The sequence below is a fragment of the Pseudomonas sp. GV085 genome, assembly GCF_003050925.1.
In the GTDB taxonomy this organism is placed as follows: Bacteria; Pseudomonadota; Gammaproteobacteria; order Pseudomonadales; family Pseudomonadaceae; genus Aquipseudomonas.
This window is the reverse complement of sequence record NZ_QAOV01000010.1, coordinates 113,953-229,295: the sequence shown is the minus strand read 5'-3', so window position 1 is coordinate 229,295 and position 115,343 is coordinate 113,953. Positions and strand designations below refer to the sequence as shown.

The 115,343-nt window shown below is 60.5% G+C and carries 103 protein-coding genes and 2 tRNA genes (2 of these 105 only partly in view); 52 read left to right on the top strand and 53 right to left on the bottom strand.

The window, feature by feature from the left end; all coding sequences use genetic code 11:
• Nucleotides 1–812 carry the 5' portion of a precorrin-3B synthase gene (cobG, locus tag C8K63_RS21370; RefSeq protein ID WP_108218486.1) on the bottom strand. It extends 511 nt beyond the left edge of the window, so the window shows 812 of its 1,323 coding nt (coding positions 1–812); it begins with the start codon at nt 810–812; its stop codon lies beyond the left edge, outside the window.
• A 168-nt stretch (nt 813–980) separates the two neighbouring features.
• On the opposite strand from cobG, the gene cbiE reads away from it, so the two are divergent.
• The 24 genes from cbiE to ureC all read left to right on the top strand — a co-directional run bounded on the left by cbiE (nt 981) and on the right by ureC (nt 23,389).
• Nucleotides 981–2,192: a precorrin-6y C5,15-methyltransferase (decarboxylating) subunit CbiE gene (gene cbiE / locus C8K63_RS21365; protein WP_108218485.1), complete on the top strand. Its 1,212-nt coding sequence runs from the start codon at nt 981–983 to the stop codon at nt 2,190–2,192.
• Entirely contained in the window at nt 2,185–3,282 is a 1,098-nt protein-coding gene (locus C8K63_RS21360; protein WP_108218484.1) for a cobalt-precorrin-5B (C(1))-methyltransferase, read from the top strand. Before cbiE ends, C8K63_RS21360 begins: the two co-directional genes overlap by 8 nt.
• Entirely contained in the window at nt 3,279–3,995 is a 717-nt protein-coding gene (locus tag C8K63_RS21355) for a cobalt-precorrin-6A reductase (protein WP_108218483.1), read from the top strand. The genes C8K63_RS21360 and C8K63_RS21355 overlap by 4 nt, the downstream gene beginning before the upstream one ends.
• 202 nt (nt 3,996–4,197) lie before the next feature.
• Nucleotides 4,198–4,500: a type II toxin-antitoxin system RelE/ParE family toxin gene (locus tag C8K63_RS21350; protein ID WP_108218482.1), complete on the top strand. Its 303-nt coding sequence runs from the start codon at nt 4,198–4,200 to the stop codon at nt 4,498–4,500.
• A gap of 3 nt (nt 4,501–4,503) precedes the next feature.
• Nucleotides 4,504–4,794 carry an addiction module antidote protein gene (locus C8K63_RS21345; protein ID WP_007994260.1) on the top strand — a complete coding sequence of 97 codons (291 nt, stop codon included), beginning with the start codon at nt 4,504–4,506 and terminating at the stop codon, nt 4,792–4,794.
• 100 nt (nt 4,795–4,894) lie between these two features.
• The gene (locus tag C8K63_RS21340; protein ID WP_108218481.1) at nt 4,895–5,293 is read left to right on the top strand and encodes a DUF2946 domain-containing protein; all 399 of its coding nucleotides are present in this window, start codon (nt 4,895–4,897) and stop codon (nt 5,291–5,293) included.
• A gap of 47 nt (nt 5,294–5,340) precedes the next feature.
• A complete protein-coding gene (locus tag C8K63_RS21335) occupies nt 5,341–5,820 on the top strand; it encodes a copper chaperone PCu(A)C (protein WP_108218480.1) in 480 nt (159 codons plus the stop codon).
• 21 nt (nt 5,821–5,841) lie between these two features.
• Complete coding sequence (locus tag C8K63_RS21330) at nt 5,842–6,291, top strand: DUF2946 domain-containing protein (RefSeq protein ID WP_108218479.1); 450 nt, start codon at nt 5,842–5,844, stop codon at nt 6,289–6,291.
• 108 nt (nt 6,292–6,399) lie between these two features.
• Complete coding sequence (locus C8K63_RS21325) at nt 6,400–8,517, top strand: TonB-dependent copper receptor (protein WP_108218478.1); 2,118 nt, start codon at nt 6,400–6,402, stop codon at nt 8,515–8,517.
• A 107-nt stretch (nt 8,518–8,624) separates the two neighbouring features.
• Nucleotides 8,625–10,004, top strand: a complete 1,380-nt coding sequence (locus C8K63_RS21320; RefSeq protein WP_108218477.1) for a PepSY domain-containing protein — start codon at nt 8,625–8,627, stop codon at nt 10,002–10,004.
• Between the two features lie 155 nt (nt 10,005–10,159).
• Complete coding sequence (locus C8K63_RS21315) at nt 10,160–10,948, top strand: ABC transporter ATP-binding protein (protein WP_108218476.1); 789 nt, start codon at nt 10,160–10,162, stop codon at nt 10,946–10,948.
• Entirely contained in the window at nt 10,945–11,904 is a 960-nt protein-coding gene (locus C8K63_RS21310) for an ABC transporter substrate-binding protein (protein ID WP_108218475.1), read from the top strand. The genes C8K63_RS21315 and C8K63_RS21310 overlap by 4 nt, the downstream gene beginning before the upstream one ends.
• Nucleotides 11,901–12,911 carry an iron ABC transporter permease gene (locus C8K63_RS21305; RefSeq protein ID WP_108218474.1) on the top strand — a complete coding sequence of 337 codons (1,011 nt, stop codon included), beginning with the start codon at nt 11,901–11,903 and terminating at the stop codon, nt 12,909–12,911. Before C8K63_RS21310 ends, C8K63_RS21305 begins: the two co-directional genes overlap by 4 nt.
• A gap of 228 nt (nt 12,912–13,139) precedes the next feature.
• Entirely contained in the window at nt 13,140–14,405 is a 1,266-nt protein-coding gene (urtA, locus tag C8K63_RS21300; protein ID WP_108218473.1) for an urea ABC transporter substrate-binding protein, read from the top strand.
• Between the two features lie 163 nt (nt 14,406–14,568).
• Entirely contained in the window at nt 14,569–16,071 is a 1,503-nt protein-coding gene (urtB, locus tag C8K63_RS21295) for an urea ABC transporter permease subunit UrtB (protein WP_108218472.1), read from the top strand.
• Complete coding sequence (gene urtC / locus C8K63_RS21290) at nt 16,071–17,150, top strand: urea ABC transporter permease subunit UrtC (protein WP_108218471.1); 1,080 nt, start codon at nt 16,071–16,073, stop codon at nt 17,148–17,150. Before urtB ends, urtC begins: the two co-directional genes overlap by 1 nt.
• Entirely contained in the window at nt 17,147–18,016 is an 870-nt protein-coding gene (gene urtD, locus C8K63_RS21285; protein ID WP_108218470.1) for an urea ABC transporter ATP-binding protein UrtD, read from the top strand. The genes urtC and urtD overlap by 4 nt, the downstream gene beginning before the upstream one ends.
• A 131-nt stretch (nt 18,017–18,147) precedes the next feature.
• Entirely contained in the window at nt 18,148–18,846 is a 699-nt protein-coding gene (gene urtE / locus C8K63_RS21275; protein WP_060542795.1) for an urea ABC transporter ATP-binding subunit UrtE, read from the top strand.
• A gap of 30 nt (nt 18,847–18,876) precedes the next feature.
• Nucleotides 18,877–19,716 (top strand): urease accessory protein UreD, encoded by an 840-nt coding sequence (locus C8K63_RS21270; RefSeq protein WP_108218468.1) that lies wholly within the window; start codon nt 18,877–18,879, stop codon nt 19,714–19,716.
• Nucleotides 19,717–19,813: 97 nt separating this feature from the next.
• Nucleotides 19,814–20,116: an urease subunit gamma gene (gene ureA / locus C8K63_RS21265; RefSeq protein ID WP_108218467.1), complete on the top strand. Its 303-nt coding sequence runs from the start codon at nt 19,814–19,816 to the stop codon at nt 20,114–20,116.
• A gap of 9 nt (nt 20,117–20,125) precedes the next feature.
• Entirely contained in the window at nt 20,126–20,659 is a 534-nt protein-coding gene (locus C8K63_RS21260) for a GNAT family N-acetyltransferase (RefSeq protein WP_108218466.1), read from the top strand.
• Nucleotides 20,660–20,665: 6 nt separating this feature from the next.
• Nucleotides 20,666–21,199 (top strand): GNAT family N-acetyltransferase, encoded by a 534-nt coding sequence (locus C8K63_RS21255; RefSeq protein WP_108218465.1) that lies wholly within the window; start codon nt 20,666–20,668, stop codon nt 21,197–21,199.
• The gene (locus C8K63_RS21250; RefSeq protein ID WP_108218464.1) at nt 21,199–21,504 is read left to right on the top strand and encodes an urease subunit beta; all 306 of its coding nucleotides are present in this window, start codon (nt 21,199–21,201) and stop codon (nt 21,502–21,504) included. The genes C8K63_RS21255 and C8K63_RS21250 overlap by 1 nt, the downstream gene beginning before the upstream one ends.
• Before the next feature lie 184 nt (nt 21,505–21,688).
• Nucleotides 21,689–23,389, top strand: a complete 1,701-nt coding sequence (gene ureC, locus C8K63_RS21245; protein ID WP_108218504.1) for an urease subunit alpha — start codon at nt 21,689–21,691, stop codon at nt 23,387–23,389.
• A 44-nt stretch (nt 23,390–23,433) separates the two neighbouring features.
• Here ureC and C8K63_RS21240 read toward each other — a convergent pair whose 3' ends face one another.
• The 3 genes from C8K63_RS21240 to C8K63_RS21230 all read right to left on the bottom strand — a co-directional run bounded on the left by C8K63_RS21240 (nt 23,434) and on the right by C8K63_RS21230 (nt 30,096).
• A complete protein-coding gene (locus C8K63_RS21240) occupies nt 23,434–28,521 on the bottom strand; it encodes an NEL-type E3 ubiquitin ligase domain-containing protein (RefSeq protein WP_108218463.1) in 5,088 nt (1,695 codons plus the stop codon).
• Nucleotides 28,522–28,822: 301 nt separating this feature from the next.
• Nucleotides 28,823–29,128 (bottom strand): chaperone modulator CbpM, encoded by a 306-nt coding sequence (locus C8K63_RS21235; protein ID WP_108218462.1) that lies wholly within the window; start codon nt 29,126–29,128, stop codon nt 28,823–28,825.
• Between the two features lie 23 nt (nt 29,129–29,151).
• Nucleotides 29,152–30,096, bottom strand: a complete 945-nt coding sequence (locus C8K63_RS21230) for a DnaJ C-terminal domain-containing protein (RefSeq protein WP_108218461.1) — start codon at nt 30,094–30,096, stop codon at nt 29,152–29,154.
• A 298-nt stretch (nt 30,097–30,394) separates the two neighbouring features.
• On the opposite strand from C8K63_RS21230, the gene C8K63_RS21225 reads away from it, so the two are divergent.
• On the top strand, nt 30,395–31,669 hold the full coding sequence (locus C8K63_RS21225; RefSeq protein WP_108218460.1) for an Hsp70 family protein: 1,275 nt from the start codon (nt 30,395–30,397) through the stop codon (nt 31,667–31,669).
• 114 nt (nt 31,670–31,783) lie between these two features.
• Here the strand turns inward: C8K63_RS21225 and C8K63_RS21220 are convergent, their stop codons facing one another.
• The 3 genes from C8K63_RS21220 to C8K63_RS21210 form a co-directional block, all read right to left on the bottom strand.
• The gene (locus tag C8K63_RS21220) at nt 31,784–32,797 is read right to left on the bottom strand and encodes an AI-2E family transporter (RefSeq protein ID WP_108218459.1); all 1,014 of its coding nucleotides are present in this window, start codon (nt 32,795–32,797) and stop codon (nt 31,784–31,786) included.
• Nucleotides 32,798–33,033: 236 nt separating this feature from the next.
• A complete protein-coding gene (locus C8K63_RS21215; RefSeq protein ID WP_108218458.1) occupies nt 33,034–33,342 on the bottom strand; it encodes a PsiF family protein in 309 nt (102 codons plus the stop codon).
• Between the two features lie 64 nt (nt 33,343–33,406).
• On the bottom strand, nt 33,407–34,201 hold the full coding sequence (locus C8K63_RS21210) for a helix-turn-helix transcriptional regulator (protein ID WP_108218457.1): 795 nt from the start codon (nt 34,199–34,201) through the stop codon (nt 33,407–33,409).
• Between the two features lie 97 nt (nt 34,202–34,298).
• Here C8K63_RS21210 and C8K63_RS21205 point away from each other — a divergent pair, with 97 nt between their 5' ends.
• Nucleotides 34,299–35,186 carry a DMT family transporter gene (locus tag C8K63_RS21205; RefSeq protein ID WP_108218456.1) on the top strand — a complete coding sequence of 296 codons (888 nt, stop codon included), beginning with the start codon at nt 34,299–34,301 and terminating at the stop codon, nt 35,184–35,186.
• Between the two features lie 117 nt (nt 35,187–35,303).
• Here C8K63_RS21205 and C8K63_RS21200 read toward each other — a convergent pair whose 3' ends face one another.
• The 3 genes from C8K63_RS21200 to C8K63_RS21190 all read right to left on the bottom strand — a co-directional run bounded on the left by C8K63_RS21200 (nt 35,304) and on the right by C8K63_RS21190 (nt 37,235).
• Nucleotides 35,304–36,194: a triacylglycerol lipase gene (locus C8K63_RS21200; RefSeq protein ID WP_108218455.1), complete on the bottom strand. Its 891-nt coding sequence runs from the start codon at nt 36,192–36,194 to the stop codon at nt 35,304–35,306.
• 96 nt (nt 36,195–36,290) lie between these two features.
• Nucleotides 36,291–36,596, bottom strand: a complete 306-nt coding sequence (locus C8K63_RS21195; RefSeq protein WP_108218454.1) for a multidrug efflux SMR transporter — start codon at nt 36,594–36,596, stop codon at nt 36,291–36,293.
• Nucleotides 36,597–37,235, bottom strand: a complete 639-nt coding sequence (locus C8K63_RS21190) for an FMN-dependent NADH-azoreductase (protein ID WP_108218453.1) — start codon at nt 37,233–37,235, stop codon at nt 36,597–36,599. It lies immediately after the preceding gene.
• 110 nt (nt 37,236–37,345) lie between these two features.
• On the opposite strand from C8K63_RS21190, the gene C8K63_RS21185 reads away from it, so the two are divergent.
• On the top strand, nt 37,346–38,260 hold the full coding sequence (locus tag C8K63_RS21185; RefSeq protein WP_177413261.1) for a LysR substrate-binding domain-containing protein: 915 nt from the start codon (nt 37,346–37,348) through the stop codon (nt 38,258–38,260).
• A gap of 123 nt (nt 38,261–38,383) precedes the next feature.
• Here the strand turns inward: C8K63_RS21185 and C8K63_RS21180 are convergent, their stop codons facing one another.
• Nucleotides 38,384–40,459, bottom strand: a complete 2,076-nt coding sequence (locus C8K63_RS21180; RefSeq protein ID WP_108218451.1) for an AsmA family protein — start codon at nt 40,457–40,459, stop codon at nt 38,384–38,386.
• 387 nt (nt 40,460–40,846) lie between these two features.
• On the opposite strand from C8K63_RS21180, the gene C8K63_RS21175 reads away from it, so the two are divergent.
• The 7 genes from C8K63_RS21175 (at nt 40,847) to C8K63_RS21145 (ending at nt 46,122) form a co-directional block, all read left to right on the top strand.
• Nucleotides 40,847–41,317 (top strand): hypothetical protein, encoded by a 471-nt coding sequence (locus C8K63_RS21175; protein ID WP_108218450.1) that lies wholly within the window; start codon nt 40,847–40,849, stop codon nt 41,315–41,317.
• A gap of 173 nt (nt 41,318–41,490) precedes the next feature.
• Nucleotides 41,491–42,123: a TetR family transcriptional regulator gene (locus tag C8K63_RS21170; protein WP_108218449.1), complete on the top strand. Its 633-nt coding sequence runs from the start codon at nt 41,491–41,493 to the stop codon at nt 42,121–42,123.
• A 290-nt stretch (nt 42,124–42,413) separates the two neighbouring features.
• On the top strand, nt 42,414–42,914 hold the full coding sequence (gene ureE, locus C8K63_RS21165; protein ID WP_108218448.1) for an urease accessory protein UreE: 501 nt from the start codon (nt 42,414–42,416) through the stop codon (nt 42,912–42,914).
• Complete coding sequence (locus C8K63_RS21160) at nt 42,911–43,585, top strand: urease accessory protein UreF (RefSeq protein WP_108218447.1); 675 nt, start codon at nt 42,911–42,913, stop codon at nt 43,583–43,585. Before ureE ends, C8K63_RS21160 begins: the two co-directional genes overlap by 4 nt.
• Nucleotides 43,586–43,608: 23 nt before the next feature.
• Nucleotides 43,609–44,223 carry an urease accessory protein UreG gene (ureG, locus tag C8K63_RS21155; RefSeq protein ID WP_007979691.1) on the top strand — a complete coding sequence of 205 codons (615 nt, stop codon included), beginning with the start codon at nt 43,609–43,611 and terminating at the stop codon, nt 44,221–44,223.
• Nucleotides 44,224–44,250: 27 nt separating this feature from the next.
• Nucleotides 44,251–44,823, top strand: coding sequence for a HupE/UreJ family protein (locus tag C8K63_RS21150; protein WP_108218446.1), 573 nt, complete (start codon nt 44,251–44,253; stop codon nt 44,821–44,823).
• A gap of 165 nt (nt 44,824–44,988) precedes the next feature.
• Nucleotides 44,989–46,122, top strand: a complete 1,134-nt coding sequence (locus C8K63_RS21145) for an AGE family epimerase/isomerase (protein ID WP_108218445.1) — start codon at nt 44,989–44,991, stop codon at nt 46,120–46,122.
• A gap of 23 nt (nt 46,123–46,145) precedes the next feature.
• Here the strand turns inward: C8K63_RS21145 and C8K63_RS21140 are convergent, their stop codons facing one another.
• The 10 genes from C8K63_RS21140 to C8K63_RS21095 form a co-directional block, all read right to left on the bottom strand.
• On the bottom strand, nt 46,146–47,051 hold the full coding sequence (locus C8K63_RS21140; protein ID WP_108218444.1) for a cation diffusion facilitator family transporter: 906 nt from the start codon (nt 47,049–47,051) through the stop codon (nt 46,146–46,148).
• Between the two features lie 172 nt (nt 47,052–47,223).
• Nucleotides 47,224–47,985: an SDR family oxidoreductase gene (locus C8K63_RS21135; RefSeq protein WP_108218443.1), complete on the bottom strand. Its 762-nt coding sequence runs from the start codon at nt 47,983–47,985 to the stop codon at nt 47,224–47,226.
• A gap of 334 nt (nt 47,986–48,319) precedes the next feature.
• On the bottom strand, nt 48,320–48,622 hold the full coding sequence (locus tag C8K63_RS21130; protein WP_108218442.1) for a hypothetical protein: 303 nt from the start codon (nt 48,620–48,622) through the stop codon (nt 48,320–48,322).
• Nucleotides 48,623–48,939: 317 nt separating this feature from the next.
• On the bottom strand, nt 48,940–49,656 hold the full coding sequence (locus C8K63_RS21125; protein WP_007991194.1) for an ABC transporter ATP-binding protein: 717 nt from the start codon (nt 49,654–49,656) through the stop codon (nt 48,940–48,942).
• On the bottom strand, nt 49,653–50,528 hold the full coding sequence (locus C8K63_RS21120; protein WP_008001872.1) for an ABC transporter ATP-binding protein: 876 nt from the start codon (nt 50,526–50,528) through the stop codon (nt 49,653–49,655). The genes C8K63_RS21125 and C8K63_RS21120 overlap by 4 nt, the downstream gene beginning before the upstream one ends.
• A complete protein-coding gene (livM, locus tag C8K63_RS21115) occupies nt 50,525–51,808 on the bottom strand; it encodes a high-affinity branched-chain amino acid ABC transporter permease LivM (protein WP_108218441.1) in 1,284 nt (427 codons plus the stop codon). The genes C8K63_RS21120 and livM overlap by 4 nt, the downstream gene beginning before the upstream one ends.
• Before the next feature lie 3 nt (nt 51,809–51,811).
• Complete coding sequence (locus C8K63_RS21110) at nt 51,812–52,726, bottom strand: branched-chain amino acid ABC transporter permease LivH (protein WP_108218440.1); 915 nt, start codon at nt 52,724–52,726, stop codon at nt 51,812–51,814.
• Between the two features lie 238 nt (nt 52,727–52,964).
• Complete coding sequence (locus C8K63_RS21105) at nt 52,965–54,098, bottom strand: branched-chain amino acid ABC transporter substrate-binding protein (protein ID WP_108218439.1); 1,134 nt, start codon at nt 54,096–54,098, stop codon at nt 52,965–52,967.
• Nucleotides 54,099–54,461: 363 nt separating this feature from the next.
• The gene (locus tag C8K63_RS21100; protein ID WP_108218438.1) at nt 54,462–55,745 is read right to left on the bottom strand and encodes an FAD-binding oxidoreductase; all 1,284 of its coding nucleotides are present in this window, start codon (nt 55,743–55,745) and stop codon (nt 54,462–54,464) included.
• Nucleotides 55,746–55,898: 153 nt separating this feature from the next.
• Nucleotides 55,899–57,389 carry an aldehyde dehydrogenase family protein gene (locus C8K63_RS21095; protein WP_108218437.1) on the bottom strand — a complete coding sequence of 497 codons (1,491 nt, stop codon included), beginning with the start codon at nt 57,387–57,389 and terminating at the stop codon, nt 55,899–55,901.
• Between the two features lie 174 nt (nt 57,390–57,563).
• Here C8K63_RS21095 and C8K63_RS21090 point away from each other — a divergent pair, with 174 nt between their 5' ends.
• The 3 genes from C8K63_RS21090 (at nt 57,564) to nadE (ending at nt 60,739) form a co-directional block, all read left to right on the top strand.
• Nucleotides 57,564–58,475 (top strand): LysR family transcriptional regulator, encoded by a 912-nt coding sequence (locus C8K63_RS21090; RefSeq protein WP_108218436.1) that lies wholly within the window; start codon nt 57,564–57,566, stop codon nt 58,473–58,475.
• A 205-nt stretch (nt 58,476–58,680) separates the two neighbouring features.
• Nucleotides 58,681–59,907, top strand: a complete 1,227-nt coding sequence (gene pncB, locus C8K63_RS21085) for a nicotinate phosphoribosyltransferase (RefSeq protein ID WP_108218435.1) — start codon at nt 58,681–58,683, stop codon at nt 59,905–59,907.
• A gap of 4 nt (nt 59,908–59,911) precedes the next feature.
• Complete coding sequence (nadE, locus tag C8K63_RS21080; protein WP_108218434.1) at nt 59,912–60,739, top strand: ammonia-dependent NAD(+) synthetase; 828 nt, start codon at nt 59,912–59,914, stop codon at nt 60,737–60,739.
• Between the two features lie 151 nt (nt 60,740–60,890).
• Here the strand turns inward: nadE and azu are convergent, their stop codons facing one another.
• Entirely contained in the window at nt 60,891–61,337 is a 447-nt protein-coding gene (gene azu / locus C8K63_RS21075; RefSeq protein ID WP_108218433.1) for an azurin, read from the bottom strand.
• A gap of 343 nt (nt 61,338–61,680) precedes the next feature.
• Between azu and C8K63_RS21070 the strand changes: the two genes are divergently transcribed.
• Both C8K63_RS21070 and C8K63_RS21065 read left to right on the top strand, forming a co-directional pair.
• Complete coding sequence (locus tag C8K63_RS21070; RefSeq protein ID WP_108218432.1) at nt 61,681–62,268, top strand: TIGR00730 family Rossman fold protein; 588 nt, start codon at nt 61,681–61,683, stop codon at nt 62,266–62,268.
• 68 nt (nt 62,269–62,336) lie between these two features.
• Nucleotides 62,337–62,528, top strand: coding sequence for a hypothetical protein (locus tag C8K63_RS21065; RefSeq protein ID WP_108218431.1), 192 nt, complete (start codon nt 62,337–62,339; stop codon nt 62,526–62,528).
• Between the two features lie 154 nt (nt 62,529–62,682).
• Here the strand turns inward: C8K63_RS21065 and C8K63_RS21060 are convergent, their stop codons facing one another.
• The 11 genes from C8K63_RS21060 to rnr all read right to left on the bottom strand — a co-directional run bounded on the left by C8K63_RS21060 (nt 62,683) and on the right by rnr (nt 79,628).
• Nucleotides 62,683–63,573, bottom strand: a complete 891-nt coding sequence (locus C8K63_RS21060) for a transglutaminase family protein (protein ID WP_108218430.1) — start codon at nt 63,571–63,573, stop codon at nt 62,683–62,685.
• Nucleotides 63,573–66,059: a circularly permuted type 2 ATP-grasp protein gene (locus C8K63_RS21055; protein WP_108218429.1), complete on the bottom strand. Its 2,487-nt coding sequence runs from the start codon at nt 66,057–66,059 to the stop codon at nt 63,573–63,575. The genes C8K63_RS21060 and C8K63_RS21055 overlap by 1 nt, the downstream gene beginning before the upstream one ends.
• 88 nt (nt 66,060–66,147) lie before the next feature.
• Nucleotides 66,148–69,423, bottom strand: coding sequence for a DUF2126 domain-containing protein (locus C8K63_RS21050; protein WP_108218428.1), 3,276 nt, complete (start codon nt 69,421–69,423; stop codon nt 66,148–66,150).
• Between the two features lie 327 nt (nt 69,424–69,750).
• Nucleotides 69,751–72,054, bottom strand: a complete 2,304-nt coding sequence (locus tag C8K63_RS21045; RefSeq protein ID WP_108218427.1) for a YgiQ family radical SAM protein — start codon at nt 72,052–72,054, stop codon at nt 69,751–69,753.
• 268 nt (nt 72,055–72,322) lie between these two features.
• Entirely contained in the window at nt 72,323–73,720 is a 1,398-nt protein-coding gene (dnaB, locus tag C8K63_RS21040; RefSeq protein WP_108218426.1) for a replicative DNA helicase, read from the bottom strand.
• A gap of 134 nt (nt 73,721–73,854) precedes the next feature.
• Complete coding sequence (rplI, locus tag C8K63_RS21035; RefSeq protein ID WP_034149636.1) at nt 73,855–74,301, bottom strand: 50S ribosomal protein L9; 447 nt, start codon at nt 74,299–74,301, stop codon at nt 73,855–73,857.
• A gap of 19 nt (nt 74,302–74,320) precedes the next feature.
• Complete coding sequence (locus tag C8K63_RS21030; RefSeq protein WP_108218425.1) at nt 74,321–75,214, bottom strand: hypothetical protein; 894 nt, start codon at nt 75,212–75,214, stop codon at nt 74,321–74,323.
• Nucleotides 75,215–75,250: 36 nt separating this feature from the next.
• Nucleotides 75,251–75,481 (bottom strand): 30S ribosomal protein S18, encoded by a 231-nt coding sequence (gene rpsR / locus C8K63_RS21025; protein WP_002551829.1) that lies wholly within the window; start codon nt 75,479–75,481, stop codon nt 75,251–75,253.
• Nucleotides 75,482–75,509: 28 nt separating this feature from the next.
• Nucleotides 75,510–75,932, bottom strand: coding sequence for a 30S ribosomal protein S6 (gene rpsF, locus C8K63_RS21020; protein WP_007982042.1), 423 nt, complete (start codon nt 75,930–75,932; stop codon nt 75,510–75,512).
• A 307-nt stretch (nt 75,933–76,239) separates the two neighbouring features.
• Nucleotides 76,240–77,007, bottom strand: coding sequence for a 23S rRNA (guanosine(2251)-2'-O)-methyltransferase RlmB (gene rlmB / locus C8K63_RS21015; RefSeq protein ID WP_108218424.1), 768 nt, complete (start codon nt 77,005–77,007; stop codon nt 76,240–76,242).
• Nucleotides 77,004–79,628 carry a ribonuclease R gene (gene rnr, locus C8K63_RS21010; RefSeq protein WP_108218423.1) on the bottom strand — a complete coding sequence of 875 codons (2,625 nt, stop codon included), beginning with the start codon at nt 79,626–79,628 and terminating at the stop codon, nt 77,004–77,006. Before rnr ends, rlmB begins: the two co-directional genes overlap by 4 nt.
• A gap of 225 nt (nt 79,629–79,853) precedes the next feature.
• Between rnr and C8K63_RS21005 the strand changes: the two genes are divergently transcribed.
• The 4 genes from C8K63_RS21005 (at nt 79,854) to C8K63_RS20985 (ending at nt 83,059) form a co-directional block, all read left to right on the top strand.
• Nucleotides 79,854–79,940, top strand: a tRNA-Leu gene (locus tag C8K63_RS21005).
• Between the two features lie 166 nt (nt 79,941–80,106).
• Nucleotides 80,107–80,193: transfer RNA gene (locus C8K63_RS21000), tRNA-Leu, on the top strand.
• Between the two features lie 299 nt (nt 80,194–80,492).
• Nucleotides 80,493–81,503 (top strand): extracellular solute-binding protein, encoded by a 1,011-nt coding sequence (locus C8K63_RS20990; protein ID WP_108218422.1) that lies wholly within the window; start codon nt 80,493–80,495, stop codon nt 81,501–81,503.
• Nucleotides 81,503–83,059, top strand: coding sequence for an iron ABC transporter permease (locus C8K63_RS20985; protein WP_108218421.1), 1,557 nt, complete (start codon nt 81,503–81,505; stop codon nt 83,057–83,059). Before C8K63_RS20990 ends, C8K63_RS20985 begins: the two co-directional genes overlap by 1 nt.
• A gap of 96 nt (nt 83,060–83,155) precedes the next feature.
• Here C8K63_RS20985 and C8K63_RS20980 read toward each other — a convergent pair whose 3' ends face one another.
• The 12 genes from C8K63_RS20980 to C8K63_RS20925 form a co-directional block, all read right to left on the bottom strand.
• Nucleotides 83,156–85,090 carry a methyl-accepting chemotaxis protein gene (locus C8K63_RS20980; RefSeq protein ID WP_108218420.1) on the bottom strand — a complete coding sequence of 645 codons (1,935 nt, stop codon included), beginning with the start codon at nt 85,088–85,090 and terminating at the stop codon, nt 83,156–83,158.
• 150 nt (nt 85,091–85,240) lie between these two features.
• On the bottom strand, nt 85,241–86,530 hold the full coding sequence (locus C8K63_RS20975) for an adenylosuccinate synthase (protein ID WP_108218419.1): 1,290 nt from the start codon (nt 86,528–86,530) through the stop codon (nt 85,241–85,243).
• A 54-nt stretch (nt 86,531–86,584) separates the two neighbouring features.
• Nucleotides 86,585–87,772 (bottom strand): ATP phosphoribosyltransferase regulatory subunit, encoded by a 1,188-nt coding sequence (locus tag C8K63_RS20970; RefSeq protein ID WP_108218418.1) that lies wholly within the window; start codon nt 87,770–87,772, stop codon nt 86,585–86,587.
• 310 nt (nt 87,773–88,082) lie between these two features.
• A complete protein-coding gene (gene hflC, locus C8K63_RS20965; RefSeq protein ID WP_108218417.1) occupies nt 88,083–88,952 on the bottom strand; it encodes a protease modulator HflC in 870 nt (289 codons plus the stop codon).
• Entirely contained in the window at nt 88,952–90,127 is a 1,176-nt protein-coding gene (gene hflK, locus C8K63_RS20960) for an FtsH protease activity modulator HflK (protein ID WP_108218416.1), read from the bottom strand. Before hflK ends, hflC begins: the two co-directional genes overlap by 1 nt.
• 96 nt (nt 90,128–90,223) lie before the next feature.
• Nucleotides 90,224–91,525, bottom strand: a complete 1,302-nt coding sequence (hflX, locus tag C8K63_RS20955; RefSeq protein ID WP_008048071.1) for a ribosome rescue GTPase HflX — start codon at nt 91,523–91,525, stop codon at nt 90,224–90,226.
• A gap of 12 nt (nt 91,526–91,537) precedes the next feature.
• Entirely contained in the window at nt 91,538–91,798 is a 261-nt protein-coding gene (hfq, locus tag C8K63_RS20950; protein ID WP_007902656.1) for an RNA chaperone Hfq, read from the bottom strand.
• Between the two features lie 93 nt (nt 91,799–91,891).
• Entirely contained in the window at nt 91,892–92,863 is a 972-nt protein-coding gene (miaA, locus tag C8K63_RS20945; RefSeq protein ID WP_108218415.1) for a tRNA (adenosine(37)-N6)-dimethylallyltransferase MiaA, read from the bottom strand.
• Complete coding sequence (gene mutL, locus C8K63_RS20940; protein WP_108218414.1) at nt 92,863–94,767, bottom strand: DNA mismatch repair endonuclease MutL; 1,905 nt, start codon at nt 94,765–94,767, stop codon at nt 92,863–92,865. Before mutL ends, miaA begins: the two co-directional genes overlap by 1 nt.
• Nucleotides 94,764–96,194 (bottom strand): N-acetylmuramoyl-L-alanine amidase, encoded by a 1,431-nt coding sequence (locus C8K63_RS20935; RefSeq protein ID WP_108218413.1) that lies wholly within the window; start codon nt 96,192–96,194, stop codon nt 94,764–94,766. The genes mutL and C8K63_RS20935 overlap by 4 nt, the downstream gene beginning before the upstream one ends.
• Nucleotides 96,195–96,665 carry a tRNA (adenosine(37)-N6)-threonylcarbamoyltransferase complex ATPase subunit type 1 TsaE gene (tsaE, locus tag C8K63_RS20930; protein ID WP_108218412.1) on the bottom strand — a complete coding sequence of 157 codons (471 nt, stop codon included), beginning with the start codon at nt 96,663–96,665 and terminating at the stop codon, nt 96,195–96,197.
• Nucleotides 96,653–98,152, bottom strand: a complete 1,500-nt coding sequence (locus C8K63_RS20925) for an NAD(P)H-hydrate dehydratase (protein WP_108218411.1) — start codon at nt 98,150–98,152, stop codon at nt 96,653–96,655. The genes tsaE and C8K63_RS20925 overlap by 13 nt, the downstream gene beginning before the upstream one ends.
• Before the next feature lie 63 nt (nt 98,153–98,215).
• Here C8K63_RS20925 and queG point away from each other — a divergent pair, with 63 nt between their 5' ends.
• The gene (gene queG / locus C8K63_RS20920) at nt 98,216–99,304 is read left to right on the top strand and encodes a tRNA epoxyqueuosine(34) reductase QueG (RefSeq protein ID WP_178086791.1); all 1,089 of its coding nucleotides are present in this window, start codon (nt 98,216–98,218) and stop codon (nt 99,302–99,304) included.
• Here the strand turns inward: queG and C8K63_RS20915 are convergent.
• Nucleotides 99,286–99,897: a trimeric intracellular cation channel family protein gene (locus C8K63_RS20915; protein WP_108218410.1), complete on the bottom strand. Its 612-nt coding sequence runs from the start codon at nt 99,895–99,897 to the stop codon at nt 99,286–99,288. The two genes, queG and C8K63_RS20915, sit on opposite strands and share 19 nt — an antisense overlap.
• Nucleotides 99,898–100,054: 157 nt before the next feature.
• A complete protein-coding gene (orn, locus tag C8K63_RS20910; RefSeq protein ID WP_008035288.1) occupies nt 100,055–100,597 on the bottom strand; it encodes an oligoribonuclease in 543 nt (180 codons plus the stop codon).
• A 107-nt stretch (nt 100,598–100,704) separates the two neighbouring features.
• Between orn and rsgA the strand changes: the two genes are divergently transcribed.
• The 4 genes from rsgA (at nt 100,705) to C8K63_RS20890 (ending at nt 103,795) form a co-directional block, all read left to right on the top strand.
• Nucleotides 100,705–101,736, top strand: a complete 1,032-nt coding sequence (gene rsgA / locus C8K63_RS20905; protein WP_095943175.1) for a small ribosomal subunit biogenesis GTPase RsgA — start codon at nt 100,705–100,707, stop codon at nt 101,734–101,736.
• A 198-nt stretch (nt 101,737–101,934) separates the two neighbouring features.
• Nucleotides 101,935–102,342, top strand: a complete 408-nt coding sequence (locus tag C8K63_RS20900; protein ID WP_108218409.1) for a TIR domain-containing protein — start codon at nt 101,935–101,937, stop codon at nt 102,340–102,342.
• Between the two features lie 2 nt (nt 102,343–102,344).
• Nucleotides 102,345–103,304 carry a caspase family protein gene (locus C8K63_RS20895; RefSeq protein ID WP_108218408.1) on the top strand — a complete coding sequence of 320 codons (960 nt, stop codon included), beginning with the start codon at nt 102,345–102,347 and terminating at the stop codon, nt 103,302–103,304.
• Nucleotides 103,304–103,795, top strand: a complete 492-nt coding sequence (locus tag C8K63_RS20890; RefSeq protein WP_108218407.1) for a toll/interleukin-1 receptor domain-containing protein — start codon at nt 103,304–103,306, stop codon at nt 103,793–103,795. Before C8K63_RS20895 ends, C8K63_RS20890 begins: the two co-directional genes overlap by 1 nt.
• A gap of 277 nt (nt 103,796–104,072) precedes the next feature.
• Here C8K63_RS20890 and C8K63_RS20885 read toward each other — a convergent pair whose 3' ends face one another.
• The 3 genes from C8K63_RS20885 to motA form a co-directional block, all read right to left on the bottom strand.
• On the bottom strand, nt 104,073–104,342 hold the full coding sequence (locus C8K63_RS20885) for a hypothetical protein (protein ID WP_108218406.1): 270 nt from the start codon (nt 104,340–104,342) through the stop codon (nt 104,073–104,075).
• A 225-nt stretch (nt 104,343–104,567) separates the two neighbouring features.
• A complete protein-coding gene (gene motB, locus C8K63_RS20880) occupies nt 104,568–105,614 on the bottom strand; it encodes a flagellar motor protein MotB (RefSeq protein ID WP_108218405.1) in 1,047 nt (348 codons plus the stop codon).
• Between the two features lie 3 nt (nt 105,615–105,617).
• Complete coding sequence (motA, locus tag C8K63_RS20875; RefSeq protein WP_108218404.1) at nt 105,618–106,469, bottom strand: flagellar motor stator protein MotA; 852 nt, start codon at nt 106,467–106,469, stop codon at nt 105,618–105,620.
• Between the two features lie 167 nt (nt 106,470–106,636).
• Between motA and C8K63_RS20870 the strand changes: the two genes are divergently transcribed.
• From C8K63_RS20870 to asd, 3 genes are read left to right on the top strand one after another with little or no spacing between them, the layout of a single operon-like run.
• On the top strand, nt 106,637–108,175 hold the full coding sequence (locus C8K63_RS20870; RefSeq protein ID WP_108218403.1) for an HDOD domain-containing protein: 1,539 nt from the start codon (nt 106,637–106,639) through the stop codon (nt 108,173–108,175).
• A 42-nt stretch (nt 108,176–108,217) separates the two neighbouring features.
• Nucleotides 108,218–109,033 carry a thiosulfate sulfurtransferase gene (gene rhdA / locus C8K63_RS20865; RefSeq protein ID WP_108218402.1) on the top strand — a complete coding sequence of 272 codons (816 nt, stop codon included), beginning with the start codon at nt 108,218–108,220 and terminating at the stop codon, nt 109,031–109,033.
• 18 nt (nt 109,034–109,051) lie between these two features.
• Nucleotides 109,052–109,912, top strand: a complete 861-nt coding sequence (gene asd, locus C8K63_RS20860; protein WP_108218401.1) for an archaetidylserine decarboxylase — start codon at nt 109,052–109,054, stop codon at nt 109,910–109,912.
• Nucleotides 109,913–110,032: 120 nt separating this feature from the next.
• On the opposite strand, the gene serB is transcribed toward asd, so the two are convergent.
• Nucleotides 110,033–111,247: a phosphoserine phosphatase SerB gene (gene serB, locus C8K63_RS20855; RefSeq protein WP_108218400.1), complete on the bottom strand. Its 1,215-nt coding sequence runs from the start codon at nt 111,245–111,247 to the stop codon at nt 110,033–110,035.
• Nucleotides 111,248–111,382: 135 nt separating this feature from the next.
• Between serB and C8K63_RS20850 the strand changes: the two genes are divergently transcribed.
• Complete coding sequence (locus tag C8K63_RS20850) at nt 111,383–112,906, top strand: AhpA/YtjB family protein (RefSeq protein ID WP_108218399.1); 1,524 nt, start codon at nt 111,383–111,385, stop codon at nt 112,904–112,906.
• A 287-nt stretch (nt 112,907–113,193) separates the two neighbouring features.
• Here the strand turns inward: C8K63_RS20850 and C8K63_RS20845 are convergent, their stop codons facing one another.
• Together C8K63_RS20845 and parC are read right to left on the bottom strand one after the other, a co-directional pair.
• A complete protein-coding gene (locus tag C8K63_RS20845) occupies nt 113,194–113,907 on the bottom strand; it encodes a membrane integrity-associated transporter subunit PqiC (protein WP_108218398.1) in 714 nt (237 codons plus the stop codon).
• Between the two features lie 184 nt (nt 113,908–114,091).
• Nucleotides 114,092–115,343: the 3' portion of a DNA topoisomerase IV subunit A gene (gene parC, locus C8K63_RS20840; protein ID WP_108218397.1), read on the bottom strand. Its footprint extends 1,019 nt past the window's final position; only the last 1,252 of its 2,271 coding nucleotides appear in the window; the start codon falls outside the window, past its right edge; the stop codon is at nt 114,092–114,094.

Genomic DNA, 115,343 nt, shown 5'->3' with positions numbered 1-115,343 from the left:
ACAGCCCCCACATAGACAACACCCGGCTCGGCCTGGGGATGTGCGCCGATGTGCACATCACTGGAGCCCGAAACCCGCTGCCAGCCGACAACCGCTTGCATCGACACTCGCTCAGCCAACCGAAGCAGAACGTCCTCGACCGAATACCCGGTCAGTAGATGGCGCATCCGCGTCTGCTCGGGGCGCGCCAGTTCAAGGAACAATTCAAGGACCGCGACCACCAGAGCGTACCCGTCAGCCAGCGCAACCGAACCGGCGGGGCTGTCCGTCGGGCATCCCGTCAGACCGAACGCCAGCCGTCGCTCGCCATCTTGCTCAAACGCCGAGAGCCACAGGTCATGGGGATGTTCGAGCATCGCCAGGTCTTCACCGCCATCGAGCTGCACGGCGAACTTGGCACTGAGGTCGTGGAACGCTTCGTGGCCTTGCAGTGTGGCGAGGATCTGCCCTGCCAGCGGGCGAGTGTCGAACAGCATGCGCAGGTCGATCCCGGCGCCGGGGCTGAGCATCAGGTTACGCACATCGTCGCCGGCCGCGTTCTGCGGCCCCAGATCGGCGGCCAGCAGGCTGTCGATCAACGCCGCTTGTTCGCTGCCAATGCCGCGGATCTGCAGGTTGGCCCGGTTGGTCGCCTCGATCGCTCCGCTGGCGTAACGCTCGGCCGCAGACGCTACGACCTCTGCCTGGTCGCTGCTGATCGAACCACCGCTCAACTTGATCCGGCAGATGCCGCCGTCCAGTGCCGGCACAATACGCAGCAACCCCGGGCAGGCCGAGGGGCGTAAGGCAGAGGACAGCGGACGTTCGTTCAAGGCGGACCCGTTCAGGTGGCGAGGCGATTCACGGCGAAAGTGCGCGGTATTATGCCTGCTTTGCTTCGCTGCATGAAAAGACTCCGGTCGGGAAGAGAAGGCAGTCAGCTCAAGGAACCCGCGCTATCATGCCGCCCAACAACGTTGAACGCGTGATTGAGGAACGGCATGACACCCTGGCTGACGGTAGTAGGCATCGGCGAAGACGGTTTCAAGGGCCTGGGCAAGAACGCCCGGCATGCACTGTTGCGCGCCTCGAAAATCTTCGGCGGCCAGCGGCATCTGGATTTGCTCCCGCCGTGCATACGCGGCGAGCGCCAGCCGTGGCCAAGTCCCTTCTGCCTGGAGTCGCTGCTGTCGCAGCGTGGCGAACCCGTCTGCGTCCTGGCCAGTGGCGACCCGATGTTCTTCGGCGTCGGCGCCAGCCTCGCCCGGCAACTCCCCGCAGTCGAGATGCTGACGCTTCCCGCACCGTCCTCCTGCTCGCTGGCCGCTGCACGAATGGGTTGGCCCTTGCAGGAGGTGGTCACACTGTCCGTGGTGGCCCGGCCTTGCGCCGCACTCAACGCCCACTTGTCCAGTGGCGTGCGTTTGCTGGTGTTGAGCAACGACGGCCGCAGCCCCGCCGCCATCGCGGCCCTGTTGCGCGAACATGGCTTCGGCCCTAGCCGTCTCACCGTGCTGGAACACCTGGGCGGTGAAGCCGAGCGGCGTATCGACGGTATCGCCAGCGACTGGAACGATCCGCTGATCGCCGACCTGAACCTGATCGCCATCGAGTGCGTCGCCGAGCCGAACACGCTGCGGCTGTCGCGACTGGCCGGCCTGCCGGACTCGGCCTTCCAGCACGACGGCCAACTGACCAAACGCGATGTGCGCGCCATCACCCTCGCGCGCCTGGCCCCGGTCCCTGGCGAACTGTTGTGGGACGTCGGCGCCGGCAGCGGCTCGATCGGCATCGAATGGATGCGCGCACACCCCAGTTGCCGCGCACTGGCCATCGAGGCGGATGCGGGCCGACAAACGTTGATCGAACACAACCGCGATGCGCTCGGGGTTCCCGGCCTGCAACTGGTTCGCGGCAGTGCGCCGCTGGCCCTGGCCGGGCTGGAGCGACCGGAGGCGATTTTCATCGGCGGCGGTGTCACCCGCGAAGGCGTGCTCGATACATGTTGGGCCGAACTCAAACCCGGGGGCCGGCTGATTGCCAACGCAGTCACCCTGCAAAGTGAAATGACCCTGATGGCCTGGCGCGAGCAACACGGCGGGGAGTTGACGCGCATTCATATCGCCCAGGCACAACCGCTGGGCGACTTTGACACCTGGCGCCAGGCCTTGCCGATTACCTTGCTGGATGTGACGAAACCCTTCGATGCGTGACGAAACCGCCGAACAACCCGCACCACTGCGCAGCGGCCTGACCACCGGCAGTTGCGCCACGGCCACCAGCCTCGCCGCCGCGCGTCTGCTGCTGGATGGCACATCGGCCGATGCAGTGGAAATCGTGTTGCCCAAGGGCAAGCAGGTGCAGATGCGCCTGGAGTTCTGCCGCCTCACCGAGGACGGCGCCGAAGCCGGAACCCTCAAAGACGCCGGTGACGATCCGGACGTGACCCACGGTGCCCTGCTCTACTCCCAGGTGCGTCTGAGTAGCGAACCCGGGACTCGCTTCAAGGCCGGCCGCGGCGTCGGCACAGTGACCCGGCCCGGGCTGGTGCTGGGTGTCGGCGAACCGGCGATCAACCCGGTGCCGCGCAAAATGATCAGCGAACACCTGGCCCGACTGGCCGATGAACTCGGCTACAGCGGCGGCTTCGAGGTCACGGTCAATGTCGAGAACGGCGAGGCGCTGGCATTGAAAACCATGAACCCGCGCCTGGGCATTCTTGGCGGCTTGTCGATACTCGGAACCAGCGGCATCGTCCGGCCGTTTTCCTGTGCGGCCTACATCGCCTCGATCCACCAGGGCATCGACGTGGCGAAAACCAACGGTTACCTGCACATCGCCGCCTGCACCGGCAACGCCAGCGAAGACACCATGCGCCGGGTCTACAACCTGCCGGAAATCGCCCTGATCGAAATGGGCGACTTCGTTGGCGCCGTGCTCAAGCACCTGCGTAAAGTACCGGTGGAAAAACTCAGCCTGTGCGGTGGTTTCGGCAAGATCAGCAAACTGGCGGCCGGGCACATGGATTTGCACAGTCGCCATTCGAGCATCGACCTGCCGCAACTGGCGCTATGGGCGGCACAGGTCGGCGCCGATGTGGCGTTGCAGCAGAGCATCCGCGAGGCCAACACCAGCCAGCAGGCATTGGCCATGGCCGCTGCAGCCGGGGTCGCCCTGGGTGATGCAGTCTGTCAGCATGCCCTGGACTTTGCCCGCAGCGTGGTGCCGGCGCAGGTTCAAGTGGAGGTCTTTGCCATCGATCGCCAGGGCGGGATCGTTGGTCATGCGGGAGCCTTTCAATGAAGCGCATTCTCCTGCTAGGCGGCGTGACCGAAGCCATGGCCATTGCCCGCACGCTGGGACCGCAGCACATCTATAGCCTGGCTGGTGTCGGTCGGGTGCCGACGGACCTGCAATGCCAGGTTCGCGTCGGCGGCTACGGCGGTGCCGAGGGCCTGGCGCAATTCATTGGCGACGAAGGCATCGATCTGCTGCTCGATGCCACTCACCCCTACGCCGCCCAAATCAGCCAGAACGCCGCGACCGCCGCGCGCTTGAGCGGCATTCCCTGCTGGGCGCTACGGCGACAGGCCTGGCAGGCCCAGGCGGGGGATGACTGGCGGGAAGTCAGCGATTGGGCCGAATTGATCGAAGCCCTGAAACCCTTCCGTCGACCGCTGTTCACCCTCGGTCGCGAGCCCCTGCAGCACCTGGATGAAATTCCGGCGGAGCAATTCTGGACCCTGCGCGCACTGGATGTGTATCCGGGCAACGAGCGCTGTGAAGTGATCGGCGCACGTGGGCCCTTCCTGATCGACGATGAACGTGAGTTGTTCGAGCGGCGAAACATCGACGTGCTGATCAGCAAGAACAGCGGCAGCACGGCGACCGAGCCGAAGCTGGAAGTGGCGCGTGAGCGTGGTGTGCCGGTGATTGTCTTGAAGCGCCCCGAATTGCCAAGTGTGGAACGGGAGTTTGGCTCAGTGGCAGATATGCTGGGTGCCCTACCAGTGTAGGACTATTCCTAAGACCTGCTAAACCTTGCGATTCCGCTGGCAGCATTCTCAGACGAAGCTGGCTATCGACTCTACGGCCTCAATCCTATAGTTCGCCTCCCCCCTGAACCAATCAAGCGCACCCAACATCCACAGGGATGAATGGTCTCGCCCAAAAGAAAGTGCCGCTTGCCACCCTGTATCCCAAGGAATACGATTCAACATGATCGAATTTGAGCGATCCCAAGTATTTGCTGACTGGCTCAACTCGCTGAGGGACACCATCGGCAAAGCTCGAATAATCGCCAGACTCCGGGCAGCCGAGTATGGAAATTTTGGTGATTGTGAATCTGTAGGTGCTGCGGTTTATGAGATGCGCGTTCAGTACGGCCCAGGCTACAGGATGTACTTCACTCGCAGAGATGAGGTGATTTACTTGCTGTTGATCGGGGGTGACAAGTCGACTCAAAAACGAGATATCAAACGTGCTATTCAAATGGCACACAATATCGGTAATGAGGAGTAAATCATGGCCGAACAATTTACCCGTTTTGATGCCGTCGAGTTTCTCAAAACTCCGGAGGAAATGGCGGCTTATCTGGATGCCTGCTTTGAAGAAGATGCCGGAGACGGCGTGCTGATACGTGCAGCGCTCAACGATATCGCCCGAGCAAAGGGCATGACACAAATCGCCCGTGATGCCGGTCTGGGACGCGAGAGTCTTTACAAAGCGCTGAGCAGTAGTGGCAATCCGGAATTCGCGACTATCATGAAAGTTATGAAAGCCTTGGGTCTGCGCTTGCATGCCATCGCTGTCTGATTACGCTGCGACACCAGACCGCATGCCGCCTTTTTACTTATCGGCCCTGATCAGGCTAAATAGCCCGCGCCTGATCGCCCACCCAAACGGATTTTGTCCCATGTCCCGACAACGGCTCGCAATTGCCTGGATAGCCTGCTTCGCAGTGCTGTTCAACATGCTCGCCATGCCGATGTCCGGAGCGATGGCACAAACGGCTAACTCACCTGCCGAACAGTTGTTGTGGGGCAGTTTCTGCAGCTCCAGCGGCACCAGGATGGTGGCGATTTCCATCGGGGACCTTGAACAGAAAACCCCGAAAAACGACGATCATTCCAACATGCAGCATTGTTGGTGCTGCTCCGGTTCTGCGCCATTGGTGGCGTTGCCGGGGCATTCACCGCAGCTGTACTTCGCCCGCTTCGAGTCCAACCGAAGCCTGCCCGCCACCTCGCTCGACAGCCCGTCACCGCGCCAGCAATGGCCGAGTCTCAACCCCCGCGCGTCCCCTCTGGTGTGATTTTTTCTCGCAATTGACTGCGTTTTAAATCGTTCCGGAGAACTGCCATGTTGAACAAACTCATCGTTCTGGCCGCGTTGCTGCTGCCTGCCTGCTTTGCCAATGCCCACGAATACAAAGTCGGCGAACTGGAAATCGCGCATCCGTGGTCCCAGGAGTTGCCGCCCAACGCGCCCACCGTTGCGGCGTATTTCGTGATCAGCAATGAAGGCAAGACCGCCGACCGCCTGCTCAGCGTCGACACCCCCATTGCGGACGAAGCGCAATTGCATGAGCACGTGATGCAAGGCGACGTGATGAAAATGCAGCACGTACCGAGCGTGGAAGTGCCCGCCGGAGGTGAGGTCACTTTCGCACCGATGGCTTATCACGTGATGTTGCTGGGCCTCAAGGACCGCAGCCTGCTGGTTGACGGCAAGCGTTTCCCCATGACGCTGCACTTCGAGAAGTCCGGTGACGTGACGGTCGAAGTCGCGGTGCAGAAGCAGGCGCCGGATACCATGCAAGCGCACGTGCACAAGCCTTGATCGCCTGAACTGAAAACGCCCATGCGCCCGCTTAGCGCCAGGTCATCCAGGCCACGCAGTCAAGCATTGAGCCTGACACGCGGCAGCTGGATCAGCCTGTTCGCCATGCTGATGATCTTTATCGGTCCGCTGATCTCTCAGTCGATGCCGATGGATTCGCGCGCCATGTCGATGACCATGCCTGCCGGTATGAGCATGGACATGGACATGTCGGCGATGGAGCATGCCGACCATGGAACGCAAGCCACTGCCGAGCATTGCCCGCCAGCCCCGGGGCACCATGCGCTATGGGAAAAGTGCGGCTATTGCAGCCTGCTCTTCAATTGCCCGGCGCTGACCGGTGGCGTGTCTTTCGCCAACTTCGTCATCTCGCCCGTCAACACCTTCACCACGCCTTCCCCACGCCTGGGCCATGCCCGGCAAACCTTCTTCCCCGGCGCTCGCACCCGCGCCCCACCCGTCGTCGCGTAAACACTCACTTCTGATTTCACACGGTCCGCAAGACAGCCAACGCTCAATCCCACAGGGATTGCGCAGGCTGCCGGCCGTGTCGTTTACGACTGTTCGATGGAAATTGTCATGTCCAGGTTTTCTGCTGTCCCTTGCTTGAGCCCTGCCCAAGCCTCTTTTGCCCTGAACGAATCCGGCGTTCGTTTCAGGCACGCCACCGCAATCCTGTGCGGTGCATTGCTCGCGCCCTCTGCGCTCGCCGATGAGCATGCCAGTCACAGTGAAGAACTGAGCCCGACAGTGATTACCGCCGTTGCCCCCAGTTCGCCATTGACCATCGTCACCAACCCCAAGGAACCGCGCCAACCGGTGCCGGCCAGCGACGGTGCCGATTACCTGAAAACCATCCCGGGCTTCGCCATGGTGCGCAATGGCGGCACCAATGGTGACCCGGTGCTGCGCGGCATGTTCGGCTCGCGGCTGAACATCCTCACCAATGGCAGCATGATGCTCGGCGCCTGCCCGGGGAGGATGGACGCCCCGACCTCCTACATCTCGCCGGAAACCTACGACAAGCTCACCGTGATCAAAGGCCCGCAAACCGTGCTGTGGGGACCGGGTTCTTCGGCCGGCACTATCCTGTTCGACCGCGAGCCGGAGCACTTCGGCGAACTCGGCACGCGGGTCAACGCCAGCGTACTGGCTGGCTCCTACGGTCGCTTCGACAAACTGGTGGACGCCGCAGCCGGTGGACAATCGGGTTATGTGCGGGTCATCGGCAACACCGCGCACTCCGACGACTACCAGGACGGCAACAACGACACCGTGGCGTCGCGCTATGACAAATGGAACGGTGACGTGGCCGTCGGCTGGACGCCGAATACCGACACCTTGCTGGAACTGACCGCCGGCCGTGGCGATGGCGAAGCCCGCTACGCCGGGCGCGGCATGGACGGTTCGCAGTTCCTGCGCGAGAGCCTCGGCCTGCGATTTGAGCAGTCCAACATCGGCGAGGTACTGGATAAGGTCGAGGCGCAGGTCTACTACAACTACGCCTACCATGTGATGGACAACTACACCCTGCGCACGCCGTCCGGTACCGGGATGATGGCCGGGCCCATGGCCTCCAACGTCGACCGCCGCACCCTCGGCGCCCGGGTCAAGGCCACCTGGCGCTGGGCTGATGTACAACTGATCAGCGGCATCGACGCGCAGACCAACGAACATCGCCAGCGCAGCGCCATGGGTGTCGACACCTACAAGGACCTGCCGTACACCAAGGATGCCGACTTCCATAACTACGGCGTGTTCGGCGAACTGACCTGGTACGCCGCCGACCGTGACCGCCTGATCAGCGGCGCACGCCTGGACCGCGCCTCGGCCAAGGATTTTCGGCAGACCATCGGCTCGGGCATGATGACCCGCCCGAATCCGACCACCGACGACACCCGCGCCGATACCCTGCCGAGCGGTTTCATCCGCTACGAGCATGACCTGGCCGATAGCCCGACAACCTTGTATGCCGGCCTCGGTCACACCCAGCGATTCCCGGATTACTGGGAGCTGTTTTCACCCAAGTCCGGCCCCGCCGGTTCGTTGAATGCCTTCGATTCGATCAAACCGGAAAAAACCACCCAGCTCGATTTCGGCCTGCAATACAAGACCGAAGACCTCGAAGCCTGGGCCTCGGCTTACGTCGGGCAGGTGCGCGATTACATCCTGTTCAACTACACCCCGACGATGATGGGTACGACCTCGCAAGCCGAAAACATCGACGCGCGAATCATGGGCGGCGAATTGGGCGCCGCCTACAACCTCACCGACAACTGGAAAGCCGACGCGACCCTGGCCTACGCCTGGGGCAAGAACAGCAGCGATGGCAGTGCATTGCCGCAGATGCCGCCGCTGGATGCCCGTTTCGGCCTGACCTACAGCGAAGACAACTGGAGCGCCGGCGCACTGTGGAGAGTGGTCGCCGCGCAAAACCGCATCGACCAGAACAAGGGCAACGTGGTCGGCAAGGATTTCGGCAAGACGCCGGGCTTCGGCGTGTTCTCCCTCAACGGTGCCTATCGGATCAACAGCAACTGGAAGGTCAGCAGCGGCGTCGACAACCTGTTCGGCAAGGCTTACGCCGAGCACTTGAACCTGGCCGGCAATGCGGGTTTCGGCTACCCGGCCAATGACCCGCAGGCCATCAAGGAACCGGGGCGAACGCTCTGGACCAAGGTGGATATGAGTTTCTAACCCTTGAGGGCACCCGCTCCCTCTGTGGGAGCGGGCTTGCCCGCGAACGGTTGCGCAGCAACCGCAAAACAAACAACTAAAAGATCCAGCCAAGCGGAGCACTCGTGATGAAACAGCCCAAAGTGAATTTCTACAACCTGGCCTGGCGCTGGCATTTCTATGCCGGATTGTTCGTTGCGCCATTCATGGTGATGCTGGCCCTGACCGGCACCGTCTACCTGTTCAAACCGCAGCTCGACTCGCTGATGTACAGCAGCCTGCTCAACGTTCCGGCCGGTCATCACACCGTGCCGGCCGACGACCTGCTGACACGGGTGAAAACAGCTTATCCACAAGGCCGGGTCACCCGGTACCTGCCACCGGTCAACGCCGAGCGCAGCGCGCAGTTTGTCGTGCTCAACGAAGACAAGGAGCTGAATGTTTTCGTCGATCCGTACCACGGCGACATCCTCGGCGAGCAAGACGCCAAGAAGAACCTGCAAGCCATCGCCCGGTCGATTCACGGCGAGTTGATGATCGGCACCATTGGCGATCGGCTGATCGAACTGGCCGCCGGTTGGGGCGTGGTGCTGGTGGTGTCCGGCATCTTCCTGTGGTGGCCGCGCGGTCAGGCGGCAGGCATTTTGTGGCCACGCCTGAACAGTCGTGGTCGCGTATTGTGGCGCGACCTGCACGCGGTCACCGGGTTCTGGGGCGCTTCCCTGCTGCTGGTGATGCTGCTCAGCGGCATGACCTGGACCGGCTTCTGGGGCAAGCAATACGCCGAAGTATGGAACGTGTTCCCGGCCGCCATGTGGGATGACGTGCCGAAGTCCGATATCGAGGCGCGCAGCCTCAACACCGCCACCCGCCAGACCGTGCCGTGGGCCATGGAAAACACGCCGATGCCGATGTCCGGCGACCATGCCGAGCACATGGCCCACGACGGTGCAGCGGCCGGCCCGGCCTCGCCGACCATCCGCCTGCAGGACGTACAAAACATCGCCAGCGAACGCAAGGTCGAACCGGGTTACAGCATCACCCTGCCGACCACTGCAACCGGCGTGTTCACCATCGCCGTATTCGCCGACGACCCGCGCAATGACGCCACGCTGCACATCGATCAATACACCGGCAAGGTCCTGGCCGATGTACGTTTCGAGCAGTACGGCAGCGTCGCCCGCGCCACGGAAATCGGCGTGATGCTGCACGAGGGCAAGATGTTCGGTGTGTTCAACCAGATCGTCGTGTTGCTGATCTGCCTGATGATTTTGCTCAGCGCGGTCAGCGGCGTGGTGATCTGGTGGAAACGCCGCCCGCAAGGAAAACTCGGCGTGCCGCCGCTGCGCCACGACCTGCCGAAATGGAAAACCGCGATGCTGATCATGTTCGCCCTGGCAGTGGTCTTCCCGTTGGTGGGTGCTTCGCTGGTGGCGGTGTGGGTGCTCGATCGTGTGCTGTTGTCGCGCTTCACCCGGCAGACTGAGAGCGCCTCATCTTCATCATGAAACAGGCGAGATGCGCCGGGCGAAAGGCACTGTAAACTCCCCGCGCATCACCTCAGCCCCATCGCGAGCAAGCTCGCTCCCACAGGGATAGCGTAAGACCTGTGGGAGCGAGCTTGCTCGCGATGGGGCCCTTGGCATCACTCAAGAGCCACTGCATGACCTCGCTGAACCTCACAAACCTCACCTGGTCCCCACTGGGCCACGGCCATTGCCACCACCAGTTCCAGCTGCGTGACGCCTCGCTACACGTGGCCGCCGGTGAGTTCGTTGGGCTGATCGGTCCCAATGGCAGCGGCAAGACCAGCCTGTTGCGATGTGCCTGGCGCTTCAACAGACCGGAAAGCGGCGAGGTCAGGCTCGATCACCAGAACGTCTGGAAACAATCCTCGCGCTGGTGTGCGCAACGCATCGCCGTGGTGTTGCAGGAGTTTCCTGATGCCTTCGGCCTGACCGTTGAGGAAGTGGTCGCCATGGGCCGCACGCCGCACAAAGGCTTGTTCGATGGCGACACCCTTGAAGACCGCGACCTGATCAATCAGGCCCTGGAATCCGTCGGCCTCAAGGGCTTCGAAGACCACGGGTTCGCCACTCTCTCCGGTGGTGAAAAACAGCGGGTCATCCTCGCCCGCGCCCTGGCCCAGCAACCACAATTGCTGATCCTCGACGAACCGACCAACCACCTCGACCCGCGTTATCAGCTTGAGCTTTTGCAGTTGGTCAAGCGCTTGAACATCGGCACCCTGGCGAGCATCCACGACCTCAATCTGGCGGCGGCTTTTTGTGACCGGCTGTACGTGATCAACCATGGCCGTATCGTCGCCAGCGGCATACCGAAAGAAGTCCTGAGCGCTGCGCTGTTGCGCAATGTGTTCGGCGTCGAAGCACTGATCGATGAACATCCACTGCACGGCTACCCACGAATCACCTGGATAACCCAACCATGACTTTGCGTTCCCTGCTGCGCTCCTGCCTCCCTCTCGTGATGCTGCTGGGCAGCGCCCAGGCATTGGCCGAAGCCACCCGTTACCCGCTGACAATCAAAAGCTGCAACCGCGAGGTGACCTTCAAGCAGGCACCGCAACACGCCCTCAGCCACGACATCAACATGACCCAGATGATGCTCGCCCTCGGCCTCAAGCCGCAGATGGCCGGTTACAGCGGCATCAGTGGCTGGAAGGCCGTGACGCCCGAGATGCAGAGCATTCTCGAAGGCCTGCCGGAACTCGCGGCCAAGTACCCGTCGGTGGAAACCCTGCTCAATGCCAACGTCGATTTCTTCTTCGCCGGCTGGGACTACGGCATGCGTATCGGCGGCGACCTCACGCCACAAACCCTGCAACCGCTGGGCATCAATGTGTATGAGCTGAGCGAATCCTGCGCCTTCGTAATGAAGCGCCCACCGGCCAGCCTCGACGACACCTACAACGACCTGCGCAACCTCGGCAGAATCTTCGATGTGCAGGACCGCGCCAATGCCCTGATCGCGAACATGCAGGCGCAAGTCGCGAATATTCGCAAAGACCTGCCCGCGGAAAAACCCCGGGTCTTCCTGTACGACAGCGGCGAAGACCGGGCCATGACCTCGGGACGACTGGGCATGCCGCAAGCGCTGATCGATGCCGCTGGCGGGCGCAATGTCCTGGAGGATGTCGACGCGAGCTGGACCCGGGTCAATTGGGAAACCGTGGTCGAGCGTAACCCGCAGGTGATCGTGATCGTCGACTACAGCGAAATAACTGCCGAACAGAAGATTCAATTCCTGCTGGGCAACAAGGCCCTGCACTCGGTGGACGCCATCAAGCACCGGCGCTTCATCGTCATCCCTTACGTGCAGGCCACGCCGGGGATCGATAACGTGCTCGCGGTCGCCACCCTGGCCAAGGGTTTCCACGGCGAATGATCAACCGTCGCTACGTCCTGTTGCTGATCGCCCTCGGCGCCCTGTTGCTGGTGTCGTGCGTGGTGTCCCTGGGTTTCGGCCCGGCGCGGGTGCCGCTGGATTTGGTGTGGCGCATCCTGTTGCACAAGCTGTTCGGTTTCGGTGTGCCGGACTGGAACCCCGGACAGGAACATATCGTCTGGCTGATTCGTGTGCCGCGCATGCTGCTCGGCGCGCTGGTGGGCGCCGGCCTGGCGTTGATCGGCGCGGTGCTGCAAGCGGTCACACGCAACCCGTTGGCTGACCCGCACCTGCTCGGCGTGACGTCCGGGGCCACACTTGGCGCGGTGATCGTGGTGCTGCATGTCGGTGAAATCGTTGGCCTGCTGACCTTGCCGATTGCGGCATTCATCGGTGCATTGCTGAGCATGCTGGTGGTGCTGTTGATTGCCAGTCGCCACGGTCGCCTCGACAGTGACCGCTTGCTGCTGTGCGGCGTGGCGGTGTCGTTCGTGATGATGGCGATTGCCAATCTGCTGCTGTTCATGGGCGACCATCGAGCCAGTTCGGCGGTGATGTTCTGGATGCTCGGCGGGCTCGGGTTGGCCCGTTGGGAGCTGCTGGCAGTGCCGACAGCCTGTGTGTTGCTCGGGCTGGTATTGCTGCTGGGCATGGCACGACCGCTCAATGCGCTGATGGCCGGCGAGCAGACAGCGGTGACCCTGGGCCTGAATGCACGCACTGTGCGCCTGCGAGTGTTTCTGATTGCGTCATTGATGACCGGGGTGCTGGTGTCGATCAGCGGCTCGATCGGTTTTGTCGGGCTGATGGTGCCGCACATTGCGCGGCGTCTGGTCGGGGCTGAACACCGAAGATTGCTGCCGGTGTGCGTATTGCTCGGCAGCGTGTTTCTGGTCTGGGTCGACGTCTCCGCCCGGACACTGATCGCCCCCGAAGACTTGCCCATCGGTGTTGCCACTGCGGCGATTGGCGGGTTGTTCTTCATCGGCCTGATGCGACGTCGCTGATTCACCACATCCCAAACTGTAGGAGCGAGCCTGCTCGCCCCAATGTGGCGCATGCCGGCGCACCAGTGCACGCAAGCCGTCCCCTCATGGTGCGCTGTAAAACCGTGCAACCGCTCTAGAACGACATTCCCCTGTCTTTTATCGACCGGGCACAGCCCTTGCAAAACACACCTTCAGTAGTCCGCATCTGCCAACCAAGAAAACTCATAAGTTCATGGAGATCGCACAATGAAGCGTCGCAGTTTGATCAAGGCTTTCACACTATCGGCAAGCATTGCCGCAATGGGCCTGGCCTGGACTGTCCAGGCCGCCGAGACCATCAAGGTCGGAATTCTGCATTCGTTGTCCGGGACCATGGCGATTTCCGAAACGTCGTTGAAAGACATGGCACTGATGACCATCGACGAGATCAACGCCAAGGGCGGCGTGAACGGCAAGATGCTCGAGCCGGTGGTAGTCGACCCTGCATCGAACTGGCCGCTGTTCGCCGAGAAGGGTCGTCAGTTGCTGACCCAGGACAAGGTCGCCGTGGTGTTCGGTTGCTGGACTTCCGTGTCGCGCAAATCGGTGCTGCCGGTATTCGAAGAACTCAACGGCCTACTGTTCTACCCGGTGCAATACGAAGGTGAAGAGATGTCGCCAAACGTGTTCTACACCGGCGCAGCGCCGAACCAGCAGGCGATCCCTGCCGTTGAATACTTGATGAGCGAAGAAGGCGGCAGCGCCAAGCGCTACTTCCTGCTCGGCACCGACTACGTCTACCCGCGCACCACCAACAAGATCCTGCGTTCGTTCCTGCACTCCAAAGGCGTGGCCGACAAGGACATCGAAGAGGTTTACACCCCGTTCGGCCACAGCGACTACCAGACCATCGTCGCCAACATCAAGAAGTTCTCGGCCGGTGGCAAGACAGCGGTTATCTCCACCGTCAACGGCGACTCCAACGTGCCTTTCTACAAAGAACTGGCGAACCAGGGCCTGAAAGCCACCGACGTTCCGGTCGTGGCGTTTTCGGTCGGCGAAGAAGAACTGCGCGGCATCGACACCAAGCCACTGGTGGGCAACCTGGCGGCGTGGAACTACTTCGAATCGGTCGAGAACCCGGTGAACAAGAAGTTCGTCGATGACTGGAAAGCCTACGCGAAGAAACACAACCTGCCGGGCGCCGACAAGGCGGTGACCAACGACCCGATGGAGGCCACTTATGTCGGCATCCACATGTGGGCGCAAGCGGCGGAAAAAGCCAAATCCACCGACGTCGACAAAGTCCGCGAAGCCCTGGCCGGCCAGACGTTTGCCGCGCCGTCCGGTTACACCCTGACCATGGACAAGACCAACCACCACCTGCACAAGCCGGTGATGATCGGCGAGATCCAGGCCGACGGTCAGTTCAATGTGGTGTGGCAGACAGAAGGGCCAATCCGCGCCCAGCCGTGGAGTCCGTTCATCCCGGGTAACGACAAGAAGCCGGAGTATGCGGTGAAGAGCAACTGAGTCATTGGGTGTCGAGCAGCACGACATTGCTCGGCCCGACACAAATCCTGCAGGAGCTGGCTTGCCAGCGAAGCCTTTGGCGTCAGTCAGTACGCCTTCGCTGCGATGCGGCGACCCGACAAGCCAGCTCCTACAAGGTCCGCGTATCACCAGGACATTTGACATGCCCACCGCCCTTTACCGCTTTTTCCTTGCCATCGCACTTTTATTGCCGATGGCCGCCCACGCCGGTGACGCCGAAGACTTCGTCGCCGCCAATCCCGTGCAGCAGGCCAAGTTGCTGGAAACCTGGGCCGCGCAGCCCGACCCAGCCCGTATCGAGTTGATCAATGCCCTGCAACAAGGCGAATTGACCCTCGACGGCCAACCGAAAACTCTGCGCCTGAACAACCGCCTGCGGGGGCTGATCGACACCGCGCTGGCCAGCCATCAGTTGCTCGCCTCCGACGCCAAAACTCGTCTGGTGGCTGCGCAGCATTTACAGAAAAGCGCCAAACCGGCGCAGTTGAAATTCCTCGACCAGCAGCTCGCTGGCGAACGGGATGAAGGTGTTCACGCGGCATTGAGCCTCGCCTTGGCCAACTTGCAATTGGTGGACGCAGATCCGGCCGTGCGCCTCGCCGCTGTGCGCCTGCTCGGCGAAACCGGCGAGCCGCTGGCCCGCACCCGTCTCGAAAACCTGCTGGAGCCGGGCGTTGAAACCGACGCGAATGTACGTACCGCCGCTGAAACCAGCCTCGCTCAAGTCAAACGCAAACTGTTGGTCGGCGAGCTCCTGGGGCAGGCCTTCAGTGGCATGTCCCTGGGATCGATTCTGCTGCTCGCCGCCCTCGGTCTGGCGATCACCTTCGGCCTGCTCGGCGTGATCAACATGGCCCATGGCGAGATGCTGATGCTCGGCGCCTACTCGACCTACGTGGTGCAGTTGATGTTCCAGCGCTTCGCCCCGCAGGCCATCGAGTTCTATCCGCTGATCGCGTTGCCGGTGGCATTTTTTGTCACCGCTGCCATCGGCATGGCGCTGGAGCGTACGGTGATTCGCCACCTCTATGGCCGTCCACTGGAAACCCTGCTCGCCACCTGGGGCATCAGCCTCATGCTGATCCAACTGGTTCGACTGGTGTTCGGCGCCCAGAACGTCGAAGTGGCCAACCCGGCCTGGCTGTCGGGCGGAATTCAAGTACTGCCCAATCTCGTGCTGCCCTATAGCCGCATCGTCATCATTGCCTTTGCCTTGTTTGTGGTGGTGCTCACGTGGCTGTTGCTGAACAGGACTCGCCTGGGTCTCAACGTGCGCGCAGTCACCCAGAACCGCAACATGGCCGCCTGCTGCGGCGTCCCGACCGGGCGCGTGGACATGCTCGCCTTCGGCCTCGGCTCGGGCATCGCCGGCCTCGGTGGCGTGGCCCTGAGCCAGATCGGCAACGTCGGCCCGGACCTCGGCCAGAGTTACATCATCGACTCTTTCCTGGTGGTGGTGCTCGGCGGCGTCGGTCAGTTGGCCGGTAGCGTACTGGCGGCGTTTGGCTTAGGGATCGCCAACAAGATTCTCGAACCGCAGATCGGTGCCGTGCTCGGCAAGATCCTCATCCTCGCGCTGATCATTCTGTTCATCCAGAAACGTCCGCAAGGCCTCTTCGCACTCAAAGGACGGGTGATCGACTGATGAACCAGCCCCTGCTCGTTACCGCGACCCAAAAAGCCGGCCCCAAAGTCTCGATTGCCGTAGGTGCAGTGATCCTCGTTGTGCTGCTGGCGTTACCGCTGCTATCGCTGTTATCGCCCGACAGCACGTTTCACGTTTCGGCCTACACACTGACACTGATGGGCAAGATCCTTTGCTACGCCATCGTCGCCCTGGCGCTCGATCTGGTGTGGGGTTACGCCGGCCTGCTGTCCCTCGGCCACGGCCTGTTCTTCGCCCTCGGTGGTTATGCCATGGGCATGTACCTGATGCGCCAGGCCTCGGGCGATGGTTTGCCGGCGTTCATGACGTTCCTGTCGTGGACCGAAATGCCATGGTTCTGGACCGGCACCAGCAGCTTCCTCTGGACCCTGTGCCTGGTGGTATTGGCGCCGGGGCTGCTGGCGTTGCTGTTCGGCTTCTTCGCCTTTCGTTCGCGGATCAAGGGCGTGTATTTCTCAATCATGACCCAGGCCCTGACCTTCGCCGGCATGTTGTTGTTCTTCCGCAATGAAACCGGCTTCGGCGGCAACAACGGTTTCACCAACTTCCGCACGATTCTTGGCTTTGGCATCACCGAACCAGGTACCCGCGCCGTGCTGTTTTTCGCCACTGTGCTGTTGCTGGTGGCGAGCCTGTACATCGGCTGGCGCCTGGCGCAGAGCAAGTTCGGCCGGGTCCTGACCGCGCTACGCGATGCGGAAAACCGGTTGATGTTCTGTGGCTACGACCCGCGCGGTTTCAAGCTGTTCGTCTGGGTATTGAGCGCGGTGTTGTGCGGTCTGGCCGGTGCGTTGTACGTGCCGCAAGTCGGCATCATCAACCCGAGCGAAATGTCGCCGACCAACTCGATCGAAGCGGCAGTCTGGGTGGCTCTCGGTGGGCGCGGCACCTTGATCGGTCCGCTGCTCGGCGCCGGCGTGGTCAACGGCATGAAGAGCTGGTTCACCGTGGCGTTCCCCGAGTACTGGCTGTTCTTCCTCGGCGCGTTGTTCATCATCGTGACCCTGTATCTACCCAAAGGCGTGATCGGTCTCTTGAAGAAAAGAGGTGAGCAATGAGAGTCACTGCAACCGCTGAATTCATGCTCGAACCGGCTTTTTTTCCTGTAGAGCCCAACAAGGACGCAGGCAGCAGCCGCGATGCCATCGGCCTCGGCCAGCGTGTCGGCCCCGGCCTCAACACCCGTCACGGCACCATCCTGACCCTGGAAGACATCAGCGTCAGCTTCGACGGCTTCCGCGCACTGAACAGCCTGAACCTGTACATCGGCGTCGGCGAACTGCGTTGCATCATCGGCCCCAACGGCGCGGGCAAGACCACGCTGATGGACGTGATCACCGGCAAGACCCGTCCCAGTCACGGCAAGGCCTGGTACGGCGAAACCCTGGACCTGACGCAAATGAGCGAAGTGCAGATCGCCCAGGCCGGTATCGGCCGCAAGTTCCAGAAGCCGACGGTGTTCGAGGCCCTGACGGTGTTCGAGAACCTGGAACTGGCACAGAAAACCGACAAATCCGTTTGGGCCAGCCTGCGGGCGCGCTTGAACGGCGAGCAGAAAGACCGCATCGACGAAGTGCTGGAGACCATTCGCCTGACCTCCTCGGTCAATCGCCCGGCGGGCCTGTTGTCCCACGGCCAGAAGCAGTTCCTGGAGATCGGCATGTTGTTGATGCAGGACCCGCAATTGCTGCTGCTCGATGAACCGGTCGCGGGCATGACCGACGCCGAAACCGAATTCACCGCCGAGCTGTTCAAGACCCTGGCCGGCAAGCACTCGCTGATGGTAGTCGAGCACGATATGGGCTTCGTCGGTTCGATTGCCGACCACGTTACTGTGCTGCATCAGGGCAGTGTGCTGGCCGAAGGGTCACTGGAGCAGGTGCAGGACAACGAGCGGGTGATCGAGGTTTATCTCGGTCGCTGATTGCTCTTTGTAGGAGCGAGCTTGCTCGCGATGGAGGTTAACGATGACGCGGGCTGCCTGAATGTACGCGTCGATCTCTGGCTCATCGCGAGCAAGCTCGCTCCTACAAGGGATCTGAGGAGAATTTTGGAATGCTGCAAGTCGACAAGCTGCACCAGTACTACGGCGGAAGCCACATCCTGCGCGGTCTGACATTTGACGTGAAAGTCGGTGAAGTCACCTGCCTGCTCGGGCGCAACGGCGTGGGCAAGACCACCCTGCTCAAGTGCCTGATGGGTTTGCTGCCGGCCAAGGAAGGCGCAGTGAACTGGGAAGGTAAACCGATCACTACGTTCAAGCCGCACCAGCGTGTGCATGCCGGCATCGCTTACGTACCGCAGGGCCGGGAAATCTTCGGCCGCCTGACCGTGGAAGAAAACCTGCTGATGGGGCTGTCGCGTTTTCCCGGCAGCGAAGCCAGGGAAGTCCCTGCCTTCATCTACGAACTGTTCCCGGTGCTGCTGCAAATGAAGCAACGGCGCGGCGGCGACCTGTCCGGTGGCCAGCAACAGCAACTGGCCATTGGTCGGGCGCTGGCCAGCCGCCCTCGTCTGCTGATCCTCGACGAGCCCACCGAAGGCATCCAGCCGTCGGTAATCAAGGAGATCGGTGCCGTGATCAAAAAACTCGCCGCACGGGGTGACATGGCGATTCTGCTGGTGGAGCAGTTCTACGATTTCGCAGCCGAACTGGCTGACCAGTACCTGGTGATGTCCCGAGGCGAGATCGTGCAACAGGGTCGCGGAGAGAATATGGAAGCCGAAGGTGTGCGCGGTCTGGTTACGATCTAATCTGTAGTGTCCTGACGATAATCAGAAATCATGAATTTACCTGCCCAAACAACGCTGTTCACCCCGAGCTGGCACGCCGAGCTGGAGCTGGGTTACGCCCGCTTCGGCGATAGCACACGTCCGATCCAGCGCCGCCACTTGGGTCCGCTGCGGGTACAAAAGCATCTGTATGCCGAAGGGCCTGAAGTCTGCCAACACATCATCGTCCACCCGCCAGGCGGGATTGCCGGCGGTGATCGGCTGGATATTTCAGCCCGCGTCGAGCGCGATGCCTGGGCGCAGATCACCAGCCCCGGCGCGGCCAAGTGGTATCGCGCCGCCGGCCCCGCCTATCAGCAGCTGAAGTTGAAGGTGGCAGCCGGTGCGACTCTGGAATGGCTGCCCCAGGAGACGATCATTTTCAGCGCGGCCCAGGCTGAACTCAACACCTGCATCGACCTTGAAAGCGATGCACGGCTGTTCTATTGGGACGTCGTGGCGCTGGGCCGGCCGGCCAGTGGCGAGCGCTTCGACCTTGGGCACTTCCAGGCACATCTGGATATCTGCCGCGACGGCCAGTTGCTCTGGCATGAACGCCAGCGCGTTGTCGGGGCGGACGGCTTGCTCGATTCACCCATCGGGCTGGACGGGCAACCGGTGTTTGCGACGTTGTTGGTGACGGGTGAGATCGATAGCGAACTGCTGGAAACCTGCCGCTCGCTGCCCAACGACGTGCGCGGGGATTTGACCCAATTGCCGGGGTTGCTGGTTGCCCGATGCCTGGCCAGTGAGGCGCTGTTGGCGCGGGGATGGCTGATTGATTTGTGGCGATTGCTCAGGCCGGCGTTGCTCGGTCGCGAGGCCGTGCCACCCCGAATATGGAACACCTGACACCGATTCCTGTAGGAGCTGGCTTGTCGGGTCGCCTACAGGAGGGCGGCCTGACAAATTCAAGACCTTTTCAACTGCCTAATATGGATTCTCAACGATGGACCTGACCCCACGCGAAAAAGACAAGCTGCTGATCTTCACCGCCGGCCTGGTGGCCGAGCGGCGTTTGGCTCGCGGCGTGAAACTCAATTACCCGGAAGCCATGGCCTACATCTGCGCCGCGCTGCTTGAAGGCGCACGCGACGGGCAGACGGTGGCCGAGCTGATGCACTTGGGAACCACCCTGCTGACCCGCGAACAAGTGATGGAAGGAATCCCGGAAATGATCCCGGAAGTCCAGGTCGAGGCCACCTTCCCCGACGGCACCAAACTGGTCACCGTCCACCAACCCATCGCCTGAGGCCGCGCCATGACTTACCACATCCGCGATGCCGTGCATGCCGATCTGCCGGCCATCCGCGACATCTACAACGACGCGGTGCTCAACACCACGGCGATCTGGAACGAGCACGCGGTCGACCTCGACAACCGTCAGGCCTGGTTCAGCGCCCGGCAATCCCAGGCTTATCCGATTCTGGTGATCGTCGATGCCGACGACACGGTGCTCGGGTACGCCTCGTTCGGCGACTGGCGGCCCTTCGACGGTTTCCGCCACACCGTCGAGCACTCGGTCTATGTGCGCAGCGACCAGCGCGGCAACGGCCTCGGCCCGCAATTGATGCAAGCGCTGATCGAACGCGCCAAAGGCTGCGGCAAGCACGTGATGGTCGCGGCTATCGAAAGCGGTAACGCTGCCTCCATTCGCTTGCATGAGCGCATCGGCTTTATCACCACCGGGCAAATGCCGCAGGTCGGCACCAAGTTTGGCCGCTGGCTGGATCTGACCTTCATGCAACTGACCCTGAATCCCGGCGCGCAGCCGCCAAGCATCAACCTGGAGTAATCCCCGATGAACGCCGCCCAACTGCGACGCGTCAACGTAGAAAGCTTTGCGCATTATCGTCAGGGCCTGATCGACCTGCTGCTCGATGCCGTCGGCTATGGCGCCAGTGTCGGCTTCATGGCTGAACTCGATGCCACCCAGGCGCGTGCGTATTTCGATGAGGTTCAGGAGAACCTGAACAAGGGCAATGTGTTGCTGTGGGTGGTGGTCAAGGACGAGCAGGTGCAGGCCAGTGTGCAACTGAGTCTGTGCCAGAAAGCCAACGGCCTGAACCGTGCCGAAGTGCAGAAGCTGCTGGTGCGCGAACATGCGCGGCGTCGCGGCCTGGGCCAGCAACTGATGAGCGCGCTGGAGGCGGCAGCCCTGCAGCACAAGCGCGGCATGCTTTATCTCGACACCGAGGCCGGCTCGCCCGCCGAAGCCTTCTACCAATCGCTGGGCTATACCCGCGCCGGTGAAATCCCCGACTACGCCTGCGACCCGAGTGGCCGCTACAAGCCGACTGCCCTCTACTACAAGATTCTCCAAGGAGCCCATTGATGATTCCCGGTGAATACCAGATCCAGCCCGGCGAGATCGAGCTCAACGCTGGCCGGCGCACCCTCAGCCTCAAGGTGGCCAACAGTGGCGACCGGCCAATCCAGGTCGGCTCGCATTACCACTTTTTCGAAACCAACGATGCCCTGACGTTCGACCGCGCTGCCAGTCGCGGCATGCGCCTGAACATCCCGGCCGGCACGGCGGTGCGTTTCGAACCGGGGCAGAGTCGCGAGGTCGAGTTGGTGGACCTGGCCGGGCATCGCCGGGTGTTCGGCTTTGCCGGGCGGATCATGGGTGATCTCTAAGTCATGCAGCGCCAGTACCGGCCCCTTCGCCGGCAAGCCGGCTCCTACAGGGAATCGCATTCCAACACCGCTATTGCGGCGAAATCCATTCCCCCTGTAGGAGCTGCGATGCGGCGTTCCGACTTGCCAGCGAAAGCGAGCACCGCGAGCGGTCTCCAAATCAATTGAATCTCAAGGCATGCGCATGAAAATCTCAAGACAAGCCTACGCCGACATGTTCGGTCCCACCGTCGGTGACAAGGTGCGGCTGGCCGATACCGAGTTATGGATCGAAGTGGAACAGGACTTCACCACCTACGGCGAAGAAGTGAAATTCGGCGGCGGCAAAGTCATCCGCGACGGCCAGGGCCAGAGCCAGTTACTGGCCGCGGAAGTGGTCGACACTCTGATTACCAACGCGTTGATCATCGACCACTGGGGCATCGTCAAGGCCGACGTCGGCCTCAAGGACGGGCGCATCGCCGCGATCGGCAAGGCCGGCAATCCGGACATCCAGCCCAATGTCACCATCGCCATCGGCGCCAGCACTGAAGTGATCGCCGGTGAGGGCATGATCCTCACCGCCGGCGGCATCGACACCCATATCCACTTCATCTGCCCGCAGCAGATCGAAGAGGCGTTGATGAGCGGCGTTACCACCATGATCGGTGGCGGCACCGGGCCGGCCACCGGCACCAATGCGACCACGTGCACCTCCGGGCCGTGGCACCTGGCGCGCATGCTCCAGGCCGCCGATGCCTTTGCGATGAACATCGGCCTCACCGGCAAAGGCAACGCCAGCCTGCCGGAGCCGTTGATCGAACAGGTCAAAGCCGGCGCCATCGGCCTCAAGCTGCACGAAGACTGGGGCACCACGCCGGCGAGCATCGACAACTGCCTGAACGTGGCCGATCAGTACGACGTGCAGGTGGCAATCCACACCGACACCCTCAACGAGTCGGGCTTCGTCGAAACCACCCTCGCCGCCTTCAAGGGCCGCACCATTCACACCTACCACACCGAAGGCGCCGGTGGCGGCCACGCGCCGGACATCATCAAGGCCTGCGGTTTTGCCAACGTGCTGCCGAGCTCGACCAACCCGACCCGGCCGTTCACCCGCAACACCATCGACGAACACCTCGACATGCTGATGGTCTGCCACCACCTGGACCCGAGCATTGCCGAAGACGTGGCCTTCGCCGAAAGCCGCATCCGCCGCGAAACCATCGCGGCCGAAGACATCCTCCACGACCTCGGCGCCTTCTCGATGATCAGCTCCGACAGTCAGGCCATGGGCCGGGTCGGCGAAGTCATCACGCGTACCTGGCAGACCGCCGACAAGATGAAAAAACAACGCGGCCCGCTACCCGGCGACGGTGAAGGCAACGACAACTTCCGCGCCAAACGCTACATCGCCAAATACACCATCAACCCGGCGATCACCCACGGTATCAGCCATGAAGTGGGTTCGGTCGAAGTGGGCAAATGGGCGGATCTGGTGCTCTGGCGCCCGGCGTTTTTCGGCGTGAAACCGACGCTGATTCTCAAGGGCGGTGCCATTGCGGCCAGCCTGATGGGTGACGCCAATGCCTCTATCCCGACGCCGCAACCGGTGCATTACCGCCCGATGTTCGCCAGCTTTGGCGGCTCGCTGCACGCCACCAGCCTGACCTTCATCAGCCAGGCGGCGCAGCAGGCCGGCTTGCCGGAAGCCTTGGGTCTGAAGAAGAAAATCGCCGTGGTCAAAGGTTGTCGCAACGTGCAGAAAAGCGACCTGATCCACAACGATTACCTGCCGGATATCGACGTCGATCCTCAAACTTATCAGGTCAAGGCTGACGGTGTGTTGCTGTGGTGTGAGCCAGCGGAAACCCTGCCAATGGCCCAGCGCTACTTCCTGTTCTGAGCAATGCAAGAAGCCCCGGACGCCAGGCGTTCGGGGCTTGTGGGTCAGCTACCGATTTTGGTGTTCACCTTGTCCAGTTTGGCTCGGCCCAGAGCCTGCTGGGTCAACGTTTTTTCGAGTGCCTTGATGGCCTGAAATATGTCTTCATCCTCAGCGTTTTCCAGCCTCAGCTTGAGGGCATCGAACTCCTGACGATAGGTCGTTTCCATAAAGGTTTGCCAGATCGGTTGCTCAAGAATCAGCTGAGTCAGCAAGCCCCCTTCTTCCAGAGCCAGCACACGCTGACAGGCCGCCTCGATCATCTCCTTGCTCACCTTGGAAATAGCCCGAAACTGCATGCCTCGCGCTTGCCATGGCAGATCCAGGCGCTCCGCCAGATCCGTCATGTAAGCCAAATGCACCTCGACTTCATCGATGGTTCCACCTTCGGTTCCGGGGCGATAAAAGGTCTCTCCGGCCCGCAGGCGCTCAGCGACACGCTCGCGGGCAATCCTGCCCAGTTCGTCCAGACGCGCCTTGCCCCTCGCCAGTTGCAGCAACTCGGCTTCCACCAGCCCCGGATTGGCCAATGCACGGGCCTCTTGCACTAATACCTCGACGCCCATGGCATTGAACAACTGAGTACCACCATCAACACAGTTGGTGGTGCTGGTCGCCTCGGCAAACAGCTTTTCCCGTAACTCGGTTCTTTCGGCCATGGCCTCGAGCATGCGCCACACTTTGGCAGTGAGTTCGATACGATAACTTTTGTCGTCGGCCTTGAAATCGTAGGACTCGGTCAACCGCCGGATTTCATTGAAAAACGGCAGCGAGCCATACTCGTCTTCGACGCAGTCCCAGATGGGCTGTTTCGCATTCCACTCTGCATTGCTCAGCCCTTCTCCCCACTCGGAGCTGTCTAGCACGCCGCGAGGGGGATAGGCACGATCAGGGTCCAGACCGAGCGATTCGATGTAAGTGCGCACCTGTTCAAGGTTCTCGGGCGAAATCCAGCCCTCTTCGCGAGTGAAGAATGTGCGCGCCAGCAACTCTGCACGGAAGGAACCGGGCGCCACATCGGGAATTTGCGTGAGCACGTTGAACTCAAGGTTCAGATAAATGCTGCGCGGGCGATTGCGGGCAAGGTAGCCCGTGGGCCAGGTATTGAGCTGGCCATGGTTAAGGGTTATCGCCTGCAAGTTGGGCATACGACTGACATCAGGCGGCAAGCGTAACGGGTTGTTATCCAAGCGCAACAGGTGCAAGCGGGTCAGTCCCCTGAGGTGGGCGATTCCCTCGCTGTCCAGGGAGATGTTGTTATCGCTGAGCACCAGATGAGTCAGCCAGCGCATGTTGCCGATCTCTTGAGGAAACAAGGTCAAACGGTTTTGCGTCATGTTCAACTGGCGCAATTGCCGGAATGGCCGCAGGAATCCGACCTGTTCATTACGCAGTCGTACGTTGTTCAGACTGAGTTCGGTTACGTGATCAAAACTGGCCGCCAGTTCAGGCATCGTCGCCATATGCCTGTCCAGAGGGAAACCATCCAGATTCAATGCTTGCGGCGCCACGATACCGGGGGCCTCAACGCCCGCCGGTCCGGTGCGCTGCCAGCAGCGGCGGAGTTTCGCGTAGAGATCGGTTCTGGATTGCCACTCCGCGGCTCCGTCGGCTGTAAGGCGCCAGGATTGGGTAGGTTGGTTGACCCAACGACGCATTGAATCATTGAAGCGGTTGAACTCGGTTTCCAACGCAGTCAGTCGCTGATTGCCCCAATCACCAAAATCGTTCAGAAGCGCCTGTACCTGACTATCATCCAGGCCTGGATAGAGTGATCTTGTACGAACTCGCAAAAGATCCGGATCTTGTGAGCGCACCCTGTAAAGGCGCATTCCGCCACGCAAACGCATGATCTGTGGGTCGTAAGCGGGCTTGCGTATCGGGTGATCCAGCAGGGTTTTCGAGAACGCGTCGTGTGACAGCGGCGTTTGTTTAACCGCCTGACGCAGCTGCGCCCCCTGATTGATCTCATACCCCAGCGTTTTGCGGTCGGCATCGGGCAAGGCATGCAGCAATGCCCCGTACAGATCGTCCGCTCCCTGCAGATGGCCACCCTCATTGTCGTAAGCTTCATAGCGCCCGTCCTCGCGCAATACCAACACCTTGCGCACCGAGGCATCGACCGGGCCAACGCTGTCACGCAGTGTGCCGGTGGAGGAGAAATCGCGGACTTCGATGCGCATATCCGATGGCCATTTCGGCCAGTTTGCCAGGGTATGCAGCGCCAGCCGGTCGGTGTCGGCATTACTCAATCCGTCTAGATAAAGCCCTTCATAGGCGCGACTCAAACGCAGGCCGAACACCGACTTTCGCGCCATTTCGCGTAAGCGCAACGGGATCCGTCTGTCTCGGGTCAACTTCAACAACTCGGCTTCAGTGGCATCGTCCAGCAGGGCTTGTGCGGCGGCGTTCGACAGGTCCGGAAAATCCCGCTTCAGCAGGTTTATCCGCGCATCGCTGGTGGTTTCCCGGGCCTCGTACAACGTATCGAACAGTGTTTTTTTGCTGTCTTGCGCCAGACGGGCGATGCGTTTTTGCAGCTCGGCAATACGCGCCGAGCGTTCTTTCGCAACTTCACTGCCGAACCAGTCCTGCAATTGCGACTCGCTGAGGGCGTCAACCACTCGTGTCGGCAGGCGGCCTTCGCAAACATCCGCCCGGGAAATGTTGAGGGTATTTTCAGGCGTAGCCTCAGCTGCACCGAAATTCAGTGATGGTCGGCCCGAAGCGGCATCGGCTTCCAGCACCAGGGCCCTGGATTCTGGCCAGCCATGTAACGCAGTAACAAACCCCGTCACATTCTCCGACAGTTCCTGCGGCACCTGACCATTCAGGATTTGCGCACTGAGCTTGTCGGCGTCCGCGTAAGCCTTGAAGCGCTTCAGCGTGTCCATGAACAAGGGCGCCGGTGGATCATTTTCGACATGCATACGACGTAGTACGCCTTCCTCGACACCGCTGACATGCCGCACCTGCTCCAGCACTTCGTCACTGATCCCATCCACTGATGGACCGAGACGCCGCAACAGCTTGCCCTTGTCCCATTCCATCGGTTGTTCGAACTCCGTGTGCCAGGCGCCAGCACCGTTGTGTTCGATGTTCAGTTGATAGGCATCTGGCCGCTTGGGATGTTGCAGTCGAGGCTGTCCAGTGAGCGGATCCTCCTTGAGCACGAATTGCTTGCCCTCGAGCGGCAGCACTTTGCGCCCGTCATGCTCGATGACACCGAAGTCATCGGGCGTTGCGGTTTCGGGCAGCGTCAGGCGGTGCTCATAAGGTGCATGATCGGGTTTGATCAGACGTGTTTTTCCGTTGGGCAGTTCCACCGGTTTAAGGCTGTCGATCAGGGGTGATGGTCTGATCGGCGTGGGGCCTTTGGGCAGCACGTGCCCCATGAACATCAGGGCCAATTGCGCACCGTTGATCAAGAAACTGTTGACGTGCGCCGCGCCCTCTTCGACGTCACCCTTGCTCCAGTCTTCAATGCCCTCGACCAGCTCCACCAGCAATTGCGCGGCCATCAGGCCCAGCATGGCCGGCCCGAGCACTGGCACCAGCATTGCGCCAAAGTTGAACAGGTTCCAGGCTTTGTCCAGATAGTTGCTCAGGCGTTTCCAGCGAGCACTGGCGTCTTCGTCATCGGTCGGCACCGCGATCAATCGGGCATCGGCGATGGCTTTGTCGCGGCGCTCACGAAACAGACGGTCCCACAGGTCGTCGCTGATCAGATGAGTGACAGGTTGCGCATTAGGGTTTTCCACCGGCGTTTCTCGCCACCATGGCCCCATGTCCAGCGGTTCGCGCCGTTGCCAGGTGAGGGTCTTGAGCCGCTCGTTGACCCGGCTGAAAAAAATCGCCTTGTCTTTCTGTGCGACAAAACGACTGAAAAAAACCTGGTAGTCACTTTCACGCAGTTGGCCGATCAGCGTTTTCATGAAGTCGGTGAGCGAGGCATATTCCTTCAGCGGATGGTCCGGGTCATCCGGTACCCAGGCGATCAAATGCCCGCTCAGCCGATTCTGGCTGTAGATTTCGTCCTTGCGCAGCATCTCTTCCACCACGCCTTTCGGGCCGTTGGCGAAAAAAGCCTTGAGCAGGCGAAAGGTATCGAAGCCATTGGGTAGCGAGGACGTTGCCCGTCGGGAGAAATCAAGCCATTGCTTGCGTGCATCGGGCGTCAGGCCATCAATGGCCCTTTTGACCGCCGCTGGTTCGGCCACAGCGCTGAACAGCACAACGCCGGTCATCTGGCAGCCCATTAGCGACAAACGATGACTTTGCAGCGCACGACCATACCACTGGATATCAGACTTGCCATCGATCAGTGCGCCGATCGATGCGTAGCCGTGCAGGCCGATATCGCCCTTGAGATACGCCGTCGTCGACGCCAGTTTAAGGGCCGCTTTGTCACTGGCGATCGAACGTTCCTTGAGCAGGCGAGCGGCATTGGCATCTGCGGGGGTGAGCAATGACTTGATGTGAGTCTGGTATTGCCCGCCTATATCGACACGGCGACACAGCGCCGCAAATTTTTGCGGGGTGATGACCTTGTTCTCGTGCAGGTCGCCACGAAAGTCCTTGCGTAACACCGCGGAGCCGCTGCGAAACGCATCATCACGGGTTTCATCCTCTTCGAAGTTGTGCAGCGCCGCTTCGAGCAGCGTGGAGCGACGGATGGTACTGGCCTGGGTATCGATTACACCGGCGATTTTGTTCGGCACATACAGGCGCAATTGCAGGTCATTCGGATTGCCATGCTCGTTGAAGTTCGAGAGCAACAGGGTTTTGAGCAACGGCTCGGCAAAGGCCTTGATGTCGTGCTGCAAATCGCCGAGCAATTCGTCCAGCCGCCCTTGCAGGCGCCAGCGCTCGTCGATGAGTTGCTTGAGATAGTCGCGGTCCATCGGTCGGGCTTTCAGATACCAGGCAGGGAACGTCGGCTGTACATCCACCGCCGTCAGGAGCCTGGCCCGTGGTGCTTCGGTAATCGCCCTGGGGATCAACGGTTTTATCCGTTGGTGATGAACCCCGTTGTCTTCCTTTTTTGCCGGACTTGACGGCCCTGTTGGATTGCTTCCTTGCAATTGAGGCATGTCTTGAACACCTTCAAACCATTGATTGGGTCTCTATGGTCATGCGCTTGTCCCGTGAACAAAAGCGCAAATAATCGTTGGTTCAATGTACAAAAACAGCCCTGTGCATTCGGAAATCCAGGTGCCGAAAATATCTATTTACCGCACCACACAACCACGAATGTGCCGGCTTTTATCGCGAGCAAGCTCGCGCCTGCAATGGATCGTGCTGTTCACAAATCCTGTGTTCACAGCAATCACCCGTGGGAGCGAGCCTGCTCGCGAAAGCAACCTGACAGCCAACACAAAAACACCAGAACGCTTACTCGACCAGCAGCCGCCCCAACCGCTGCTTGAGCATTCGATTCTCCGCCCGAAGCTGCCGGACCTCTTCAAGCAGGTCCAGCGCCAGGGCGACGCCTTCCCATTCCAGCTCCAGATCGCGCCGCAGCTTGACGGCGCGTTTGGCCAGGGTCAGCTCATAATCGTTGAAACGCCAGTCCTTGGGCTGGGCGCCCTGAGGTTCGAGGATGCCGTGTTCGACGATTTCGATCACATGGACGTCCGACAAATCGGCCGCCTCACAGAATTCTGCCAGGTCCAGTTGAACGATCAGGGGGCTGCTCATGACGGGCTACTCCATGTCTGGGTTCAGAAGTGTTCTCTGGGATCGAACGCGGCTTTTTTCGCCAGTTCCTGCCACAGGGCCTTGATGTCATCGTCGGACTTCTTCGGCATGACAGCCTTCAGTTGTACGAACAGATAACCGCGCTCACCGGCCTTGTTCATCAGGCCATGGCCCTTGGCGCGCATGCGCTGGCCGTTCTGGCTGCCCGCCGGTACCTTGAGGTTGATCTTGCCGGTCAGGGTCGGCACGGCGACTTCTGCACCCAGTGCCAGTTCCCACGGTGCCAATGGCAAGGTGATGATCAGGTTCTCGCCTTCGACGTCGAATTTCGGGTGCGGGGCAAAACGGATCGTCAGGTACAGGTCGCCATTGGCGCCGCCACCCACGCCCGGAGCGCCCTGCCCCTTGAGGCGAATGCGCTCGCCGTCGGTCACGCCGGCGGGGATCTTCACGTTCAGGCTTTTGCTGGTGTTGCTCACATGCTGCCCGGCCGCGTTGTACTGCGGTACCTGGAAGGTGACCTTCTTCGACTCGGTCGACAGTGTTTCTTCGAGAAAAACCCCAAGCTCCATTTCCACGTCTTGCCCTCGGCGTCCGGTGCTGCGACGCGACTCTCCACCACCAAAGCCTGGCCCACGATTGCCGAATATCGAACTGAAAAAGTCCGAAAAATCGCCCGTGTCCTGGCCACCACCACCGAAACCGCCACGGCTCTGCCAGCCCGGAGGCCCCTGGAATGGCTGGCCGTGCTGGCCATAGCGGCGCAAATCATCGTATTCGGCGCGTTTGTCCGCGCTTTTCAGCGCTTCATAGGCTTCCGAGGCGTCCTTGAACTTGGCCTCGGCGTCCTTTTCCTTGCTGACGTCGGGGTGGTATTTGCGCGCCAGCTTGCGATAGGCGGCCTTGATCGCCTTGTCGTCTGCTGTCGGCTCCACACCGAGAATCTTGTAATAGTCTTTGAAGTCCATCGAAGGAATCACCATCCGTTATCAGAATCGCGCCACAGGCCACAGCATGCGCTTGTTTGCAGCCATTGGTCTGACCGATCTCAAATTTGTGACCGGGCGGCGCAGCAGAAGTTTATCGGCAGCACGCGGGGCTTCTTGCGAGCACTCCCGCGGCTGTCCGGTTGATGCAGGGTAGTTTGGGGGGGATGCCCCATCTTTCAAGGCATCGTCTGCGAAGAATTAGCAGATAACCGGCCTTCGAATCTGGCGCGCTCTGACATACACTGCGCGGCCGTTTTTTAACCGGAACCTGAAAGACATGAACAACGCATCTCCAGCCCGTGCCTTGGGTATCGACTTTGGCACGTCCAACTCCACTGTCGGCTGGCTGCGCCCCGGCGTGGAAACGCTGATCGCGCTGGAGGACGACAAGATCACCCTGCCGTCAGTGGTCTTCTTCAATATCGAGGAACGTCGCCCGGTGTACGGCCGGCTGGCGCTGCACGAGTACCTGGAAGGCTACGAAGGCCGCCTGATGCGCTCGCTCAAGAGCCTGCTGGGTTCCAAGCTGATCAAGCACGACACCAGTGTCCTGGGCACGGCGATGCCGTTCAAGGACCTGCTCGGGCTGTTCATCGGCCAGCTCAAGAGCCGCGCCGAAGCGGCCGCCGGTCGGGAATTCGAAGAAGTGGTACTGGGTCGGCCGGTGTTTTTTGTCGACGATGACCCGATGGCCGACAAAGAAGCCGAAGACACCCTGGTCGACGTGGCACGCAAGATCGGTTTCAAGGAAGTCTCGTTCCAGTACGAGCCGATTGCCGCAGCGTTCGACTACGAGTCGACCATCGAGAAAGAAGAGCTGGTACTGATCGTCGACATCGGCGGTGGTACCTCCGACTTCTCGCTGGTGCGCTTGTCGCCGGAGCGTCGGGGTGTGGATAACCGTCACGAGGACATCCTCGCCACCGGCGGTGTGCACATCGGCGGAACCGACTTCGACAAACAGCTCAGCCTGCAAGGCCTGATGCCGCTGTTCGGCTACGGCAGCCGCATGAAGAGCGGCGCCTACATGCCCACCAGCCACCACATGAACCTGGCGACCTGGCATACCATCAACTCGGTGTACTCGCAGAAGTCGCAACTGGCCCTGGGCAGCATGCGCTACGACATCGAGGACACCGGCGGTATCGACCGCCTGTTCAAGCTGATCGAGCAGCGCGCCGGGCACTGGCTGGCCATGGAAGTGGAAGAAACCAAGATCCAGCTGACCCACGCCGACAACCGTCACGTGCCACTGGACCGCATTGAAGCGGGCCTGAGCGTGGACTTGAGCCGTGCATTGTTCGAGTCGGCCATCGACAGCCTGCTGGAGCGGGTGCGAGCCAGCGTCACCCAACTGCTGGCGGACGCCAATGTGCGGGTCGATCAGGTCGATACGGTGTTCTTCACCGGTGGTTCGAGCGGGATTCCGGCATTGCGCAACAGTGTTTCGGCGATGTTGCCGAATGCGTGGCATGTGGAAGGGAACATCTTTGGCAGTATCGGCAGTGGTCTGGCGATCGAGGCGGCCAAGCGTTACGGCTCCATGGACTGATCCAGATTCAGTGGTGCCCCCTTCGCTGGCAAGCCAGCTCCTACAGGATTGCGTCGCCCTTGTAGGAGCTGGCTTGCCAGCGAAAGCGTCAGACCAGAGCCTGCATCTTTCGGATCAAACCATCCCCACCTGCTTCAACTCACTCTTCAGATACGCGTAGTAAATCGGCCCCGCCACCACCCCCGGCAGGCCGAACGCGGCCTCGAACACCAGCATCGCCAGCAGCAACTCCCACGACTTGGCACTGATCTGCCCGCCGACGATGCGCGCGTTGAGGAAGTATTCGAGCTTGTGGATAAAAATCAGATAACCCAGCGCTGCCACGGCAACCCAGATCGACAGCGACAGGCCGACGATGGTGATCAGTGTGTTCGACATCAGGTTGCCGATCACCGGCAGCAGGCCGAGCAGGAACGTCAGCACGATCAGGGTTTTGGTCAGCGGCAGCTTGATACCGAACATCGGCAGGATCACCGCCAGGAAAATCCCGGTGAAGACGGTGTTGAGCAGGGAGATCTTGATCTGGGCGAACACGATGTTGCGAAACGCCTGGACCAGCAGGTGCAGACGTTCGAACAGCGCCGCCGCCAATGGTTTGCGCTTGGTCAGGTCCGGAACGCGCTGCAAGGCAATGATCGCGCCGAGCACCATGCCGATCAGCAGCGTCACGAACATGTGCGCCGCATCCTTGCCCACCAGTTGCAAATCACTGAGGTGCTTGCTCACCCACTCGCCAATCGCCACACGAAACTCCGCGGCACTGGCTGGCAGGTAAGCGTCGATGAACGGCGGCAGTTGCCCGCGTGCGCGGTCGACTACGCCCATGAACTTGTCGAGGGAAGCGCCAGGGTTTTCTGCTTCGTGCAGCAGGAAGCTGATGGCACCGGCAAAGATCAGCGTCAGCACGCTGACAATCAGAGTCCCCAGCAACGCCACCGCCAGCCAGCGTGCGCGCCGGCCCTCGATCAACCGCTGCAGTTGCGGGGTGAGCATGTTGACCAGTTCGAACACCAGCAACCCGGCGAGCAGGCTGGGCAGCAATCGCAGCGGGATGACCAGCAGCAGCCCGCCAAAAATGATGACCCAGCTGATGACCAGCAAAACTTGACGCTGAGAAAACGTTGGCATACAGCCTCAAAAACGAACGGCATAAAAAGGATTGGCAGTCTGCCAGCGATCCGGTGCGAGCACTAGGGATTGTGTGGGGCGACCTTAGTGGGGGGTCAGGTTCTTTTGCAGTGCTGCGACCGACCTCATCGCGAGCAGGCTCGCTCCCACATTTGTCCTGTGCACTCAGTCCCACTGTGGGAGCGAGCCTGCTCGCGATGAGGCCCTCGCAGCTGCCACATCAATCGGCTCAATGTTTATTTTTTCTTCAGGCAATCGCTCATGAACGCCTTGCGCTCGTCACCCTTGAGGGCTTTGGTGGCGGCGTCGGCGTTGCAGGTTTTCATCTTCTCTTGCTGTGGGGTCAGGGCCTTGCCGACATCGTTTGCCGCCGGTGCAACCTTCAGGCAAGTGCTCATGAAGGCTTTGCGCTCGTCGCCCTTGAGGCTTTTCGCGGTGGCGTCGGCGTTGCAGGTAGTCATCTTTTCCTGTTGGGCTGTGGCGGCGAAGCCTTGGGAGCAGAGCAGCAAACCGATCATCAACAAAGGGACACGCATCATCTTCATGGAGTTTTCTCCTGGTCGCCACACCGAGGGGCACGGCCTTGAACTGGAGTGTAGACAACCCCTGTTACACCTTCCTGTTCTCCAGGTGGCTGCGGCGATACTGCTCCGGCGTACACCCGGCCTGGCGCTGAAACATCGCGATAAACGCCGAGCCGGTGCTGTAGCCCATGTCGAAGGCGATCTCTTGAACACTGCGCGAGCTATCCAGCGCCTCGATCGCCGCCAGAAACCGCAGGCGCTGGCGCCACTCACCGAAACTCATGCCCAGTTCCCGCACGAACTGCCGCGCCAGGGTGCGCTCGCTGACATGAATGCGTGCAGCCCATTCCGACAGCGCTCGGTTATCCCCCGGCTCGGCCTGCAATGACTCCAGAATCCCCAGCAGTCCCGGGCTGCTGGCGTAGGGCAGGTAGCACTCGTGCACCGGTGCCTGTTGCAGTTGGTCCACCAGGACTTGGGCCAGACGCTGGTCCGCAGCCTGCTCGGGGATTTTCACGTCACGGGCGGCGAAGTCCTTGAGGATCGCCTTGAGGATGTCGCTGATGGCCAGGGTGCAGGCTCGCGGCGGCAGATCGGCGCACACTTTGGGGGCCAGGCACACCGCACGGTAGTTGACCGGTTGGTGACTGTAGAAACTGTGTTCGATCTGCGGCGGCACCCACACCGCGTATTGCGGCGGCGACATGAAGCGGCTGCCATCGACGTCCATGTGCAGCACTCCGTGGGCCGCGTATTCCAGCGTCCCCCAGGGATGCCGGTGGGGCGCGGCGTATTCGTGGGCGTCGAAATCGGCGTAGCGGAAGTACACCGCCGACGGCAGTTCGCTGAAATCCAGCAGGTCGATGTGTTTACTGCTCATACTGTCCGTCATCAAGGGCCGGTTGTCTGGATTGAAGTATAGGCTTGTATCCAGACAGGCGGATAATTGCCCCTCATTAACGTTCTGGTTTTTCCCGATGCAATACGCTTACCCCCTGCTGGCCATTCTTATCTGGGCCGGCAACACCGTGATCACCAAAATGTCGGCCGGGGCGATCTTCCCTGCCGAGATCGGTTTCTACCGCTGGCTGCTGGCCGGGTTGCTGTTCACGCCCTTCATGCTCAAACAGGTGCTCGCCCATTGGCCGCTGATCCGCCCGAAACTGGGCAAGATCTTTGTCCTCGGAGTGCTGGGCATGGCCGTTTATCAAAGCCTCGCGTACTTCGCCGCGAGTCTGACCTCGGCCACTAACATGGGCATCATCCTGTCGCTGATGCCGCTGATGTCGCTCGCCATGGCGATCATCAGCCTCGGCCAGCGCCTGACCATGGGGGCCCTGGCCGGTGCGGTGCTGTCGTTCGCCGGTGTCCTGGTGGTGGTGTCGTCCGGCAGCCTTGGCGCATTGCTGGAACACGGGGTCAACCTGGGTGACGCGATGATGCTGATCGCCACCCTGGCCTACGCGGTCTACAGCACCTTGCTGAAAAAATGGCAGCTGAAGTTGCCGCCGCTGGTGCTCCTGTATTTGCAGGTGCTGGTGGCCGTGTTGGTGCTGTTTCCGCTGTTCCTCGCCTCACCGAAAGTCGGCCCGACCCTGCAGAACATTCCGCTGGTGCTGTACGCCTGTCTGCTGGCTTCGATGGTCGCGCCGCTGGCGTGGATGCAGGCCGTGGTACGTTTAGGGCCGAGCCGGACCACGCAGTTTTTCAATTTGCTGCCGTTGATTACCGCATTGATTGCGGCGGTGGTGCTGCATGAACAGCTGGCGATGTATCACCTGGTGGGCGGGGTGCTGACCTTGGGTGGGGTGATTGTTTCCGGACGTTGGACGACGGTGTTGGGCCGTAAGGTCAGTGTTGCCTGATCTGACGCCATCGCGAGCAGGCTCGCTCCCACATTTAATCTCCAGCGCTCACAAATAATGTGTTCACTGCATACCCCTTGTGGGAGCGAGCCTGCTCGCGATAAGCATCAATGCGGTCTAGACACCTGCCGCCGCCAGCCGCGCCGCATGCTCGACAAACAACCGGATCGGTTCGGCCCCCTTGCCCACCAGCCCCAGCGACTGGTTGACGATATCGAAGTGATCCAGCGGATACTCATCGCCAATCACCGTCCCCAGGTGCGAGCTGTAGCGCCCGACCATACCGTCGCAATGCCCGGCTTCGCGGACGAAGGTTTTGGCGAACAACCGGCAACTGCGGTTGGTGCCATCCAGCAGATTGCGACCGCGATCGGTAACACCTGGCTGCAAGGTGCCGGACCAGGAGTAATAGCGCACGCCGTTGACCTCTTCGGCACCGTGACCTCCCCAGGTTTCAGGCAAGCCCTGTGGATAGCACTGATTGAACAGCGCCACGCCAGCGGTAGTAAGGGAGTGATGGGATGCAGGGATATCCACCGGCAGCTTCGGTCCGCGGTAACCGGTATCCAGCAAAGCCATCAACGCGCCGACCATCCGCAGCAAAAAGCACAGCAAACGACCACGGACGCTGTCATGGGGATAATGCCTGTGCAGATAATCGGCGAGCTCCGAGCCGTGGTTCGGCCCCGCCACCGAGGTCACCGATGCCACCAGGTCAGGACGCTTGGCGGCGGCATAGCGGGCGGTCAGCGAGCCCTGGCTATGGCCGATCAGGTTGACCTTGTCGGCCCCTGTCTCCCGCAGAATTTCGTCGATACGTACCAGCAGTTGCTCGCCGCGCACTTCGTTCGAGTTGAGCGGCGAGACCTGCACCGCGAACACCACGGCACCACCACGGCGCAACGCCTCGACGATCCCGTACCAGTAGGGATAAAGCACCAGGCGGATAAACCCGAGCATTCCCGGGACCAGCACCAACGGGTAGCGCGGGGCAGAACCTTGCGACATGGGCGGACATCCTGGTGGTCGGGTGGTGACGCAAGGCGGGATGCAAGACATCCGCCAAGCATCGCCAGCGAAGATGACAAGTCTATGTCATCAGCCCTACTTCAACCCCGCCACGCCCGCCACGATCATCCCGACCGAGACCAGCTTGATCACGGTCAGGCTTTCGCCCAGCAGCGCGAAACCGAGAAACACCGTGCCCAGCGAACCGATAGCCGTCCAGATCGGGTACGCGATGCTCACCGGCAACTCGCGCATGGCCAGGGTCAGGAAGTAGATCCCGCCCACAGCGGCCACCACCGTGATCAGCGAAGGCCAGGGCCGGGTGAAGCCCTCGGCGTACTTCATGCCCATGGCGAAAGTGACTTCGAACCCGGCGGCGACCAGCAGAAACAGCCAGGCCATCTAGAACTCCCCGGCCAGCGCCAGCAAGTGCTGCTCAGCCTCGGCGACGGAAATTTCAAATGTGCGCTCGGCGGACTCTTCGCCCTCGGCAGCCACCACGGTGACGTCCGTGATGCCGATGAATCCGAGCACCGTGCGCAGCAGCTTGTCGGCATGGTTCATGGTTTCCAGCTCGCCTCCCGGGCCAAAACCGAAGCCGCCACGACTGGTGATGATCAGGGCTTTTTTGCCCTGCACCAACGGTTGGTACTGGGCCACGCCATTGTCCAGGGTGTGATCGAAGGTCACCCCGATGCGCACGACCTGATCGATCCAGGCCTTGAGGCCGCTCGGTACGCTGAAGTTGTGCATCGGCGTGGAAATCAGCAACACATCATGGTCAAGCAGTTCGCCAACCAGCTCGTCGCTGAGCGCCAGGTCGGCCTGCATCGACAGTGGCCGAACGTCGGGCTCGGGGTAAAACGCGGCCGCCACGAACGCCTCGTTGACCGGCGGTATCAACGCCCGCCCGACTTCGCGTCGGGTCAACTGTGAGTGGGGATAACGGGCCTGCCAGGCCGACAGAAACACTTCGGCCAAACGGCGGGAGTGCGAGCGATCACCACGGGGGCTGGCATGAACGGCAAGAATTTTACTCATCTGAATCTCCTCAGGGACTAAACTCAAACAGCTTGTGACTTGCAGCTTGAAGCTCACCGCTACGTCCATTCAAATGAGCAAAAATCAGTCAAGATGAATCCATTTCATCTATGGAGTCCTCAATGTTTGCCTCGCTGCCATTGACCGCCCTGCGCGCCTTTGAATCCGCCTCACGCCTGTTGAGCTTCAAGGCTGCCGCCGAAGAACTGTCAGTCACCCCGACGGCGGTGTCCCATCAGATCCGCTCTCTGGAGACCTGGCTCGGTGTGCCGCTGTTCGAGCGCCTGCCACGCCAGGTGCGCCTGACCGAATGCGGCGAACGGCTCTTCCAGAGCCTGCACGGGGCTTTTCTGGAGGTGGCTCAAAGCGTCGACACCCTGCGCCCTCAACGCAGCGGTGCCAGCCTGACGGTCTCCACCACTGCCGCCTTCGCTGCCCTGTGGCTGGTGCCACGGCTGGGGCGCTTCTACGCCCGGCACCCGAACATCAACGTACGCCTCGATACCCACTGCGAAGTCATCGACCTGCATCAGGACGCCAGTGTCGATCTGGTACTGCGCTACAGCCTCGACAGCTACCCCAACCTGTACGGCCAGTGCCTGTTCGATGAAACCTTCGGCGTCTACGGTTCGCCCGAACAAGTGGCCCTGGCGTCGAGTCGCGCCCCGACGCTGATCAGCGTGCGCTGGCACAACTCCAAACTCTATGCCCACGGCTGGGAGGCCTGGTGTGCGCAATCCGGCGAAACCTGGCTGAGCGGCCGACCCGCCGTGCGCGAATACGACGAAGAGCACTACGCCCTGCAAGCGGCGATTGCCGGGCAAGGTCTGGTGCTGGCGAGCAATATTCTGGTGTCGGAAAGCGTGGCCAGTGGGTTGTTGTTGCCTTACCGTGGGGAAGTCCAGGTCGATGGCGCCGGATACAGCGCACTGTGCGTGCCGGGACGCGAACGTCATCCGCCGGTTCGGGCGTTTTTTGCATGGCTGCGCGAAGAGGCATTGTTGTCCGGGCATGCTTTGGCATAAGCAACCAAATGCAGTGACTGCAAAACCGCCATCGCGAGCAGGCTCGCTCCCACATTAGTCCTGCATGCACAGATCCCCTGTGGGAGCGAGCCTGCTCGCGATGGGACCCTTATAGGCGCCCGATTACTTGGTTGACTTGACGGTGACAGGCGCCTTGCCCGCCTTCATCTGTTCCAGCAATGGTGCGCATTGATTCGCCTCCCCCCCACTCGGCGCCACCAGTGCCAGCAAACCTGCCGCCGGTGCGGCGATCACGCCCAGCGCCACCATCCCGGCTCCGCGCAGCATCAACGGCACGGCCTTGACCCCGGCATCGGGCTTGATGAACTTGCCGCGCACATACAGTGGCGAGCGCAATGAAATCAGGCGCCACCCCTTGGATTCCGGAGTGATGGTCAGGTCCAGCTGTTCGGTCGCCATGCTCGCGGTGCCGTCGATGTAGACGATGGCGTTCTCGGTGTCGAATACAAACAAGCGGGTACTCGCCAGGCCAGACTGGATGCCGAAGTCAGCGGCTGCGCAGTTGATCTTCACTTCCTTGTCGCCAAAGATCTTGCCGACCACATAGTTGCCGACATTCAGGCCCGCCAGCTCCATCAATTCGCGACTGATGGCGCCATCGTTGATCAGCATTTTCAGATTGCCATTGGCGCTGCCCAACAGTTTGGCCACCGAATTGCCGCGCCCGCTGATATCAGCATCGCCATTGAGTTCGCCAAAACTGGTTTTCATCGGTTCGAAGCCGGGGAACAGCTGCTTGAGCTTGAAGCCTCGCGCCGTGAGCCTGGCTTGGCCTTCCAGTGGATCGGTGTGGCCGTTCAGGCGAATCTGCGCATCCAGCTTGCCGCCGGCCACGCCGAAACGCAGCGGCTCGAGGCTGAGCACGCCATCGGTGAGCACTAGATGGGTATAGAGGTCGTTGAACGGCAGTTTTTCGCTGTGCACGATGCGCTTGCCGGTGAACTCGACATCGGCGTCCATATCGCGCCAGCGATCGGTCTTGAACTCTTCGACCGGCAGCACTTTATCGGCCGGTTGTTTGCTGTCACCGCCACGGGCCTTCTGTTCGGCGTTGGAGTCGGCACCAATCAGCGGTGCCAGGTCAGCGAACAACAATTGATTGGACAACAGCGAGCCGCTGAGTTTTGGCCGTGGCTGGCTGGCCACGTAAGTCAGATTGCCGTGGATATCGCTCTCGCCGATCTTGCCGTTGAATTCCTCATAGCGGAACGCTGCGCCACCTGCCTCGTGCAACCTGGCGATCAGGTGGCCGTCGGTGGCATAGGGTGGCGTGTCCGGCAGGATCACGCCGGTCAGCGGGTAGAGGTTGCCCAGGCTGGTGCCGGCCAGTTTCAGGCGCAGGTCCAGGGCGCCTAGATTAAGCGGATCGGTCAGGGTACCGGCCAATTCGACGCTGGAGTCGGCGATCTTCACCTGTGCCTGAAGCGGAAACGGCCGTGCCGCGTCCTGCAGCGCCAACAGCCCGCCAATCTTGCCCTGGCCCGCGAGTTTCTGGCCGTGGTACTGGCCGTTGACCTTAAGGGCGAACGCATAATCCTGGGGCGACGAGCCCTTTTCCTGCGCGGCTTTCGCCGCTTTATCGCCGACGATATCGCTGAACGGAACCGGTTTGCCCAAGGGGTCGATCAGCACGTCGAGTCGAGTCTTCAGGCTCTGGTCGTCGAGGGTGACGTGGCCCTTGTCGAAACCGATCGCGCCGATATCCACCACCCAGCTGGAAGGCTCGGCGTTCGGGTCCTTGGGATCGAACTGGAAGGTCCAGTTGGCGCGCCCGTCAGCCAGGCGTTGCAGCTCGGCATTCGGCTCGGTGAGATCGATACGCGGGATCACCACCCGCTGCGCCAGCAACGCCAGGGGTGAAATACGCAGTTCTACCCGTTTGAGGGTGACCATCTGCGGTTGTTTCGACCAGTCGGGATTGCCCAGGCTCAAGTCTTCAGCCACCACGTGGGGCCACGGCACCCAGGCGCGCCAGCCGCCTTCATCGGGCTCGGGCCGCCAGGCCACCGAAAGATTGCCATTGATAGCAAAAGCGCGGTGCAGCTCTTCGGAAACTTTGGCGTTGAGCGGCGGTTTGATCCGGTTCCAGTCGAAGAACACGATGATCAATACCAGCACCATCAACAAGGTAAGGAAAGTGGAAAGGGTCCAGACAAACATCTTTTGAGTGCGCGTCATTGCACAGGGCTCCTGATACGACTGAGCGCCCCGACTGCGACGCACATGTGAAACGGTGAGCCGCAAGCGACACGCCATAAAGTCTACGACTGATAAAAAACCGGCAGGTTTAATCGATAGACCGATTTCGCCGATTTCGCCCAGTCCAATACTGACCAATCAGTCATTCGGCGTTACCGGCCCTGCACTTTTGCATGCCAAAGGCGGGTCGAAAATACCCACATCGGTGCACAACAACTCGCCGGAGACGCCCGGCCTAGAGCCTGCGCAGCAAACAATCAATTCCGTTGATTATTACCATTGCGTTTATGAACTTTCATATCGACTTATCGAGAGTAGCATTGTTCTCGTACCCACTTATTCGCCCTCCCGAGGAGCAAAACAATCATGAAACGCCAACTACTGCTTAGCCTTACCCTCTCGATGCTGGCCAGCACTGCTTTTGCCCTGCCAGCCGCTGACCAGGCCACTCCACAAGTGAAACAGAACCACTCGGTGTTCAGCCAGACCGTCGCCGCCGATGGCTCCGAACGCACCCCACAAGGCCAGACCCTTGCCGAAGGTGGTAATGATCGCCTGAAAGAAAAAGGCCTGATCACTCAGGATGGCTCGGACCGTACTCCACAAGGCCAGACCCTGGCTGCCGATGGTTCCGAACGCACCCCACAAGGCCAGACCCTAGCCGAAGGCGGTTCCGATCGCACCCCACAAGGTCAAACCCTCGCTGAAGGCGGTTCGGATCGCACCCCACAAGGTCAAACCCTCGCTGAAGGCGGTTCGGATCGCACCCCACAAGGTCAAACCCTCGCCGAAGGCGGTGGTGACCGTGTGATCGAACGCAACAGCGCCGCGAGCTAAGCCCTATGGCCGCCCTGAAAAAAAGCCCAATCCCCGGATTGGGCTTTTGACTTTTCAGCGATCCGCTTGATAGATGCCGCACTTCCCTGCTTGATCCCCCCTACAGTCATTCGACGCCGGCAAAGACGATTTGCTAGAGTGCGCCGCGTCCCTGTCCAGAAAACACCCTTGCGATGCTGCCCCGCGCCGAACAGAAACGACAAACCCGTAACGCTCTGATGGATGCTGCCCGGCATCTGATGGATGGAGGCCGAGGATTCGGCAGCCTGAGCCTGCGCGAAGTCGCGAAAACCGCCGGCATCGTACCGACCGGTTTCTACCGCCATTTTGCCGATATGGATGAACTGGGCCTGGTGCTGGTCAGCGAAGTCGGCCAGACATTCCGCGAAACCATTCGCCTGGTACGACACAACGAATTCGTGATGGGCGGCATCATCGATGCCTCGGTGCGGATCTTTCTCGACGTGGTCAGCGCCAACCGTTCGCAGTTCCTGTTTCTCGCCCGTGAGCAATACGGCGGTTCGCTGCCGGTGCGCCAGGCCATCGGCCGTTTGCGTGAAGACATCAGTTCGGACCTGGCGGCGGACTTGTCACTGATGCCGAAGCTGCAGCATCTGGACATCGCCGACCTGAGTGTCATGGCGGACCTGATCGTCAAAAGCGTGTTCGCCACCCTGCCGGACATCATCGATCCGCCAGCCGAAGCCTTGCCCGAGCACCTGACGCCCCAGGCGAAAATCACCCAGCAACTGCGGTTTATCTTTATCGGCCTCAAGCATTGGCAAGGGCTCGGCAGCACCGAGTAACGCCCTTTATAGGAGCGAGCTTGCTCGCGAATGCGTCGACATCTTCGACATCTTCGACATCTTCGACATTCATGTGACAGACAAACCGCTTTCGCGAGCAAGCTCGCTCCTACGATGTCCCGCATAGCATCATCTTGGTGCGCAGATCAAAATCAACGCACCAACTTCAACCAAAAAGCTCACTCCATCAATACCAGTCCCACGTCTCCTTCAGCCATTTCCTACGCATCATGTCGATTGGCAAGCCCCTTGCTCTAGCCTGAGCATTGTCCATTGCTGGAAGCCTTCCGATGCTGGTGATTCATCGCAGAATCGACCCTCAACCCGTTTGGGCCGCCGAACTGCACCTGACGTTCGAAGCCCGCAGCAAAAGCCGTTTGCGCTGTTTCAGTGCCGAGGGCGAAGACGTCGGGTTGTTTTTGCAGCGCGGCCAGCCGCCGTTGCATGACGGCGAATGCCTGCAAGCCGAAGACGGGCGAATCGTACGTGTCTGCGCCCGCCCCGAACAATTGCTCCACGTCACCTGCGCCAATACCTTTGAACTGACCCGCGCGGCCTATCACCTGGGCAATCGTCATGTCGCCCTGCAAGTCGGCGAAGGCTGGTTGCGCCTGCTCGACGATTACGTGCTCAAGGCCATGCTCGAGCAACTCGGCGCCCATGCCGAGAACATCGAGGCCCCGTTCCAGCCGGAACATGGCGCCTACGGCGGTGGTCATCATCATTCGCGCCACGGCGATGAAGACTTCAACTACGCGCCGAAACTGCACCAGTTCGGTGTCCGCCCATGAACCCGGCCTGGGCGCTGTTGCGCCTGGCCAGTCCGCAATTGCCGATTGGTGGCTACAGCTACTCCCAAGGGCTGGAAATGGCGGTGGATAACGGCCGCGTAAATGATCCCGACAGCGCCCGGCGCTGGATCAGCGATCAGTTGTTGTTAAACCTGGCACGCTTCGAAGCACCGTTGCTGCTCGCACATTGCCTGGCCGCCAGCGAGGACAACTGGGGTGAATTGCTGCAACGTTGCGAGGAACACCGCGCCAGTCGCGAAACCCGCGAGTTGCATCAGGAGAGCCGGCAAATGGGCTACTCGTTGCAGCAATTGCTCAATGGCTTGCCGGAACTTGACGTGCCGGCCCGAGCCTTCCTCGAACAACGCAGCGAGCCACATCTGGCCCTGGGTTGGGCCTTGGCCGCACGCGCCTGGCAGATCAGCCCGCAGGACGCCCTGGCCGCATGGCTGTGGAGCTGGCTGGAAAACCAGTTGGCAGTGCTGATGAAGACCCTGCCCCTGGGTCAGCAAGCCGCCCAGCGCCTGACCAGCGAACTGTTGCCGCTGCTTCAACAAGCTCAACAGAACGCCACCCGAATCGATACCGATCATTACGGCAGTGCCGCTTTCGGCCTGTCCCTGGCGTGCATGGCCCACGAGCGCCAGTACAGCCGTCTGTTCCGTTCCTAGGGCCTGTTATTTTGGAGAATCACATGAACACACAACCCCTGCGTGTCGGCATCGGCGGCCCGGTCGGCTCCGGCAAAACCGCCCTGACCCTGGCCCTGTGCCTGGCCCTGCGCGAGCGCTACAACCTGGCCGTCGTGACCAACGACATCTACACCCGCGAAGACGCCGACTTTCTGGTGCGCAACGAAGCCCTGGCACCGGAGCGCATCATCGGCGTGGAAACAGGTGGCTGCCCGCACACGGCCATCCGCGAAGACGCCTCGATCAACCTTGAAGCCGTGGATCAACTCAATCGCCGCTTTCCGGGGCTGGACCTGATTCTGGTGGAGTCCGGGGGCGACAACCTCTCCGCGACCTTCAGCCCGGAACTGTCGGACCTGACCATCTACGTGATCGACGTCTCGGCCGGCGACAAGCTGCCGCGCAAGGGCGGGCCCGGGATCTGTAAATCCGACTTGCTGGTGATCAACAAGATCGACCTCGCGCCGCTGGTCGGTGCCTCGCTGGAGATGATGAACAGCGACACCCAGCGCATGCGCAACGGCAAGCCGTTTGTCTTCAGCAATCAGAAAACCGGCCAGGGTCTGGAACAGATCATCGCCTTCATCGAACGCCAGGGTTTGCTGACCGCTGCCTGATCACGACTTCAACAAGGAAGCTTATCCATGACACTCAAGCGCACTCTCGGTGCCCTGGCCCTGCTGCTGACTCCGGCCCTGGCCTTCGCTCATCCGGGGCACGGTGACAACGGCTTGATCGCCGGCATCAGCCATCCCCTTGGCGGTCTCGATCATTTGCTGGCGATGCTCGCGGTCGGCCTTTGGGCCGCACAGCAGCAAGGTGCAGCGCGTTGGGCGCTGCCGTGCACCTTTGTCAGCACCATGCTGATCGGCGGACTGCTGGGTTTTGAAGGACTGAACCTGCCGGCACTGGAGAGCGGGATTGCCGCCTCGGTATTGGCGCTGGGTATGGCAGTAGCGTTGGCGGTGCGTCCACCGTTGGTGATGGCGGTTATGGCGACGGCGTTGTTTGCGCTGTTCCATGGCGTGGCGCATGGCTTGGAATTACCGGACATGTCGAGTCCGTGGACCTACGCTGCAGGTTTCGTCGCGGCGACGACGGTATTGCACACGGCGGGTTACGCGCTGGTGCGAGTGTTGCCGCAGGCCGCAGCACCGCTGGTTCGACTGGCGGGTGCGGCATCGGCGGCGACCGGGGTGTGGTTGCTGGCGGGCTAACCCCCTCCCTGTAGGAGCTGCCGCAGGCTGCGATCTTTGATCTTGCATTCAAAATCCACATCAAAAGATCGCAGCCTGCGGCAGCTCCTACGAGGATCGCATCCGTCGAGTCAGCCTCTCTGCTAACATGTCGCGCAATCGCCCCTGCCGTGACGACGCCAGCCAATGCCGCCTGTTTCCCGCTCCGCCTCTCAGCCTGAATTGACCGCCCTGTTCGCCTCGGTGCAACAGCACTTCCTGAACGTCATCGTGCCGCTCTGGCAAGGTCCGGGCTGGAACGCCGACATGGCGTTGCCCTACGAGGCGCTGGATGCCGGACACCAACCGCTGCCACCGCAACGCTACCGGGCCATGGCCTGTGCGCGGCAGTTGTATCTGTTTGCCAGCCTGATCGGTCAGCTGCCGGGCGCCGAAGAGCGTGCCGCCGCGTTGTTCCGCTCCTTGCAGCGGCACTTCCACGATGCCGAGCACGGTGGCTGGTTCTACAGCGTCGATGCACAAGGGACGCCGCTGGATCAGCGCAAGGATCTCTACACCCACGCCTTCATCCTGTTCGCCTGCGCCCATTACTGGGACAAGGTTCGCGAGCCACTGGTGGAGTCGGTACTCAACGCCTCGCTGGAAGTGATTGCGCAGCGTTTCGCCACGGACGACGGTCTGTACGAAGCCACGCTCGACCGCGACTGGGCAGCGCTGGACAGCGGCCCTTTGCAAAACCCGCTGATGCACCTGGCCGAAGCTTTCCTCGCTACCCTGTCGGTGCGTGAAGACCTCGACGTGCAACAGGCGCTCGTCGAGTTATGCACAGCCATGCACGCGCGCTTCATCGATCCGCAACACAGCGTGTTGATGGAAAAGCCGCTGGGGTCTGTGGATAACTGGTTTGAACCCGGGCATCAGTTCGAGTGGTATTTCCTGCTGGAATCCTCGCCGCTGTTACGCCATTCGGCGCTGCATGCCGATCTGGCGCGGGCCTTCGCCTTTACCGAGCAGGTGGGCATCGATCAGCAGACTGGCGCTGTGCGGGCGATGCTCGACTTCGGACCGGATGGCGGCGTCCGGGACGCCACGCAGCGTATCTGGGCCCAGGCTGAATACCTGCGCGCATTGACGCTGCGCCCGGACAGCGAAGCGGATGTACTGCGTCAATTACAGGCGTTACAGCAACACTCGCTGCATGCCGGCGGCTGGTTTGAGTGCCGTGACGAGCACGGTGAAGTCAGCCGCCGCGACATGCCGTCGACCACGCCCTATCACTTGGCGACCTGTTATCGCGGGTTGGCGCAATATCTCGGCTGACTTTGTGGCCTGGGGCAATCCAGTCACTCGGTCCACTTGCGATCCCCGGTAAAACTGATGGTCAGCCATCGCGCTGCATCCGGCTTACCGAGCTTCGCGGAAATCTCCTCGCGCAAACTGTCCAGCTGCCCTATTCCGTCTAGCCAGTAATCCTTCGGCAATACGATGTGAATCTCGATAAAACAGGCCCTGCCGTGTTTCTGCACGTAGGAAATGTAGTCGTCGAAGCCATGCTCGACCTTCGCCACCTCCATCACCCGACGCACCTTGTCGTCCAGTTGATCCGGGACGATCCCCAACACATCGCGCAATGCCGGCCCGAGGATTTTGAACGCTGGAGGAAGCATGCCCAGGGCCAGCAGAATCAGAATCATCGGGTCGACATACACTGCCCACTTGTCGTAACCCTGAGTCTTGAGCAGCAGCGCGATCAGGAAACTCACCAGCAGTCCCGCCGATAGCATCGCGTCCACCAGCCAACTGATGTTGTCGAACTGGATCAGCGATGATTTGAGTGTGCGATTGCGATGGCGGACGTAGAAAAAATAAATCAGCTCAACGACGGTGAACACCGCCGCGTAGAGGATCACCAGGCCGAGCTCGACCTCACGGCCACCACTGATGATGCCGAACACACCGTTGAGAAAGGCATAAATGGCAACCAGGAACAGGAAACTGCCTTCGATCAGCAGCACCATGGGTTCCAGGTGCCAGTAACCGAACTGGAAGCGCTGGTTGCTTTCCTTGGCGATCAACCTCGCGGTGATCAGCATCAGGACCTTGATGAAGGCCGCGATCAACGAAAAAAAGCCATCGAACAGGATGGATTGGGCGCCCGAAACAAAACCGGTGATGATCCCGGCGAATGTCACGGCGAGCATCAGGAAGGTCGATTGCTTGAGCAGCGACTGCTCGCCTCGATTACTCACTTGATCTCCTCTAAAACCTCTAGACCGCCGGGTGTGGCGGGCTGCTTGAGGAAGGAGTCTAGCTGATGCCTTCCACTGCCAATTCCGGCCCCTTCGCGAGCAGGCTCGCTCCCACAGGTTCAATGCGATCCATGTGGGAGCGAGCCTGCTCGCGAAAGGCCATTATGCGGTCTTAAGACTTGCGCTCGATAGCAAACCCGGACCAGGTCTGGCTCACCGGCATCAGCTCCAGGCTGTTGATGTTGATGTGCGCTGGCGCATTGAGGACCCAGAAAATGGTCTCGGCGATGTCTTGTGGCTGAATCGGCTCAGCGCCGGCGTAGGTGGCGTTGTAGCGCTCCTGGTCACCGGCAAAACGCACCAGCGAGAACTCACTCTCGCACAGGCCCGGCTCGATGTTGCTGACCCGTACGCCCGTGCCTTGCAGGTCGCAGCGCAGGTTCAGGGAGAACTGTTTGACGAACGCCTTGGTCGCACCATACACGTGGCTGCCCGGGTACGGGTAGTTGCCGGCGATGGACCCCAGGTTGACGATGCCGGCACCACGACCGTGGGCGATCAGGCGTGGCAACAGCAGACGGGTGCTATACATCAGGCCTTTGACGTTGGTATCGACCATGGTGTCCCAATCGTCCAGGTCGCACTTGGGCGCCGGGTCAACGCCCAGGGCCAGCCCGGCGTTGTTGATCAACCCGCGCAGTTTGGCGAAGGATGGCGGCAGATTGGCAATCGCCTCTTCCATGGCCTTGCGATCACGCACATCGAGCACCAGGCCATGGACTTCGGTCTGCTTCGACAGTTCGGCGCACAGCGCATTGAGACGCTCTTCACGACGGCCAGTCAGCACCAGTTTCCAGCCGGCCTCGGCAAAACGACGGGCACAGGCTTCACCAAAACCGGAAGTCGCGCCGGTAATAAACAGGGTGTTGGACATCGTGTTCTCCTTGCTTCGGCTGATCGCCAGCCATTGGAATAGAAAATCAGCAGGCAGCATGCCCGGCCACGCTCATACCGGCAACCTTTGCCCCGTAGGAGCTGCCGCAGGCTGCGATCCTTTGATCTTGCCGTGCTCCTGTGGAAAAGATCGCAGCCTGCGGCAGCTCCTACGTTCACCGCACTTTCTGTATAAAAATCGATCAATCCTTGCAAGCCCTCGACCAGCGTGGCCTGCAGCCATGTGCGCGCACGTTATCCACAGGCCGGTCCACAGTCTTTGGGGGCAAGTGGAAAAGCTGCAAGCCGCTATCCACAAGGCTTTGCGCGGGGTTTTAAAACTTTTTTGCTTGACCTTCAACCGCCAGCTGTGTAGCCCTTGGCCATTTTCGCGACTGACGGGTCAAACCCGCGATGGCGCCAAGCCAGTAACCACGGCCTTCAGCCGGGTCTTTCCAGAGTTTAGTCACAGACTTATCCACAGGCTTGTCCATGCCGATTCCACGCACTTTCGTCCCGAACAAAAAGGTTGACAAAGCGGCCTTGAAGTTGCGCAAAAGCACCTGTTCAAAAAACAACCACACCTCTACAAGCCACGGCTTTAAAGGCCTACAGCCAGCTACTCCCACGTTATTCACAGCCGGCTCCACAGCAAACGGGGACAAGTCAAAACTGTGACAAAACAACTATTTGCAGCGGCTTTATGTCGCGCTTTGCGAGCTTGGGAATATTGTTTTCCACAATTCCTCGGGGCCCGCCACAAAACTCTGTAGGAGCGAGCTTGCTCGCGATGGACGTTAACGAAAACGCGCGCATTCTGGAAAAACGCGTTGCCCTTGAATCCTTCGCGAGCAATCGAGCGTCGACCGGCTGCTCCTACAGGGGGATTGGTGGATTTGAGAGACAAAAAAGCCCCGGCGATTGCGCGCAGGGGCTTGTGCATAACCACTGAAACTCAGTGCCCGCCGAGATAGGCGTTACGCACGTCCTCGTTGACCAGCAATTCTTTGCCGGTACCCGTCATCCGGATTTCGCCGTTGACCATCACGTACGCCCGGTCCGACAACCGCAGGGCGTGGTTGGCGTTCTGCTCCACCAGAAAGATGGTCATGCCGGTCTTGGCCAGTTCCCGCAGTGTCGCGAAGATCTGTTTCACCACAATCGGCGCCAGACCCAGGCTCGGCTCATCGAGCAGCAGCAACTTGGGCCGGCTCATCAGTGCCCGGGCGATGGCGAGCATTTGCTGCTCGCCGCCAGACATGGTCATCGCCCGCTGGGTGCGCCGCTCTTCGAGCCGCGGGAACAGCTCGAACATGCGTTGCATGTCTTCCTTGGCGTACTTGTCACCGATAGGGATGGTGCCCATCAGCAGGTTCTCCTCGACGGTCATGTCGGGAAACACCCGCCGCCCTTCCGGCGATTGCGCGATGCCGTTGGAGGCGATGTAGTGGGACGACTTGTGGGTGATGTCCACACCCTGATAGAGGATCTGCCCGTCCGCCGCCCGCGGCTGGCCGAAGATCGACATCAACAGGGTCGACTTGCCGGCGCCGTTGGAGCCGATCAGGCTGACGGTTTCCCCTTCCTTGATGTGCAGCGAGACTTTCTTCAGGGCCTGGATCGGCCCGTAAAACACATCCAGTTCCTTGAGTTCGAGGATGGGTTTGCTCATAGCACCACTTCCTCTTCATCGGCGCCCAGGTAGGCCGCAATCACTTTCGGGTCGTTACGAATCGCATCGGGTCCGCCCTCGGCGATGACGATGCCGTGGTCCAGCACCACGATGTGATCGGAAATGCTCATTACCATGCCCATGTCGTGTTCGATCAGCACCACGGTCAGATCGTGCTCGTCGCGCAGCAGCCGGATCATCGCGCTCAGCGCTTCGGTTTCCTGGGGGTTGAGGCCGGCGGCCGGCTCGTCAAGGCAGATGATCTGCGGACGGGTGCACATGGCACGGGCGATTTCCAGGCGGCGTTGCTGGCCGTAGGACAGTTCACCGGCCAGGCGATTGGCGCAATCCACCAGGTCCACCACCTCCAGCCAGTAGAACGCGTGGTCCAGCGCATCGCTTTCGGCCTTGCGGTAGCCCTTGGTATTGAGGATGCCGGCCAGCATGCTGCGGTTGACCCACATGTGCTGTGCCACCAGCAGGTTTTCCAGCACCGACATTTCCTTGAACAGGCGAATGTTCTGGAACGTACGCGCCAGTCCGGCGCGGTTCACCAGGTGGGTGCCGCCGAACGCCTTGTAGAACAGCCGACTGGCGAAGGATTTCGGCGAAACGAAATCCGTTGGCTTGAACGACTCACCCAGCAATTTGATGACGTTCGTCTGCTGACCACGCACATTGAGTTCGATTTTGCCGCCGGAGGCCTTGTAGAACCCGGTCAGGCAGTTGAACACCGTGGTTTTGCCGGCGCCATTGGGCCCGATCAGGGCGAAGATCGAATTGCGGTGGACTTTCAGGCTGACGTCGTTCAACGCCTTGATGCCGCCGAAGTGCATCATCAGCTTTTCGACACTGAGTACGACTTCGCTCATGGCGCTACTCCTTTACGCGGGGTCACACCGGTACGGCTGATCCGAATCAGGCCGCGCGGTCGCCAGATCATCATCAATACCATCAGGATGCCGAACAGCAGCACGCGGTATTCGGCGAAGCCACGCAGCAGTTCCGGAGCCACGGTCAGCACGAATGCCGCGATGACGACACCTATGGTCGAGCCCATGCCGCCGAGTACTACGATGGCAAGGATCAGCGCCGACTCAAAGAAAGTGAACGACGTCGGATTGACGAAGCCCTGGTAAGTGGCGAAGAACACTCCGGCCAGCCCGGCAGTCGAAGCACCGATGGTGAATGCCGAGAGCTTGACCAGTACGTGGTTCAGGCCCATGGAGCGGCAGGCAATTTCGTCTTCGCGCAGGGCTTCCCAGGCGCGGCCGACAGGCATGCGGGTCAGGCGATGCTTGATGTGCAGCACGGCCAGGACCACCAGGAACAACACGGCGTAGATGAAGTAGTACTTCACGTCAGGGTTGTAGGCGATACCGAAGAACTCATGGAACGGCACCCCGCCTTCTTTCGCCCTTTTTCCGAACTCGATGCCGAAGAAGGTTGGCAACGGCGCTGCCATGCCATTCGGGCCGCCGGTCAGGGACAGCCAGTTATTGAGGATCAACCGAATGATTTCACCGAAGCCCAGGGTCACGATCGCCAGGTAGTCACCGTGCAGGCGCAGCACCGGGAAACCGAGGATGCAACCGGCCAGGCCGGCGGTGATCGCCGCCAGTGGCAACACCGTCCAGAAACCCAACCCCAGGTATTGATAACCGAGCGCCAGGCCGTAGGCGCCGATGGCGTAGAACGCCACGTAACCCAGGTCGAGCAGGCCGGCCAGGCCGACCACAATGTTCAAACCCAGCCCCAGCAATACGTAGATCAGCCCGAGGATGACCACGCCCAGCAGGTAGGAGTTGGAGAAAAACGGGAACACCACGGCGATGACAATCAGCAGCGGGATGATCCAGCGCAACCGGGATTTGTAGTCAGGCGCCAGTACATGAACCCCGGAGCCGGTGGTTTCAAAGCCCTCGAGAATTCTCAGGCCCTTTGGGGTTTGCAGGAACAGGCTCAAGGCAAAACGACCGGCCATGACAATAGCGACAATCCAGGCCACGCGAGTGGGCTGCAAGTTGAAGCCGTAGCCGTCGAGGACGATGCCGACAATCGGGCCGAACACAATCAGGGCCACGAGGCCGGCAAGAATCGCGTCAACCAGGCTTCTTTTGATATCAATGGTTTTTTCAGTGGTTGAAGACATCGCTTACACCTTCGACACAAGAGGACGGCCGAGCAGGCCTTGGGGCCGAAAGACCAGAACGAGAACCAGCAGCGAGAAGCTGAAGACGTCTTTGTAGTCCGAGTTGACCAGACCGGAGAACAGCGACTCGGAGATGCCGAGGATGATCCCGCCGAGCATGGCGCCGGGTAGCGAGCCAATCCCGCCGAGCACCGCGGCGGTGAACGCCTTGATGCCGATGACAAAGCCTGCATAGAAGTCGAACGTGCCGTAGTTCATGGTGATCAGCACGCCGGCCAGGGCCGCCATCGCTGCACCAATGATGAACACATACGAAATGATGCGGTCGGTGTTGATCCCCAGGATCGAGGCCATCTTGCGGTCTTGTTGGGTCGCGCGGCACATGCGGCCGAGCTTGGTGTACTTGATGACATAGGTCAGCAGGCCCATCCCGACAAACGCTGCGACCAGAATGAAGATCTTGGTGTAAGTGAGCTGGACGAAGCCGGTCCCGACGTCTACTCGCCATGCACCCGTCAGCAGTGTCGGAACGCCTTGTTGGCGGGCACCCTGGGCGATCTGTGCATAGTTTTGCAGGATCAGCGAGATGCCGATGGCGCTGATCAGTGGGGCCAGTCGGGTGGAGTTACGCAGGGGTTTGTAGGCAACACGCTCGATGACCCAGCCATACACTGCCGTGACGACGATGGTGAAGATCAGTGTGCCGAGCATCAACAGAGGGAAGGATTCAATACCGAAGTATGCCAGCAGAGCCAGACTGATTGCCGCGAGGTAAGCGGAAATCATGTAAACCTCGCCGTGGGCGAAGTTGATCATGCCGATGATGCCATAGACCATTGTGTAGCCGATGGCGATCAGGCCATAGACCGACCCTAGGGTCAGGCCGTTGACCAGTTGCTGCAGGAAAATACCATCCATAACGCAATCTCACGCAATGAGAACCTGCACATGTGGCTGTGCGGTTCTTCTAAGGAAAATACAGATTTACGTCGGAGCAATGTCAGCCACGATCAGGCAGGCCACCACCGCCCCCTGTAGGAGCTGGCTTGCCAGCGAAAGCGGTTGAACATTCGACCAGGTTGTCGTCTGCATGTCCGCCTTCGTAGGCAAGCCCGCTCCTGCAAGGGATCTGGAGGGCACCCGATTGAGTCAGCCCTTACTTCTGTGTTTCCAGCTGGTGGTATTTGCCTTCCTTGTCCCACTGGTAAACCACGTAGTCGGAGACTTTCAGGTCACCCTTGCTGTCCCAGGTCTTCTCGCCCATGACGGTCTTGACCGGGTTCTTCTTCAGCCAGGCAGCAGCGTCTTCGCCCTTGTTGGACTTGGCGCCGTTGAAGGCGGCAGCGAGGGTCTGGACCGATGCGTAGGCGTACAGGGTGTAGCCTTCAGGTTCGGTGCCGGCCTTGCGGAAAGCGTCTACCACGGTCTTGCTGTCTGGCAGCAGGCGTGGGTCGGCGCCGAAGGTCATCAGTACGCCATCAACGTTCTGTGGGCCACCGGCGGTGGTCACCAGTTCGTCAGTCACGATGCCGTCATCGGACATGAACTTGACGTCTTTGAGGCCCTGTTCACGCAGCTGCCGAACCAGTGGACCGGCTTCCGGGTGCAAGCCGCCGAAGTAGACTACGTCGGCACCGGCCGCACGGATCTTGGTGACGACGGCACTGAAGTCTTTCTCGCCGCGGGTCAGACCCTCGTACAGCACAGGCTTCACGCCGCGTTTTTCCAACTGAGCCTTGGTGGCGTCCGCCAGACCCTGACCGTAGGTGTCCTTGTCGTGCAGTACGGCGACTTTCTTGCCCTTGAGCACGTCGACGACATAGTCGCCAGCCACGATACCTTGCTGGTCGTCACGCCCGCACATGCGGAACATGGCACTCAGGCCGCGCTCGGTGACCTTGGGGTTGGTGGAACCCGGGGTGATCGTGATGATGCCGGCTTCGTCGTAGATCTCGGAGGCCGGGATGGTCGACGAGGAGCAGAAATGGCCTACCACACCAACGACTTTCTTTTCGGTCAGGTCCTTGGCGACTGTCACGGCCTGCTTCGGTTCGCAGGCGTCATCGCCCTTGACCAGTACGATTTTTTCCCCGTTCACGCCGCCCGCTGCGTTGACCGCGTCGGCCGCCGCCTGTGCACCCTTCATGTACTGTTCGCCAAATGCCGCGTTGGCGCCTGTCATTGGTCCCGCTACGCCGATCTTGATGTCAGCCTGAGCAAACGCAGAAACACCCAGCGCAGTTGCCACTGCGAGGGCCAGAAAGCCTTTCTTGTAAAACGTCTGGGACATGAGGTGGTGCTCCATGGTTTTTTTTAATTGGCACTGCGACTTCACTGAATGCTCAGAGCAAGGGCCGTGCCATCGGTTTTTTATTCTGAAAAAAGTCGCTGCTTTCTTGTTATTTCGACTGTTTCGGGCCCATTTTCATTGGGCGTGCAACCGTCTAAACCGCGGAAGGTAGAACCATTATTTTTTTGAGGCGCAACCCGCCTGCGCCATCATTGCAACCGCGGCTTTAAACGACGTGCAACCAGCCTGTAACATCGTGCGTCACCGAAGTGCACACTGCTGGTGCGGGACTGCTACAACCCGCACCACTACAGGCTAGCCGCAGATCGAAAAAGCGCCGCTTCCCACTGCAAAAATCAACCTTCAGATCACGATCCGCAGGCACTGGCCTGCGTGATACAGCGAGAATCCCGCCTCATACAGACAGCTGCGCAACCCCACCCCGGCCAATGGCTGCATGGGCGCGAAAGGAATCGGTAGCGCTTGAGGATTTCCGTTACACAGGTAATCGGCGAAGGCCTTGCCGACCACCGTTCCCGTGGTCACGCCCCGCCCGTTGTAGCCGGTGACTGCCACCAAACCGGGCGCTGGTTCGAACAGGCGCATCAAATGATCGGGGGTAAAGGCGATGCAACCGGTCCAGGTGCACTCCCACTCCACCGGTTTGAGGTACGGGAAATAGTGTTGCTGTACCCGGTCGGCCCAGGCCTTGAGAAACCAGGCCGGTTTCTGATTGCCATTACCGAGACTGCCCAGCAGCAGGCGTCCGTCTTTATCCCGACGAATACTGCTCAATACCTGGCGGGTGTCCCAGGAACCCTGGCCGCCGGGAAGAATTTGCCGGGCAGCCTCTTCAGTCAGCGGGGCCGAAGCCACCTGGTAGTAATACCCAGGGAAGAAATTGCGCCGCAGCTCCGTCCAGTCGCCTTCGGTGTAGGCATTGGAGGCAATCACCACTTTCTCAGCCATGACCGAACCCTGGGCGGTTTGCACTGACCAACGCTGGCCCTGACGTTCGAGTCGGGTGACCGGGGAATGATCGAACAATTGACCGCCCAGGCCGATGGTCGCTTTGGCCAGCCCCGTGGTGTAGGCCATCGGGTTGAGCGTGCCGGCGCGGCGATCGAGCAGCGCGGCGGCGATCTTTTTCGTGCCCGTCGCTTGTTCGCAGGCCTGGCCAGTGAGCAATTCCACCGGCGCCCCGCGGCGTTTCCATTGTTCTTCACGACTGCGCAAGTCGGCTTCCCCACGGGCGTTGTGCGCCATGTGCAGCGTGCCTTCGCGGCGCAACTGGCAATCGATGTCGTACTTGTCCACCAGGCTGAACACCAGGGATGGTGCCGCACCCAGCATGCGGTTGAGCTGACTGCCGACTTGCGTGCCAAACCCGGCTTCGATCTCGTCCGGTGGAATCCACATCCCGGCGTTGACCAGCCCGACGTTACGCCCTGAACCACCGTGGCCGGCGCGATGGGCCTCCAGCACACAAACGGTCTTGCCTTGTTCCAGCAGATGCACCGCCGCCGACAAACCGGTAAAACCGGCGCCGATGACGCAGACATCCACTTTGACCTCCCCCTTGAGGGCCGAATTGTCCGGCCTTTGCGGCGTCAGTTTTTCCCACAGACACTCTTCGCGTAACGGCATTGCCAGACTCCAACAGAAACCTAACAAACTGTAGGAGCGAGCTTGCTCGCGATGGACGTCAACGATAACGCGTGCTTGCTGCATAAACGCGTTGTCCTGACGTTTTTCGCGAGCGAGCTCGCTCCTACAAGGGAATGTTGTTCGATTAGAGAATCAATCGAACGTAATACCCTGCGCCAACGGCAACTCCAGCGAATAGTTCACGGTGTTGGTCTGGCGGCGCATGTAGCCGCGCCATGCATCGGAGCCGGATTCACGACCACCGCCGGTTTCTTTCTCGCCACCAAATGCACCACCGATTTCAGCGCCGCTCGGGCCGATATTGACGTTGGCGATGCCACAGTCGCTGCCCACCGCCGACATGAACTGCTCGGCTTCACGCACGTCGGTGGTGAAGATGCACGAGGACAGGCCTTGTGGTACGGCGTTGTTCAGGCGCAGGGCTTCCTGGAAATCGCTGTAGCCAACCACGTACAGGATCGGGGCGAAGGTTTCGTGGCACACCACATCGCTCTGCTCCGGCATTTCGACGATGGCCGGCGACACGTAGTAGGCATTCGGGAACTTGCCTTGCAGCTGACGCTCACCGCCAAACACCCGGCCGCCTTCGCTCAAGGCCTGTTCCAGCGCGTCCTGCATGTTGTCGAAGCTTTGCTTGTCGATCAGCGGGCCGATCAGGTTGCCTTCCAGCGGATGGCCGATACGTACTTTCGAGTACGCGGCTTTCAGGCGGGTGACGATTTCTTCTTTTACCGACTCATGGGCAATCAGGCGACGCAGGGTGGTGCAGCGCTGACCGGCGGTGCCGACGGCACTGAACAGGATCGCGCGAACGGCCATGTCCAGGTCGGCGCTTGGGCCGAGGATCATTGCGTTGTTGCCGCCCAGCTCCAGGATGCTACGGGCGAAACGTGCGGCGATTTTCGGCGCCACTTCACGGCCCATGCGGGTGCTGCCGGTGGCACTGACCAGCGCGACACGCGGATCATCGACCAGGGCTTCGCCGGCATCGCGACCGCCAACGATCACCTGGCTCAGGTGCGGTGGCGCATCGCTGAAGTTCTTCAGCACACGATCGAACAGCGCCTGGCAAGCCAGTGCGGTCAGTGGAGTCTTTTCCGACGGTTTCCAGATCACCGGGTTGCCGCAGACCAGTGCCAGCGTGGCGTTCCAGGCCCAGACCGCGACCGGGAAGTTGAATGCGCTGATCACGCCGACGACGCCCAGCGGATGCCAGGTTTCACGCATGTGATGGCCTGGACGCTCGGAGGCGATGGTCAAGCCGTACAACTGGCGCGACAGACCGACGGCGAAGTCGCAGATGTCGATCATTTCCTGAACTTCACCCAGGCCTTCCTGGGTGATCTTGCCAGCCTCCCAGGACACCAGCTCGCCGAGGTCGGCCTTGTATTCACGCAGGATGTCACCCAGTTGTCGCACCAGTTCGCCACGGCGCGGCGCCGGAACCTTGCGCCAGAGTTCGAACGCATGATCTGCGCGACTGATGTGCTGCTCGACTTCAGCAGCGCCTTCCCAGTTCACGGCAGCGATCCTGCTGCCATCGATCGGCGAATGCACCGGCACTTTGCCATTCTGGTACAGGGCCGGGTTCACACCTAGACGATCAAGCAATGCGGCAACCATGGGTCACTCCTCAAGCAAAAGACAGAACACGTGCAGCCGGAAATTCACGGCTGATCAGACCTGTAGTTTTAGCTGTCCGGAGGTTACTCAACAAACGACCATTAAGAGAGATATCATTCCGTTTATTCATGCTGTGCATTGCTGGCAATAAGAAACAAGAACCAAGGACCGCCCATGCTGAATAAACGCTACTTGCCATCGATCGCTGCGTTGCAGTGCTTCGAGGCCGTCACCCGGCACTTGAGCTTCACCCGGGCCGCCGAAGAGTTGAACCTGACCCAAAGCGCCGTGAGCAAACAGGTTGCGCAACTCGAAGAGCTGTTGCAACACCTGCTGTTTCGCCGGGTGCGCCGCCGCCTGCAGATGACGCCGGCGGGCGATCTGTATCTGGTTGAGGTGCGAAAAATCCTCACGCAGGTCGAGATGTCGACCCATTACCTGCGTTCCTACGGTGGCGAAACAGAAGTCCTGCGGGTTTCGACGCCTCCCACCTTCGGCGCACGCTGGCTGGTGCCGCGCCTGAAAGGCTGGCGTCTGCGGCACCCGTCGATCCACCTGGACCTGTGCAGCGAACAGGAGGCCGACGACCTGTTGCAAGGTCGCAGCGATCTGGCGTTCTACTTCGGCCAGGGCTCGCGACCCGGCACCGAATGCCTGAAGCTGTTCGGCGAAGAGCTGGTGCCGGTATGCGCCCCGGGCAGCCTGCCTGCCCAACCGTTCACCGATCCGACGCAACTGTCCGATCTGGTACTGCTGCAAAACGCCTCCCGCCCCCAGGCCTGGCACGACTGGTTCGAGCATCAGGGCTACCACACCGAGCACAGCTACCACGGTCCGCGTTTCGAAACCTTTTACATGTGCATCCGCGCCGCCCAGGTCGGTTGCGGCGTGGCGTTGCTACCGCGCTTTCTAGTGGAAGAGGAACTGGCTGACGGCAAGCTGGTCATTCCCTGGCAGCATGCAATGCCCAGCACGGACGCCTATTACCTTGCATACCCGGAGCACTCGGCGGAAGTGCCCAAAGTGCGGGACTTCGTGAAGTGGATGCTGGAGCAGATCGACAATCCGGATGCCCCACAACATTGAGCCTTGGCGCATTCCTTGTGGGAGCGAGCCTGCTCGCGAAGGCGTCGGCACATCCAGCATCAATGTGACTGACAAACCGCATTCGCGAGCAGGCTCGCTCCCACAGGGGAATTGCAGCGGCCAAAAAATCGCTGGCATTCCTTGCTACTGATATGCGCCACTAACGCCATTGTTCAATACCGCTGCAACGCTGGAGATTCCCGTTATGAGCGAGAGTGTGTTTGCCGATCGCATCGTGCAGAACCTGCTCGACACCGACTTCTACAAACTGACGATGATGCAGGCGGTGCTGCACAACTACCCGAACGTCGAAGTCGAATGGGAGTTTCGTTGCCGCAACAGCGAGGACTTGTGCCCCTACCTGGCGGAAATCCGCTTCCAGATCGAGCGCTTGGCCGAACTGAGCCTGAGCGCCGATCAATTGAGCTTTCTGGAGCGCATCAGCTTCCTGAAGCCGGATTTCCTGCGCTTTCTCGGGTTGTTCCGCTTTAACCTGCGCTACATCCACACCGGCATCGAAAACGGTGAGCTGTTTATCCGCCTGCGGGGCCCTTGGCTGCATGTGATCCTGTTCGAAGTGCCGCTGCTGGCGCTGGTCAGCGAGGTGCGCAACCGCTATCGCTACCGTGAAATCGTACTGGAGCAGGCCCGCGAGCAGCTCTACCGCAAGTTCGACTGGCTGAGTGCCAATGCCAGCAGCGATGAATTGTCCGAATTGCAGGTGGCCGATTTCGGCACGCGCCGTCGCTTCTCGTATCGCGTACAGGAAGAAGTGGTGAATGTGCTCAAGCATGACTTCCCCGGACGCTTCGTCGGCACCAGCAACGTGCATCTGTCCCGGGAGCTGGACATGAAACCGCTGGGCACCATGGCCCACGAGTGGATCATGGCGCACCAGCAACTCGGCCCACGGCTGATCGACAGCCAGATCGCCGCCCTCGATTGCTGGGTCCGCGAATACCGTGGCCTGCTGGGGATTGCCCTGACCGACTGCATCACCATTGATGCCTTCCTCGGCGATTTCGATCTGTTTTTCGCCAAGCTTTTCGACGGTTTGCGCCACGATTCAGGCGATCCGGTATTGTGGGCGGAAAAAGCCATCGCCCACTATCACAAGCTCGGCATCGACCCGATGAGCAAGACACTGACGTTCTCCGACAGCCTGACCCTGCCCAAGTCCCTGGAGATATTCCGGGCGCTGCGCGGTCGGATCAATGTCAGCTTCGGCATCGGCACCAACCTGACCTGTGATATTCCGGGTGTCGAACCGATGAACATCGTGCTTAAAATGGCCGCCTGCAACGGCCAGCCGGTGGCGAAGATCTCCGACGAGCCAGGCAAGACACACTGCAAAGACCCGAATTTCGTCGCTTACCTGCGACACGTTTTCCAGGTTCCTGCCGCCCTTTCAAGTACATCAAACAAGGAGTGAATTCATGCAAGCCGTACAGCGTGAGATTGCTGAACAGCTCAAGGTCCAGCCGCCATTCGCCGACAAAGCCGCCCTTGAGGCCGAAGTCGCCCGGCGGGTGACCTTCATTCAGGACTGCCTGGTCAACTCCGGGCTCAAGACCCTGGTACTGGGCATCAGTGGCGGTGTCGACTCCCTGACCGCCGGCCTGCTGGCCCAACGGGCCGTCCGTGAACTGCGCCAGCGCAGCGGTGATGCCGCCTATAAGTTCATCGCCGTGCGCCTGCCCTACGAAACCCAGTTCGATGAGCACGACGCCCAGGCGTCGGTGGACTTCATCAAACCGGACGAGCGCCACACCGTGAACATCGGCCCGGCGGTCAAATCCCTGGCCAATGAAGTGGCGGCCTTCGAAGGCAAACATGCGGTGTCGGTGGACTTCGTGCTCGGCAACACCAAGGCGCGCATGCGCATGGTCGCCCAGTACACCATCGCCGGCGCAACCCAGGGCCTGGTGATCGGCACCGATCACGCGGCGGAAGCGGTGATGGGTTTCTTCACCAAATTCGGTGACGGCGCCTGCGACCTGGCACCACTGAGTGGCCTGGTGAAAAACCAGGTCCGCGCCATCGCCCGCAGCTTCGGCGCGCCGGAGTCGCTGGTGGAGAAAGTCCCGACCGCCGATCTGGAAGACCTGTCACCCGGCAAACCGGACGAAGCCTCCCACGGCGTGACTTATGCCGAGATCGATGCATTCCTGCATGGCAACCCGGTGCGTGAAGAGGCGTTCAATATCATCGTCGATACGTACAACAAGACCCATCACAAGCGCGTGATGCCGTTTGCGCCGTAACGCCTGCGCGCAGGAGCGTGTAGGAGCCGTCGAGTAAAACGAGGCTGCGATCTTTTGATGTTCAAGATCAAAAGATCGCAGCCTGCAGCAGCTCCTACAAGTGCAAAAAAAAGCGTCCACTACGGACGCTTTTTTTATGACTGCGATTCGATTACTTCAGGGTCACGGTGCCTTTCATCATCGAGATGTGGCCCGGAAACGAGCAGAAGAAGCCATATTTTTCAGCGGCATCCAGCTTGGACACATCGAAGGTCACCGAGTCTGTCTCGCCAGCGCCGATGATCTTGGTGTGAGCGATGATGCGGGCGTCGCCTTCTTTCAGGTAGTTCTTGTCGATACCAGCGCTCAGGCCGTCGGTGGCGATCGGCTGCATGTCGGCTTCTTTACTCAGCACCCAGTTATGGCCCATGACGTTCTTCGGCAAGCTGCCGGTGTGAGTCAGCTCGACAGTGAAGGTCTTGCAGCTCTTGTCGATTTCAATGGCCTTGGTGCTGAAGGACATTTGATCGGTGGAGTCAATGGTGGTCTTGCACTCGGCAGCCATCAATTGGCTGCTGGCCAGTGTCAACAGGGATACCGCAACAAGTTTGGCAAACATGGTGAATCTCCAAGGCAGGGTTAACGAAATCGCGAACGAACAGAAGACTGCCTGAAAACTTCGCAAGTTCATATGACTTGAATCAAAAATTGTATACAACTTTTGGACTATGACGCCGATACGAAATATCTACCGGCCAAGTGTCTGGCCCGGGCCTATCATCAGGCCGTCCCCTTCAAATGGAACGCCTGTCATGTCGATCAACAGCCTGTTGTGCAGTTTGCTCGCCGCCTACGCCTGCGGCGCCAGCGGTACGTACGAAACCCCGGAAAACCAAGTCTAGCCCTTGGAGTGCCGTGCGCCTGCCTTTACTCTGTGGCCCTGAGCGAACATGGAGCAAGGCATGTCTTTAACATCCGTTTGTGTATTTTGTGGTGCCAGCACCGGCACCAACCCGGCTTATCGCGAAGCAGCCGTGGCTCTTGGCCGGGCGTTGGCCGAGCGCAAGCTGACCCTGGTGTATGGCGGTGGCGCCGTGGGCCTGATGGGCATCGTCGCCGATGCGGCCCTGGCGGCCGGCGGTGAAGTGATCGGCATCATCCCCCAAAGCCTCAAGGATAAGGAAATCGGCCACAGTGGCCTGACTCGCCTGGAAGTCGTCGATGGCATGCACGCGCGCAAGGCGCGGATGGCCGAGCTCAGCGATGCCTTTATCGCACTGCCCGGTGGCCTTGGCACCCTCGAAGAACTGTTTGAAGTCTGGACCTGGGGCCAGCTCGGCTACCACGGCAAACCGCTGGGTTTGCTGGAAGTGAACGGTTTCTACAGCAAATTGACGTCTTTTCTCGATCATATCGTCGGCGAAGGCTTCGTTCGCGGGCAGCACCGTGACATGCTGCAAGTGAGCGAATCGCCACAAACCCTGCTCGATGCTCTGGATGCCTGGCAACCGTCCACAGCGCCAAAATGGGCCGAGCAAAAACCCAGCTAACGGCTTGGCACCGATACAGGGCAGAATATGCGCCGCTCAACCTCACCTTCGACCCCAGAGGATCGCCCATGGCCAAACCTAATTATTCCTTCGCCAAACGTCAGAGAGACTTGGCCAAGGAGCAGAAGAAAGAGGAAAAGCTTCAGCGCAAGAAAGCTACAGCTGAAGAAGAAGCAGCCGCACTGAACCCGGAAGCAGAAGGTGAAGTGGCCGCAGAAAGTGAAGTTGAAGCACCGAAAGATCAGGCGCCCGACGCCTGAGACCCTCAGGGCCCGATGATCTGATCAGGCCCACCGGATCCTCTGTAGGAGCGAGCTTGCTCGCGATGGTCGTTAACGATGACGCGGGAAACCGGGAGAAACGCGGTGCCCTATCGTTTTTCGCGAGCAAGCTCGCTCCTACAGGGGACCTGCGTTAATCCAGTGGCATCACTGTGACGCGCACTTCCGGATCGTGGCTCCCTCCTCCCAGAATCACCCCCCGCAACGGCGACACATCGGAAAAATCCCGGCCCCAGGCCAGGGTGATGTGCTCCAGCGCCGGTTGCACATTGTTGGTCGGATCGAAATCCACCCATCCCAGCACCGGGCAAAACACCGAAACCCAGGCGTGGGACGCATCGGCACCGATCAATCGCGGCTGCCCCGGCGGTGGCTGGGTCAGCAGGTAGCCGCTGACGTAGCGCGCCGCCAATCCTCTGGAACGCACGCAAGCGAGCATCAGGTGAGCAAAGTCCTGGCAGACCCCGCGTCGGCTCTCCAGCACCTCCACCAGCGGCGTCGCCACCTGGGTCGCCTCGGCATCGAAGGTGAACTCGCTGAAGATTTTCTCCATCAGCGCCTGCACGCCGAGCAGTAACGGTCGACCGGGCGGAAAACAGCTTTGCGAGAACTCGACGAAGTTTCTCTTCAAATGCACATACGGCGATTCAAACCGGTATCGGCAGGCTTCGAGCAATTCGGGGGACAGCGGTTGGCTGCTGTAGGTCAGTGCGCTTCGAGTGTTTTCCCACGTCGCAGACCGATTGAAGTCCAGCACAGGCCGGGGCAACACTTCGATCGTGAGGCTGGCGTTGACCAGCAATTCATCGTGGGGACGCTCGAACGCCAGCCGGGTCAGCGGATTGCCGAACACATCCAGTTCATCGCGACGCGAGGTCGGCTGTGGACTGATCTGCAATTGCCGGTCGGTACAGCGCTGCCAGGCACAAGGCCGTGGCCACAAATGCGCCAGTTGCTGGGCCAGGGACACCGGGCTGTCGTAGTGATAATGGGTGTCGTGGAAAATCTGGTAGTGGGCGCTCATCAGACGGACACCGTGCGCTGGCTGACATCATCGACATGGGCGAAATGCCGCAGCGCCAGGCGATCGGAAACTTGCCCGCTGACGTCAGCGACCTCCTGTAACAATGCGGCCAGCCCCTCGATGGCGGCGCGAACACTCGCGTCGCCGAACAGCGGATTTTCCAGGCAGCCCAGATCGAATCGCGCCAGACGCGCTACCAATTGCGGCAGCGCTGCTTCACGCGGTACACCAAAGTCATCATTGAGCCGTTTGAGGGTGCGGGTCACCAGTTTCAACTGGAACAACACGGCGTGAGGGTTCTGCTCGTCGAGCAACAGCAGGTCGAGCACCGGGATCAGCTGCGCCACCGCCAGGTATCGAGAACGATAGGTGATACTGCTGTTGCCCAGTTCCAGCAACCACTCCAGCCCGGCCTGATCGAATGCCCCGGCGCCCCGCAGGAACGCCGCCAGGCTGCCGCTGAGAAACTGCAGACGCTCGAGCCGCCGGCCAATCATCAGGAAACGCCAGCCTTCGTCCCGGGTCATGTCGTCCAGGGCAAAGCCGGACAGTGCCGCCAGGGACATCACCAGACGGTTGAGGAAATCCAGCAACTCGCCGAAATCCGGCTCTTCGGTTTCCAGCTCCATGGCTTCACGCTGCAACTCCACCAGTGCCTGCCAGTTTTCCCGCGAGAGTTTGCCGCGCACCTGTGAAGCAGCCCACTGCAAGCGTTGCAGGTTGGAACGCAGGCTGAACGGCCAGTCATCGCCAAGCAGCGCCGCCAACAGGCGCTCCGGCAATTCGCCCTCATCGGGCAACAACATCAGCCGTTCGCCGAGATCCACCGCGGCCTGCAGGGCTTGCGGGTCGTCGCCGTCGATATAGCGCGCCAGCATGATGCGCAGCAAACGGGCACTGTCGTCGCAACGTTCGCAGTAACGACCGAACCAGAACAGGTTTTCCACCACTCGCGACGGCAGGTACGGATCGCGCCGCACCAGATCATGCACGCCGATGTTGCGCTGGGCCTTCCATTGTTCGCCGCTGGGCGCACGCTCGCCCAGCACCCAGGTGTCCTTGCTGGCGCCGCCGCGCTGCATCGACACCACTTCGGCATCGGCATCGGCGGCGACCCGGGTCAAGCCACCGGGCAGCACCCGATAGCCCTCGCGGCTGGCCACCGCGTACACGCGCATGCCGATGGCACGGGGTTGCAGTTGACCGTCTTCGGCTTGCCAGATCGGCGCCTGGGATAATTGCGCGAGTTCTTGCGCCACATAAGCGTATGGCCGTGCCTGCATGCGTTCGGCGAGTTCCTCGCGCTGTTTTTCACTCAAGTCACGGCCAAATACCGGTGCAAAGCTCTGGGACGGAAATGCCGGTTTGATCAACAGCTCCGGCAGCTTTTCCAGGGCCTGGGCCAATACCGGCGCTTCGCCGCACCACCAGGTGGCGATGGACGGCAGGATCAGTTCTTCGCCGAACAGGAATTGATTGATCTTCGGCAGGAACCCCAATAGGCCGGGGGATTCCAGCACACCGCTGCCCAGAGCATTGGCCACCAGCACCCGCCCCTGCCGCACGGCCTCAAGCAGGCCCGGCACGCCGAGGGCTGAGTCGGTACGCAGCTCCAGCGGGTCGCAGAAATCATCGTCGAGCCGACGCATGATCACGTGCACCCGGCACAGACCACTCAGGGTCTTCAGGTAGACCGTCGCATCGCGCACCGTCAGGTCACCGCCCTCCACCAGTGGATAGCCGAGCTGGCGAGCGAGGTACAAATGTTCGAAATAGCTTTCGTTGAAACGCCCCGGCGTCAGCAGCACGACCAATGGCGCGTCCCCGTCACTCGGGGCCTGACGAGCCAGGGTTTCCTGCAAGGTGCGAAAGAACCCGGCCAGGTGCTGCACCTTCAGATCGCGGTACAGCTCGGGAAAGGCCCGGGACACAATCGTGCGGTTTTCCAGCGCATACCCGGCTCCCGAAGGCGCCTGGGTACGATCCGCCGTCACCCACCAGCGGCCATCGGGGGTGCGCGCCAGATCCACGGCATACAGATGCAGAAAAGCTCCGTCAGGCGGGCTGACGCCCTGACAGGGCCAAAGGAAGTTGTTGTGACCGAACACCAGCTCGGCGGGCAAAAGACCTTCGGCAATCAGCCGTTGCGGACCGTAAAGGTCAGCCAGCACGGCATTGAGCAACCTGGCCCGTTGCGCGATGCCGGCCGCCAGGTGCTCCCACTCCTCGGCGGCAATGACATGGGGCAGCAGGTCCAGTTCCCAGGGTCGGTCAGCGCCTTTGGGATCGGCATAAACGTTATAGGTAACGCCGTTCTCCTGGATTTGCCGGGTCAGCAGGGCCTGACGCTGCACCAGTTGCGCCGACGTGCTGCGTTGCAACTGCTCGAAAAGCCGGCGCCAGTGCGGGCGCACGGCGCCACTGTCGTCGAGCAGTTCATGATAGGTGCCCGCCGTCAGCGGGTAGCGGTCTAGCAGGTCAGGCATGGAAAGCTCGGCAGACAGCAATGAACGGTCAGACTAACGCAGGCTCGTGACGCTCGGATATACGTAAAATCCGAGCGTCGCGTACGGTTTAGAAACGTCGCAAATCGAGCGTCATCGGCAGCTCGTCGTTAATGTCCAGATTGGGCATAGGAAGCTTCCCTGGCGTGTGTCCGACGCGGAAGAAACGCGCCATCCGCCGGCTCTCGGCCTCGTTGGCGTTGACCGGCAAGCTGTCGTAATTGCGCCCGCCCGGGTGGGCGACGTGGTACTGGCAGCCGCCCAACGAACGCTGCATCCAGGTATCGAGCAAGTCGAACACCAGGGGCGCGTGGACCGGGATGGTGGGCTGCAGGCAGTTCGCCGGTTGCCAGGCACGAAATCTCACGCCCGCGACGAATTCGCCTACACGCCCGGTGGGCTGCAAGGGCACCGGGATGCCATTGCAGGTCAGCAGATAACGCTGGGGTGGTAGACCGCTGAGCTTGACCTGCAAACGTTCAAGCGAGGAATCCACGTAACGTACCGTGCCACCGACCGCGCCCTCTTCACCCAATACATGCCACGGCTCGAGCGCCTGGCGCAACTCCAGCGCAATGCCACTGACGGCGTAGTCGCCAACCTTGGGAAAACGGAACTCCAGATGCGCGGCGAACCATTCGGCCCGCACCGGATAACCGGCGGCGTTGAGGTCGACGATGACATCGGCGAAGTCTTGCTCGATAAAGTGCGGCAACAGGAAGCGATCGTGCAGCTCCGTGCCCCAACGAGCCAGTTTCGGCGGCGCATAGGGCTCGCGCCAGAACCGCGCGACCAGCGCCCGCAGCAACAATTGTTGCGCCAGGCTCATGCGTGCATGGGGCGGCATCTCGAACGCACGCAGCTCCAGCAATCCGAGGCGCCCGGTGGCGCCGTCCGGCGAATAGAGCTTGTCGATGCAGAACTCGGCGCGGTGGGTATTGCCGGTCACATCGATCAGCAGATTGCGCAGCAGTCGATCCACCAGCCATGGCGGGCATTCCTCACCCGCTTCAGGCATTTGTGCGAAAGCAATTTCCAGTTCGTACAAGGCATCGTTGCGTGCTTCATCGACGCGGGGCGCCTGGGACGTCGGGCCGATGAACAATCCGGAAAACAGGTAGGACAGCGACGGATGGTTGTGCCAGTAACTGATCAGGCTGCGCAGCAGATCCGGGCGCCGCAGAAACGGCGAGTCCCCCGGTGTCGCGCCCCCCAGCACGAAATGGTTACCGCCACCCGTGCCGGTGTGCCGACCGTCGATCATGAATTTTTCAGTAGTCAGTCGGGTCTGCCGCGCTTCTTCGTAGAGAAACTCGGTGCGCTCGACCAGCTCATCCCAGGTCGCGGACGGCTGTACGTTGACCTCGATCACCCCCGGATCCGGGGTGATTCGGAAGTTGCTCAGGCGTGGATCGCTTGGCGGCTCGTAGCCCTCAAGCAACACCGGGCACAGCAACTCTTCGGCAGTGGCTTCGATGGCAGCGACCAGTTCGAGGTAATCCTCGACCCGTTCCAGCGGCGGCATGAACAGGTACAACCGGCCTTCCCGCGCCTCGGCGCAGAAGGCGGTGCGGGTCAGCCAGTCGGCGGATTCGTCGATCTTCGGTGCGCGCTCTTGTACCTCGGCAGCTTCGCTTTGGCTTTGCAGTTGCGCGGTGTCGGGCAGCGGCGGGAAGTCTTGATTCGGGTCTTGCGGATGAATGAACGGATATTCCGCCGCCTTCACCCAAGGCTGCGAACCCAGCGGCAAGCGATAACCCAGCGGCGAGTCCCCCGGCACCAGGCGGCAGTGCTCGTCGCGCAGATACCAGCGCCCGCTCTGCCACTGATCACCCTTGGCGGTGCGCGCCAGCGGCAGGACCTGACCGATGACCTTGTCCAGCCCTTGGCTGAATACTTTGCGCAGGCGAGCCCGCTCCAGCGGTTCTTCCAGACGCGAGTCTTCGGCGCTGACGTTTTGCGGCAGCATTCCTTCGCGCCAGAGGTAATAGAAATTGTCTTCGTAGGCTGCAAACACAAAGCGTGTCGGAATCTTCAGGCGTTCGGCGACACTCGCCAGGAAACGTCCGGCCAGCACACCGTCGGCGCCATAATCTTCCTGCTCGTCGGCGATCAGCGCGCTGTTGTGCCAAACTGGCACGCCGTCACGACGCCAGTAGCAATTGAGCGACCAGCGCGGCAGTTGCTCGCCGGGGTACCACTTGCCCTGCCCGAAATGCACCAGCCCCTGGGGCGCGTAATGCTTGCGCATGCGCTGGAACAGTTCGGCGGACAACCGTCGTTTATCCGGCCCCAATGCCGCGGTATTCCACTCGGCGCCGTCCGGGTCATCGATGGACACAAAGGTCGGCTCGCCGCCCATGGTCAGGCGCACATCGCCTTCCAGCAGGTCGGCATCGATCTGTCGGCCCAAGGCTTGAATCGCCAGCCACTGGTCGTCGGTGTAGGGCTTGGTGACCCGCGGTGCTTCCCAAATCCGCTCCACGGACATTTCGTGGCTGAATTCGCACTCGCAGGGCTCCACCAAACCACTGATCGGTGCCGCAGAGGACGGATCGGGACTACAGGCCAACGGAATATGCCCTTCACCGGCAAACAGCCCGGAGGTTGCGTCCAGGCCGATCCAGCCGGCACCAGGCAAGTACACCTCGCACCAGGCGTGCAGGTCGGTGAAATCCACTTCGGTGCCGGACGGACCGTCGAGACTTTTTACGTCAGCGGTCAGCTGGATCAGGTAACCCGACACGAAACGCGCCGCCAGCCCCAGGTTGCGCAGCAGTTGCACCAGCAACCAAGCGGAGTCGCGGCACGATCCGGAAGCCTGGTCGAGGGTGTGCTCAGGTGTTTGTACGCCGGGCTCCATGCGGATCAGGTAGTCGATGTCTTCGCTCAGGCGCTGGTTGAGTGCGACGAGAAAATCCACGGCGGGCAACGGTGTGCGGTCGATGCCGTCCAGGTAGGCCTGGAACTTCGGCGTCAGGGGCAAGGTTTCCAGGTACGGCGCCAGTTCCTTGCGCTCATCCGCGGCATAGGCGAAGGGGATCTTTTCCGCATAGGGCTCGAGGAAGAAGTCGAACGGATTGAAGATCGCCATTTCTGCCAGCAGATCGACTTCGATTCGCAATTCCTCGGTTTTCTCCGGGAACACCAGCCGCGCCAGGTAATTGCCCTGAGGGTCCTGCTGCCAGTTGATGAAATGCTGCTCGGGCGAGATTTTCAACGCATAGGACAGAATCCGCGTGCGGCTGTGAGCGGCGGGACGCAGGCGAACGATCTGCGGGCCGAGCTCGACAGCGCGGTCATAACGGTAATGCGTAACGTGGTGCAATGCGACATGAATCGACACGGCGTGCCTCCTGCGAGCCTAGAGCGTATGGGAAAGCGCGCAAGACTTATGCCATCCAGCAATGCTGGCGCTTTCTTCGGTTGCCTGAGGCAGTACAGCACCAAAATCGGGCGAGGCGGGAAAATGGTTTGGCGTTGGCGCACATAAATGTGGCGAAGATCAAAAGATCGCAGCCTTCGGCAGCTCCTACAACGATCATGTATACCCGCGATTGATTGGATGTATGCATTATCTGTAGGAGCTGCCGAAGGCTGCGATCTTTTGATCTTCAGGCACAACGCAGAACGCCAACCCGAAGGTTGGCGTTCTGTTCAGTTCACGCGAGGCTTAGCGCGGCACGACCGGCTTGCGGGTCGGTTTGGGGCCTTTGCCCTTGGCCGCGTCCTTGCGCTCCTTGGCCGCCTGCTGGTTGCGAGCGAATGCCGCCGCCTTGGCCTGTTCACGCTTGTCCCACGGATTGCCGCCATCGCTGGCGCGGGGTGGCAGGCCGGTGTGCTGGGTGAGGATCTTGGTGGTCTTTTCCCCTGCAACCTTGTGGCTGCCAGCTGGCGTCGAGTTCTTGCGACGGGCGCTCTGGTAGCTGTCGGTGGACGGCTGGTGCAGCGGGATCAACTGGTTCTTGCCCGGCCCGATCAGGTCAGCGCGACCCATGCGGGTCAACGCTTCACGCAGCATTGGCCAGCCTTTCGGGTCGTGATAACGCAAGAACGCCTTGTGCAGACGACGCTGCTCTTCGCTCTTGACGATGGTCACCGCGTCACTCTTGTAGGTGACCTTGCGCAGCGGGTTCTTGCCCGAATGGTACATCGCGGTGGCGGTGGCCATCGGCGACGGGTAGAACGCCTGCACCTGGTCGGCACGGAAGCCGTTGCCCTTGAGCCACAGGGCCAGGTTCATCATGTCTTCATCGGTGGTGCCCGGGTGGGCGGCGATGAAGTACGGAATCAGGTACTGCTCCTTGCCCGCTTCCTTGGAGTACTTCTCGAACATGCGCTTGAACTTGTCATAGCTGCCGATGCCCGGTTTCATCATCTGGTTGAGCGGACCTTCCTCGGTGTGTTCCGGGGCGATCTTCAGGTAACCACCGACGTGGTGGGTCACCAGTTCCTTGACGTATTCCGGCGACTCGACCGCGAGGTCGTAGCGCAGGCCGGAAGCGATCAGGATCTTCTTCACACCCGGCAATTCACGGGCACTGCGGTATAGCTGGATCAGCGCCGAGTGGTCGGTGTTCAGGTTCGGGCAGATGCCAGGGAATACGCACGATGGCTTGCGGCACGCGGATTCGATTTCCGGGCTCTTGCACGCGATGCGGTACATGTTCGCGGTCGGGCCGCCGAGGTCGGAGATCACGCCGGTAAAGCCGGGAACCTTGTCACGAATTTCTTCGATTTCGCGAATGATCGACTCGTGGGAACGGTTCTGGATGATCCGGCCTTCGTGCTCGGTGATCGAGCAGAAGGTGCAGCCGCCGAAACAGCCACGCATGATGTTCACCGAGAAGCGGATCATGTCGTAGGCCGGGATCTTTTCCTTGCCGTACGCCGGGTGCGGAATGCGCGCATAAGGCATGCCGAACACGTAGTCCATTTCTTCGGTGGTCATCGGAATCGGTGGCGGATTGAACCAGACATCGACCTCGCCATGCTTCTGCACCAGCGCACGGGCGTTGCCCGGGTTGGTTTCCAGGTGCAGCACGCGGTTGGCGTGGGCGTAGAGCACTGCGTCGTTACGGACCTTTTCCACCGATGGCAGACGTATCACGGTCTTGTCGCGGGTCATGCGCGGGCTGGCCAGGATCTGCACGACCTTGGCTTCCTGCGGATCGTCGACCGGGCCCTTTTCCTGCTCGATTGCGCAGGCCTGGGTGTCCTGGGTGTTGACGTACGGGTTGATGATCTTGTCGATCTTGCCCGGACGGTCGATGCGCGTGGAGTCGACTTCGTACCAGCCTTGCGGCGTGTCACGACGGATGAACGCGGTGCCACGCACGTCGGTGATATCTTCGATCTTGTGCCCGTAGGACAGACGCTGGGCGACCTCGACGATGGCCCGCTCGGCGTTGCCGTAAAGCAGGATGTCGGCGCTGGCGTCGATCAGGATCGAGTTGCGCACACGGTCTTGCCAGTAGTCGTAGTGGGCGATACGGCGCAGGGACGCTTCGATGCCGCCGAGCACGATCGGCACGTTTTTGTAAGCTTCCTTGCAGCGCTGGCTGTAGACCAGGCTCGCGCGGTCCGGACGCTTCCCGGCCATGCCACCCGGGGTGTAGGCGTCGTCGGAACGGATTTTCTTGTCCGCGGTGTAGCGGTTGATCATCGAGTCCATGTTGCCGGCCGCGACACCGAAGAACAGGTTCGGCTCGCCGAGCTTCATGAAGTCGTCTTTGGACTGCCAGTTCGGCTGGGCAATGATCCCGACGCGGAAGCCCTGGGACTCCAGCAGCCGGCCGATGATCGCCATGCCGAACGAAGGGTGATCGACGTAGGCATCACCGGTGACGATGATGATGTCGCAGGAATCCCAGCCGAGCTGATCCATCTCCTCCCTGCTCATGGGCAGGAATGGCGCTGGCCCGAAACATTCGGCCCAGTACTTGGGATAGTCAAATAACGGCTTGGCTGCTTGCATGTCGATAACCGGTGTTGGCTTTCATTGAATTTCGCGGGCGCGGAATATAGCACAAATTTTGACCAATTCCGACGGCTATGGTCGGAAATTGGTGGGAGCTCTGACACACACAACCTATGTGGCGAGGGAGCTTGCTCCCGTTCGACTGCGAAGCAGTCGCAAAACCAGAAAAAGTGGTGTGCCTGAATCAGTATCGTTGCAGGTATTGGGGCTGCTGCGCAGCCCAGCGGGAGCAAGCTCCCTCGCCACAGAGGCCCTGCGTCAATAGTTACTCATCGTCGTCGAAGTTGTAGCTACCCGGTGCCAGGTTCTCGAAGCGGGTGTACTTACCGATGAACGCCAGGCGGATAAAGCCGATCGGGCCGTTCCGCTGCTTGCCGATGATGATTTCGGCGATGCCTTTGTGCTCGGTTTCCGGGTGATACACCTCGTCGCGGTAAACGAACATGATCACGTCGGCGTCCTGCTCGATCGCTCCGGATTCCCGCAAGTCGGAGTTCACCGGGCGTTTGTTCGGGCGCTGCTCCAGGGAACGGTTGAGCTGCGAGAGCGCCACCACCGGACATTGGAATTCTTTCGCCAGGGCTTTCAGGGACCGGGAGATCTCGGAAATCTCGTTGGTCCGATTATCGCCACTGGAACCCGGGATCTGCATCAGTTGCAGGTAGTCGATCATGATCAAGCCGATTTCGCCGTGCTCACGTACCAGACGGCGGGTCCGGGCGCGCATTTCCGACGGGCTGATGCCGGCGGTGTCGTCGATGAACAACTTGCGATCGTTGAGCAGGTTGACCGCCGAGGTCAGGCGCGGCCAGTCGTCGTCTTCAAGCTGACCGGAACGGACCTTGGTCTGGTCGATACGACCCAGGGAAGACAGCATACGCATGATCAGCGATTCGCCTGGCATCTCGAGGGAGTAAACCAGGACGGCCTTTTCGCTGCGCAACACGGCGTTTTCCACCAGGTTCATCGCAAAGGTGGTTTTACCCATCGATGGACGGCCGGCGACGATGATCAGGTCGGACGGTTGCAGGCCGCTGGTTTTCTCGTCGAGGTCGGTGTAACCCGTGGACAGCCCGGTGATGGCGTTGTCGGTGTTGAACAAGGTGTCGATGCGGTCGATGGCCTTGGTCAGCAGGTCATTGACGCCCACCGGGCCACCGGTTTTAGGTCGGGCCTCGGCGATCTGGAAGATCTGCCGCTCAGCCTCGTCGAGAATCTCGGCGGCAGTGCGACCCTCAGGGTTGAACGCGCTGTCGGCAATCTCGGTACTGATGCCGATCAGTTGGCGCAACGTCGCCCGCTCGCGAACGATCTGCGCATAGGCCTTGATGTTGGCGACTGACGGGGTGTTCTTCGCCAGTTCGCCCAGGTAACCGAGACCGCCGACCTGTGAAGTCTGACCTTCCTTGTCCAGTTGTTCGGACAGGGTCACGACGTCGATCGGCATGTTCTGATCGGCCAGCTTGGCGATCGCGCGGAAGATCAGACGGTGGTCATGTCGATAGAAATCGCCGTCGGAGACTTGATCGAGCACACGCTCCCAGGCGTTGTTGTCCAGCATCAGACCACCGAGCACGGCCTGTTCGGCCTCGATGGAATGCGGCGGCACCTTCAGCGCGGCGGTTTGCAGATCGTATTGCTCAGGAGCGGAGATATCGTTCATGGCCACTTGGTTGTTTAGAAAAAGCAGGGGTTGGAAAACAGGAGCTACCAAAAAGACAAAGGGCACGACCTGTAAACAGGATCGTGCCCGATGTTACCGGCAAGCACCCGAGGGTGCCAGCCGACAAGTGCTGCTTAAGCTGCTACCACGACAACGCGTACGGTGGCTTCAACTTCGGCGTGCAGGTGCACGGCTACGTCGAATTCGCCTACGTTGCGGATGGTGCCGTTCGGCAGACGAACTTCGCTCTTCTGCACTTCAACGCCGGAGGCGGTCAGTGCGTCAGCGATGTCGTGAGTACCGATCGAACCGAACAGCTTGCCTTCGTCGCCAGCGGTGGCAGTGATGGTCACTTCCAGCTCGGCCAGTTGGGCAGCGCGGCTTTCAGCCGACGATTTACGATCTGCTGCAGCTTTTTCCAGCTCGGCACGACGCTCTTCGAACGCAGCCAGGTTGGCTGGGGTCGCAGCGGTAGCTTTGCCGTAAGGCAGCAGGTAGTTACGACCGTAACCAGCCTTAACGTTCACTTTGTCACCCAGGTTGCCCAGGTTGGTGACTTTTTCCAGAAGGATCAGTTGCATGTGAAAATCCTCTTAACTTTTAACCTTCACCGTTCGCGTTATCGGCATCTTTCGGTGCCGAACGACCGCGAAAATCAATCAGGCTGTCGACGATGGCCAAGACCACCAGCAACGGATAGATCAGTTGCATGAACAGCAACAGCGTCACGTACAACCCCACCAGCCAGAACCTGGCCAGTCGCTTCTGCGCCACCAGCCCGTGAATCAGGGCCAGCCCGGCGAACACCAGCGGTACGCTGCACAACGGCGTCAACATGGCCATCTGTGGGCCGATGTTCGGCCCCAGAAGCATGCACGCCAGCAGCAACATCGCCGGCAACAGCGGGAAGCGGATGGCGCGAAACTCGCGACCAAAACCGCCCGGGTTGTACAACAACGCCTGCCAGTAGCGCCCGACAAGCAGGCTCAGCAAGCTGACGATTTGCAACAACGCCGCAATCAGGCCGGTCAGGACCGGTGCAATCAGGGACGCGAAACGCGCTTGTTCGTCTACCGACAACTTCTGGTAGACGTCACCGAGTAGCGACGGCATGACCTTGATCAAAGCCTGCGCCAGCATCTCGATCTGGGGAGCAAAAGCTGTCCCCAACACCACTGAAAACACCACTCCCATCGCTATGCTGACCAGCAGCACGCGGTTCCAGGACTCGCTTGCGCGCAAAACCAGCGCAAGGCTCGCAGACCCCAGCAGCACCAGAAGTGCCCGTGGATCTTCGGAGTACAGCCACCAGGCCAATGCCGGCAGCAGTCCCAGAGCAAGAACGCCCAGGGCGTCCCTCAATCCGCGCCGCAGGAGCACAAGGCATCCGGCGGCAGCACCCAACCAATACAACAACGGCATCGCCGCGCATCCAGCCACTACGAGAGTGGCCTGCATACGGCCGCGCATGATGAACTCAGCTATGGCCCGCATGCATTCAATCCTTTGCTACGTGTCGACTGCCCGGTCTCAGCGGCCGTGGCTGTCGGTGTAGGCCAGCAGGGCCAGGAAGCGGGCGCGCTTGATAGCGGTGGCCAGCTGACGCTGATAACGAGCTTTGGTACCGGTGATGCGGCTTGGAACGATTTTGCCGGTCTCGGATACGTAGGCTTTCAGAGTGTTGAGATCTTTGTAATCGATCTCTTTCACGTCTTCAGCGGTGAAGCGGCAGAATTTACGACGACGGAAGAAACGTGCCATTTGATAGGCTCCTTAAAAGGTCCGTGGATTACTCGTCAGCGTTATCGCTGTTGTCGCTGTCATCACTGTCAACGCTTTCAGCGCCTTCGTGCTCAGGACGGTCGCGACGCTCACGGCGCTCACTGCGGTTTTCTTCAGCCTTGAGCATCTCGGACTGGCCGGTAACGGCTTCGTCGCGACGGATGACCAGGTTACGGATCACTGCATCGTTGTAGCGGAAGTTGTCTTCCAGCTCGGCCAGGGCCTTGCCAGTGCACTCAACGTTCAGCATCACGTAGTGAGCCTTGTGAACATTGTTGATTGCGTAGGCCAGTTGACGACGGCCCCAATCTTCCAGACGGTGGATTTTGCCGCCGTCTTCTTCGATCAGCTTGGTGTAACGCTCAACCATGCCGCCGACTTGCTCGCTTTGATCCGGGTGGACCAAAAAGATGATTTCGTAATGACGCATGAATGCTCCTTACGGGTTGTAGCCTGCCGCTCAAAAGCGGTCAGACAAGGAGTGAATGACACTTATGGACTTGCGGACGCTAGACACGTTGGTGCCTGCCATCACAGCAAGGGGCGCAATTGTAGAGAAGGGGCGAGGGAGGCGCAAGGTAATTGGTGATTAATTGAACAACCCCCGACACTAAAAGGCACTGTAGGAGCGAGCTTGCTCGCGAAGGTCGTCAACGATAACGCGGGGAAGCTGATTCTCCGCGGTGATCTTGAGTCCTTCGCGAGCAAGCTCGCTCCTACAGTGGATCGTACGTGGATCAGGGCTTTTTGGCGGCAGCCTTGGCTTTGACGCTACGCTGACGCTGCGCCTCGAACAGGCAAACACCCGTCGCCACCGACACGTTGAGACTGCTGACACTACCGGCCATCGGCAGATTCACCAGGTAGTCGCAATGTTCGCGGGTCAGGCGGCGCATGCCCTTGCCTTCGGCACCCATGATCAGGATGGTCGGACCTGTGAGGTCCTGATCATAAAGACTGACTTCGGCCTCCCCCGCCGTACCGACAACCCACAAGCCGCGCTGCTGGAGTTTTTCCAGGGTGCGCGCCAGGTTGGTCACGGCAACCAGCGGAATCACTTCCGCCGCGCCGCAGGCGATTTTTCGCACAACCGGAGTCAGGGTCGCCGACTTGTCCTTCGGCACGATCACTGCCAACGCACCCGCCGCATCGGCCGAACGCAAGCAGGCACCGAGGTTGTGCGGATCGGTCACGCCGTCGAGCACCAGCAACAACGGCGCGCCGTCGGTGCGATCGAGCAATTCATCGAGCATCGCCTCGCCCCAGACCTGGCTCGGACTCACGTCCGCGACCACACCCTGGTGCACACCCTCAACCCAGGCGTCCATTTCGCGGCGCTCGGCCTGGCCGACCTGGACCCGGTTTTCGTTGGCCAGCTCGATCAGTGTCTGGACCCGAGGGTCATTGCGACCTTCGGCCAGCCAGATCTGCTTGACGCGTTTCGGGTGGTGACGCAACAACGCTTCTACAGCGTGTACGCCGTAGATCTTTTCCAACTGACTCATGGCTTGGCCTTAGGTTTACGCGCCCCGCCACTCTTGGCTGGAGCCGAGCCCGCTTTTGGCGGGCCTTTACGATGTTTGCTCGGTTTGGCTGGCTTGCCGCCGACGGCCTTGTCAGGCGTCGACCGACTGGTCTTTCCCCCAGACGCCGCTTTACCGCCGCTTTTCGCTCCAGCCAGCAACGCCTGCTTCATTTCACGGCTTTTGCGCACCTCGGCGTTTTTCGCCGCCGCATCGCTCGGGCGATAGGCTTCTACAGCCTTTTCCTTGGCAGGACGACGACCGGTTTTCGCCGGAGCCTCTGCTTCGGCTTTAGCTGCGGGCGCTGCCGCTTCGGTGCCACGCTTTTTGCGGCCGATCGGCGCGCTGATGGTTTTTTCAGCCATCTCGAAGTCGATCTTGCGTTCGTCGAGGTCGACGCGCATGACCCGCACTTCCACGGTGTCACCCAGGCGGAAACTGCGACCGGTACGCTCACCGGCCAGGCGGTGGTGCACAGGATCGAAGTGGTAGTAATCGCCCGGCAGCGCGGTGACGTGCACCAGGCCTTCGACATAAATGTCTGTAAGCTCGACGAACAGGCCAAAACCAGTCACGGCGGTGATCACGCCCGGGAACGACTCGCCCACGCGATCTTTCATGAACTCGCATTTGAGCCAGTTCACCACGTCGCGGGTCGCTTCGTCGGCACGGCGCTCGCTCATCGAGCACTGCTCGCCGAGCTGCTCCAGCGCCGCTTCGTCGTACGGATAGATGCGTGCTTTCGGAATGGTCATCGCACCGGCACGACGAACGTGCGGGGTGTTCTGCTTCGAATGGATCACGCTACGAATCGCCCGGTGCGTGAGCAAGTCCGGGTAGCGGCGGATCGGCGAAGTGAAGTGCGTGTACGCCTCGTAATTCAGGCCGAAGTGGCCCTGGTTATCGGCGCTGTACACCGCCTGGCTCAACGAACGCAGCATGACGGTCTGGATCAGGTGGAAATCCGGACGATCCTTGATACCGGCCAACAGTGCCTGATAATCCTTCGGCGACGGACCATCCTTGCCTTTGTGCAGGGACAGACCGAGCTCGCCAAGGAAAGCGCGCAGCTTTTCCAGGCGCTCTGGTGGCGGACCATCGTGAACACGGTAGAGCGCCGGGATCTCGTGCTTTTTCAGGAACTCGGCGGTGGCCACGTTGGCCGCCAGCATGCATTCCTCGATCAGCTTGTGAGCGTCATTGCGCACGGTCGGACGGATTTCGGCAATCTTGCGCTCGGTACCGAAGATGATCCGGGTTTCCTGGGTTTCGAAATCGATCGCGCCACGCACATGACGAGCCGCCAGCAACACCTTGTACAGCGAGTAGAGCTGCTTGAGGTGCGGCACCACGTCGGTGTATTCGCCGCGCAGCTTGCGCGCTTCGGTGGCTTTCGGCGTTTCGAGCATGGCGCTGACCTTGTTGTAGGTCAGGCGGGCATGGGAGTGGATCACCGCTTCGTAGAAGCAGTAGTCGGTCATTTCGCCGGTTTTGGAGATGGTCATCTCGCAAACCATGGCCAGACGATCGACTTGCGGGTTCAGCGAGCACAAACCATTGGACAGCTGCTCAGGCAGCATCGGAATCACACGCTCGGGGAAGTACACCGAGTTGCCACGAACCTGCGCTTCGGCATCCAGCGCCGAACCGAGCTTCACGTAGCTGGATACGTCGGCAATCGCCACGTACAGCTTCCAGCCGCCGGAGAACAGACGCAGTTTGCCCGGACGGGCTTCGCAGTAGACCGCATCATCGAAGTCGCGGGCATCTTCGCCGTCGATGGTGACGAACGGCAGATGACGCAGGTCGATGCGCTTCTCTTTGTCTTTCTCTTCGACTTCCGGCTTGAGCTTGCCGGCTTCCTTGAGCACGGCATCAGGCCAGACGTGAGGAATGTCGTAGGTACGCAGGGCAACATCGATTTCCATGCCCGGCGCCATGTAGTTGCCCACGACTTCGACCACGTCGCCTTGCGGCTGGAAGCGTGGCGTCGGCCAGTGAGTGATCTTCACTTCGACGAACTGACCGATCTGCGCGTTGGCGTTACGACCCGGCGTGACCAGCACTTCCTGCTGGATTTTCGGGTTGTCGGCAACCACGAAACCGATGCCACCCTCTTCGAAGTAGCGGCCGACGATGCTCTCGTGAGCCCGGGAAACCACTTCGACGATCATGCCTTCGCGACGACCACGACGATCCAGGCCGGATACACGGGCCAGCGCACGGTCACCATCGAACACCAGGCGCATCTGCGCCGGGCTCATGAACAGGTCGTCACTGCCGTCGTCCGGCACCAGGAAGCCGAAGCCATCACGGTGACCGCTGATGCGACCCAGGATCAGGTCGAGCTTGTCCACCGGCGCATAAGTGCCGCGTCGGGTGTAGATGAGTTGAGCATCGCGCTCCATGGCGCGCAGGCGGCGGCGCAGGGCTTCGATCTGGTCTTCCGTGGTCAGACCAAACTCTTCGACCAGTTGCTCGCGGTTAGCAGGCGAACCTCGATCAGCAAGGTGCTGAAGGATCAGTTCGCGGCTAGGAATAGGGTTTTCATATTTTTCCGCTTCACGAGCGGCCTCGGGATCGAGGGACTGCCAATCGGCCATTAGAGAGTTTTCACCTTGTCTATATGCGGGTTAGTTTGGCATAGGCGTAATGAAACGGGAAATTTCAGGCTAAGACGACCCATCTAAAGCCCTGTATCGACACCGAAAAGCTGTTTTGTAGACCGCTGACGAAATTTTCCAGGTTTTTTTGACACTGGGGGTTTACAGTTAAAAAGACGCTCCGTATAGTGCGCGCCATCGACGACGGACAACGTTGCCGATACTGCCCAGATGGTGAAATTGGTAGACACGCCAGCTTCAGGTGCTGGTGACCGCAAGGTCGTGGAAGTTCGAGTCTTCTTCTGGGCACCAATTTCGAGCTTGAGATTAGTTCAATTTCAAGGCTCACACAAAAACCCGCGAAAGCGGGTTTTTGCATTTTAGACTGCTGGTTTATTTTTTTTAAATCAGGGGTTTACAGATCAAATAGCTCTCCGTATAGTGCGCCACATCAACAGCGACAACGCTGAAGATGAATGCCCAGATGGTGAAATTGGTAGACACGCCAGCTTCAGGTGCTGGTGACCGCAAGGTCGTGGAAGTTCGAGTCTTCTTCTGGGCACCAATTCAAATTCAAGGTTAAGACCTTGAATTTCACAGAAACCCGCGAAAGCGGGTTTTTGCGTTTCTGGCCTTCCGAAAAACACCCCACCCTCTTCTGTAGGAGCGAGCCTGCTCCGGGCGGCGTTCCGACGATGCACTCGAGGCTGACGTTTGCCAGCAGACAGAACGCGTCATCGTTCACGCCCATCGCGAGCAAGCTCGCTCCTACAGGAATTACACAACCTGTAAAGCGCATTTGAGAAACAATATCGTTTATCATTGTTGCAAGTTTTTGCAATGCGACAGTGAGGAACCCTGCGAATGATGTTTCGAAATACCCTGCGCCGCGGCCTGACCATTACCCTGCTAGGCCTGGCGCTCGCCACTCCCCTCACCCAAGCCGCCGACCCGGTTGCCCTGACCCTCTACAACGGCCAACACAAAGAAGTCGGCGACGCGGTTGCCAAAGCTTTCGAAGCCAAGACCGGGATCCACGTCAATGTGCGCAAAGGCAGCAGCAACCAGCTCGCCAGCCAGATCGTCGAAGAAGGCGATCGTTCTCCCGCCGACGTGATCTACACCGAAGAGTCGCCGCCACTGAACAAACTCGGTGAACAAGGCCTGCTGGCCAAGGCGGATGACGCCACGCTGGCCGTTCTGCCCAAGGAATACGTCGCCGGCAATGGCACCTGGATTGGCGTGACTGCCCGGGTACGCGTTGTAGCCTACAACCCGAAACTGGTCGATGAAAAAGACCTGCCGAAGTCGGTGATGGAGTTCTCCAATCCAATATGGCAAGGCAAGGTCGGCTTCGTACCCACCAGTGGTGCCTTTCAGGAACAGGCCGTTGCGATCATCAAAGTTCACGGCATGGATGCTGCCGAAGAATGGCTGACCGGACTGCGCGCATTCGGCAAGACCTACAGCAATAACATGGTTGCACTCAAGGCCGTGGAAAATGGCGAAGTGGCAACAGTATTGGTGAACAACTACTACTGGTTCGCCTTGCAGCGGGAAAAAGGCCAGCTCGACTCGAAACTGCATTATTTCAGCGGCGGCGACGTCGGCGGGCTGATCACAGTTTCCAGCGCCGCAGTCCTCAAATCCAGCAAACACCCCAAAGAAGCACAGCAATTGCTCGCCTACGTGGCCAGCGAGGAAGGCCAGCGTGTGATCACCCAGACCACCGCCGAATACCCTCTGCACAAAGGCATGGAATCTGATCGCGGGCTCAAGCCGTTCAGCGAACTGGAAGCACCCAAAGTCACGCCTGCCGACCTCGGCAACGCCGAAGAAGCGCTGGACCTGGAACGTGACGTTGGCCTGAATTGATGGGTGCCTCACTGTCCGCGCATCACGCGTACGCGCCACGGCGCAAGCGGCCGTCTATCTGGCTGATACTGCCCGTGTTGCTGTTGGTGGCGCTCAGCCTCCTGCCTTTGCTGTATGTCGGCCTGAAAGCCTGGCAGGCGGGCTGGGCAGAAGCACTGCATTTGCTATGGCGACCTTATGTGTTCGGCTTGCTGCGCAACACACTCGCATTGATGATTGGGGTCACCGCTGTTTGCGGGGTAATCGGCTTGTCGCTGGCCTGGTTGCTGGAACGCAGTAATTTGCCGGGCCGACGATTGTGGGGCGTGATCCTCTGCCTGCCGTTCGCCGTACCGGCATTTGTCAGCAGCTTTACCTGGGTTTCGTTGAGCGCTCATTTCGAGGGACTTGGCGGGGCCATCCTCGTGATGAGCCTGTCCAAATACCCGCTGATTTTCCTGCCTGTAGCGGCAACGCTGCGCAACCTTGACCCGTCCCTCGAAGAGTCCGCGCGCACGCTGGGGCAGAATCGTTGGGGCGTATTTTTCAAGGTCACCCTGCCCCTGCTCTGGCCTTCAATGCTGGCGGGGTCGTTGCTGATTGCACTGCACATGCTGGTGGAGTTCGGCGCCTTGTCGATCATCGGCCTGCAAACCTTCACCACCGCGATCTATCAGCAGTTCGAGCTGGAGTTCAGCAATGCCAACGCCGCGATGCTCTCCGCCGTACTGCTGATGTTGTGCCTGGCGCTGTTGTGGCTGGAGCTGCGCATACGCGGCAAGGGTCGACACGTGCGCACCGGCCAAGGTGCGGCGAGACGCGCGGAACAGGTTCAACTGGGCCCTTGGGCTGTGGCGGGACAGCTTTATTGCCTGCTGCTGGCAATCATTGGCAGCGGGATTCCGTTGGGTATGCTGGCCTACTGGTTGGCAGTGGGATCATCGGCAGCCTTTCCCGTGACGGCAATCGGCGAAGCATTGCTGTCCTCCCTGGCACTGTCGCTGGGCGGCGCTGCACTGTGCCTGGTGCTGGCGGTGCCGGTTGGCCTGCTGGTCGTGCGCTACAAAGGCCAATTGTCGATCTGGGCCGAGCGCCTGCCGTATCTGCTGCACGCCCTGCCGGGGCTGGTCATTGCCCTGACCCTGGTGTATTTCGCCCTGCACTACGTGCCGATGCTTTACCAGACATCGGCATTGCTGCTGATCGCCTACGCCCTGCTGTTTCTGCCGCTGGCCCAGGCGCCGATCCGCACTGCCCTGAACAAGGCGGCACCGCAACTTGAAGAGGCGGCACGCACGCTGGGCGCGTCATCGTTCAGCGCGTTTTGCCGAGTGACGCTGCCGATCATTTTCCCGGCGCTGGGCGCGGCTTTTGCCCTGGTGTTCCTGGATGCGATGAAGGAACTGACGGCGACCTTGCTGTTGAGTCCAACCGGGCTGAATACACTGGCAACGGAAGTCTGGGCACATACCGCGAATGTCGAGTTTGCGGCGGCGGCGCCTTATGCGGCGTTGTTGATATTGGTGTCGGGGTTGCCCGTTTACCTGTTAACGACCCGGATGTATTTGAGTCGCTGATAAAGCAAAAGATCGCAGCCTGCGGCAGCCCTACAGGGAAACGCATATTCCCGTGCAGGAGCTGCCGCAGGCTGCGATCTTTTGATCTTTAAGGCATCAAGCCCTGAACTGCCCCAGGCTCGCCTTCAACTGCGCCGCCAGGCCATCGAGCACCTTGCCGCTCGCTGTGGTCTCCACGACAGCTTGCGCCGCTTTCTCGGCCTGCACATGAATGGTCTCGACCCGACCGCGCACCGCCTGGGCTCCGCGGGCCTGATGCTCGGCAGCCTGGGTAGCCAGACCGATCGCCGCATGGACCTGCTCGACAGATGCCTGCACCGACTGCTGCAACCGCGCACTGTCACGTAGCACCAGCAAACCCTCACTGGCCTGGCGCCCGGCCTGCCCGATTGCCGCCACCGCCTCACGTGCACCTTGCTGCAACGCCACGATGTGCGCCTGAATATCGCCAGTGGAGCTCTGCGTCTTGCTCGCCAGCGCCCGCACCTCATCTGCCACCACCGCAAACCCGCGCCCCGTCTCGCCGGCACGCGCCGCTTCAATGGCCGCGTTCAGCGCCAGCAGGTTGGTCTGCTCGGCGATGCCGTGAATCACCGTCAGCACCACTTCAATCTGCTCACTTTGCTGTGCCAGACGCTCGATCACTTGCGCGCCTGTATTGACCTGACCCGCCAGCTCCTCGATCAGGCTGCCGACCTTCGCCGAGGTGCGGGTGTTTTCATCGGTGGCCTGACGAATGTCCACGACCTGCTTGAGCGCCGCCTGCATGGCGTGGCTTTCCGACTGCGCCTCATCAGCCATTTGCGACAGTGCGCGCAAACTCTCCGCCACCTCGTCGCGCTGCATGCCAGCCGCCGCATCCGCACCAGCGTTGCGCAAGGTCATGGCGCCAATTTCCACGCCGGTACGCTGGGCCACATCGCCCGCCTCGCGCACGATCGGCTGTAACTTGTCCACAAAGCGATTGACCGCCGAGGCCATGTCGCCGATTTCATCCTTGCTGTTGATCTGCACGCGCTTGGTCAGATCGCCCTCGCCCGCCGCCAGGTCATCCATGGCTACGATCAGCATTTTCAGGCGATTGACCACTCGGCGACCGAGCACCACCGCCAACAACAGCAGGACACTGAAACCCACCACCGCCAGACATGCGCCGATGCGCCAGCGTAATGTCGTTGCAGCTTCCTGCACGGTGCCGGTGGTATTGGCTTTCATTTCAGTTGCCGTGGACTGCGCCGACTGCAGGCGCGAGCGCATGGCCGTTGCGCTGTCAGCCGCCGCGCCTTTCAGACTGTCGCCCACCAGTTGATCGCTGCTGGCTATCAACGCCGAGAAGCGCTTGTCCAGGGCCGTGAGATCGGTCTCCACCGAAGCGGTCGAGACCCCCATCAGGACCTTGCCGATTTCTACGCCATTGGGATTGATCGAAGCCTCGGTGTAGAAGACCGATGGATCGTTCTTCGCCGCATCCAGCACCTTGTCGAGCGCCCGCTCGCCCTGGCCTTTTTCCAGCAGCGCCTTGTTGATCGGGTTTTCCCGGTTGAGGTAGCGTGTCAGGTGCTGGCCGGTAGCGTCGTCATACACCACGAACAGCACATTGGGATTGCGCTGGGCCCGGCGGGCGAATTCGGAAAGCGTCGGGACGTCGTTGTCCCACATGGCGCGGGGCGCGACTGATGCCAGAAGCTGCGCCATGTCGCTGGCGGAGTCCTTCAGATCCTTTTCCAGGGTCGAACGCAATTGCGCCCGCTCTTCCTCCAGTCGCGAGGACAAGCCGGCCGTGAGGCGCTGACGCGTACTGGTAGAGAGGCTGTCCAGACTGGACGTGACTTCGCGCCCTGCCTGCTCGAGCTCGGCAGAGAGCTTTTGACTGTCCGCGCCCAGGCGCAGGCCCAGATCGGCTTCCAGCGCAGTCACCGTGCTCCGGGTCAGAGCAACAGCCACCAGCACCTGCACCAATAGGGCGATACCCAGGGTAACGAACACGGGCCGCAACAAACGGCTTTGTAACAACGAGAGAACGGCCGACATCTGAAATCCCTCTGCTTTGGCGCCATTAAATTGATAGCACGCCGGAAGCAATGCTTTTTTTAATGTTCACAGCAAAGGTCATGCCGTCCGACAGACGAATACGACAAAGGCCCCGATTAAGGAGCCTTTGTGTTTTACATCAACGACTTATCAAGCAAACGGATGACGCAGAACGATAGTTTCGTTGCGGTCCGGGCCCGTCGAAATAATGTCGATCGGCGCGCCGATCAGCTCTTCGACGCGCTTGATGTAAGCACGGGCGTTAGCTGGCAGCTCTTCCAGGGTTTTGGCACCCACGGTCGACTCGGTCCAGCCCGGCACTTCTTCGTACACAGGCTGCAGGCCTACGTAGCTGTCAGCATCAGTCGGAGCAACGGCCTTACCTTCCGCATCCTTGTAGCCGACACAGATGTTGATGGCTTCCAGACCGTCGAGCACGTCCAGCTTGGTCAGGCAGATGCCCGAGATGCTGTTCACATCGATAGCGCGACGCAGGATAACAGCGTCGAACCAGCCACAACGACGAGCACGGCCGGTAGTCGCGCCGAACTCGTGACCTTGTTTAGCCAGGTGCGCCCCGACTTCGTCGAACAACTCCGTCGGGAATGGGCCCGAACCTACACGCGTGGTGTAAGCCTTGGTGATACCCAGGATGTAGTCCAGGAACATAGGGCCAACACCCGAACCGGTAGCAACGCCGCCAGCGGTGGTGTTAGAGCTGGTCACGTACGGGTAGGTACCGTGGTCGATGTCCAGCAGGGAGCCTTGAGCGCCTTCGAACATGATGTCTTTGCCAGCGCGACGCAGGTCGTGCAGCTCGGCAGTCACATCCAGCATCAGCGGCTTGAGCAGCTCAGCGTATTCTTTGCATTCGGCCAGGGTCTTGTCGAATTCGATGGCTGGCTCTTTGTAGTAACCCACCAGCATGAAGTTATGGTAATCCACCAGTTCACGCAGCTTGTCTTCAAAGCGCGGCATGTTGAGCAGGTCGCCCACACGCAGGCCACGACGTGCAACCTTGTCTTCGTAGGCCGGGCCGATGCCACGACCGGTGGTACCGATCTTCAGCTCGCCACGGGCCTTTTCACGGGCCTGGTCCAGCGCAACGTGGAAGGACAGGATCAGCGGGCAGGAAGGGCTGATACGCAGGCGCTCGCGCACCGGCACGCCTTTTTCTTCCAGCTTGGTGATCTCGCGCAGCAAGGCGTCAGGTGCAACCACCACGCCGTTGCCGATCAGGCACTGCACGCCTTCGCGCAGTACACCCGACGGGATCAGGTGCAAGACGGTCTTCTCACCGTCGATCACCAGCGTGTGGCCAGCGTTGTGGCCACCCTGGTAACGCACTACGGCGGCAGCATGTTCGGTCAGCAGATCAACGATCTTGCCTTTGCCCTCATCACCCCATTGGGTGCCCAGGACTACGACATTCTTACCCATAACACTTGTCCTCATTCGCGCAAACTTGGTGCCGGCGGCGGCCGGCAGGAAAACTCAAGAAGCCAGTGGCGAAACTTGCCAAAGCCCGTTCTGCTGAATCAATTGCCGGTCGCAGTCCGCTTCACGGGCGGCGGCCAAAGGTTGTCCAGGCAAGGCCTGAACGACACGCTGACCCTCACTGCGCAACTGGCAAACCTGCTGCCAGAGTGCTGCATCCGTACTGTCAGGCATCCAGATACCGCCAGACGGTAGCTCGATCTCAGCACGCCCCAGGGTCACCAGGGTTTTCAAATCGGTAGAGAAACCGGTTGCCGGACGTGCGCGACCGAAGTCGGCGCCGATGTCGTCGTAACGACCGCCCTGGGCAATCGACTGGCCAACACCCGGCACGAACACGGCGAACACCACACCGGTGTGGTAGTGGTACCCGCGCAGCTCGCCGAGGTCGAAATATAGCGGCAGCTCAGGGAAACGCGCGGACAGCCGCTCGGCAATCGCCAGCAAGTCGTCCAGAGCTGCCAGAACAGGGGCCGGAGCCTTGGCCAGGCGCTCGCGGGCCGCAGCCAGCACTTCACGATCGCCACACAGATCGACCAACGCCCGCAGCATGCCCGACAGATCGGTAGGCAAGCCCTCGGTCAAGGTAATGACCTCATCGATGGCCTTGCGTTGCAAAGCATCGAACAACTGCTGCTCGACTTCACCGGACAAACCGGCAGCGCGGGCCAGGCCACGGTAGATTCCGACATGGCCGAGGTCCATGTGCACATCCGGCACATCGGCCAGTTGCAGCATGGCGAGCATCAGGCTGATGACTTCGACGTCGCTGCTTGGGCTGCCGTCGCCGTACAACTCGGCGCCCAGCTGAATCGGGCTGCGCGAGGACGACAAGGCGCGAGGCTGAGCATGCAGCACGCTACCGGCATAGCACAGTCGACTCGGACCTTCGCGACGCAGGGTATGCGCATCGATGCGCGCCACTTGCGGCGTGATGTCGGCACGGAAACCCATCTGCCGGCCCGATTGCGGGTCGATGACCTTGAAGGTGCGCAGATCCAGGTCCTGGCCTGCGCCGGTCAGCAGGGATTCCAGGTACTCGATATGGGGAGTCACGACAAACTCGTAACCCCAGCTCTGGAACAGATCCAACACCTGACGACGCGCGATTTCAATACGCGCCGCTTCCGGTGGCAGTACTTCTTCGATGCCATCTGGCAGAAGCCAGCGGTCTACCGTTGCCATTACGCCTTCCCCTATATCCGGGCGACCAGCCTGTCGGCGATCCTTGAGTGAAGCAGAAAATGATCAGCCCATGCGCAAACCACGCGCATGAGCGACGGAGCGAAAAGCCCTTCTACCGGCTTCGCTGACCACTTTCCTCGAAAAACTGTCGAGCCCATCGGCCCGGCATCTGCTTAAAAACAGCAATCAAACATGCAGACGCAAAAAAGCCGGGAATTTCCCGGCTGCCGCATCATACACACGTTTTCCCAAAGGATCACCCCGCCAGAGGTTTTAGCCGCCCGGCGGGAGGATTCAGGTCAACGTCGTATCAAGGCTTGGCTTTTTCCAGGTAGTGGAAGAAGTCGCTGCTTGGGTCGAGGACCAATACGTCGGATTTGTTCGCGAAGCTTTCACGGTAGGCGCGCAGGCTACGATAGAACGCGTAGAACTCCTGATCCTGGCCGTAGGCCTTGGAATAGATCGCAGCGGCCTGGGCATCACCGTCACCGCGAACCTCCTCGGATTCACGATAGGCTTCAGCCAGCAGCACGCGGCGCTGACGATCGGCGTCAGCTCGAATGCCTTCGGCCAGCTCGTTACCCTTGGCGCGGTGCTCACGAGCTTCACGCTCACGCTCGGTGCTCATACGTTCGAACACGCTGCGGTTCACTTCTTTCGGAAGGTCGATGGTCTTGACCCGAACATCGACAACTTCGATGCCCAGTTCTTTTTCAGCCATCTTGTTCAGCGAAGCCGTGATATCCGCCATGAGCGCATCACGCTCACCCGACACCACTTCATGCAGGGTGCGCTTACCGAACTGGTCACGCAGGCCCGATTCCAGACGGCGAGACAGGCGCTCGTCGGCGATCTGCTTGAGGCCGGAAGTCGCGGTGTAGTAACGCTCTGCGTCCTTCACGCGCCACTTGGCGAAGGCGTCGACCATCACGGCTTTCTTTTCCAGCGTCAGGAAGCGTTGTGTCGGGGCATCCAGCGTCATCAGGCGTGCGTCGAATTTGCGCACCTGGTTAACGTAAGGCACTTTCACATGCAGGCCCGGCTGAACATCGGTCTGGACCACGCGACCGAACTGCAGCAACACCGCACGCTCGGTCTGAGCCACGATGTAGAAGCAGTTCCAGGCAGCGATCGCCACGACGACGCCGACAATAAGGGCGATCAGCGATTTATTGCTCATCAGCGACTCTCCCTGGTACGTGCTTGCTGTTGCTGCAGATCTGCTGCCGCACGCGTATTCGCTTCATTGCTGGTGGCTGCCGCACCGCTCATTGGAGTGCTGGTATTGCGACCACTTTCGACCATTTTGTCCAGCGGCAGGTACAGCAGGTTGTTCTGGCCGTTCTTGTTGCCGGTCACGAGAACCTTGCTGGTGTTGCTGAAGACTTCCTGCATGGTGTCCAGATACAGACGCTGGCGGGTGACCTCAGGAGCCTTGCGGTACTCGGCGACCAGCTTGGTGAAGCGATCGGCCTCACCCTTGGCGCGCGAGACGGTTTCGTCACGGTAACCATTGGCATCTTCGAGGATGCGCTGGGCCTGACCACGGGCTTCCGGCACGACGCCGTTGGCATAGGTTTCTGCCTGGTTGCGCGAACGCTGCTCGTCTTCCCGGGCACGGATCACGTCATCGAAGGCTTCCTGGACTTCGCGCGGTGCCGCTGCGCTCTGTACGTTGACCTGGGTAACGGTGATACCGGTGCGATAGGTGTCCATGAAGCGTTGCAGACGCTCCTTGATTTCGCTGGCCATCAACTCACGACCTTCGGTCAGTACCTGGTCCATCGCGGTGGAACCCACCACATGGCGCAAGGCGCTGTCGGTCGCGTGCTGCAGGCTGATTTCCGGCTGATCGACGCTCAACACGAAGTCCTGCAGGTTGCTGATCTTGTACTGCACGGTCAGCGGCACTTCGACGATGTTTTCGTCTTCAGTCAGCATCTGGCCCTGCTTGGTGTACGCACGCTCACGCGTGACGTTTTCCATGTACTTCTTGTCGATCGGCGGGAAATAGATGTTCAGACCCGGGCCGACGGTTTCGTAGTACTTGCCGAAGCGCAGCACCACGGCCTGCTCCTGCTCGTCGACCACGTAGACCGCGCTATACAGCCACACGGCGGCCAGCACGACCAGACCGATGCCGAGCAGGCCGCCAAAGCCGCCACTCTTGCCCGGACCACCGCCGTCGTCGCTACCACGTTTCTTACCGCCACCGAACAACCCGTTCAGGCTTTCCTGCAGCTTTCGGAAGGCCTCGTCGAGATCCGGTGGGCCCTTGCGGTCGCCGTTGTTACGACGCTTGCCACCCCAAGGATCCTGATTATTCGAGTTGCCACCCGGCTCATTCCAAGCCATAGCGCTCTCCATCTGATAAAGCAAAGACGCACCCACGGCGCGCCGACCAATGCTACAGAATGCCTGTCACCGCGGCACAACCGCTTTCTCAGGCTTTTATTGCAAAGTGTGTTGCTCGATGAATTCCATCGGCTGCAATCCCTCGCGGCTTACCAGTCGATTCAACTCGACCCGGGGCAAACGAACGGCCAGCAAACTGATGCCTTCTTCGTCGTGTTCTTCTTTCTGCACCGCACCGAGTTCGAAGAACTGCGCACGCAGCCGAGCGAATCGTTGCGGCAAGCGCAAGGTACCGACAAACAAATCACTGCCCAGTAACTCGGCAATGGCTTGCTCAAGCAATTCCAGACCACTGCCATCACGCGCCGACAGCCAGACCCGTTGGGGCTTGCCGTTTTCGTCGCGCTGGATTTGTGGCTCAACGCCTTCAAGCAAATCGAGTTTGTTATAGACCTCGAGGATCGGCAAGTCCTGGGCACCAATCTCGCCGAGCACCACCATTACCTGCTCGATCTGCAACATGCGATCCGGTTCGGCCGCATCGATCACGTGCAACAACAGATCGGAGTTACTCGACTCTTCGAGGGTAGACCGAAATGCTTCGACCAGCTTGTGGGGCAAGTGGCGAATGAAACCCACAGTGTCCGCCAGGACAATCGGCCCCAGATCGTCTATATCCAGACGACGCAGGGTCGGGTCCAGCGTGGCAAACAATTGGTCAGCCGCGTAGACGTCGGATTTCGTCACGTTATTGAAGAGCGTGGATTTACCGGCGTTGGTGTACCCCACCAGGGACACGGTAGGAATATCCGCACGCGATCGGCCACGGCGCGACTGTTCTCGCTGGCTGCGTACTTTCTCCAGCCGACCCTTGATCTGCCGCAGGCGAACCCGCAGCAAACGGCGGTCGGTTTCCAGCTGGGTTTCACCCGGGCCACGCATACCGATACCGCCACCTTGGCGCTCAAGGTGAGTCCACCCACGAACCAGCCGGGTGCTCATGTGGTCAAGCTGGGCCAGTTCGACCTGGAGCTTGCCTTCATGGGTACGGGCGCGCTGGGCGAAAATATCGAGAATCAGACCGGTACGGTCGATCACGCGACACTCGAAAACACGTTCGAGGTTACGCTCCTGACTGGGCGTGAGGATGTGATTGAAAATTACCAGATCGGCCTGTTCGGCTTTGACCAGGTCGCGCAGCTCCTCGACCTTGCCACTGCCAATCAGTGTCTTGGCGGTTGGCCGATGACGCGGCACGTTAAAAAACGCGACGGTCTCGGCACCCGCCGAATTAGCCAGTTCCTGAAACTCCTGCGGATCTTCGCGCGCCTCAGGGTCCTGTCCATCCAAGTGAACGAGGATTACTCGCTCACCACCACCGTGGCGCTCAAAGAACAAAGGAGACTCCTATCAGGCGTTACCTGGCTCAGCGTCACCTGCTTCGGATTCGGTTGCGCTAGGCAGACGAATTGGACGAACCGGCACCACTGTAGAGATCGCGTGTTTGTAGACCATCTGGCTGACGGTGTTTTTCAGCAGGATAACGAACTGGTCGAAAGACTCGATCGTGCCTTGCAGTTTGATACCGTTGACCAGATAGATGGACACCCCAACTTTCTCTTTACGTAACGTATTCAAGTAAGGGTCTTGTAGCGAATGCCCTTTTGACATGTGCCGCACTCCTTTAAGGATTCAATATAAAAAATAGGTAAACAGATGGCTTTGGCCGTCACACCCCCAAGGATAGACGGCAATTGCAAGGACTCAGCTCAATATGGAGACGGTCCCCAGGTATTTCAAGGCGCGCGGCAGATTGTCGCAATCCAGACTGTCCAGCCAATGCAGATCAGTCCAACTGCGCAGCCAGGTGAACTGACGTTTCGCCAATTGGCGCGTGGCAATGATTCCACGCTCCTGCATCTCGGCTGACGTCAGCTTGCCATCCAGGTAGTCCCAGACTTGGCGGTAGCCTACTGCACGTATAGACGGCAACCCGGTATGCAGGTCACCTCTATTACGCAGGGCTACGACCTCGTCAATGAATCCCTGTTCCAACATTAAAGTGAATCTTTGTTTAATTCGCTCATGCAGTACCTGGCGATTTGCCGGAGCAATGGCCAAGTTCGCGACAGTATAGGGCAATTGTTGCAGTCCCGAAGCGGCTGCTTCAGTACTTTGCACAGATTGTTGCAACCGCAGGGCGGTCATGCTTTGACCGCTGACACGATAAACCTCCAGTGCTCGACTCAATCGCTGGGGATCGTTCGGATGTATTCGGGCTGCAGACTCCGGATCAATCACCGCCAATTGTTCGTGCAAGGCTTGCCAGCCAAGGCGCGCAGCCTCTTCTTCGATTTGCGCGCGGACCTCGGGATCGGCGGCCGGCATATCCGCCAGACCTTCAACCAAAGCCTTGTAATAGAGCATGGTGCCGCCCACCAGCAGCGGAATTTTTCCGCGTGCGGTGATCTCCGCCATCGCTTCCAGGGCATCACGGCGGAAATCCGCAGCCGAATAGCTCTCGGCCGGGTCGAGAATATCGATCAGACGATGCGGATATTGCGCCAGCAGCTCTTTGGAAGGCTTGGCGGTGCCGATGTCCATGCCACGGTAGACCAGCGCCGAATCGACGCTGATCAACTCGCACGGCAGGACCTTGGTGAGTTCGATGGCCAGGTCGGTCTTGCCGGCGGCGGTCGGGCCCATCAGGAAAATCGCAGGTGGGAACTGGCTCATCAACGACCGCGCAAGAACAGTTTGTCCAGATCGTCCAGGCCCAGTTGGGTCCAGGTCGGTCGGCCATGGTTGCATTGACCGCTGCGCTCGGTGTTTTCCATGTCACGCAGCAGACCGTTCATTTCCGGCAGGGCCAGGCGCCGATTCGCACGAACCGCACCATGGCAGGCCATGGTCCCGAGCAATTCGTTCAGGTGCGCCTGAATGCGGTCGCTGGTGCCGAACTCCATCAGATCAGCCAGGACGTCGGCGACCAGCCGGTTGGCTTCGGCCTGTTTGAGCAGTGCCGGGATCTGCCGGATCGCCAGGGTTTCCGGGCCCAGACGCTGCAATTCAAAGCCCAGGCGCTGGAACCAGGCGACATGCTCCTCGGCGCAATCGGCTTCACGCTGGCTGACGGCCAGGGACTCCGGCACCAGCAACGGCTGGCCGCTCAGGCCTTCGCTGGCCATCGCCACCTTCAGACGCTCATACATGATCCGCTCGTGGGCGGCATGCATGTCCACCAGTACCAGGCCCTGGGCGTTTTCCGAAAGGATGTAGATGCCCTTGAGTTGTGCCAGTGCATAACCGAGCGGCGGGATGTCGTCCTGCCCGGCCGGTAGCGCGACGGCATTGGCTTCGGGCAGCGGTGCAAAGAACTCGCGATAGGCGGCCTGCGCTTCGGCGACGGGCACTCCGGACTGCGGACGCGGCGTGTATTGATAACCCGCGCCAGCCCCCGAACCCGCCGGCGTACTGAACGACGGCTGAGCCTGAGGCTGTTCCAGCAGCGCATTGGCGGCCAGGCGCATTTCACCCTGGGGCCCGAACTCACCGGCTTCGAGACCGGTAGGCCGGACGATGGCCGTGGCGACCGGCGCAGCCAGATGATCGTCCGGTCGCACATCGCCCAAGGCGCGATGCAAGGTGCCATAGAGAAAATCGTGAACCATGCGTCCTTCACGGAAACGCACTTCGTGCTTGGTCGGGTGCACGTTGACGTCCACGCCGGTCGGATCGACTTCGAAAAACAGTACAAAGGTCGGGTGCCGACCGTTGAACAGCACGTCGCGATAAGCCTGGCGTACCGCGTGAGCCACCAGTTTGTCGCGCACCGCACGGCCATTGACGAAGAAATACTGCAAGTCGGCCTGACTGCGATTGAAGGTCGGCAGGCCGACCCAGCCCCATAGATGCAGGCCGTTGCGCTCGATCTCGATCGGCAGCGCCTGCTCCAGGAAGCCCGGCCCGCAGATCGCTGCCACGCGCCGGGCACGGGCCGCATCATCATGGGCCTCGTGCAGGCTGAGGATGGTCTTGCCGTTGTGACGCAGATGGAACGCCACATCGAAGCGCGCCAGGGCCAGGCGCCTGATCACTTCTTGCAGGTGATCGAATTCGGTTTTTTCAGTCTTGAGAAACTTGCGCCGCGCCGGTGTGTTGAAGAACAGGTCGCGCACTTCAACCGATGTGCCCACCGGATGGGCCGCGGGCTGCACGCGAGGCGCCATGTCCCGGCCTTCGGTCTCGACCTGCCAGGCCTGATCGGCGTCGCGGGTGCGCGAGGTCAGGGTCAGGCGCGCCACGGAGCTGATCGATGCCAAGGCCTCACCACGAAACCCCAGGCTCATGACCTGTTCGAGGTCTTCCAGGTTGCGGATCTTGCTGGTGGCGTGACGGGCCAGCGCCAGCGGCAGGTCATCGGCGGAAATGCCGCTGCCATCGTCGCGCACCCGCAGCAGCTTGACGCCGCCCTGCTCCACATCGACGTCGATGCGTTTGGCGCCGGAGTCGAGGCTGTTTTCCAGCAGCTCCTTGATCACCGAAGCCGGGCGTTCGACCACCTCACCCGCCGCAATCTGGTTCGCCAGTCGCGGGCTGAGCAGCTCGATGCGAGCGCTGTTGTTCTCGACCTGATTCATTCTTTGGCCGCCAATTCAGTGCCCGGAATAGTCAGGTGTTGACCGATCTTGAGTTCATCGCTCGACAGGTTGTTGGCGCTGCGCAGGGTCGCGGGCGACACCTGATAGCGCACGGCGATCATCGCCAGCGTTTCGCCCGGGTTTACCCGGTGGTCACGTGGGCCTTGGGCGATTTTGCCGGAATCACGCAGCCAGGCGATGTAAGTGCCCGGTGGAGGGTTCTGCTGGAAGAACTGACGCACGCCGCTGCTGATCGAACGCGCCAACGCCTGCTGATGGCTCGATGCCGCGAGTTTCGAGGCTTCGTCGGCGTTGGAGATGAACCCGGTTTCCACCAGGATCGACGGAATATCCGGCGACTTCAACACCATGAACCCGGCTTGCTCGACCCGCTGCTTGTGCAGCGGCGTAACCCGGCCGATGTTGCTTAGCACCTTCTGGCCAACGTTCAGGCTGGACGTCAGGGATGCGGTCATCGACAGGTCAAGCAGCACGCCGGCGAGCATGCGGTCCTTGTCATCGAGGCTGACGTTGCCGGCACCACCGATCAGGTCGGAACGGTTTTCGCTGTCGGCCAGCCAACGGGCCGTCTCCGAGGTCGCGCCGCGATCAGACAGGGCAAAGACCGAGGCACCGAAAGCGGCGGTAGAAGGCGCGGCGTCGGCGTGGATCGAGACGAACAGGTCGGCGCCTTTCTTGCGGGCAATTTCGGTACGGCCGCGCAATGGAATGAAATAGTCGCCGGTACGGGTCAGTTCGGCGCGGAAGCCTTTCATGCCGCTGACCTGCCGTTGCAGTTCACGGGCGATGGCCAGTACCACGTCTTTTTCACGCTGACCGCGAGAACCCGAAGCCCCCGGGTCTTCGCCACCGTGACCGGCGTCGATCACCACAATGATATCGCGCTTGCCGGCCGGGGCCGGTGGCAGCTTGATTGCCGGTTCAGCAGGCGTGACCGGCACGGCGGGCACTGTGGCGACCGAAGGCGTTGGTGCTGGAGGAGGAGCGGCATCTGCGGCGTTATCGAACAGATCGACCACCAACCGGTTGCCGTACTGGGCGTTCGGCGCCAGGGAGAAGCTCTTCGGCGTTACCGCCCTTTTCAGATCGATGACCACCCGCAGGTCGGTCGGCGTGCGTTGAGCCGAGCGCATGGCGGTGATCGGAGTGTTCGAGGTGTTGACGTTGAGCGGCGCACCGAGGGTCGCGCCATTGATGTCGATGACCAGACGATCCGGAGCCGTCAGGGTAAAGACGCTGTGTTGCACCGGGCCGGTGAGGTCAAACACCAGTCGTGTGTTGTCCGGTGCCCGCCACAGACGAACACTGTTGACCTTCGTATCGGCCACAGCGTCGACGGTCACCGCCAAAAACAACACCCCTACGGCAGCCACCAACGCGCGAAAGCGCATACCTAACCCCATCATCTATTTGGATTCCAATGCCAAAGCGGCACACCAGGCCTCGCCACGCGAGCCCTGGGATAAAATTTTCAGCGAACGCCCGCTGTCTTGCGGGCTAATGGTAATGGTCAGGTCCGGCTTTGGCAAAAAGCCTGCACCTTTTTCAGGCCACTCGATCAGGCACAGCGCGTCGTCTTCGAAGTAGTCGCGGATACCGAGGAACTCAAGCTCCTCCGGGTCGACCAGACGGTACAAGTCGAAATGGAAGGCGCGAATATCGCCGATCTCATAGGGTTCAACCAGGGTGAACGTCGGGCTTTTTACTGCCCCGGCATGCCCCAGGCCGCGGATAATGCCTCGGGACAAGGTGGTTTTGCCCATCCCCAGGTTGCCCTCGAGGAAGATCAGGCCATGGCCTTGGGTGATTCGGGCAATGCGTGCGCCAAAGTCGCTCATGGCCTGCTCATCGGCCAGGTACAGGGTTACTTCAGACACGGTGCTTGCTCCTCCAACAACTGACGAATGGCTGGAATCAGATCACTGGCCGCCAGCCCACGGCCCATTTTTCCTTGTTGCACGCCGGCATTGGCGTGCAGCCAGACTCCCAGGCAGGCCGCGTCGAATGCGGCCATGCCCTGAGCCAGCAGCGCCCCCAGCAAACCGGCCAGCACGTCGCCCAACCCGGCGGTGGCCATCGCCGGATGGCCCTGATGACACAGCGCCAGGCGCCCGTCAGGACTGGCGATCAAACTTCCGGCACCTTTGAGTACCACGACCGCTGTGTATTTTTTGCTCAATGCACGGGCAGCTGCAGGACGATCAGCCTGAACCTCGGCAGTGCTCAGGCCCAGCAACCGCGCGGCCTCCCCGGGATGCGGCGTGATCACGCAATACCTGGGCAAGCTCACACAGGCTTCGGCCAACATGTTCAGCGCATCGGCATCCCAGACTTGCGGCAGTGGTGCGTTGGCGGCGGCCGACAACAGGCTGCGCGCCCAGGCAGTCTGACCCAGACCCGGGCCGACCACCAACACGGAAGCTTTTTGCAGCAATTCCATCAACTGATTGGCCGAAGAAGCGCCCAACACCATGGCCTCGGGGATTCTGGCCAGGGCCGCCGGCACATGTTCGCCGCGGGTTGCCACCGACACCATGCCCGCACCGCTGCGTAGCGCAGCCTGCGCGCTCAGCAGGATCGCTCCGCCATAACCGCGATCACCGCCGATCAGCAGCACATGGCCGAACTTGCCTTTATGGGAAGCAGGTTGCCGGAAGGCCAGACGCGGCAGGTTAGCCGCCGTCAGGCGAAGGGCACTGCGCGGTGCCGCCTCAAGCAGCTGTGGATCGGCGCGCAGGTCGTTGAACACCAGCTCACCCACCACATCCGCCGCATCACCGGTGAACACCCCCAGCTTCAACCCGATGAACGTCACCGTCAGATCGGCACACACCGCGCAGCCAAGCACACGACCGGTATCGGCACACAGCCCCGAAGGGATATCCACCGCCGCAACCGGCAACCCGCTGGAGTTGATCGCGGCGATGGCGCTGGCATACGGCTCACGCACATCGCCGCCCAGTCCGGTACCAAGCAAAGCATCCAGCACAATGCCGCGTATTCCGGATTGTGCGGTCCAAGGCTCGATGAGCACTTTTTCAGACACTGCCTCGGCATGGGCCAACGCCGCATCACCCTGCAAGCGCTGCGGATCCCCCACCGCCAGCACCCGCACCGTCCAACCGGCACGTTTGGCCAGCGCCGCCACCAGATACCCATCCCCGGCATTGTTGCCGTGACCGGTCAGCACGCTCATTTCTTTCGCTGTCGGCCATCGGCGGACCAAGGCCCGCCAGGTCGCATGTGCTGCACGCTGCATCAATTCGAAGCCCGGTGTGCCGGCCGCGATCAGGCTCGCATCGAGGCTTCGCACTTGTGCTGCGCTGTACAGCGCGTCGGGTAATTCATCTTTAATGTGCAGCATGCGTCTTCGGGCTCCGATGTCTGGCAGAATTATACGCACCTCAGCTCCGGTTTCTCTCGCCTCATGCCCGCTATTCCCGCTATTGACACAGACCTGCCCGCCCTCACCCAATCCATCAAGGACTGGGGCCGCGAGCTGGGCTTTCAACAAGTCGGCATCAGCGGCCTCGACCTGGCCGAGCATGAGCAGTATCTGGAGCGCTGGCTCGCCGCCGGCTACCACGGCGAAATGGACTACATGGGCGCTCACGGCAGTAAACGCTCGCACCCCGAAGAGCTGGTGCCGGGCACATTGCGCGTGGTGTCCCTGCGCATGGACTACCTGGCGGGCGACACCCACATGGCAAAAATGCTCGCCCAGCCGGAAAAAGCCTACGTCTCGCGTTATGCCCTGGGTCGCGATTACCACAAGTTGATCCGTAAACGCGTGCAACAACTAGCGGAAAAGATCCAGGCGGTCATCGGGCCTTTCGGCTATCGCGCATTCGTCGACAGCGCCCCGGTGCTGGAAAAAGCCATTGCCGAACAGGCCGGACTGGGTTGGATCGGCAAAAACACTCTGGTGTTGAATCGCAAGGCAGGCAGTTATTTCTTCCTCGCCGAATTGTTCGTTGACTTGCCGCTGCCGGTAGACCCGCCCCACGCCACCGAACACTGCGGGCGGTGCAGCGCCTGCCTCGACATCTGCCCGACCAATGCCTTCGTCGGCCCCTATGTGCTGGATGCCCGGCGCTGCATTTCCTACCTGACCATCGAACTCAAAGGCGCGATCCCTGAAGACCTGCGACCGCTGATCGGCAATCGGGTGTTCGGTTGCGATGATTGCCAGATTGTCTGCCCGTGGAACCGCTTCGCCCGTCCGTCCGGTGAAAGCGACTTCAAGCCGCGGCACAATCTGGACAATGCCGAACTGGCGGAACTGTTCATGTGGGATGAAGAGAAGTTTCTCAGCAGCACCGAAGGCTCGCCGCTGCGCCGGACCGGTTACGAAAACTGGTTGCGTAACCTGGCGGTGGGGCTGGGGAATGCGCCTTCAACGATTCCGGTGCTGGAAGCGTTGAAGGCGCGACGGGAACATCCTTCGCAACTGGTACGTGAACACGTCGAGTGGGCGTTGCGCCAACATGCCGAACGTCAGGCTTCGTCGTTGTAGACGAACTTGGGCATTTCCCAGTGGAAACGGATCGCCAGCAAGCGCAGCAAAAATCCACCGAACAGGGTGATCAGAATCGATTGTTCATCGGGTAATTGCAGATAGATGCAGAGCATGTAGCACCACGCCGCCGCAAACGACACGCTGGCATAGAGCTCACGCCGGAAGATCAGCGGAATATCGTTGCAGAAGATGTCTCGCAGGATGCCGCCGAAAACCCCGGTGATCACCCCGCTGACCGAGGCCACCAACATGCCGTGGCCCATTTCCAGGGCGGTGATGCAGCCGATCAGGGTGAACGCCACCAGGCCCATGGCATCGAGTACCAGGAACAGTGAACGCAGATGGCGCATCCAGCGCGCCGTGAACACCGTAACCATCGCGGCGACAGACGTCAGCACCAGGTATTCCGGGTGTTTGACCCAGGTCAGCGGGTAGTGCCCGAGCAGCACGTCACGCACCGACCCGCCACCCAGCGCCGTGACGCAAGCGATCAGCACCACACCGAACCAGTCCATGCCACGACGCCCGGCAGACAGGGCGCCGGTCATGGCTTCGGTAGTGATGGCGATCAGGTAGAGCATCAGCAGCATGGTGGCGATCCTTGCGAAAAGGCGCGCAGTCTACTGACTTCACCAAAGCCTACAAGCCCCTGCAGGAGCTGCCGCAGGCTGCGATCTTTTGACTTTGGTGCTCAAGATCAAAAGATCGCAGCCTGCGGCAGCTCCTACACAAGGACCGTGGGCCGTATCAGAACTTGATGAAATGCTTGCGGTAGTGCTGCAACTCGGCGATGGATTCGCGGATGTCGTCCAGGGCCAGGTGGGTGCTGCCCTTCTTGAAGCTGTCGCGCACGTCCGGTGCCCAACGCGCAGCCAGCTCTTTGAGCGTGGACACATCGAGGTTGCGGTAGTGGAAGAAGCTTTCCAGGGATTTCATGTGGGTATAAAGGAAGCGACGATCCTGGCAGATGCTGTTGCCGCAGATCGGCGACTTGCCCTTGGGCACCCACTTCTCCAGGAAGGCGATGGTTTCGGCTTCGGCTTCGGCCATGCTGATGCGGCTGTCGCGAACCCGCTGGGTCAGCCCGGAACCGCCGTGCTGACGGGTGTTCCACTCGTCCATGCCGGCGAGGATTTCGTCGCTGTGATGAATGGCGATCACCGGGCCTTCGGCCAGGGTGTTCAGGTCACTGTCGGTGACGATGGTGGCCATTTCGATGATGACGTCGGTATCCGGGTTCAGACCGGTCATTTCCAGGTCGATCCAGATCAGGTTCTGCGGGTTTTGCATGTGTCGGCTCCTAGGCAATGCTGCGCAGTTTAGCCTAGGCCGGTGGCCGGGCGTGCTAAACTCGCGGCCGTTTTACCTAATCGCTGCATTCTTGATACGGAACACCCATGGCCAAACGCCAACTCAATCGTCGTCAAAACTGGCGCATCGAAAAGATTCAGGGCGAGCGCGCCGCCCGCGCCGCCAAACGCGAGTCCTCGGCTGTCGAGGCACTTGAGGGCGGCGATCTGGGCCCGGAACAGCATGGCCTGGTGATCGCGCACTTCGGCGTGCAGGTCGAGGTCGAGGCCCGCGACGGCGAACTGGCCGGCCAGGTGTTCCGTTGCCACCTGCGCGCCAACCTGCCGGCGCTGGTGACCGGCGATCAGGTGGTGTGGCGTGCCGGCAACCAGGGCATCGGCGTTATCGTGGCGCAACTGCCGCGCAACACCGAGCTGTGCCGCCCGGACAGCCGTGGTCAGCTCAAGCCTGTTGCGGCCAACGTCGACATGATCGTCATCGTGTTTGCACCGCTGCCCGAGCCCCACGCCAACCTGATCGACCGCTACCTGGTCGCGGCCGAGCATGCGGGCATCAAACCGCTGTTGCTGCTGAACAAGTTCGACCTGATCGACGACAACAACGCTCCTGCGCTGAATGCCTTGCTCGCGGTGTACCGCACCCTCGGTTATCCGGTGCTGGAAGTGTCGGCGCACCACGGCAACGGCATGGAACAACTGCAGAAGCAGCTGGACGGGCGCATCAGCGTGTTCGTCGGCCAGTCCGGCGTCGGCAAGTCGTCGCTGGTCAACAGCCTGCTGCCGGAAGTCGAAACCCGCGTCGGTCCGTTGTCCGAGCTGTCCGGCCAGGGCACTCACACCACCACCACCGCGCGGTTGTTCCACTTCCCCGGCGGCGGTGAGTTGATCGACTCCCCGGGTATCCGCGAATTCGGCCTGGGCCACGTCAGCCGTGCCGACGTCGAAGCCGGTTTCATCGAGTTCAACGACCTGCTCGGCACTTGTCGCTTCCGCGACTGCAAGCACGACCGCGAACCTGGTTGCGCCCTGCTCAAGGCCCTTGAAGACGGCCGCGTGCAGCAGCAACGGATGAACAGCTACCGCTCGATCATCGCCAGTCTCCCGGAAAACGGCTACTAAAGAGACGTACCGGCCGCCCTGCCTTCAGCGGGGCGGCCGGTGGCTGGATTTTCCCCTGCTTAAACATCAGACCTTTCTGTAAGACACCCGCACCGGCGCTTGTAGGGCAATTCTCTTTAAGTCACATCCCCTTGTAGCCGCCAGCCAATAGCCTAGCTTCAGACCCTCTTCGCACTCCAGCGACACCGAGGGACACCCATGCAAACCTACCATCTGTTCATCAGCCACTCGTGGAACTACTCCGACGCCCACGACAATCTCGTACGCCTGCTCAACGCCAAACCCGGTTTCACCTACAAGAATTTTTCGGTGCCATCGGACAACCCGATTGTCGACGCGAGAACCGACAAGCAACTTGAGGAGGCCATCGAAAACAAGATTCGCCCGTGTTCGGCGGTATTGATCATGGCCGGGATGTACTCCACCTACAGCAAGTGGATCAACAAGGAAATCGAGATCGCCAAGCGCATGGGCAAGGTGATCATTGCGATCAAGCCGTTCGGTGCCGAGCGGATTTCCACGGTGGTACGTGACGCGGCACATGCCGAATGTGCGTGGAACACCAACAGCATCATCGATGCGATTCGCAAGCATACGGCGGTGTAACCATGCGCAAGGGACTGTTTATCGGCATCAACGACTACACCCATGTGTCGCGCCTGAGCGGTTGCAGCAATGACGCCATGGCCATGGCCTCGGTGTTGAAGACCGACGCCAATGGCGATCCGAACTTCAAGAACATCGTACTGACCTCCGCCGAGGACTACCTGAGCCGGGAAAAACTCGAAGACCAGATCCACGAGCTGTTTGTCGGGGATTGCAATGTCGCGCTGCTGTACTTCGCCGGCCATGGCAGCTTCGATACCGACACCGACGAAGGCATGTTGATCCCGCAGGATTACAAGAGCGCCAAGGACGGGATTCGCCTCAGCGACATCCTCAACTGGGCGAGCAAAGCCACGAAGATCAAAAACAAAGTGATCATTCTCGACTGCTGCCAGAGCGGCTCGGCCGGCGAACTGCGCGCCTTGCGCAGTGAAGGCAGCGTGGTCGGCGAAGGCATGACGATTCTGACTGCCTGTAAAAAGGAAGAACCGGCGATGGAGGGCGCGCAACACGGCGTGTTCACCGGATTGCTGCTCCAGGCCCTGCACGGCGGAGCCGCGAACATCCTGGGCAAGATCACCCCCGGCAGCCTTTATTCGTTTGTCGACAACGCGCTCGATGCCTGGGAACAGCGCCCGGTGTTCAAGACCAATGTCTCGCAGTTCATTTCCCTGCGCGAAGTGTCGCCGCTGATCCCCAAGGACATCCTGCGCAAACTCCCCGAATGGTTTGCCGAAGCCGAATCGGTGTACCCCCTCGCCCCCAGCTTTGAGCCCACCGAACCTGAATTCAACCCGGAACACGGCGAGGTCTTCGCCCAGCTGCAAAAGTGCAATCGCCACAGCCTCATCGAACCGGTGGACGCCGAGCACATGTACTACGCCGCCATTCACGCCACCGGCTGCCGCCTCACTGCCCTCGGCGCCTATTACCGCGAACTCGCGATCAAGGGACATTTCTGATGCCAGTGTTTATCAGCTACCGCCACATGGATCGCGCCCACGCGGTCAAAATCAACGCGCGCCTGATCCAGGCCAACATCAAGACCTACCTCGACGTACTGGATGCCGAATCCCAGACCACCGATGACATCACCGGAGTGATCACCCGCAACATCGGCGAGTGCACGCACCTGCTGGCGGTGGTGTCGGAGAAAACCGCGCTTTCCTGGTGGGTGCCGTTCGAAATCGGCGAGGCGACCATCACCAACCGACGCATCTGCTCGTTCAAGACCGGCCCGACAGAGCTGCCGCAGTACCTCGATAAATGGCCGAAGCTGACCAGCGACCGGGACATCGAATTTTTTATTGATGCTTATCGCACCGAGTCGACACTCAAGCGCTCGATGTCACTGGACTCGATCACCGGTAGCGAGTCGGTGCGTAGAGTCAACAAATCCAATGCGGATCGCTTTCACGCCGAGCTCAAGACGCGGATCATTCGTGGGTTCTGAAACTGCAGTAAAGGCAAAAAAACCGTGATCGTGTCGCGGCTTTTGGTACTCGCCTTGTGGCCTATCGATCATTTTCGTGACACCACGAAAATGATCGGCAGCATTCATTCCAGTCGTGTCGCACACATAAAAAAGCCGCGACTATCGTAATGTTGTTCACTTAAGGACGAACACTGTATCTGTGGCGAGGGAGCAAGCTCCCTCGCCACAGGTTGCTTATTGTTCGCTCGATTTCTTAAGTGAGCAGCATTACACGACTAGCGCAGCTTTCTTATTTTCAGCGCGCGATCTTTTCCAGCTGCCACCCCAACGTGTCCAAGGCGTCGCAGCCATCCTGAATCAATATGTGTGCGGCGTTGGCGAAATGCTCCAGGTCATGACCTTCGGCATCTTTCACGCATAGGCAGGTGACGCTGTTGAGCAGATTACGTGCGGCTTTGATGCGGTGAGTGGCGGTTTCGAAAAGATCCGTAACTTTGGCTTCGGTGTCGATGTACAACGTCGTGCCGACGCTGAAGTTGCCTTTTAGAGGGTGGTACTTAGCCATAGGTCTAACTCCGATTATGTGGGTGTGGTTCCATCTTTGTTTCGACCGGCTAAGATCGGTCACCGCGTGAGCAGCAACGGCTGAACTATAAGCAGATGCGTGCACGACTGAAAACCTTGGTGCGAAATTTCAGATCATTCCTACAACTACTAAGCAAACACAAAAACTCGGAAGCACTGGCACGAGGCACAAAAAAGCCGACATCACTGTCGGCTTTCTTGTGGGTCACTGCTTGGGCGGCTCAGCCGGTTTGGCTGGCTCACCCGGTTTCGGTGCCGGATTATCGAACAAGTTCAGACGCTCGCGCAGTTCGTGGGCCGGCAGCGGTTCCTTGTCCGCCGGCAATGCGTTCGGGTCGACCGGTGTAGCCGGTGCGGCTCCCGGAACAGCCGAACCTTGCGGTGCATCAGGAGCAGGTTCCGTCCCCTGCGAACCTTCGATCGCACGCTGGGCTTTCTTGGTCAGCACCACGATGTCGATACGACGGTTCACCGGGTTGAACGGATGCTCGCGATCGAACAGAGCCGACGAGGCATAACCGACCACCCGCGCCACCTGCGAATCCGGATAGCTGCCCGCCACCAACGCACGACGCGCGGCGTTCGCACGGTTGGCCGAAAGCTCCCAGTTACCGAAATCACCGGTGCCGGTGTATGGCTTGGCATCGGTGTGGCCGCTGATGCTGATCTTGTTTGGCACTGCCTTGATGGTATCGGCCATGGCCAGCAGGATGTCTTCGAAATACGGTTTCAGACGGGCCGAGCCTGAGTCGAACATTGGGCGGTTTTCTGCGTCCATGATCTGGATACGCAGGCCGTCCTGCGTGATTTCGAACAGGATCTGATCCTTGAACTTCTGCAGCTGCGGGTTCTCTTCAACCTTGTTCTGCAGTTCTTGCAGCAACAGTTCGAGGCGTTCTTTCTCGACCTGCTCGGCCATGCCTTCAACCTGGTCGGTATCGATGGTGACCTTGTCCGGCTGCGGCTGGGACTTCACTTCGGGGTTGAGGGTGTTTTCCGGCGCCAGGGTCGGCGTGCCGCCCAGATCGATGATGTAGGGCGTGCCGCTTTCGGAAAAACCGATCGGGTCCTTGAAGTAACCGGCGATGGCAATCTTCTGTTCCGGCGTGGCGGTGGACAGCAGCCACAACACCAGGAAGAACGCCATCATCGCTGTGGCGAAGTCCGCGAAGGCGATTTTCCAGGCGCCTCCGTGGTGTCCGCCGGCGATGCGCTTGACGCGCTTGATGATTATCGGCTGATTGTTTTCCATAACTTAACGACCGCGAACCGCTTGTTCCAGCTCGGCGAAGCTTGGACGGTGCGCCGGGTACAGCACCTTGCGTCCGAACTCCACGGCCAGCGATGGCGGCATGCCGGAAGCCGAAGCCACCAGCGAGGCCTTGATGGCTTCGTAGACGTTCAGTTCCTCCTTGGCATCGTGGGCCAGGGAATGGGCCAGCGGGCCGAAGAAGCCGTAGGCGGCGAGAATACCGAAGAAGGTCCCCACCAGTGCCGCACCCACGTGCAGGCCGATAGATTTCTGATCGCCCTCCCCCAGCGAAGCCATGGTCACCACGATCCCCAGTACCGCCGCGACTATACCGAAACCGGGCATGGCGTCGGCGATGCCGTTCACGGCGTGGGATGGGTGTTCCAGGTCTTCCTTGAGGCTGAACAGTTCCATGTCGAACAAGCCTTCCAGCTCGTGCGGAGCCATGTTGCCGGAGGACATGATGCGCAGGTAATCGCAGATGAACGCGGTCATGCGCTCGTCCTTGAGAACAGTCGGGTACTTGGCGAAGATCGGGCTCGCGGCGGCATCTTCGATGTCGCCTTCGATGGCCATCATGCCTTCGCGGCGGCTCTTGTTGAGGATCTCGTAGATCAGGCCCAGCACTTCAAGGTAGAAGCCATGATTGAAACGCGAGCCGAACATGCTCAGGGACTTCTTGAGCACGTGCATCGTCATGTGGCCGGGGTTGGCCTGCAAGAATGCGCCGAGGGCGGCACCGCCGATGATCATGACCTCGAAAGGCTGGATCAGGGCGGCAATCTTGCCGTGGGAAAGCACGTATCCGCCAAGCACGCTCGCGAATACGACGATGATGCCGATAATTTTAGCCATAGGTTAGGGGAGCACTTACTGAGTCGGGTTCAAGGTCATATTCGGAAGTTAAAAAATCTCTTCTTCTACTTATCGGCAAAACTGCGCCAGACTATAGGCCGTTCAGGCGAAAAACTGATTTGACCCCATCCGGGCCCAGGTAATGTTGACGATGATCGCCTCCCACCATGGTTAACGAAACGAACGTTCCAACGCAAAAACCAACGACGCTCGAAGGCTGGGTCAAGCTGCTCGACGGCGTACGTCTTCCCGTCCCGCAAGCCAGCCACGACCGTGTCTGCAAAGCCATCCGCGACAATCGCAGCTCGCTGCGCGATATCGCTGACTTGATGCAAGGCAGTCCGGCCCTGGCCTTGAGCGTGATTCGCGAAGCCAACCGGCACACTCACGGCGGCATGGCCGAGCCTGCGGAAAACCTTGAGGTCGCGATCAATCGCCTCGGCCTCAAACGCACCGAAGAACTGCTCGCGCGCCTGCCCGCCGAACCCCAGTGCGAGATTCCCAAAGCCTTGCGTCAGCTGCAGATGATCAGCCAGCACGCCACGCAACAAGCCAACGGTTTTTTTGCCAGTCGCCTGGCGCGCCTGTGGCAGGACATCCACTGGGGCAGCCTGCTGTTTCTTTCGCCTCTGTGGCCGTTGGCGCTGACCCATCCGAAACTGCTCGAAGAGTGGGAGCTGCGGGTCATCCATAAAGGTGAGTCGGCACGCAAAGTCGAACAGCAATTGTTTGGTGTACGCCTGCTGGACATCGGCCAGGCGCTGGTGGAGGTCTGGCGATTGCCGATCTGGGTGCAGCAGGGTTATCGCCTGTTGCTCACCGAGCAGCGGGAACTGGTGAAAGTCCTGCGCATCGCCCGTGACAGTGAGCATCCACTGCGCCAGCAGAACCGTCTCGATGACGATCCGACCCTGCGTCGCTGGCTCAATCAGCCGGCCAACACAGTGCTACTGGCCAACGGGCTGGCGCTGTCGGCGCAACACGCCTGGAACAGCCCGCACAGTGAGCGCTGGCAATTCCTGACCAGCCTTTACCTGCAAATGCCGATGGACGAGGTGCAACAGCAACTGCACCAGCAAGCCGCCAACAGCGCACGCCAACACGCCATGCCCGACCTCTGGCACCCTGCCGAATCGCTGATTTGGCCGTGGGGCATGAACCGTGTCCACGCAGGCTTGCTGCCGGCAGCGGCACCCACCGCCGAAGACCTGGTGAAGTGGCGCAAACAATGCGCCGAATTGCTGGTCGAGCCGAGTCGTTTCACCAATGCCATGCACCTGACCATCGCCGCCCGGGACGCCCTCGTGGCCTGCGGCATGCGTCGGGTGATGATCCTGATGGCCGACCGCACTCATGCCAACCTGCGCGTGCACCAGACGGCCGGTCTGCCGAAGGAAGCGGCCGGGTTGAACTTCGTGGTCAGCCAGAGCAACGTGTTGCAACGCCTGCTCGCGCAACAGGCCCAGGTGCGCCTGACGCCAGCCAACAACGTGCAATTCTCGGCCCTGCTGCCCAACAGTCTGCGTTCGCAGTTCAGCGGCGAACATCTGCTGCTGCGCTCGCTGGTCAACAATGGCCGGGTGATCATGATCGTCGTGGCGGACCAGGGCGGCGGACCGTTTTCGGAAGTTTCCGTACAGGCCTTCGGCAAAACCGCGCAGTGCATCGAGAAAGCCCTGCACAGCTTTAGCCACCGTGGCCAATAAGGCTGCGCTACAATCCTCCCTTTTGTGCTCTGGAGACCTCACATGTCTGACTTCTCTGGCTTGCCGCTGGTGATCGAGCCGAGCGACTTGCTCCCTCGCCTCGACGCCCGCGAACTGATTCTGGTGGACTTGACCAGTGCCGCCCGCTACGCCGAAGGGCACATTCCCGGCGCGCGCTTTGTCGAACCGAAACGCACGCAGCTCGGCCAGGCCCCCGCCCCGGGGCTGATGCCCCCGCAGGCAGCTCTCGAAGCGCTGTTTGGTGAGCTGGGACACAACCCCAACGCGGTCTACGTGGTGTATGACGACGAAGGCGGCGGTTGGGCCGGGCGCTTCATCTGGCTGCTGGATGTCATCGGCCACAGCAAGTACCACTATATAAATGGCGGCCTGCCGGCCTGGCTGGCAGAGGGTTTGCCCATGTCGATCCAGATCCCGCCGTCCGTGGGTGGCCCGGTTTCACTGACCTTGCATGATGAGCCCACCGCCACCCGCGAATACCTGCAAAGCCGACTCGGCGCCGCCGACCTGGCAATCTGGGATGCTCGCGGCCCGCTGGAGTACTCCGGCGAGAAAGTGCTCGCAGCCAAGGGCGGGCACATTCCCGGCGCGGTCAATTTCGAATGGACCGCCGGCATGGATCAGGCGCGCCAGTTGCGCATCCGCACCGACATGCAGCAGATCCTCGAACAACTCGGGATCAGCAAAGACAAAGAAGTGATTACCCACTGCCAGACCCACCATCGTTCTGGCTTCACCTATCTGGTGGCCAAGGCTCTCGGTTATCCGCGGGTCAAAGGCTACGCCGGCTCCTGGGGCGAATGGGGTAACCATCCCGACACGCCCGTAGAGATTTAAGGTTTTTAAGGACAGTTAATGAACAAGCGTCTGTTTATCGTCAGCCAGTACCTGCTGCCCCACAACTTGCTCTCGCGAATGGCCGGCTGTATCGCCGAATGCCGCGTGCGCTGGTTCAAGAACGCCTTTACCGCCTGGTTCGCCAAGCGTTATCAGGTGGATATGTCCCAGGCGCTGGTCGAAGACCTGACCGCCTACGAACACTTCAACGCGTTCTTCACCCGCGCACTGAAAGACGGTGCCCGTCCGCTGGACGAAACCCCGGGCGCAATCCTCAGCCCGGCCGACGGCGCGATCAGCCAGCTCGGCCCGATCGAGCACGGCCGCGTGTTCCAGGCCAAGGGCCACAGCTTCAGCGTGCTGGAACTGTTGGGTGGCGATGCGGCAAACGCCGCGCCGTTCATGGGCGGTGACTTCGCGACCATCTACCTGTCGCCGAAGGACTATCACCGCGTGCACATGCCACTGGCCGGCACCCTGCGCGAGATGGTCTACATCCCGGGTCGCCTGTTCTCGGTCAACCAGACCACCGCTGAAAACGTTCCGGAATTGTTTGCCCGCAACGAGCGCGTGGCGTGCATTTTCGACACCGAGCGCGGGCCGATGGCCGTGGTGCTGGTGGGTGCGATGATCGTGGCTTCGATTGAAACCGTCTGGGCCGGTCTGGTGACGCCGCCGAAGCGCGAGCTGAAAACCTTCCGCTACGACGAAGCCGCACGCGCACCGATCCACCTGGAAAAAGGCGCAGAACTGGGTCGCTTCAAGCTGGGCTCGACCGCTGTCGTGCTGTTCGGGCCGGATCAAGTGAAGTGGGCTGAAGAAATGACCGCTGGTACAGCGGTGCAGATGGGTCAGGGCATGGGCTCACCGAAGGCCTGATTTGTACGCAAACCTGTAGGAGCGAGCCTGCTCGCGATGAGTGAATAGGCGACGCGTGCATTCAGAAAGCCCGCGTCATCGTTAACGTCCATCGCGAGCAGGCTCGCTCCTACAGTTGTTTTAGAGCTGCCCGTCGCGATCACGGAAGCCCAGCAGGTACAACACACCATCCAGACCCAGGGTCGAAATCGCCTGCTTGGCCGACTGCTTGACCAGCGGCTTGGCGCGGAATGCCACGCCCAACCCGGCAATCGCCAGCATCGGCAGGTCGTTGGCACCGTCGCCGACCGCAATGGTCTGCTCAAGGCGCAAGCCTTCCTTGTGTGCCAGTTCCTTCAGCAAATCGGCCTTGCGCTGCGCATCGACAATCGGCTCGACCGCCACGCCGGTGACTTTGCCGTCGACCACTTCCAGTTCGTTGGCGAACACGTAGTCGATACCCAGCTTGGCCTGCAATTGCTTGGCGAAGTAGGTGAAGCCGCCCGACAGAATCGCGGTCTTGTAGCCCAGGCGCTTGAGTTCGGCGAACAAGGTTTCAGCGCCTTCGGTCAGGCGTAGCGAGGCGCCGATGGAGTCCAGCACATTGACGTCCAGCCCTTTGAGCAAGGCCAGGCGCTCCTTGAAGCTGGCACGGAAATCCAGTTCACCGGCCATTGCCCGCTCGGTGATTTCCGACACTTTGTCGCCGACGCCTGCAGCCTTGGCCAGTTCATCGATCACTTCGGCTTCGATCAGCGTCGAGTCCATGTCGAACACCGCCAGGCGACGGTTGCGCCGGAACAGCGAATCTTCCTGGAAGGCGATGTCGACGTTCAGTTCCTGGGCAACGCTGAGGAATTCGGCACGCAGCGCCTGCGGATCAGCCGCCTCGCCACGCACGGAAAACTCGATGCAACCCTTGCCCTTGTCGGCCGGCGTATCCAGCGGCATACGCCCGGAAAGACGATCGATGTGGTCGATGTTCAGGCCATATTTGGCGGTGATCGAACTCACGGCCTGCAACTGCCCGGCTGTCACCTTGCGGGTCAACAGGGTCACGATGTGGCGTTTTTTACCCTGGTTGCCGACCCACTGCTGGTAATCCTCTTCGGACACCGGCGTGAAACGCACCTGTTGATCGAGCTCGTACCCCTTGAACAGGATGTCCTTGAGCACGGATTTGCCTTGTTCGGTGTCGGGAATTTCAACCAGGATGCCGAACGACAAGGTGTCGTGGATCACCGCCTGACCGATGTCGAGAATGTTCACACCACCCTGGGCCAGAACGCCGGTAATGGCCGCAGTCAGACCCGGACGGTCGACTCCCGTGATGTTTATCAGGACGATTTCGCGCAAGGCGCACCCCCGCAGGTGGAAAAAAAACGCATTCTACCCACTTTCAGTGACCATCGGGCACCGCGAGCGCTTTGACGGCCTAGGGCCTGTCGCTATACTGCGCGTCAACTTCACGGACAAAAGAGCCGAGCTCAAGTGAACCGGCCCACGCCAGTAAAAACCGATAACTTCTTCCTGCTGATCTTCCGGGCACTGCGCCACCGCCGTGTACCGATTGCATTGCGCATCGCCAGCCATAACGTGATCCTGGTCGCCCTGGCCCTGGTCATCTATGCCGGTGTGATGGGCTTGCAGTTCAAGCAGGCCATGCACGAGCAGGCGGATGCGCTGGGCGAAAGCCTGACTACGCAGACGGCCACCTCGGCCACCGAGCTGTTGGTGTCCAACGACATCCTCAGCCTCAACGTGCTGCTCAACAACCTGACCAAGAACAAGCTGGTGGCGCACGCAGCCATCTACAGCATGGATAACCGCATCCTTGCCGAAGCCGGTCAGCGCCCCAAACACGGCCTGCTGGGCGAAGCCGAGGGCATCTACCAGAGCAAGATCACTTTCCAGGACGTGACGGCTGGCCAGCTGCGCATCAGCCTGGACATGGATCAGTTCCAGCAGCCGATGACCATCAGCCTGCAAAGCATGGGCATTCTGAGCGCGATCCTGCTGGCTTTGTCCCTGGCCTTGAGCTTGCGTATGGGCCGCTATCTCTCGACGCCGCTGCTGCAACTGCGGGTGTGGTTGCGCAACATCGACGAACACACCCCGGCCACCGAGCGTAATGACGAGATCGGCGACCTGGCGCGCCAGCTTCACGCGAGTTACGCACCGGAACCCGTCGAGCCGGAACCTGAGCCTGAGCCTGAGCTCGACGACAGCGATTACGACGATGCCGAACCGGGTTTCGAAGTGCGCAACCTGCGCGATCCAAGTTTCGATGAAACTCGTCCGATGGCCGCAATGAAAGCCGCGCCACGGCGCATTGTCAGCACAGTCGAAGACGATGATGACGACGATGCCTTTGCCGACTTGCTCGATGTTTCGGCAGACAGCGCGACCAAACCGGTGGCCAAACCCGTGGTATCCAACGTGCCGCAGCACAGCGCCGTACTGGCCGTGCAACTGGGCTCCCAGGAACAACTGCGACGCCTGCCGCGGGCGCGCCTTGAAGAACTGCTCGAACGCTATCGCGACTGCCTCGACCAGGCCGCTTCCCTGTATCAGGGCGAAGTGGAGACCTTGAACGATGGCAGCACGCTGATGCTGTTCCACACCGAAGACAGCGGCGACGATTACCTGACCAACGCCATTTGCTGTGGCGAGCTGCTGCGAGCCCTGGGCCACCAGTTGCAGATCGAAGTCGCGGACAGCGGCATCACCCTGCAATTGCAGCTGGGCCTGACCCTCGGTGACGAACTGTTCGGCCTGAGCCAGATCGACCTGCTGCTGACCGACTCCGCCCAGGACGCCCTGGCCCTGTCGCAACACAGCCGCAACCTGCTGCTGGTGGAGCGCAAGATCAGTGACGACGCGTTGATCCGCCAGCGTGCACGGATCCGCCCGATTGCCAGCCCAGAGGGCGCGTGCTGCGTGGAACGGTTGATGGAGCCGTATCCATCAATGCTGGAAAGGCAATTGGCGCGGATGCATGAGCGTCGGGCGTAGGAGCTGCCGAAGGCTGTGATTTTTTAGCCTTTGAACCTGGAAGCCCGCAGATGAGCGATCGTCTGCGGGCTTTTTTGTGGCCTGCTCTGACGCTTTCGCTGCGATGCGGCGACCCGACAAGCCAGCTCCTACAATGGATCAGTGTAAGCCCACAACTTTGTGAACGACGCAAAACCTGTAGGAGCCGGCTTGCCAGCGAAGAGGCCGGAACTGACGATAAAGATCTCCAACCTGCAGAAACAACAAAGCCCGCATCAATACGGGCTTTGTTTCAAATCCATCCAGGGTCAGAAGCGGAACACTTCCATATCCGTCCGGACCGGCGCGGCCATCGGGATCTTCGGCTGCTTTTCCTGTTCTACCGCAGGTGCTGCCGCCTTGGCTGCCGGCTTGCGCGGGACTTCGGCGATCGGTGGCTGATTGGCCAGCGGCTTGAGCGCCACCGACAGCTGCTCGGCCAGGCGTTGCAGCAACACGCCCTGCGCCTGGACCTGAGCCGCCGTACTACCGGCATGCTGTTCCTGCAAATGGATGATGCGGTTGTCACGGACCTGTCCGCGACGGTCGATCAAGCGCCATTGCGCGTCGAGGATCGCCGGTTGTTTTGCACCCGAATCCAGGCGCGTGATAGTCAGCAGCACCTGAACATCCGGAGTGAAACCCACTGTCGCCGGGGCCAACACTACGCGCTGACTGTCCAGGTGACCTGCGACCTGACGCAGCAGCAGCTGATCGATATCCGACGAAAGGCTGCCTGCCCAACGACCGTCGGTCGAGGCTTGCAGGCTGCCATCGGGCTGGCGCTGCAACAGGGTTTCGCGTTGCAGGTAGTCGGCCACGGTGACCGGCCCCAACAATACCGCCATGCCCGCGTTCTGTGCGGGCTGAACCGGACTACCAGCGTCCAGTTGATACAACGACACCGGTTGGTGAACGCTGCAACCCGCCAGGCCAAGAACGCCGGCGAGCATAAGAATAAAAGGAAGGCGCAGAGCAGTCATCGTCCCATCCAGGTGATCGTTAAAAGGCTGATCACAGTGAAAATACTCAACAAATATGAAGAACGCGCGGCAATGCCGGCGCTTGAAAGGCCATATCATCCGTGAATATGCGTTCCGACTCCAGCGCAAAGCGCCGAACTACGGGTTAAATCGTAGATCGGCGACTCTAACTCGCGTTCTTCGGTCAATTGACCGAATTTTCGACGAGCAGCGCATCGACCCTCTGGAAGCCACGCGGCAATTTATTGCCCCGACGACCACGTTCACCCTTGTAGTGTTCAAGGTCGTCCGCTTTCAGTGACAAGGTACGTTTCCCGGCCTGCAACACCAGTGTTGCACCGTCCGGCAATACGGCGATGTCCGTCACATACTCTTCACGACTGGCCACTCGCTCACCTGGAATCCCGATGATCTTGTTGCCTTTGCCCTTACCTAATTGTGGCAGGTCGCTGATCTTGAAGATCAGCAGGCGACCTTCGGTCGTCACCGACGCCAGCCAGTTCTGCTCACGATCAGCCACCGGGCGCGGCAGCATGACCTTGGCATTGTTCGGCAGACTCAACAAGGCCTTGCCCGCCTTGTTCTTGGCCTGCAGGTCTTCACCCTTGACCACGAATCCGTAGCCGGCGTCGGAAGCGATCACGTACAGCGCATCGTCTTCCGGCATCAGCACGCATTCGAAACTCGCCCCTGGCGGCGGCGTCAGGCGACCGGTCAGCGGTTCGCCCTGGCCACGGGCCGACGGCAAGGTATGGGCGGCCACTGAATAACTGCGACCGGTGGAGTCGATAAACACTGCGAACTGGTTGGAGCGTCCGGCTGCCAGGGCCTTGAAACCGTCCCCGGCCTTGTAGGAAAGCCCGGTGGCGTCGATCTCGTGGCCTTTGGCGGAGCGAATCCAGCCTTTTTCCGACAGCACCACCGTCACTTTCTCGTTCGGCAGCAGATCGTGTTCGGTCAGGGCCTTGGCTTCGGCGCGCTCGACAATAGGCGACCGACGGTCATCGCCGTAGGTTTCAGCGTCCTTGATCAGTTCGCTGCGCACCAGTTTTTTCAACTTGGCTTCGCTGCTCAACAGGGCTTGCAGCTTGGCTTGTTCCTTGAGCAGTTCATCCTGCTCGGCACGCAGCTTCATCTCTTCCAGTCGCGCCAACTGACGCAAACGGGTGTCGAGGATGTAGTCGGCCTGGATTTCGCTCAGGGCGAAGCGCTCGATCAGCGCGGCTTTCGGGTGCTCCTCGGTACGGATGATGTGGATCACTTCATCCAGGTTGAGGTAGGCAATCAACAAACCATCCAACAGGTGCAGGCGACGCTCGACCTTGTCGAGGCGGAATTGCAGGCGACGACGCACGGTCTGCACCCGGAACTCCAGCCATTCGACCAGCAGCGCACGCAGGTTCTTCAGCTGCGGCTTGCCGTCCAGGCCGATAATG

Coding starts and splice junctions, on each gene's coding strand:
- hflC (WP_108218417.1), bottom strand. CDS start 88,952: ATGAGCAATAAATCGCTGATCGCCCTTATTGTCGGCGTCGTCGTGGCG.
- dnaB (WP_108218426.1), bottom strand. CDS start 73,720: ATGAACGATATCTCCGCTCCTGAGCAATACGATCTGCAAACCGCCGCG.
- C8K63_RS21090 (WP_108218436.1), top strand. CDS start 57,564: ATGCTGAATAAACGCTACTTGCCATCGATCGCTGCGTTGCAGTGCTTC.
- C8K63_RS21150 (WP_108218446.1), top strand. CDS start 44,251: ATGACACTCAAGCGCACTCTCGGTGCCCTGGCCCTGCTGCTGACTCCG.
- C8K63_RS21305 (WP_108218474.1), top strand. CDS start 11,901: ATGATCAACCGTCGCTACGTCCTGTTGCTGATCGCCCTCGGCGCCCTG.
- C8K63_RS21145 (WP_108218445.1), top strand. CDS start 44,989: ATGCCGCCTGTTTCCCGCTCCGCCTCTCAGCCTGAATTGACCGCCCTG.
- C8K63_RS20975 (WP_108218419.1), bottom strand. CDS start 86,530: ATGGGTAAGAATGTCGTAGTCCTGGGCACCCAATGGGGTGATGAGGGC.
- C8K63_RS21110 (WP_108218440.1), bottom strand. CDS start 52,726: ATGGATGGTATTTTCCTGCAGCAACTGGTCAACGGCCTGACCCTAGGG.
- urtD (WP_108218470.1), top strand. CDS start 17,147: ATGAGAGTCACTGCAACCGCTGAATTCATGCTCGAACCGGCTTTTTTT.
- azu (WP_108218433.1), bottom strand. CDS start 61,337: ATGTTTGCCAAACTTGTTGCGGTATCCCTGTTGACACTGGCCAGCAGC.
- ureE (WP_108218448.1), top strand. CDS start 42,414: ATGCTGGTGATTCATCGCAGAATCGACCCTCAACCCGTTTGGGCCGCC.
- livM (WP_108218441.1), bottom strand. CDS start 51,808: ATGTCTTCAACCACTGAAAAAACCATTGATATCAAAAGAAGCCTGGTT.
- urtB (WP_108218472.1), top strand. CDS start 14,569: ATGCCCACCGCCCTTTACCGCTTTTTCCTTGCCATCGCACTTTTATTG.
- C8K63_RS20845 (WP_108218398.1), bottom strand. CDS start 113,907: ATGACTGCTCTGCGCCTTCCTTTTATTCTTATGCTCGCCGGCGTTCTT.
- C8K63_RS20970 (WP_108218418.1), bottom strand. CDS start 87,772: ATGGCAACGGTAGACCGCTGGCTTCTGCCAGATGGCATCGAAGAAGTA.
- rpsR (WP_002551829.1), bottom strand. CDS start 75,481: ATGGCACGTTTCTTCCGTCGTCGTAAATTCTGCCGCTTCACCGCTGAA.
- C8K63_RS21340 (WP_108218481.1), top strand. CDS start 4,895: ATGTCCCGACAACGGCTCGCAATTGCCTGGATAGCCTGCTTCGCAGTG.
- motA (WP_108218404.1), bottom strand. CDS start 106,469: ATGGCTAAAATTATCGGCATCATCGTCGTATTCGCGAGCGTGCTTGGC.
- C8K63_RS21330 (WP_108218479.1), top strand. CDS start 5,842: ATGCGCCCGCTTAGCGCCAGGTCATCCAGGCCACGCAGTCAAGCATTG.
- hfq (WP_007902656.1), bottom strand. CDS start 91,798: ATGTCAAAAGGGCATTCGCTACAAGACCCTTACTTGAATACGTTACGT.
- rsgA (WP_095943175.1), top strand. CDS start 100,705: ATGGCCAAACGCCAACTCAATCGTCGTCAAAACTGGCGCATCGAAAAG.
- C8K63_RS20980 (WP_108218420.1), bottom strand. CDS start 85,090: ATGTCGGCCGTTCTCTCGTTGTTACAAAGCCGTTTGTTGCGGCCCGTG.
- ureG (WP_007979691.1), top strand. CDS start 43,609: ATGAACACACAACCCCTGCGTGTCGGCATCGGCGGCCCGGTCGGCTCC.
- C8K63_RS21135 (WP_108218443.1), bottom strand. CDS start 47,985: ATGTCCAACACCCTGTTTATTACCGGCGCGACTTCCGGTTTTGGTGAA.
- C8K63_RS20915 (WP_108218410.1), bottom strand. CDS start 99,897: ATGCTGCTGATGCTCTACCTGATCGCCATCACTACCGAAGCCATGACC.
- C8K63_RS21360 (WP_108218484.1), top strand. CDS start 2,185: ATGCGTGACGAAACCGCCGAACAACCCGCACCACTGCGCAGCGGCCTG.
- C8K63_RS21095 (WP_108218437.1), bottom strand. CDS start 57,389: ATGGTTGCCGCATTGCTTGATCGTCTAGGTGTGAACCCGGCCCTGTAC.
- C8K63_RS21260 (WP_108218466.1), top strand. CDS start 20,126: ATGACTTACCACATCCGCGATGCCGTGCATGCCGATCTGCCGGCCATC.
- C8K63_RS21235 (WP_108218462.1), bottom strand. CDS start 29,128: ATGAGCAGCCCCCTGATCGTTCAACTGGACCTGGCAGAATTCTGTGAG.
- C8K63_RS21055 (WP_108218429.1), bottom strand. CDS start 66,059: ATGCCTGACCTGCTAGACCGCTACCCGCTGACGGCGGGCACCTATCAT.
- C8K63_RS21045 (WP_108218427.1), bottom strand. CDS start 72,054: ATGCAAGCAGCCAAGCCGTTATTTGACTATCCCAAGTACTGGGCCGAA.
- C8K63_RS21335 (WP_108218480.1), top strand. CDS start 5,341: ATGTTGAACAAACTCATCGTTCTGGCCGCGTTGCTGCTGCCTGCCTGC.
- C8K63_RS21350 (WP_108218482.1), top strand. CDS start 4,198: ATGATCGAATTTGAGCGATCCCAAGTATTTGCTGACTGGCTCAACTCG.
- C8K63_RS21270 (WP_108218468.1), top strand. CDS start 18,877: ATGAATTTACCTGCCCAAACAACGCTGTTCACCCCGAGCTGGCACGCC.
- C8K63_RS21255 (WP_108218465.1), top strand. CDS start 20,666: ATGAACGCCGCCCAACTGCGACGCGTCAACGTAGAAAGCTTTGCGCAT.
- mutL (WP_108218414.1), bottom strand. CDS start 94,767: ATGAATCAGGTCGAGAACAACAGCGCTCGCATCGAGCTGCTCAGCCCG.
- rplI (WP_034149636.1), bottom strand. CDS start 74,301: ATGCAACTGATCCTTCTGGAAAAAGTCACCAACCTGGGCAACCTGGGT.
- pncB (WP_108218435.1), top strand. CDS start 58,681: ATGAGCGAGAGTGTGTTTGCCGATCGCATCGTGCAGAACCTGCTCGAC.
- C8K63_RS20985 (WP_108218421.1), top strand. CDS start 81,503: ATGGGTGCCTCACTGTCCGCGCATCACGCGTACGCGCCACGGCGCAAG.
- C8K63_RS20925 (WP_108218411.1), bottom strand. CDS start 98,152: ATGCTGCACATTAAAGATGAATTACCCGACGCGCTGTACAGCGCAGCA.
- rnr (WP_108218423.1), bottom strand. CDS start 79,628: ATGGCCGATTGGCAGTCCCTCGATCCCGAGGCCGCTCGTGAAGCGGAA.
- C8K63_RS21190 (WP_108218453.1), bottom strand. CDS start 37,235: ATGAGTAAAATTCTTGCCGTTCATGCCAGCCCCCGTGGTGATCGCTCG.
- C8K63_RS21210 (WP_108218457.1), bottom strand. CDS start 34,201: ATGAGCAGTAAACACATCGACCTGCTGGATTTCAGCGAACTGCCGTCG.
- miaA (WP_108218415.1), bottom strand. CDS start 92,863: ATGAGCCAGTTCCCACCTGCGATTTTCCTGATGGGCCCGACCGCCGCC.
- rhdA (WP_108218402.1), top strand. CDS start 108,218: ATGTCTGACTTCTCTGGCTTGCCGCTGGTGATCGAGCCGAGCGACTTG.
- C8K63_RS20935 (WP_108218413.1), bottom strand. CDS start 96,194: ATGATGGGGTTAGGTATGCGCTTTCGCGCGTTGGTGGCTGCCGTAGGG.
- nadE (WP_108218434.1), top strand. CDS start 59,912: ATGCAAGCCGTACAGCGTGAGATTGCTGAACAGCTCAAGGTCCAGCCG.
- C8K63_RS21030 (WP_108218425.1), bottom strand. CDS start 75,214: ATGCGGGCCATAGCTGAGTTCATCATGCGCGGCCGTATGCAGGCCACT.
- orn (WP_008035288.1), bottom strand. CDS start 100,597: ATGCAAAACCCGCAGAACCTGATCTGGATCGACCTGGAAATGACCGGT.
- rlmB (WP_108218424.1), bottom strand. CDS start 77,007: ATGAGTCAGTTGGAAAAGATCTACGGCGTACACGCTGTAGAAGCGTTG.
- C8K63_RS21175 (WP_108218450.1), top strand. CDS start 40,847: ATGAAACGCCAACTACTGCTTAGCCTTACCCTCTCGATGCTGGCCAGC.
- C8K63_RS21205 (WP_108218456.1), top strand. CDS start 34,299: ATGCAATACGCTTACCCCCTGCTGGCCATTCTTATCTGGGCCGGCAAC.
- C8K63_RS21315 (WP_108218476.1), top strand. CDS start 10,160: ATGACCTCGCTGAACCTCACAAACCTCACCTGGTCCCCACTGGGCCAC.
- C8K63_RS21105 (WP_108218439.1), bottom strand. CDS start 54,098: ATGTCCCAGACGTTTTACAAGAAAGGCTTTCTGGCCCTCGCAGTGGCA.
- C8K63_RS21225 (WP_108218460.1), top strand. CDS start 30,395: ATGAACAACGCATCTCCAGCCCGTGCCTTGGGTATCGACTTTGGCACG.
- C8K63_RS20900 (WP_108218409.1), top strand. CDS start 101,935: ATGCAAACCTACCATCTGTTCATCAGCCACTCGTGGAACTACTCCGAC.
- C8K63_RS20890 (WP_108218407.1), top strand. CDS start 103,304: ATGCCAGTGTTTATCAGCTACCGCCACATGGATCGCGCCCACGCGGTC.
- C8K63_RS21170 (WP_108218449.1), top strand. CDS start 41,491: ATGCTGCCCCGCGCCGAACAGAAACGACAAACCCGTAACGCTCTGATG.
- C8K63_RS21185 (WP_177413261.1), top strand. CDS start 37,346: ATGGAGTCCTCAATGTTTGCCTCGCTGCCATTGACCGCCCTGCGCGCC.
- C8K63_RS21180 (WP_108218451.1), bottom strand. CDS start 40,459: ATGACGCGCACTCAAAAGATGTTTGTCTGGACCCTTTCCACTTTCCTT.
- ureA (WP_108218467.1), top strand. CDS start 19,814: ATGGACCTGACCCCACGCGAAAAAGACAAGCTGCTGATCTTCACCGCC.
- urtE (WP_060542795.1), top strand. CDS start 18,148: ATGCTGCAAGTCGACAAGCTGCACCAGTACTACGGCGGAAGCCACATC.
- C8K63_RS21160 (WP_108218447.1), top strand. CDS start 42,911: ATGAACCCGGCCTGGGCGCTGTTGCGCCTGGCCAGTCCGCAATTGCCG.
- C8K63_RS21345 (WP_007994260.1), top strand. CDS start 4,504: ATGGCCGAACAATTTACCCGTTTTGATGCCGTCGAGTTTCTCAAAACT.
- C8K63_RS21310 (WP_108218475.1), top strand. CDS start 10,945: ATGACTTTGCGTTCCCTGCTGCGCTCCTGCCTCCCTCTCGTGATGCTG.
- hflK (WP_108218416.1), bottom strand. CDS start 90,127: ATGGCTTGGAATGAGCCGGGTGGCAACTCGAATAATCAGGATCCTTGG.
- C8K63_RS21240 (WP_108218463.1), bottom strand. CDS start 28,521: ATGCCTCAATTGCAAGGAAGCAATCCAACAGGGCCGTCAAGTCCGGCA.
- asd (WP_108218401.1), top strand. CDS start 109,052: ATGAACAAGCGTCTGTTTATCGTCAGCCAGTACCTGCTGCCCCACAAC.
- C8K63_RS21215 (WP_108218458.1), bottom strand. CDS start 33,342: ATGAAGATGATGCGTGTCCCTTTGTTGATGATCGGTTTGCTGCTCTGC.
- C8K63_RS21320 (WP_108218477.1), top strand. CDS start 8,625: ATGAAACAGCCCAAAGTGAATTTCTACAACCTGGCCTGGCGCTGGCAT.
- C8K63_RS21200 (WP_108218455.1), bottom strand. CDS start 36,194: ATGTCGCAAGGTTCTGCCCCGCGCTACCCGTTGGTGCTGGTCCCGGGA.
- C8K63_RS20870 (WP_108218403.1), top strand. CDS start 106,637: ATGGTTAACGAAACGAACGTTCCAACGCAAAAACCAACGACGCTCGAA.
- C8K63_RS21120 (WP_008001872.1), bottom strand. CDS start 50,528: ATGAGCGAAGTCGTACTCAGTGTCGAAAAGCTGATGATGCACTTCGGC.
- C8K63_RS21230 (WP_108218461.1), bottom strand. CDS start 30,096: ATGGACTTCAAAGACTATTACAAGATTCTCGGTGTGGAGCCGACAGCA.
- C8K63_RS21060 (WP_108218430.1), bottom strand. CDS start 63,573: ATGAGCGCCCACTACCAGATTTTCCACGACACCCATTATCACTACGAC.
- motB (WP_108218405.1), bottom strand. CDS start 105,614: ATGGAAAACAATCAGCCGATAATCATCAAGCGCGTCAAGCGCATCGCC.
- C8K63_RS21325 (WP_108218478.1), top strand. CDS start 6,400: ATGTCCAGGTTTTCTGCTGTCCCTTGCTTGAGCCCTGCCCAAGCCTCT.
- queG (WP_178086791.1), top strand. CDS start 98,216: ATGCCCGCTATTCCCGCTATTGACACAGACCTGCCCGCCCTCACCCAA.
- C8K63_RS21100 (WP_108218438.1), bottom strand. CDS start 55,745: ATGCCGTTACGCGAAGAGTGTCTGTGGGAAAAACTGACGCCGCAAAGG.
- C8K63_RS21355 (WP_108218483.1), top strand. CDS start 3,279: ATGAAGCGCATTCTCCTGCTAGGCGGCGTGACCGAAGCCATGGCCATT.
- rpsF (WP_007982042.1), bottom strand. CDS start 75,932: ATGCGTCATTACGAAATCATCTTTTTGGTCCACCCGGATCAAAGCGAG.
- urtC (WP_108218471.1), top strand. CDS start 16,071: ATGAACCAGCCCCTGCTCGTTACCGCGACCCAAAAAGCCGGCCCCAAA.
- urtA (WP_108218473.1), top strand. CDS start 13,140: ATGAAGCGTCGCAGTTTGATCAAGGCTTTCACACTATCGGCAAGCATT.
- C8K63_RS21250 (WP_108218464.1), top strand. CDS start 21,199: ATGATTCCCGGTGAATACCAGATCCAGCCCGGCGAGATCGAGCTCAAC.
- cbiE (WP_108218485.1), top strand. CDS start 981: ATGACACCCTGGCTGACGGTAGTAGGCATCGGCGAAGACGGTTTCAAG.
- C8K63_RS20990 (WP_108218422.1), top strand. CDS start 80,493: ATGATGTTTCGAAATACCCTGCGCCGCGGCCTGACCATTACCCTGCTA.
- C8K63_RS21220 (WP_108218459.1), bottom strand. CDS start 32,797: ATGCCAACGTTTTCTCAGCGTCAAGTTTTGCTGGTCATCAGCTGGGTC.
- C8K63_RS20895 (WP_108218408.1), top strand. CDS start 102,345: ATGCGCAAGGGACTGTTTATCGGCATCAACGACTACACCCATGTGTCG.
- C8K63_RS21065 (WP_108218431.1), top strand. CDS start 62,337: ATGGCCAAACCTAATTATTCCTTCGCCAAACGTCAGAGAGACTTGGCC.
- C8K63_RS20885 (WP_108218406.1), bottom strand. CDS start 104,342: ATGGCTAAGTACCACCCTCTAAAAGGCAACTTCAGCGTCGGCACGACG.
- C8K63_RS21195 (WP_108218454.1), bottom strand. CDS start 36,596: ATGGCCTGGCTGTTTCTGCTGGTCGCCGCCGGGTTCGAAGTCACTTTC.
- ureC (WP_108218504.1), top strand. CDS start 21,689: ATGAAAATCTCAAGACAAGCCTACGCCGACATGTTCGGTCCCACCGTC.
- C8K63_RS21070 (WP_108218432.1), top strand. CDS start 61,681: ATGTCTTTAACATCCGTTTGTGTATTTTGTGGTGCCAGCACCGGCACC.
- C8K63_RS21125 (WP_007991194.1), bottom strand. CDS start 49,656: ATGAGCAAACCCATCCTCGAACTCAAGGAACTGGATGTGTTTTACGGG.